The following is a 115,343-nucleotide window of genomic DNA, read 5'->3' on the forward strand; positions in this document are numbered from 1 at the left end:
TTTAGCCAGTGATGCGGTTTTGCTGGTTAAGCGAAAATCGTGGAAATGATACTCAACCGGGTGGTCGCCTTTGGCTTTATTAAAGGAGACTTCGTCGTAGTTTTTTGCACTATAGAAAAGCACATTTACCATAGTAACCTCACAGAATTTAATGTTTTTATAAAGTTTTCTGTTTATAAATTACTTGAATGCGGCGAGGTTGGGTAGGGTAAATTGCGTGGAATAAGTTTGCCCAATACTGTTTGCTTCATTAGTATGCAAATAGCATGGATGGCGATGGAAGGTGCGTGTTGAAAAGCAAAGCAGTATGGATGTTATTGCTCTTTTTGAGCTTGCCAGTGCTGGCGCAGGTGGATCTGGTTAAAGTCGATAAATCCAAACGCCGCCTCTACCTGATGCAAGGAGAGACAATCATTCGCGAATACCGCATCGCGCTAGGCAAAAATCCACAGGGACATAAACAGCAAGAGGGCGATCACCGCACCCCAGAGGGCGATTACACGCTGGATTACGTCTCTGAAGAATCCGCGTTTTATCGCTCAGTGCACATCAGCTACCCCAATGAAACCGATTTAGCGCAAGCGCGCGAACGGGGTGTTTCGCCCGGTGGTGATATCAAAATTCATGGCCTGCGTGACGGCGAGCAGCGCCCACCTCAATTTATTCAGAGTTTCGATTGGACCAACGGCTGCATAGCGCTAACCAATGCTGAGATGGATGAGTTTATCCGTTTAGTGAAAATGGGTACGCCGATTCACATCGATTGGTAGTTTAATCGTTTTCCTTTCTCACTGAGTGAGAATTTAACCGACCTTTGTCTCGATAGCATCGGTACGTTTTGGCATCATGTCGCTTGCTCAATCTATTTTTGCGTATCTGCAACAATAGCTTATAACCAAGAGAAGGAGGCTAAGACCGCCTTCCTAACAGCACGAGTAATCATATTGACTTCTGAACGCAAAGCTGCCGCCATCTTGATCATGGCCACCATACTGTCCGCTTTTGGCTGGATCTTTTCCAAAGAGACGATCCAAGGGTTACCGCCGTTCGGCTTCGTCGGTTTGCGCTTTCTTATTGCCTCACTGTGTTTACTGCCGTTTTGTTTTCGCTCGCTGTGCCGCGCGAGTTGGCAAGACATCCGCTCAGCAGCCTTGGTCGGTTGCCTGCTTGCAACGGCGCTGATCAGCTGGATTCACGCCATTTCGATTAGTGATACCCTCGGTGAAGGGGCGTTTATTCTCAGCTTGTCGATGTTGATGGTTCCGTTTGTTGCGTGGATCTTATTTCGGCAACAGCCCAAACGCATTTTTTGGCTCTCACTGCCGATTGCTATGTCGGGGCTGGCGTTTTTGTCACTTAAAGATGGCTGGCAAAGCTCCTCCAGTCAGTTATGGTTTTTGTTTAATGCCGTGGTGCTAGCGCTGCATTTCAATATCAACAGCAAGTATTCGCAGACCTTACCTATTTTGCTTCTTACCTGTATTCAACTGTTTGTGACTGGATTGATTGGTTTAACCGCCAGTGCGCTGTTTGAAAGCGTGCCGCTTCATGTCGAGCCGAGTATTTGGGGCTGGTTTACCGCCAGCACCATATTGGCGACCGCGCTGCGCTATGTGATGCAAACCATGGCACAAAAGCAGATCAACCCAGGAAACGCGGCGTTAATCATGATTTTAGAGCCGGTTTGGACGGTATTTCTCAGTATCGGCTGGTATGGTGAGGTTTTAACGTTCAGTAAGTTAGTCGGCTGTAGCCTGATTTTGTTTTCACTGATCTTGTATCGCACCGACGGTAAGTTACTCACTTTGCTTAGGCGTAGAAAGCCAGCGGTAGGTGATTAACGCTTGGTCAAGTCGCAGTGCCATGTACTAACTTTTGTGTTCATCATCGCCATTTACACCAAATTCATTACTCAACACCAAATTAAATTAGATAGACATCAATAATCGCAGTTAAAATTAAACTTTAGTTAGTGTTTTATCAGGGAAGCGAAAATGAAGATTGGTGTAATTGGCGCGGGAGCCGTTGGCGTGGGGGTGTGTAATTATCTGCTCACCTTAGGCAGTGTCAGCGAATTGGTGTTATTGGACCAAAACTTAGCCAGAGCTGAAGGGGAAGTGTATGACTTTCGCCATACTGCGGCGCTCACCTTCTCGAAAAATACCCACATCTTACCGACGCAAAATTATCTTGATTTGCTCGGTGCCGACATTGTGGTGATTACCGCGGGTGCACAGATCAAACAAGGGCAAACGCGTCTGGATATCGCTGAAATTAATGCCAAGATTGGTGTTGAAATCGCTCATCAGGTTGAGCGTGTTGCACCGAACGCCACTTTGATTGTGGTGTCGAATCCTTGCGATATCGTCACCCACTTTATCGCCAAAAACAGCTCGTTCAAACCATCGAAAATCATCAGCAGTGGTTGTGTGATTGATACGGCGCGTTTGATGACCATTGTGGCAAACCGCGTGCAGTTGGATCCGAAAAATGTCTTTGGCTATGTGCTAGGCGAACACGGTAGCCACTGTTTTACCCCCAAAAGCCTGATTTCGATCGCTGGGCAGCCTGCGGATTACTACTGTGACACCAACCATATCAAACGCATTGACGCCGATGAGTTGTTGGAATCGGTCAAGCAGGCGGGGTATGAGATTTTCAAACGCAAGCACAATACCACCCATGGCATCTCGGCCAGCGTGTTCCGCATCATTCAGGCGATCATGATCAATGAAAAATCGGTCTTGCCGGTAGGCACGCTATTGTCCGGGCAATATGGGCTAAAAGATGTGGTGCTCAGTTTACCGACGGTGATTGGCAAGCAAGGTGCAGAAAAGATTTTGCATCACCCGTTTAGCCAAGAAGAGCTTGAGACGTTAAGTGAGATTGCTAAAGCGGTGAATGTGGTCGTGGCGCAAGTCGCCAAGGCTACGGGGCTAAACGCTTAAAAAGTCAGAAATGAAACAGCGACCGAGAATACGCGGGCGCTGTTTTTGGCTTACTCGCTGGGTTGATTTAAGTCACGCACTTGATCCGGCTCTGGATTTTGCCGAAAACGTTTAACGGCAATGGTGGTTTTTTCTTGCATGATGCATTTGGCGATGCGGTGCATGCCGTCAAACACGCGGTAATCTTCGGTGAGAATCACCGGGTAACTGAGATCTGCGTTATTAATCCGTCGGCAATGCTCTGCAATCGCACGGCAAGTCGGTCCGGGTCCGGAATCGCCAAACCAAGTGACTTCGTCGGGACCGCAAATATCGGCAATTGGGATCTCTTCGGTTGGCAACGTCTCAGCCAATTGCCAGATCCGCTCGATCATCCAAATTGATTGGATGCCATCATTAATTTCTACATATCTTGCTGTTGTCACGTTTTACTCGACTCCTTGAGTTAAATGGCATTCGCCAGTGATGTTCTTGATAACAATTGGTGAAACTGTCGCGTGTTTTTTAGCACGAAAAAACCGTGGTTTTCCAGTCAGTTCGCGTTCAGCCCTTGAGCATAAACCATGTTTGGCATAACAACGAATATTATTCATAACGATTAATTAAATTTTCTTTCAAATCCTTAACAATTGCCTAATTATGCGCGTGACCCCCAGCGCGGTGCTGGTTAAGTCTGGATAGCAAACTATGAAATTATTAATCAAAGGACTGGTTTTGAGTGCGCTCTCTTTTAGCGCGGTCTCTCAGGCAGAGAGCGAAGTGCTGAACGTTTATGCTTGGGGGAGTTACCTACCTGAAGCTTCTCTAAAGGCGTTTGAGAAACAAGAAGGCGTCACGATTAACTATTCAACATTTGAAAATAATGAATCGATGTACACCAAACTCAAGCTGCTGAAAGGTGGCGGTTACGATGTGGTGTTTGCCTCCGCGTACTTCATCGAAAAAATGGGTCGGGAAGGGCTGTTGACCAAATTGGATCACAGTAAAATCCCAAACATGAAAGACACGATGGATGGTCTGCTTGGTCAAGCGCACGATCCGAAAAACGACTACTCGCTGCCTTATATTTGGGGCATTACTGGCATTAGTTACAATGAAACCATGGTCGATGCCCCTTTGACTCGCTGGGCCGATCTGTGGGATAAAAAGTACGCGCAACAAGTGATGCTGATTGACGATATCCGTGATGTTTTCGGTATGGCGTTAAAACTTAACGGCTTTAGTATCAACACGAAAAACGAAGCAGAAATCAAGAAAGCATACGAATCTTTGGTTGCGTTGAAGAATAACGTCTTACTGTATAACTCAGATGCGCCGCAAGTGCCGTATGTGTCTGGTGAAGCGTCTGTTGGCATGCAGTGGAACGGGAACGCCTACCAAGGCCAAGTGGAAATGCCAGAACTGAAGTTCGTGATGCCTGAAGAAGGCGCGGTGTTGTGGATGGATAACTTCACCATTCCATCGGGTAGTAAACACAAAGAATTGGCGCACAAGTTTGTTAACTTCATGTACCAGCCAGAAAACCAAGCTGAGATTGTCAACAGCCTAGGCTACGCTTCAGCAACCAAATCTGGTCGTGAGCTGCTGCCTGCTGAGCTGAAAAACAACCCAACTATCTTCCCATCAGATAAAGATATGAAGAAGGGAGAGTTTATTAATGATGTCGGCCCAGAAACGCTCGCGATTTATGAGAAATACTGGCAGCGCCTAAGAACGCAATAAGGCAAGAATGAGATCATCCCAAGGAGCGCAAAGGCGCTCCTTTTGTTTGTGCGCCGAGCATGGCGTTGATCTAGGAGGTGAAAGTCCTCTACGGGCTCAGTCGAGCGAGAACCGTTAGCCTATGCAAGGGTGTTCACCGTGAGGTGAAACCTGAAGGAAGCAAACGGCAAAACTTGGTTGTGACGAACAGAAACCTGATAGTAGGCCTGTACAACTTGGGTAACCTAGCAATAGATAGAATAGCCCAATGCCTCGACGGGAAGTGTGTATAGGTAAATCAGGCATGACCAAGGGAAAGAGCAACGTCTTACCTCGGGAGATCTCATTGCCTGTCTCAGATGAGACTAATACAGCAGTGATGTTGTGTGATGGGCAATGAGAAGTCAGCAGAAGGCATAGTACTTTGAGGAAGTACAACTCAAAGGAAGGCCTGAACTGAATATATCAAGAAGCAGTCACTAGACACTCAATCATGTGGAGTCATAGCAAGATGAAAATCATCTCTACGTCCCAATGGGCAATACCGCAAGTAAAGCTCATGGTCACGAAGAATGACAAGCATGATCGGCGTAGAAAGGAGGACGAGTCTTGGTGACCCCCACTGCGCTGATGGAACAAATCAGCTCCTCAGCGAATTTGAACCATGCCCTTCGACGCGTGAAGAAGAACAAGGGGTGCGCAGGTGTCGACAGACTCGACATCACAGCGACCATTTCTAAACTTCGGCAAGCTTCAAATGGGCAAGCGCTCCGCCAGAGTCTTCTGGACGGAAGCTACCAACCTCAACCTGTTCTGGGTGTAGAAATCCCCAAGCCGAATGGTGGCGTCAGGCAATTAGGTATCCCCACGGTACTGGATAGGATAGTCCAACAGGCGATCACATCAGTACTGTCAGACATCTATGAGCCGAGGTTCTCCAACAGCAGCTACGGGTTCAGGCCGAACCGCAGTGCGCATCATGCGCTTGCGGCAGCAAGCCGCTATATCAGAGAAGGGCGGGGTTATGTAGTGGATATCGATCTAGCCAAATACTTCGACACGGTGAACCATGATAGGCTGATGCGCAGATTATCTAAGGACATTAGTGATAAACGAGTATTAAAGCTCATCAGGTCCTATCTACAGGCAGGCTTAATGCGAGATGGGTTAGTAGAGCGAAGACAACGAGGAACACCACAGGGTGGGCCATTATCTCCGTTACTTTCCAATATCGTATTAGATGAACTGGACAAAGAGTTAGAGCGAAGAGGGCATAAGTTCTGTCGATATGCAGATGACTGCCAAATCTACGTTCGTAGTGAGGAAGCCGCCCATCGAGTCAAAGAGTCGATAACGGAGTTCTTGGAGCAGAAGCTAAAGCTCACGGTAAATCGAGAGAAAAGTGCAGCAACAAGAGTGACGGAGCGAGCCTACCTAAGTCATAGCTTCAAGATAGACGGAACTCTCCTGATATCAAAACCGGCACAAGCTCAAATGAAGCAGCGAGTGCGGAAAATAACGAAGCGAAATCGAGGTCGAGAGTTGTCGGTAATCATCACCGAGTTAACCCAATACCTACGAGGTTGGCAGCACTACTTCAAGCTCGCCCTAGGTCAAAGTGCGATGCAGCGCTTGGACGAATGGATACGGCGTCGGTTGAGATGCTACCGCCTGAAACAGCGCAAACGCAGATACAGCATAGCGACATGGTTACAACGCCAAGGTGTAACAGAGCGAAATGCGTGGAAGCTGGCGATGTCAGATAAAGGGTGGTGGCACTTAGCCCTCTCGCCCCAGTTGAATCACGCCATGCCAATCAAATGGTTCAAGGAGAGGGGATTGTACTCATTGAGAGATGGGTATGAGTCACTAAAGGTATATTCGGAACCGCCGTATGCGACCCACGCTTGTACGGTGGTGTGAGAGGATGGAGGCCGTGAGGCCTCCTCCTACTCGATTGCCAGAACTGAGTGTGCCAGAGACACTGATCGTAACCTTGTCTCAAGAAGTTTTTTGTTGCGCTTTTGAATCGGTGTAAAAACATCGTTAGGAAACGCTTGCTTTTTTTCACTCTTAATGGCACTAAAAGCACATATTTTGCGGAATTTTTCGAGAGAAAAGGATATGGACGTTACCTTAAGCCACATCGATAAAAACAACTACCAAGCCGTATGCCAATTAGAGCTGGCTAAGTATCAGGAAGAGTTAGTTGTTAGCAATACTTGGTCACTGATTGAATCTTTTTATCACGAGAATACCCAAGCGCGAGCGCTCTGCTTAGACGGTAAACCCGTTGGCTTTATTATGTGGGAAATAGGTTCCGATTCTGTAGTTATACTGCGTCGTATTATGGTGGACTATGCCCATCAGCGTCATGGTATTGGTCGTCGTGCCATCGATCTATTGTTAGCCGAAATGGCGAATCTCCCCGCGGTGAAAAACTTGCAGGTTGAATATCCGCGCAGCAACCGTACGGCAAAAGCCTTTTTCTCTGCGCTTGGCTTTGAACTGGAAGAGGAGAAAAGTGAAAGCGATATTCTCTCTGCCAGCATGACAATCGAAAAATAGCAGCGCTTTGCGCAAGCTTTACTCCATATCGATAATCCTGTGACTAAACGACAGCCACGGGATTTTTTATTTTCCACTCCCTATGTTTTCTATTTAAAAACATACCATTTTATTTGATTTGCTCTGAATACAGATAAATTTTCCAATGAGCTTGGTTTATTTAAGAGCCTGCTACTTTAAGTAACGCTTAATAAAAACATGATCCTCTGGGCAGAGTTTAAACAAATTTATAAAACGACGTTGAATGAATAGCGAGCAATGGTATTTTGGTCATGAATAGAGCTTGAACTCTACTCATAATAAAAATATTAAGGGGTATTACATGAAAAAAATCATCTCCCTCTCTGCTCTTTGTGCATTAGCGCTTGTGGGTTGCCAGTCTGAAGAGACGCCAGTGACCACCATTTCTAACGACAAAGCGGGGGAAATTACCAATACAAAACGTGATTTGGCCAAACAACTGAGTGAACATTTTACGGAGTTAGAAGGTACACTGCGCGCCAATATCACTGCTGAGCAGCTTAACGTTTCACTCTCCACTCTGGCTGAGCAGCAACCGAAAGCGCAATTTAGTCGCCAATTTATCCAAGCAGATAGCCAGATTCGTACATGGAAAGGTATCTCTGAATACACCGACGAACTCTTAGAAGTGCGCTTGGCCAATGAAGCAATGTTAGACGCTTGGCAAAATGGCGAGCAAAGCCCACTGTTCGCCTTTGAGCCAACAGGTGATGATGAGCAGTGGCAGTACATTGAAGCTTTTGATATCAATGGACAAATACATCAGTTAAGCGTGAGTGAAATGCCGGATGTGCCTGTTATCGTGATTGATAACAACAGCTCGGTTGAGTTGAAAGCAGGCTTACAAGCGATGAGAGCGGAAATGCAGCGCCTTGGTCAATCGACGGTTGTTTTGCCTTATCATAATGAACGTGATCGCACTGCTGCGCCTACGAAGGCTTTCGCTGCAGGAGAGGTTCAGCCAATCCACACCACCCAACTGAAGAAAATTCGTCTAGCCGATGACCAAGAGCCATGGATCTCAGGAAAAGCAGAAATCTACGCGATTGTCACCGGGGTAAACCCAAGTCGTGATGAGCCTGCACTGGATCTGGTCGAAATGCCTTATCTCGATTACGACAACAAAGATTACTACCCAAATCAAATCGTGATTCACTGGTCTCGCTACCGCTGGGGCGCCGCTGATATGGTGTTGATGGAGCAAGACGATGGTACGGATTACAAGCAGCTTGCCAAATTGTTGGTACAGGTGGCGGAAGAGGTGCTTAAAGCCATTCCCGATCCAGAAGTGCAAGCCTACGCGATTATTCCGCAACTGACTAACAAGATCATTGATGCTATTCCAGATGGTGCGCTAACCAATGATGATGATTTTGTCGATGTCTACTATACCTTGATGCAAGACACGTCGTATGTCGATCATCCGGGAGCGGGCGTGAATGCGGTGGTAACCTTGGAACCGCTGACAATCAATCCAACCCGTCCATAAGCGCTATTCGTCCAAGGCACTATTTGTCCATAAGCACTATTCGTCTATAGGCATTAGTCTCAAGCCTGATAGGGTGAAATAAAAAGGTCGAGTTCCGAAGAACTCGACCTATTCCAGACGCGCAAGCGAAAGCGTCAATTCGTTTATATGCCGCTAATGTAATGACTTTCTTGTTGGCGTGTAAACAGTTAATACGCGCATTCACAAAAAAATCATATTCCTTGAAGTAGGATCATACATTGCGTTGTTAATCCGATGGAAATGCGGCTTTGCTGACAACGTTTACTGCTCGATCACCACGGCGGTACCGCTGGCGGAAACCATTAACATGCCGTTACTCTGGCCTAAGACTTCATAATCGATATCCACGCCAACAATCGCGTTAGCGCCCAAAGCACGCGCTTTTTGCTCTAACTCTTCAAACGCTATGGTTCTTGCTCGCTCTAATTCTTTTTCGTAAGTACCAGAGCGTCCACCAACCATATCTCTTATTCCCGCAAAAAGATCTTTAAATAAGTTTGCGCCAAGAATGGCTTCACCTGCAATAACGCCTTTATAGGCGACAATTCGCTTACCTTCAATTTGCGGAGTGGTTGTTACTATCATCATTTGCCCTCATTTAGGTTAAAAGTTGCAATTAAATTTATTCAGATAAGGGCAGGGACAATTTATAATTTATCCGAGCAGATAGCAAGTAGGTATTTATTAAAAATCAACTCCTTAGAGTTAGAATTGATTTCTTAGATAATGCTTCACTCGCTCAATATGAGTCTTTCTATCGACCTCTGAGAACTGTTTTGGATTAACAAACGTTTTCGCGTATTTCTGATCCACTTCGCGCAGTAAGAAAAGCAGATAGATTTTGGGGTCAATATGTCCGGAGGTCGCCATATTGGTCATAATTTCCAGTGACTCAGCTAAGGATTTGCCTTTTTTGTACGGGCGATCGTTTGAGGTTAACGCCTCAAACACATCCGCAACCGCCATTATTCGAGCGGGAATCGATAGCTGTTCTTCGTTTAAACCAAGCGGATAGCCTTTGCCATCCATACGTTCGTGGTGACCGCCAGCAATTTCCGGAATATTTTTCAAATGCTCTGGATAAGGCAAACGGTTGAGCATCACTTGGGTCTGAATGATGTGATCGTTGATGATAAAGCGCTCTTCATCATTCAAGGTGCCATAACGTATGGTGAGGTTGTGTAACTCACCACGATTGTATTTACAGTTGCCAGGTTTAAGCACATAGGGCTGTTGCCAGTTCTGGCTCGGATGGCCACCTTGTTCCCACGCAATCATATGTACGGGTTTGTCGGCCAGCAATGGCTCCATGACGGGTAGCGATGGTTTGCTGGTGTGGCGTTTTTGCTCTATCCACGAGACGCCAAGTTGATCATCTAGCGTGCGTTTCCACTCGCGTTGAGCAATAGTACGCAGACGCTCGACATCTTGCTGCGCCATATCCTCGCTGCCTACGTTACAGCGGGCGACAAAGGCAAACTCGTCATCCAGTTGGCGATGTTTCTCGTCTAGCGTTTGTTTGGCTTGTGCTGCTTCTTCGCCATTGTAAAGCGCTTGCCAGTAGGTGACTTCTTCTTGCAGTTTCAGCACTTCAAAGCGCATGCGGATCTCGTGTATGCGATCGTAAATCGTCTCAAGTTTAGTCGCTTTGTCGACCACATATTCAGGAGTGGTCACTTTGCCGCAGTCATGTAGCCAAGCGGCCAGTTTGATCTCTTCCCACTGCTTGTTATTGACCGAAAAGTTGGGGAAGTATTTTTTGTCTCGGTGAATTTCTTCCGTTAGCCAAGTGACCAGTTGTGGTACGCGTTGACAATGTCCGCCAGTGTAAGGGGATTTGGTATCAATCGCAGAGGCAATCAGCTCGATAAAAGCATTGAGCATCTCTTTTTGCTGCTGCATCTGGTCGATATTGTCTTTGGCAATTTGCGCGAAACTGAGCAGTTCGCGTAAAAAAGCATGCTTATCCAACTGAGCGTCTGTTGGTGCGCGTTCATAGCCAATAGTGACAATACCAACCAGTGATTTTTCACGGTTGAGTAGCGGGAAGAAGAAGATATCTGTATTGAAAATAGTATCTTGGTGGCGTTTCAACGCATTCGATGTACGGTCTAGATGAATGGTTTCCCCCTCTTTCAACTGCGCCATCATCCAAGGTGTTTCGTTGATAAACTCATTGATGTCGATTTTGAACGGAATGATGGCGTGATTCGCCGCAGTAGTCAGTTTTTTCTCTTCGTCCGATTGGATGTAAAGCATGATGGTTTCGGCTTTGGTCACCAAGTAGGCTTGATGGGCGATGGTTTTCGCTAGCAGGTCAAAATCTTGATTGCTGGCGGTATCTCGCAATAAACGCAGTAGATCGTGCAGGGTATGTTCCATCAACTCGATTGAATTGGTTAGGTTTACCACCTCTTTAATCACACTTTGTGGGTAGCGTGTGCGTTTGAAATCAAAACGAGCGATGTTGTCGGTAAGTAAGATTAAATTTTGCAGCGGTCTGGAGAGGCGATTCGCCACCACCCAGACAATGGCAAAGCAGATCAGTAACATAAAGATTGCCGTCACCACCTGCTTATCACGCATGGAAATTAAATCGCTGAGCAGTTCGTTGGTTGGCGTCGCCTCTGCAAGTGTCAATTGCACTTTGTCAGTCAAATAGACAGGCGTCATGGTAAGTGACCACTCATCGCCCTGATAGTGCTGAGTTTGAAACAAGGTTTCGCCCGTACCAATCTTTTCAATCAATGGGGCGAATAGTGTTGAAAACACTTTACTCTGCTGTAAACCCTGTCCGCTCTTATCTTCTGTTTCTAACTGATGTTGCGCCAACAAGCGACCTTCTGCATCGAGTAGGGCTAATTTTGTGCGTGGCGCAAAGGCGAGCGCTTCCATCTGAGTCGAGAGTTTAGACAGGGTAAAATCGGCGCCGATAACGTGCTGTCCGTCGGTTGATTTACGTGACAATGTCACGCCGTTGGTCTGCAAAAAGTAAAAAAAATATGGCTGAGTCAGCCGAATCTGCCCATCGGGCTCTGCATTGACAAACCAAGGTCGAATTCTTGGGTCAAATTGATTGTCGTTTTGTAGCCGATAGTCGACTTGTTGAAAATCTTTATCGAGGTAGACAAACTCGTTGCGACCATCGACGTGCGTGGTGTTGATTAAGAAATAAGCCCCTTCTGGCGCGTCAAAGCGGGTTTTCATCATTTCTGAGTTGAGCATTCGATACTGGGTGAAGACGCCGCTTTGCGAGGCGTGATAAAGCGCAACCAAATTGGGGTTTTGAACAAAAATCAGGGATAGTGATTTAAGCCAAGGTGTAAGTTTCGTTGCTTCATTTTGATCATCTAAAAAAGCGCTTTCGGCCATAAAATTAAGGGTCGTAAGCACCGGACTGACAGAAGTTTGATAAGAGGATTCCAGTTTATTGGCGTGTTCAAGGCTCAGCCCTTCAGCGCTTTTACTGAGTAACGCTTGCGAATGGTTATAACTGATGGAAATCAACACAATACCGATGATAGTGGTTAAAACGAGAAACAGACTCGTAATATGGATGCTCAGCGGATAGCGTTGTTTTTTCATTCAGTGCTCCGTGTTCTCTAACGTTAGGGGGAAATACACAACTTGCTGCTCAAACAGAGGGCTGATGTTGTATTAGCGCCTTAGTGTTTAATTTGCGCGCGCTTTTTCTACGTCTGTTTAAGTATTGTCGAAATTATCCACCTTGCCAAAAAATAACTGGTTGATTTTTAGTCTGTATGCGCTAGCGTGTTACTGGCATGCTTCAGGGAGGAAAAGCCATGTTGACCTTGAATTATCATATTGAGATAGACGCCACACCGGAGAAGGTGTGGCAGGTGTTGACGGATCTGGAACTGTACAAACAGTGGGCAACCGCTTTCTCACCGCAATCACAATTTGCTGGAGATTGGCGTGAAGGTGAAGATATCAAATTTTTTGACCCTGAAATGGGCGGGACCCGGGCTGTCATCGATGCTATTGAGCCCAGCCGTAATATCGAGCTTCATCATGTGGCGATTTTCAATCCAGATCACGTACAAGATATCGATAGTGATGTCGCCTGCAAATGGATTGGCTCCAAAGAGCGTTATCAACTGCGCCCCAAAGAGGGCAAACTACTGCTAATGGTGACCATCACCACCCACAGTGACTTTGTCTCCATGTTCAATCACGGTTGGGAAAGGGCATTACCGCTGATTAAAGTGCTCAGTGAACGCTAGTTTTTACGGGCTCTCGTTTGCCTAACGGGGTAAACTAACCGTACTGATAGCGCGATGCAGAGAGTGATGATGGAACTGAAGATTGATACGCACACCCATACTTACGCCAGTGGCCATGCTTACAGCACACTGATTGAAAACGCACAATGTGCTAAAGAAAATGGCTTAGCTATGTTTTGCAGCACCGATCATGCGGAATCGATGCCGGGAGCGCCACACTATTGGTTTTTCTCCAACCAGCGTGTGTTGCCGCGTTTTATTCACGACGTTGCGATTCTTCGGGGTGTCGAAGCGAACATCTTAAACACCGAGGGTGAAATTGATATTCCGCTCAGCGTGGACCCCAACCTGGATTGGGTGATCGCCAGTTTTCACGAGCCCGTGTTTGCCCCTTCAAGCAAAGAAGCCCATACCCAAGCTTTGATTAATGTGATCAAAAGTGGCCGCGTCGATGCGCTTGGCCATCTGGGTAATCCGCACTTTGATTTCGATTTCACGGCCGTGCTGCAATGCGCCAAAGAGTATGACGTCGCGATTGAGATCAACAACTCCACCTTACGTGGCCACAGCCGAGTGGGCAGTGTCGAGCGCTGTTACGAAATTGCCCGAGTCGGCAAAGCCATTGGCGTCTATTTCACGACCGGAAGTGATGCCCATTTTTGTCAAGATGTCGGAAAACTCGATCTGGCCAGTGAGCTGCTGGATACGGTTGGCATTGAAGCCACTCAGGTGATCACGCATTCTGCCAAACAGTTTCTCGCCTTTCTTGCGCTGCGCGGTCGAGGAGAGATTGCCGAATTTGCCCATTTGAGTCTGTGACTTTTTACATTTTCTTTGCTTATTTTTCGTGGGCTATGCAGTACACTAGCGGCGAAAAAATGATAAGAACAACGGAGAAGTAATGAAGTTTGGTTCAATTTTGCTTAGCTCAGCACTGATTTTGTCTTCCTTCCACGGCGCAGCGAATGCGGCGGGAGTGGACTTAAAACAGAATATGCAACAGATGAAACTGGAGTTTCGTCATGCAGCAGAAGCGCAAGATGTCAGCAGCATGCAAGCCGCGGTGACGCAATTGCAAGCACTGGTTGAAAGCTCTAAGCGAGGCATCTACCCTGCCGAGAAAGATGGCATTTACCAAGAAGGTTTTAACAAGCTGTCGGTCGTGCTGAGTAAAATCGATCAAGAGCTAAAGCAGGGCGATCTGCAACAAGCAAAACAAGCACTGCGTGAGATTGACCAGTTGCGCGAAGAGTATCACGACAAGCGTAACCCAAGCATCTGGAGCAAGCTGTTCGGCTAACGCTCTCTCCGGTCACATTAACGATCAGCCCGCTTTTTTAGCGGGTTTTGTTTTGCCGTTTTTCATGCGGTTACTGGATTGATGTGATGAACAAATCAGTTATTTGTTGCCATTTTTGCAAGCCATGCCGCTTTACTATAAGCTTTTTGCAAACCTTCAACCCGTAATGGCAATGCGTTTCTCCCGATTCAATCGCGCTATGTTGCTGGCAACCGCCTTGAGCTGGACGCTGGTATCACTGATGCCTGTTATCAATGCACATGGTAGCAGCGCTGGCGTGTGGGCGACACTTTGTACACTGAACGGGTTTGAACTAGTGCAGATCGAAGAGGGCGATCAAAGGCCAACACACAGCGGCAAGCCCTGTCCGTTCAGCCATTTTTCTACTTTCCATCAAGATTCACTTCCAACTACACCTTTACTTTCCCGACTGAGCTTCGTTATTTCAGACAGCTACACTTTTTTGGCTCTAAGTGTACGATTTGAAAGACAAGTTCCGAGAGGGCCGCCGTCAGATCCTTTTGTCGCTTAAACCCTTGCAGTTCACCTCTCCTCATTGACATTATTTTGTCTTTTCTAAAGCGCGTTAAAACACCAAACTTTCATTCACAAAATCAATAAACACCCTCAGCCTCGCGGGCATGTACTTGCTTTGTGGGTATTGCATGGCGATCGCGCCGTGATAATTACTTTTGATCATCCAATCAGACAGTACTTCCACCACTTCGCCACGCTCTCGCGCTTCGCGGATAACAAAATCATGGAAGATGCCAATGCCTAGCCCTTGCTTGACGCCGTTAAGGCGCATCTGCGAGTGGTTGACGGCATAGCAGCCGGACACCGCGACGGAGTGCAACTCTTCCTCTTTGGAGAACGACCAGAGGTTGTCTTTGTCGTTTTCTGCCAGATACAGGCAATCGTGCTGCACCAATTCGGTCGGGTGATGCGGGGTGCCTCTGCGCTCAAGGTAATCTGGCGAGGCGCACAGTACTAAACGGGTTTTGCTGATCTCTTTGAGCACCAAGTTTTCATCGGGTTTGTCCGTGAGTTTAAACGCCAGATCGATCCCATCGCGGAACAGGTCAATTTCTCCGTCTGCGGCTCGCAGCTTAAGTTGGATGTGCGGATAGCGAGTCAAAAATGGCACCACAAACGGCTGCAATACCGAATTAAGAAACGCTTCGGGTGCGGCGACCGTTAACGCGCCAGAAGGTTCGCCGTGTTCAGCTTCCGAGACTTCAATCGCCTGCTGTGCCGCGTTCACCATCGCGATGCTTTGGTCATAAACCTTTTGCCCAGCTTGCGTGATGATCAATTTACGCGTGGTGCGTTCAAAGAGTTTCACCTTTAAGGCCTGTTCAAGACGGGTAATGAGTTTGCTCAGCGCCGAAGGCGTGACGCCGAGTTTTTTGGCCGCTGCGGTGAAGCTTCCTTCGTTGACGACCAAAATAAAGCTGGCGAGATCAGGCAGTAAAGCGATGAGTTTCGGATTAACCATAGGGTGCTATCTCTTTTAGCAAAGCGCAGATCGGGCGAGCATTGTAACAGAAAGGGCACAAATCACTGCAAGGGGAAGGGAAATGAGCGCGAATTTTGCCTCTCTGAGAGGAGTGATGAATGAATCATCGCCAATAAAATTTGTGACTATTATTTTTGTTAACAACTTTTGTTAACAACGGGTTACATATCCTGCATTGTGCCCCTATACTGGGCGAATTATTCATCTAATCACCTATTTACGCCTGCCATCAGGTCGTTCACGTCAGTCAGAGCAAGGAGCCACAATGCAAGAAGAGAGTTTGTTTCAAAGAGAGCGTGTCAGGCGGTTCAATTTTTCGGTTTGGACAGTGCTCAGCGGTACTTTGCTGGCGCGAACCAGTTACTTTATGGCGTGGCCATTTCTGATTGTGTTCTTGTATCAAGATTACGGCGCGAGCGCGGCGCAAATTGGTGGCATGCTGGCAGGTTCGGCGATTGTAGGCGCTTTGACCGGCCTTTATTCGGGCTATTTGTCAGACAAATTTGGCCGAAAATGGGTGATGGTGTGCGGCAGCTTGGTTGCCGCGGCGGCGTATTCTGGCATCGCACTGGCGAGCGAATTGTGGCACTTCTATTTCCTTATTTTACTGGCGGGCTTAATGCGGCCAATGATTGAAGCGCCTGCCAAAGCGGTGCTTGGCGATAACTTAGCCGATGTAAAAGATCGCGAACTGGCGATGAATATTCGTTATTTCTTACTCAATTTGGGTGGCGCGATTGGCCCACTGCTCGGGGTGACGATTGGGTTGAGCTCACCGCAGCATCTGTTTTACATCACGGGTGTCACGTATCTTCTCTACACCTGCTGGCTGTTTTTTGGTATTGAGCGCAAGCAGGCGTTTAGCAAGCCCGATCCCTCCCAACTGCCGAATTTTCGCGCCACTCTCAAGGTCATCAGCCGTGATGCGATTTTCGTAAAGTTGATGATCGCCAACTTCCTGATGATGTTTGTGTACGCGCAGTTGGATTCGTCTATTCCGCAAGTGATTGTTCGCTCTGACATCATCGATGCGGCGAAGATTGTCGCCGGCCTGGTTTTGGTCAACACCATGACGATCATTGTTTTTCAGTTTCCGATGTTGAAATGGCTGGAGCATGTGCCGCTGTTTGCGCGCACCCGCATCGGCATGATCCTCATGGCGTTGGCGCAGGTTGGCTTTATGCTCACGCCAGCCGATATGCCGCTCGGCTGGGGGCTGGCCTGCTTTGTTATGAGCCTTGGGGAAGTGATCGCCTTTCCTACTCTCAACGTGCAGATTGACCGTTTGGCACCTGCGCACTTGCGCGGATCCTACTTCGGTGCAGCGGCGCTTTATTCGCTCGGTTTTGCTGTGTCTCCGCTGATTGGCGGGATGATGCTTGATTCGTTGAGTTCCAACTGGTTGTTCGGTCTCTGTTTTGTGTTGTGTCTTGCGATGATCTGGCTCTACTGGTTGGCGGAGCATCATTTACCGCGTGATGTGCCGCAAGCGGTCAGTGCTGAAAGGTAAAAATAACGCCCCGTGATGGGGCGTTATGCTTATTGCGCGTAGAGCATCCTCGTTGGTTCTGGCTCGGTGTAATCAATCAACTCGCTGTGGCTAAGCTGTTCGATCTGCTGTTTCTCACCAGTCACCACCAACACTTGTTGTTTGACGAGGGCATCTACGATTTCAATCTCGTAGGAGCGAAGAAGCTCACGCACTTGCTGCTCTTTACCTGCCTGATATTTGACGAAATAACGGGCAGGGGCAGCCGCGGCTTGTTGCACACGTTTATCGACCACCGGAAAGCCTGCGTTGTTGGCGTGTGACTGTGGCATAAACGTTAGCGCAGTGATCGTGGTGAGCACCACACCGCCAACTGACCATAAAATGCGCTTCTTCATACTCTCTCCTTATTGAAATGACAGGGTCCAGCTATTGATGGTGCCTGTGTCTTGTTTGGCACTATCGACCACTTTAAGTTGCCAAGTTCCCTTCGCCTCATAGCCAGTAAAATCGGCCGATAGCGTGGTGCGAATGTCGTTGGCAGAACCGCCGCTGTTATTGTGCAGAACCACTTGGCCGCCCGTTGGGGAGATCAAAGTGACCTTGAGATCGCCGATATAAGTATGGCTGATGTTCAGATCGACGCTGACATTGCCCGCATCGCCGCTGCGCAGCACATTGATCTCACTCACCGCGCCTGCCGATGCGTTATCAGGGATCGCCACTGCGTTGGCATTGGTGTAGCTCGAAGGCGTTTGGCCGTCCGTCGGTTGATCGCTGCCGTTATGCGTAGCGGTTAACGAAGCGCCGGAATAAGCCGCGTAACCATAGACCAGCACTTCATAGGTACCCGCTTGGGTGACATTAAGATTACAGCTTTCACCGTTGCCACTTTGCCAAGAGCGACAATCGTAGCTGCTGGTGGTCGGCGTGCCGTTAAAGCGCACATACATATCCGCATCGCCCGTGCCGCCGATTAAATTAAAGGTGGCTTGAGTGGCATCGGCTGGAACGTCAAAAGTAAACACGGCACTGGTTTTCTCATCGCCAGAGAGTGGGCCTTTGGCTACGCCGTTTTCCAGCGCGTTTCCATCAGGATCGACAGGTCCTGTTGGGCCGTCACAACTCGCATCCAGATACGCTTTCGCCGCATCGGCGTTGATCAAGCCATAGCCAGTGCGGTTATCGCGGCCAGCAACGTCGATGTCGGTTGCGGTAGCGCGAAGCGCTTTACGCACTTGCTGCGCGCTGCAAGTTGGATGGTAACTCCACACCAGCGCGGCAACACCGGTGACATGTGGGGTCGCCATGGAAGTACCGTTGTAGTACTCGTAATCTTTGCCTGTTTCGGTGGACACAGTGACGCTGCTGCCCACTTGGTTAGCCAGTTCCAAACCAAGCTGACGGTCGACAGTCACCGACACCATGCGGTAGCGGTTGTTGTCATCCAGCACAAACGGGTTTTGCAGGCCAGGTAGCGCTTGGTTACTGTAGACAATCGCCGCTTTCGCGCCAGCGTTGTAACAGGCTTTGACCGCATCGATTTCCGGATCGAGCGTCGCGGTTTGGTTGTCAATACGTTCGGTGAGACAGACTTTGTTGCTCATATCGCCACAATTGTAGCTGCCTGATGAGACATCACAACTTGCCAGTGGCGCGGTGACACTGCCGGCAACCGGTGCTGGCGCGTAATTGCTGCCGCTGACGATCAAGCGGTTGTGCGGTACGACCCCACGATCAAAGTAGCTGTTACCAGAGAGTGAAATGTCCGACAAAATTCCTTCACCTACCGTCACGGTCGACAAAATGGCCATGCCCGGCGCAGCAACTTCAACTTGGTTTGTCGCCTGAGAAAATGCCGCGTGATCGTTTTGGTTATCCACCGCCGCTACTGAAACCACCGAGTCGTAAGAGGCCGGATAGCTGTGCGCGGTGTTGCCCGAGTTACCGGCGGCGGCAATCAGCAACACGCCTTGATCGTAAATCGCTTTCAGTGCGGTCTCTTCCGTGCGGCTGGACTGGCTGCCACCTAAGCTCATGTTAACGACATTAGCGCCGTTATCGGCACAGGTTTGAATCGCTTTGACCAAGCTGGAAGAGTAACCCCAACCCGACTCGTTAAATACTTTAACGATGTGCAGATTGACGTTCTGATTCGGCATGATCCCTTTCACCCCTTCGCCGTTCGCAATTGCCGCGATGGTGCCTGCCACGTGGGTGCCGTGGGCGTTATTGTTGCCCGGATCGCTCCACGCGCCAGTGCCACTGTCGTTGCTGCCATTGACGCGGTTACCACTCAAATCGTTGTGATTGAGATCGTAGCCGGAGTCGATGATACACACAGTGCGGTTGCCTGCGCTGCCGTCATCCAGCCGCTGCGCGTTGACCGCGCCGTAGCCCCATGGGGTGGTTTCACTCAGCAGATAGCGCGGAGGGTCAATTTCCACGTATTCCACTTCGGCGTTGTTTTGCAGTGCAGCAAGCTCATTGCTATCGATTTCAACGCTGTACAGCGCTTGGCGGCCGAGTTTTTCCACTTGGCGCGCGTTGACTTGGTTAAGCACCGCTTCTCGGACCAAATTCGGGCCGAAAAATGGGTTGCTTGCCATGGTCGAACGTGTTTGAAGGTCGTCTTTAAACTTTACTATGTATTTGGTTGGAAGGTCTGCCTCGTTGAAGCCAATACCGGGTGCAGCGAGCGCTGATGCTGATGCGGTGATCGCCACAGCGATAGCAGATAGGGAAAAGATCCCTTTGGTTTTTTTTGTTGTGTAGTGCATTTGCTCTATTCCTTTTTGAGCTGTTTTTTATTCACTTTATCCTCATGAAAAGTCACTTTTGTGCGCGATTCATGAGCTGTCTAGCTATAGCTTATGGTTATAAAATGCCAAGATAATCGTGTCTTGAATGATAAGAATTGTACAAAATGTCACCCAATAAACAGCAAGGGTGAACATCACTTGTTCATTGAAAGTGCTTATAAAGCAAATGGTTAATTGATGAAAATTGCATGTTAAATTATTGTTAGTGAGTAATTATTCTATTTTTTATAAAATAATCTTTAATTGATAGAATGAATCTTTTTTGACTTTGCTACCAGATTTGGAAAATTGCATATTTAGGTGGTTGACTCGATAGAGTATCTGCTCAAAATGGGAAAGCTGTCAGTGAGAAATTCTCTCATTTGCCAGTTTACAATCATAAAACAAGAAGATAATTCTATGAAAAAGATGACAATACTGCTGGGGGCTCTGTTACCCCTCGCTTCTGCAGTGGCCGCTGAGCCAGCGCTCTCTCCTGAATCCATAACGACTGCGCAAGTGGTCAGTACGCAAAACAAACAAACCTACACCTATGTTCGCTGCTGGTATCGCACCGGAAACTCTCATAACGATTCGGCAACGGATTGGCAATGGGCACAAAATCCCGATGGGAGCTACTACACTCTCAATGGCTATTGGTGGAGTTCGGTCTCTTTTAAAAACATGTTTTACACCAATACCTCGCAAAACGTGATTAAACAGCGTTGTGAAGAGACGCTTGGTGTGAGCCATGAAAACGCCGATATCACTTTCTTTGCTGCCGACAATCGTTGGTCGTACAACCACACGATTTGGACCAATGATCCGGTGATGCAAGCCGATCAAATCAACAAGATGGTCGCATTTGGCGACAGCTTGTCGGATACCGGCAACATCTTTAATGCCGCGATGTGGCGTTTCCCCAACCCTAATACTTGGTTCCTCGGTCACTTCTCCAACGGCTTTGTCTGGACGGAATACATCGCCCAAGAGAAAAAACTGCCGCTATATAACTGGGCCGTGGGCGGCGCGGCAGGCTCGAATCAATACATCGCGCTGACAGGGGTAGGGGATCAGGTCTCTTCTTATCTGACGTACGCCAAAATGGCGAAAAATTACAAGCCAGCCAACACCTTATTTACGCTTGAATTTGGCTTGAATGATTTCATGAACTACAACCGTGAAGTGGCCGATGTGCAAGCGGACTTCGCCAGCGCGTTAGCGCGCCTTACTGATGCTGGTGCGCAAAACATCATGTTGATGACGTTGCCAGATGCGACCAAAGCGCCGCAGTTCAAATACTCGACCGCCGATGAAATCGCCACAGTGCGCGCGAAGATCCTAGAGTTCAACGACTTCATCAAAGCGCAAGCAGCGCTGTACATCCTGCAAGGCTACAACATCACCCTGTACGACACTTACACCCTGTTTGAACAGTTGACCACCAACCCGCAGCAACATGGCTTTGTCAATGCCAGCGACGCGTGTTTGAACATCAACCGTTCGTCGGCGGCGGATTATCTCTACAGCCACAGCTTGACCAACGAGTGCGCGGCGCACAGCTCAGACAAATACGTCTTCTGGGGGGTGACTCACCCAACCACCGCAGTGCACAAATACATCGCCGACAAGATGCTCGAGCCGGGCGCAGGCATGCAGCGTTTTGCTTTTTAAAACATGCTCTTAGCACCTAATCGAAACGGAAGCCAAACGGCTTCCGTTTTTCATTATGATTCTTGCCTCTGATTCACTAATGCTTTTCCAATGTCAGGGATAATCGTTTTCCAAGCCATAGATTACACTTGAAAGTAATAACGGCCATTCGCCTGTGACCCTTGTCACATAAAGGCTGCCCTACAATGAGTCGGCTCTCAAGCCGCCCCCAAACCATCTGGAAGGAATACTCCATGTCTTCAGCATTTTACCAACAGATCCGCAATCAACTTGAAGAAGTGAAAGCGGAAGGCCTGTACAAATCTGAGCGCATCATTACCTCTGATCAGCAAGCGGCGGTGAAAATCGCCAGCGGCGAAGAAGTGCTGAACTTCTGCGCCAACAACTATCTCGGCCTAGCCAATCACCCTGCGCTGATTGAAGCGGCCAAAGAGGGGATGGACAGCCACGGTTTTGGTATGGCGTCGGTACGCTTTATCTGTGGTACGCAAGACATTCACAAACAGCTTGAGCAGAAGCTTTCTCAATTTTTGGGTAAAGAAGACACCATTCTTTACACCTCCTGCTTTGATGCCAACGCTGGCCTGTTTGAAACCCTGCTGGATAAAGAAGACGCCATCATCTCTGACGCGCTGAACCACGCTTCGATCATCGACGGCGTGCGTCTGTGTAAAGCTATGCGTTTTCGCTACAGCAACAACAACATGCAAGAGTTGGAAGAGCAGCTCATCGCGGCAAAAGCAGCGGGCGCGCGCAACATTCTGGTCGTGACCGATGGCGTGTTCTCAATGGACGGTGTGGTTGCCAACCTACCAGCCATTTGTGACCTAGCGGAAAAATATGGCGCATTGACCATGGTCGATGATTCACACGCAGTCGGCTTTATGGGCCCAACAGGTGCAGGCACGCACGAGTATCACAACGTGGTGGATCGCATCGACATCATCACAGGCACGCTTGGCAAAGCGATGGGCGGCGCATCGGGCGGTTACACAGCGGGTAAAAAAGAGGTGATCGACTGGTTGCGTCAGCGCTCTCGTCCGTACCTATTTTCTAACTCGGTAGCACCGGCGATCGTTGCTGCCTCGATTCGCGTGTTGGATCTACTGCAAGAGAGCGGCGATCTGCGTGCTCGCCTGTGGGAAAACGCGGCGCACTTTCGCACCCGCATGACCGAGGCTGGCTTTACAATGGCAGGCGCCGATCACGCCATCATCCCCATCATGCTGGGTGATGCCAAAGTGGCGGCGGAGTTTGCTGAGCGCGCACTCGCCAAAGGCATCTACGTGATCGGTTTTTCCTTCCCAGTGGTACCCAAAGGCCAAGCGCGTATCCGCACGCAGATGTCGGCCGCACACTCTCGCGAGCAGCTTGATAAAGCCATTGATGCGTTTATCGAAGTCGGCAAAGAGATGGGCATTATCTAGGATTCTAGGATTCTAGGATTCTAGGATTCTAGGATTCTAGGATTCTAGGACCTAGGTCCTTTAGTTAAGGTTATATTATGAAAATCAAAGCATTATCAAAGCTTAAGCCTGAAGAAGGCATCTGGATGACCGAAGTGGACAAGCCTGAACTTGGCCACAACGATCTGCTGATCCGTATTAAGAAAACCGCTATCTGTGGCACCGACGTGCACATTTACAACTGGGACGAATGGTCACAAAAAACCATTCCAGTGCCTATGGTCGTCGGCCATGAATACGTGGGCGAAGTGGTCGGTATCGGCCAAGAAGTGCGTGGTTTTGCCATCGGTGACCGCGTTTCTGGCGAAGGCCACATCACGTGTGGTCACTGCCGTAACTGCCGTGGTGGCCGCACGCATTTGTGCCGTAACACCATCGGTGTTGGCGTTAACCGCACAGGCGCGTTTGCTGAATACTTGGTAATCCCAGCGTTCAACGCATTCAAAATCCCAGATGGCATTTCTGACGATCTCGCGTCCATCTTCGACCCATTTGGTAACGCAGTGCACACCGCGCTGTCGTTTGATCTCGTGGGTGAAGATGTGCTGATCACTGGCGCAGGCCCAATCGGCATTATGGCCGCCGCTGTGGCGAAACACGTTGGCGCGCGCCATGTAGTGATCACCGATGTGAACGAATACCGCTTGGATCTTGCGCGTAAAATGGGCGTGACTCGCGCGGTTAACGTGGCAGAGCAAACGCTGGATGATGTGATGGCTGAGCTTGGCATGACAGAAGGCTTCGATGTGGGCCTAGAGATGTCGGGCAACCCATCGGCGTTTAACTCAATGTTAAAAACCATGAACCACGGCGGCCGCATTGCTCTGTTGGGTATTCCACCCTCAGATATGGGCATCGACTGGAACCAAGTGATCTTCAAAGGCTTAGTGATCAAAGGGATCTACGGCCGTGAGATGTTCGAAACTTGGTATAAGATGGCGAGCCTGATCCAATCTGGCCTAGATTTAACGCCAATTATCACCCATCACTTCAAGGTGGACGACTTCCAAAAAGGCTTCGACGCTATGCGTAGCGGGGCTTCCGGCAAAGTCATCCTCGATTGGGAATAAAAAACAAAGCGCTCCGAAAGGGGCGCTTTTTGCATTGGAGACTACTGTGAGCATAAACAGTGAAATGGAAAATAAAGCCCCATTTAGCCCTAGAAAAAGCCCTAATTTAGCCCTAGAAAAAGCCCTAATTTAGCCCTAAAGGCGTTTTCACCATGCCCCAAACCACTCACTTTTAGCCCCAAGGATTTGCTAGCACTCAGAGTTCGAGGATTGTGAAGTCTTTCCTGTGAAAATTGCGTTTCCCCCCAAGTTTACCGAATGCCAGAAATATTACTTGATATAGGTTTGTACTAGACGGAGTGTATTATGAACGTTCCAAAACCAGCTTATATTCATCAAACATCTTTTTGAAGCCATAAGCTGTTTCCGGATGGCTTAGCATATAAACCTCATTCAACCCTGATTGTGATTTTAAGTGAAGTTCCCCATATTGGACGACCGGGATTTGGTAGTTGTCAGCAAAACGCTTGTCTCTACTTCCATCTTTATTTGATTTTACCCATGTATGATCAATCACTTTGGCATCACTAGGAACAGACTCATTCTCAATGAAATTGGTAATACTAAAGTCGATATCAACATCCAGTAGATCAATTAGTGCGAAGTCATTATCGTTTTCGATAAAGAGAAACTGAGGGAATACATGTAAATCCCCACCATTAGCATTTTCAAAGCGAAGTGCTTTATAGTCGCACTGTATTTTGCTGTTGCTTGCCCTCGTTAAGCTTACTTCTTTACGTTCTATGACGTTGTTCGCGGTTGTTCTCTCTGCAATACGATCAATCGACTGTGATGTTGTGACATCCCACACTTTCTTTGTTTTCTGGACTTCTGAGAATCTGTCATCAAGAGTTCCAAAAGCGGCTTCGAGTTTACTAGAAAGTGAAACTTCAAGTCCTAGCTTGTGTTTCTTATAGTCTTGCTCTAGTTGTTCTAGATCCCCATTTATTTTTTCAATACTTTTCTTCTTAGATTCTATCTTGCTCTGAAAAAAAAGCTTCAAAGGAAACCAATTAATCCAAGAAAGATCAAAATTCAGTTCCTTTAGTTGTTGGTTAGCTAAAGCGATCTCCTTTTTAAGCTTATGCTTTCCTCTCTCAATATCTGTAAGAGTGGACTTGAGCTCACTTAAACTTTTAGATGAGAGTCTACCAACCGCTTTACTTTTGAAATAAACCTTATCGAAATTACTCATATTCACTCCTGTTTTGCAAATTTAAAATAGTGTCAATGGCAGTAAAATTATTTCACTCAGTAATTATTAGCTTTAAGGAATTCAGTTTAATCCATTAATTGTTTGACTGTTCAATCGACATGTGATAAGGCTTTCAAACTATCAAAAACAAATGATGACTGGTCGTCTAGAGCGCTGGCTGAATTGATGCTTTGACAGTGACTACAAAATGCTGTCATATATACAAAACTATTTTCTGCATTGCTCTCAGACAAAGTCTTTACTGATAAAACATATGATGAAATTGGGATAAGATGTTCAGCTTTTTCCACTAATTTCTCATATCCTTTTTGAGTATGACTCTCCCCGTTAAAGTTGGAGAACCAAAAATTTATTAACTCGATGGACTTTAGGTCTTTACCCTCAACACAAACTACAATCTCTTTATATTTTTCACCTTTGAGCTCAGTAAAATTGCAAAGATAACGTTCTGAGTTTTCATTTATACTTTGAACTAAAAGCTCCGAAGTTGATGCAGCATTTACGTTAAATACATACAAAGAAAATAAGATAAGGAACAACCTTTTCACCGCAATCTCTCCTAAATCACATAACGCCCGCCTAAGGGGCTGGCAACGCATAACAACCAAACTCAAACACAACAACCGAAACCACCGCGCCTCAATGGGACTGGAAACGCTACGCGTTGACAGTCCCCCTTGAGGCGTTTGCTATGTGTATGAACTCTAAGCTAAAGTTAACCTCACCCCAACATGCTTGATCTATTCATGCTGAAAACTAAGTTGGAAACAAGTCCGCCAATATTATGTGCTTGTTTCGATTGGGACTAGCAAAAAAGCACATAACGCCTCAAACATCAGCGCAGCTTTGCTTGTTATGTTCTGTTATTCCAAGACTTTCCAAAAGCCAACCTATTTGGCCCAAGTGCTAAGAATTCATTATCTTTTATCAATTTTTGAATTTCACTTTTAAATCGATTGATCTTATCTATCGAAATAAACACCTGCTTTTTAGTGGAAGAATATTCCTCAAAAATACCCTCAATTGCATGATCCTCTATATTTGAGAAAACGACCAAGTCGTGGATTAAAGCAGGGAGATATGTATCCTCCAGAAAACTCATATCCAAAGAAAGCATATTCGCATATGCCTTACCTGTTCCTGAATCGTCGTCATGGTCAAACTCGTATCGGGTCTCAGATAATTTAATTTTAGGTGAGACTGGGTTTCCCTTATAAAACTTCTTGATATATTTTGACATAGAGGTATTCAATTTACTTTCAATAGTAGAAAGCGATTTAGCGTAGCTATCAACTATCTTTCCGGAAATCTCTTCAACTTTATCGTCAATTGTAGATTTTATTTCACGAAACCTAATCTGATCGCGAATATCTTTTTCTTCCAATGATAGCGCTAACATTTTATCAACTAGACCAGAAGGTCTACCGACAGCTCTAGCTGATTCAAGTAATTTAGTCTCGGCTGATTTTATTTTAATCTCTAATGATTCAATCTGCTCTTCCAGTAAAGATTTTTCTTCTCTCAACTCAGCTTTAAGAATTTTTTTTATTCCAGAATGAAATTGATCAATTTTAGCAAGTTTATCTATATCGACTTCAGGAAAGTAATCTTTAAGCTTTTCAAAATTCTTTTTGTTAGCAGTGTTTCCGTAAGTCAGGTTATCATTCGTTCTCTTAAGTCTTTTTTTTAAGTGAAATAAACTAGTAACGAGTTCATCCTTCTCGGACTTAATTTTCATATTTTCTTCATTGATAATCTGATTTGCACTTATGGAGTAATTCTCTAGACTATCTTTTATTTTCGTAATTTCGATTGCAAGAACATTCAACCTTGACTCACATTTATCCTTCTGGGATTTAGTGATAGATTTTATATAACCCTCATTAAAGGCACCTTTGAGAACACTTTTCTTCTTTTCAGTAGCAGATTTTTCTTTCTCTAACTCTCTTAAAGAGCCATACAGGGAATACAGCTTGAGCAAATTGGGTTTGATACTTGAATACGGTTCGCTAGGAAAGGAATTCAACGGTTTGTTTGGGTTATAATTATCTTTCCCCCAAATTCTAAAGAATGGATTGACAGCTCCCCTAAAACTCGCACCGTACTCTGGAAAGCAATACACTTCCTTAAGGAAAGATCTGTATTCATCAAGTGATTTTTCAGGCGTGTCTTTTTCGCTCAGAAACGTAACAACCTTTGGGTCATTAGTGCTTCTAGAAAAACTATGCCTAACATCACCAAAAGTGAAATCCATTTCAACGGTAATAATGCCCACATTATCAATAACATCAGAGCATAGTTTTAAAAAATCATCACCAGCAAATGCAAAGTCCAGAAGCATCAACACAGATGATTTACCTATAGAGTTTGCTCCATCATCTGAACCTGTTAGTACATTCAATCCCGAGTTAAACTCCAGCTTCTTCTGAATTAGCTGTGAGCATCTAATCTCTTTTAGCATTTCTTTATTTTCCCTAAATCAAGATCTACATCAATTTCTCCAAGAATATACAAAACATCTAAGGAAAAAATAAATTCATCTAGTCCTATAAATTTTCTCTTAGTGTTTTTGTATAACTCTCCAATTGGTATTTCCTCAAACTGCATGTCTAGTATATACAACATTTTGAATGTTATAGAATCCTTGAAGGATATTGTTTTGCTGGGAGTGATCATGAGTAAATCTCGCAATTTTGAACAAAGAAAGATACGATTATTTCTGAAATTTCTGTGTTCTCACAGTCAGTTACATTCTTTATCCAATCAGCTAAAGCTGAGAAAATCTGCGTTTGATCTAGATTTTGTTTTTTGAGTTTTAAATAGTAGGTTTTAACTTGGCTGTAGATAGTGTCTGATGTATATGGTTCTGTTTTGTCTAGCTCTGAGAATTTTGACTTTATATCGGTGTAGAAATACTTAACATTATTCTTTATCTTTAATTTTACCAAGCCATTCAATGTATCATCAGATTTTGAATCGACTGTAATAGCTTCTAGTGACAATTCTTCTAGAGCATCACCCGAAAATGAAGCTAATGACTCGATAACTTTATTTATCTCATCATCGATAGAATTATCAAACCAACTTTTTCGTAAATCAGATAAGCGTTGAAGCTCTTTTTTTATCGACACTATCTCTCGGTACCCTTCGATGGTACGAGGGTTGTCAAAGACCTTATGACAGTCTCGGCAAAGAGCGATTAGATTTGATTCATCATCAACGTCTTCGCTTAGCCTTTCTTCGTCTTTTAAGAGTTCAAGTTCATGAGGCCTCGGGCTGTTGGGATATATATGAGCAATCTCATAAAGCTTGGTCATTTGGCCTTTGCTTTTTCTCATGAGCGGCTTGTTGCATTTGGGGCAGATACCGCCAACTTCATCGAAAAGAACAAGACCCATGTTTTCAGTCGGCTTCTTTCTTTTAGAGTCTGATTTAGCCACTTAACTTCCTTATATCTTTAAAAATAGCCGCTACGAGCAGCTTCTCGAATGCTTATCAAAGCACATAACGCCCAATCAAGGTGTGACACGCAATACCGATGCTGCCGCATACCACCTTAAACACAAAACCCAACCTTGAACTGGAAATTACAAGCGTTGGAAATCCTTTGTTAGTTTTATTGCTGCAGCAACCCCCTACGAGCATATTCTCCAATAGGAATATTCTCCGAGGCAGCCTGGCTCTTTACTTGATCATATTGCTCAACAGACAAAGATACCTCAATAACCTTTGGTGTATCATCGAAATAAGACAGAATTAGAGGTAAAACTAACAACACTATGCTAAAAAACATAGCCCAACGACTAGGCAGTTTTGCATGCACTGATTCAATAGAGTCTACAAGTTCGTTGGACAACTTAGAAATCAGAAAAATCAACAAAGCGAACACTGAAAATGCTGAAGCGTAACCAAGGTACCCAATATTGGAAGAACATAGAAAGAATAATATGAGCGCTAAAGAATTCCCTATTAGAATAAAGAATGCAGGTGAACAAAATTGTGAGATTCTATTTGATAAATGCTTCAATAATTTTTCACTAGAGCCACGAATTTTTCCAAAAGCTGCTGACACAAGCAGAATAATCACCATTGAAAGTAGCAATATTGAAATTGTGTTAAACGGTATGTGATCAAATAAAAGTGAAGTTAGAAAACCTCTATCCATCTGACTGGGAAGCTCAAATTGACTAAAAAGTAAAAGAAAGAAAGATAAAATGAAACCAAACCCACCGAAAAACATACTATCAGAGTAATTCAGCACTGGTTCTCTCGTAACTTCCGTATATTTATCTATCTTCATATTCACTCCTATAAAACTAACTACCACTAACCAACACACTACCACGCTAACCCTTTCCCCACGCGGCTTACACTGTACAACGACTTCTATCGTACAGTGAGCAACTTGTATCACAAAAACTAATGATATAAACGTCATGTTGTTTCTTTTGCTCACATTATTGAGCATTGCAATGGGAAGCAAAGGTGAAAAGGGCGTTCGGGGCAGAAAAAAGGCCGCTGAAAATGCGGCCTGAACGAGTTTAGCGGTGCTTGTTGACTTGCTTGCACAACCTTTCGCTGACAACGCGTGAGAGTTCGGCGAGTTGTTCTAGATCGCTAAAGCCGACATCGGGCTCTTTGAAATAGTTGATGTACTGGTAGCGGTTCATGATCATTTCATCGGTGCTGCGTGCCCATGATTCAACCTATTGTAAGCCCCAAATGTAAGGCATCCCGAGTCAACTTTGCACCGTTTGCTCGGCATATTACCGATTGCTGCAAGAGAAGAAGCGATCCTCAAACTGATGATTCGTTTCTCGCGTTTTAATCTCGTCTATTGTGCGCAGCGCTGGATTGTCACAAACGGCCGATTTGACGAAGCTTTCACATTTTAAGCTTGAGCTACCGCCCACAGGCAAACAGTGCTCGTCGTAATACCAGTTGGTGATGATGCCAGTTGCATCCATCACGGAAGCCGAGGCGAGCTTGGTATCCACGCCAGTGTGTCTGTCGAAACCGTAGTAGGGCGTTGAGCTGTTGAACGACGCCTCAATGCATTGATAGACGTCGGTCATATGCTGATCGAGTTCAGACACACCACAATCGTGATACGAATCCCTGTTTGCCAATGAGTCCAATACGCTTGCTTGAAACGCTTCAAAGGTGATTTTTTTCTCTTCACCGGTGTTTTGATTGGTCTCTTTCTCCCCATTTGAGTTCGCGACACTGCTGTCATTGCAACCCGCTAACACGGCAAAAAGCAGTAGCATCCAACACTTCGTCTTGCTTTTCATCAAATCTCCTTATTTGTCTAACATGCAGTAGCCGCATACCAACGCGTCAACCGTTATTCTAAGCGATGCATACTGTACAACGACTTGCGTAAAACGTTGAGCAACTTATGTCACATAAACTTATGGATTGAGTGCCAATTTGTTTATTCTGCTCACACTATGCAAAGCAAAAGAGGCAAGGGTTCTGTTTTAGTTCTGGCAGGCTTGAGACGGAAAAGCAGGCCGCTAAAAAAGCGGCCTGCGGAGATTAACGGTGCTTGTTGACTTACTCATTTACGGCAGTGGACTAAGTAAATCGCATCGCTAGTTTGTCGGTGTAATCAATAGTAGAAAATGGAAGCGAAAATACTATTTAGCGCATTCCGTTTTTTCTATTTCTTCATCGCTGGCTACGTTACATAACATTAACTTTTCACTACTCATCGCTTTATTAAAATCACTTTTTGTCGGGTTACCTTGCAGGACAATACTGGTTAATTTAGCGACTTCGGATTTTGTCAATGTTTCATAATCGATATTATATTGTGCAATAATAGGCTGCTCATTGTTCTTTTGATAACAGAGCTTGTTAATATAATGGTCCCCAATATCCACACGGGTCTCATCGTAAAAACCATCTACTGAGATATCGATAGTACAGACTAATGCACCTTGGGATTTTTCATCATTATCTGGCAAGCGGGGAAGGCTGGCAGAAAGATTAAAACGGTTATCCGTACGCTTTAATTGATACGTTTGCATGTTGTGCGACCAGTATCCGGTATACGGAAGATTTGTCTTGTAGCCCCAAATGTCCTCCGAATTAAAGTTGCCAGTGTACGTTAGGTCATTGCATGTATTACGGAAAAAGTGGTAACTGTCGCGATTAACAGAACTATTTTTAACGTGTACTACCTTGGTATCTGCCGCACAATCCCCACTATTATCACCACCACACCCAGACAATACCGCCAAGGTAGTAAGAATTAACAAGCCATTTTTCATTATTTTTCCTCATTCTGAGATTATAATTTTTTAAGACTTGCTGATTATTCAAAGTTTATAAAATCATTCTAGGTAAAAAAAGATATTATTGATCTTCGGTCACACTCGGTAGGGGTAATAAATGCAGTTTCGAATTTTAATTACAGAAAAATAACATATTTTAATATCTTGAGTGTTCAATTTTTGATCATGTTGGCTATGTTTCTAATACAACGTTTCGCAGATTCACAGACTCCAGATAACTGATAAAAGCCATGAATGACGCCTAAATAACGTTCACAGTAAGCTTCCACACCTTGCGAAATCAGGGAGCGATACAACTGTTCACCCGCACTGTCGCCGACAAAAACGCTATGTTCCGTATTCGCGCCTATGGATATTCATACTTTCACCTCCTATGCTTGCTTTATATCAGTGAAGGGGAGCACACATGGTTCATTTTATTCGTCAGTTATGCACTTTTGCTTTGATTGTCTTCGTGACCTTGCCTGTTTCAGCTACGACGACCATTCGGTTAACCTATTCAGATCTTGAGGCTTACCCGTTTCTGATGGGCAATGGCTCTGAAGTGGCGAATCCTCCCGGCTTGGCTTTGGATGTGCTTGATCATGTTGCATCAAAACTTGCTCTAAACATTGAGTATGTTCGACTGCCGGGCAAACGTGCTTTACAAAACATAGATTCTGGTCACGTCGATGGCGGATTTATTTTTTCCTACAACGCGCAGCGTGCACAATTCGCGCGTTATCCGATGAACGGCGATCAGCCTGATGGCACAAAACGCATTGCCACCATTGGGTACTATTTCTACACCTTGGCAGACCACGCCTTGGATTGGGATGGAGAAAATCTTGCCGATACTGAACAACAGATAGGCGCTCATTTAGGGTTTTCTATTGTCAATGAGTTGAAGAAAATGCAGCTCAAAGTACAGGAGGTCAAAACCACAGAACAGCTGTTCCAAATGTTGGAGCTTAAACGCATTTCTGCCATGGCGATTCAAGATACGATGGCCCAGCAGTATATTGCCATTCACAACCTATCAAACGTAAAGCAGGTGGAGCCAGCCATCACGACGAAAGATTACTACTTGGTATTTAGCCACCAGTTTATGGAAGCCAATCCTGAGCTCGCTGAAAAAATATGGCGAGAGATAGAACAAGTCAGAGATGACGTCTATGTAAAGCAGAAAAATCACTATCTTAAATGAGTCAGTTGGTCCTATGGTATCCGTTCAATGTTTGGTAGTGCCATAGGATTTAGTCTTAACCTATTGATTATATTGACTTTTAAAAATAAAGTGAGAAATAGATATCTATTGTACGTACTTCGTGTATAGTGGCGTCAGCTCAAGTAGCGAGCTATTAAAAAGAATACATAGTTCAAGATCTTCTCAGTTTTATTGATTTCATTTGTCATATTCATCCTGCGATACCTTTTTCTTCATTCCTCCCTTAGTAGCTTCATTTTTTAATTTAATTAATTTATCGAGATTCATATGTCAAATAATACAACTGGCCTAGTTAAATGGTTTAACGAAACTAAAGGTTTTGGCTTTATCACTCCAGATAACGGCGGTGCTGATCTGTTTGTTCACTTCCGTTCTATCACAAGCAACGGTTTCAAAACGCTAGCTGAAGGTCAAAAAGTATCTTTCAGTATCGAACAAGGCAACAAAGGCCCACAAGCGGCTAACGTTACTGTTCTGTAAGCGTTTTTGTGAGATCTCGCCTGTTGCCTAGTGATGGCGGGATCTCCATTTTTCTCAATTTAAGCAAGGAGTTAAATGACTCGAAGATCTAACCGTAAAACATATTGGTATTACGTTTTACGTGAGCAAAAAATACCAACCGGACGAAAAGTTATTGTTCAAAATTAAGTATTACCTACACCACAATAAGACTTCTTGGTCATCGACCATCAATCAACTCAATAGTGATGTGTTAAAGCGTCATATTTTGCCCAAAGTCACTACCGATTCTTTTGATTTAAATTTTTCATTTTGCGAGCTTACCAATCAGGGTGAGATAAGAGATCCACAGGGCTTAGTCTTGGGAAGTTTTTATATCTCTGATTAGCACAATGGCTGCTGGTTGAAAAAGAGAACGGAGATCGCAGCGCTAAAGCGAAAACTTTGGGAACTATAATTAGGGGAACTAATATGAAAAAACCAGTGAAGAAAACAGCAAAGAAAATGCGTAAAGCGGATTTTGAAGTTCGATTCGCGACGATGGTTGGAGAATATAACAGTGCGAAAGAAGTGCTCGATGCTCTCCCAGAAGGCTCGCCTGATTATGCAAAGCAGAAAAAAAAGTGTGATAGCTTGTTTGCCGCCGCAGAACGCTTTATCAATACAAATCAATAGCCTAGATTTTTCTTTCAGCAATTTCTACCCAATGATTCACCCATAAAGCAAATCGCGCTGCGTTCAAAGTTTTCCGGGCGTTATCCGCGCGATTGCGCGAAATTCGCGCGTCATATGGGCTTGATCACTAAAACCAAACTGTTGTGAAACCTCCACCAGACTGGCCTCCTTATGCTGGCGTAGATAGTCGATGGCCTTTTTCACTCTTAAAATGCGCTGATACTGCTTGGGCGTCATTTCCATCCAGTGTTTAAACAGGCGTTCGATTTGCCGTTGGCTTAAAGCCATTTGTTCGCCTAAGTCTCCTGGGGAGACATCAAGCTGAATGCACTCGAGTGCTTGCTCCAGTGAGTTTGGGATGAGATCCGTGCGTTGAACATTGTTGCTAAGCCATGTGTAAAGCGTGTCAATCCGGCTTGCGTTGTCGCTGTGTGATTGCAGTTTGTCGTACAAGTCATACAGGCGATAGCGCTGATCCTCTTGCCTTTCGAGTAAGGTTAAATGGCAAAAATGCTGGCCTAACATGCCATAGCCGATGGCTGGATGAAAGCGGATGCCGGCTAGTGTCGCGCCGGGAAAGAGCGTTATCTGCTGCGATTGTTTTTCTACAGGTGAGAGCAGTACGCCGTGGGTGAGCCGCTTTGCTCCCAGTGTTACTTCGCCGCCAAGATGGAACACAATGCCGCTGCCCGCATCGGTGTACAGAGGCTTTATGACAGACTCGCTGTGCCGTTCGCAGACAGAAGCCGACCAAATGCCTTGCACCAACGCAGACAACTGCCCCGAGGGCTGGGACAGTTGAAAGTTGAATGCGGACTGGGGGGATTTACTGTGGTTTATAGCTGCCTACCTCGGGTTTAAACACTTTCACAATACGATTCCAACTGTTAATAGCGTTGATGGCGATGGTCAAATCAACCAAGGTTTTTTCACCGAACGCACTGACCACTTTATCATAGCACTCAGCGTCGACCGTTTTTCCTGCTGTTAAATGTTCAGCCCACTCTAGTGCGGCGATTTCGCTATCTGTATATAAAGGCATGTCGCGCCAAGCGTTTAACCCTAATAGACGTTCCACACTTTCGCCAGCCGCCATCGCGTCTTTGCTGTGCATATCGATACAAAAAGCGCACTGGTTGATCTGCGATACGCGCAGTTTGACCAGCTCCCAAATTTTTACCGTCACGGTTTCGGAAGCACGAAACTGCTCTCGCAAATAGTTTTCCTGCTCGAGCAGAATCTGCATTCCTTTGGCGGCAAGCCCGAAGTAATTGGCACGTAAAGTCATTGTATTTCTCCTCTGTGGTTGTGAAATACACAATAGCTTTTCGCGTCGAGCCAGTATTGAATAATTTCGACATGCACGAGACTTGGGTTACTTAATACGTGCGGTTTGCTTTAGAACAGAGAAACCCTATTTGGTCTATCGATACTCTTTTATCACAATGAGATCTAAGTCCCCCATTCCACAAGATTGATGTCTAATTTGTAAGATTTTATATGTTAAAATTTAGTGCTTAAACTCAGTTTTGATCAATAATTTGCTGCCGATAGTCGGGATGACTGTTTTGCTTTGTTGGTACTGAATTTATCGTCAAGCACGCAATTCTTTCAAATAATGTTGTTTGCCTTGCTATCTCTGCACAGTGAAGTGAGTGAGGCAGGAGGAAATATGAAAAGACTCATCTTAGCGGTCGTGGTTGCTATGTTCGCACTGGCGGCGATTGCCAGTGCCATCTCGACGTCTTATGTCTCGTACCAAGAGATCAATAACGTCATTTTGATTAGCTCGAAAGCGAAAGGGTCACAAATGGCTCTACACGCTGAGTACATTTTAGAAAATTCCAAGCAGCCGATTGATGATCTGCAAGAGATGGTGACGACGCTCAGTCAGCGTTCAGACATCGCTTATGCGATTGTTATCGACAAAAATGTGGCGGCGGTAGCGCACAGTGACAAGCAAAAAATCAATAAAGTCTATAAAGATGAATACACGGTGCTTGGCGCGACACAAGGTGTCGTGCAGCACTCGAAATGGTATGCCGATGTGCAGAAGGTGTGGACTTACGACATCATGTCGCCGATTTATGTTAACGGTCAACTCTACGGCACGTTAGACATCGGTGTGCCAATCACCGAAGTTGACTCGGCGGCGATGGGCATCATCATCACCCAATTAGCCACAACTTGCGGTATGTTCGTGCTGTGTATTGTGGTGTTGGCGGGCTTGATGACCAAACTGTTCCAGCCTCTGACTCGTTTGCAAACCGCGCTTGAAGATATTTCTCAGGGGGACGGCGATTTAACCATGCGCTTGCCCGTTAAGGGCAACGACGAAATCGCCCATATTTCCACCGCATTCAACACCTTTGTCTCAAAAATCAATGACATTATTCAGCAAGTCGTGCGTACCGGCAGTGAACTCAATCAGTCGGCCAATGTAGTGCGTGAGCAGTCGGTGCGAGCACTGACTCGCGGCGATTTGCAGAATGAGCAGTCTACACTGGTGGTGACATCGATGAATGAGATGGTCTCGACCATCAATGAAATTTCTACCAATGCGGCCGGTGCAGCTCAGGCGGCGGGTAATGTGAATAAAGAGACGGCCAACAGCAGTGCGGTATTGCAGTTTGCCACTGAAACCATCAGCAACTTAACCGATGAAATGAACAATACTGCTAATGTGGTGATGGCGCTGGCGGACAGAACGCAATCGATCGAATCGATTCTCGACGTGATTCGCGGGATTTCCGAACAAACCAACCTTCTGGCACTTAACGCGGCGATTGAAGCGGCAAGGGCTGGCGAAGCTGGGCGAGGCTTTGCGGTGGTGGCTGATGAAGTGAGAAATCTGGCGACTAAATCAGCGCAATCGACGGGTGAAATTCAGACCATGATTGACCATTTACAGGCGGAAGCAAAAAGTGCGGTAGCGGCAATGAATGCCAGCCGTGAGCTGACTATCAAAGGTGCAGAAGCCACGCTCGAAGCGCAGCAGGCGATCAGAACTATCGCGTCTCAAGTCTCTTCGATTTTAGATCTCAATACTCAAGTCGCAACCGCCACCGAGCAGCAGTCGAGTGTCACGAAAGAGATCAACTTGAACATGGACTCGCTCAATGAGTCGGTGAGAGAAGGGCTAAGTGCTAGCCAGCAACTGGAAGAAACCAGTAAAACCTTAACCGCGCTGTCGCAAACGCTGGATAAGTATGCGGGGTCGTTTAAAGTCAGTAAGGCGTAACCTTGTTTTTTTAAAAGAGTCGAACTGTTCAAAAGCCCTGAGCGTAACGCTCAGGGCTTTTTCTTACCTCAACTCAGGCAAATGACGCTTTACCGATTTCATCAATTTTTGGAATGAAGGACAGGCCAAATGAGAAGAGTGAGGGCAGTTGGCGACGTGATGTAAACTGTCTCGCACTGCTTTGAGCCGTTTGATCTGTACATCTATCTCTTGGGCTTTGTTATTTAGCATATCGCGATCAAGAACCAGCGCATCTTGCGATGATGTCACTAAAATAGCGGCAATGTCGTTGAGTGATAATCCGGCCAACCTTCCCAGAGAAATCAAGTTCAGTTTCTCCAGTACGTTGGGTGCGTATTGGCGTCTTAGCCCACTTCGTCCAATCGAAATAATCAGTCCTAACTTTTCGTAGTAGCGCAGCGTTGAAGGTGGAAGGCCAGACTGCTTGGCAACTTCGGCAATATCCATAAAATTGTCCATTGACTTAAAGTGAGCTTTAAGTCGTACCATGCGAGCTGATAAACAACAAGCCAATTTTTAGCTTAGAAAAGGAGCATGGAATGGAAACGATGATCGGGTTGCAAGTGATTTTTATTGGCCTTGGAGCAACACTACTCATGGACAGTTGGTCGTGGATTCAACGCAACGTATTTGGCATTGTATCGCTCAATTATGCCTTAGTTGCGCGCTGGATTCTGTGGATCCCAAAGGGAAAATGGATGCATCGCACCATTTTACAAACGCCCAAAGTGGCGGGTGAACAACTGTTCGGATGGTTACTGCATTACGCGATTGGCATCGCCTTCGCCTTCCTTCTCATCGGGTGGAAGGGCGGATATTGGCTTGCTGACCCGTCTTTAAACGATGCCGTTGTCATCGGCATGGCGACCTTGTGCATGCCATTTTTGCTGATTCAGCCTTGCTTGGGATTTGGTGTGGCCGCCAGTAAAACGCCAATGCCTTGGCGAGCACGCGTTTTAAGCTTTATCACCCATCTGGTTTATGGCTCCGGGCTGTTTATCAGTACTCAATTACTGCGCTGGATAACGGCGTGAACGGTGTTCATCTCCAACCAATCGGCTGTTGTGGTTTGAATGCGGTATACATGCGAAAAACAAGCACTTGCCGCATCAACCGATTCTTGTTAGTGTCGTTGGCTATGAATATGATTAATACCTCAACGTCTATTTTTTTCTGGTGGCGCTCTCTCTAGAGCGGCGCGGAATTCTTACATTCTTTAGCTGCTGGAAGGTAGCTAAAGATCACTCTCTTTTTATCTCCAGTAGCGTCCTTTTAACTTGGAGATAACTCATGCAATCAAAACAAACTGAAACCCAAAGCGAAACCATTTTAACCGGCGATAGAGCCACAGGGCCGCTGCACCTTGGTCACTATGTCGGCTCGTTGCAACAGCGCGTCGCGCTGCAAAGCATTCATCAGCAGACCATTTTAGTAGCCGATATGCAGGGGCTGACCGATAACGCCCATCAACCGGAGAAGGTGTCGAGCAATATTTTGAATGTGGTCGCCGACTACTTGGCGGTGGGCATTGATCCTCAGCAAACCACCATCTGTTTGCAGTCGCAATTGCCCGCGTTGGCAGAGCTGACCATGTATTACAGCAATCTCGTTTCCATCGCCCGCTTGGAAAGAAACCCGACAGTGAAAAATGAGATCCACAGCAAAGGCTTTGGCCGTTCCATTCCAGCGGGCTTTTTGACCTATCCGATCTCACAGGCGGCTGACATCAGCGCGTTTCGCGCCACGCTGGTTCCTGTGGGAGACGATCAACTGCCGATGCTGGAACAAACCAATGAAATTGTACGCAAGATCAACAGCCTGGCAGGAAGCGAGGTGCTGCTTGAGTGTCGTGCGCTGCTGAGCAATGCGCCGCGTTTACCCAGCACTGATGGCAAAAACAAGATGTCTAAATCCATGGATAACGCCATCAATCTTGGTGCCAGTGAGCAAGAGATCCGCGCGGCGGTCAAATCGATGTACACCGATCCTAACCACTTACGCGTTGACGCTCCGGGGCAAATCGAAGGCAACGTGGTGTTTACTTATCTGGACGCCTTTCATCCCGATCATGCCTATGTCGCTCAGTTGAAAGAGCAGTATCAGCGCGGTGGTCTGGGCGATGGTACGACCAAGAAAATACTGGAAGAGTGTTTACAAGAGCTGCTCAAACCGATCCGCGAGCGCCGCCAGTGTTACTTGGATGACAAAGCACAGTTGATTGAGATACTGCGCTTGGGCAGCCAGATTGCGCAAGAGAAAACTGCGCAAGTGCTTATCGATGTCCGCGGTGTGTTTGGTTTGAATCTGTTCTGAACTTGCGCAAGGTAGAATGAAAAACAGCCGCTGATGAATCGTGGCTGTTTTAGCCAAAATCTGCTGAAAATCGGTTTGAACACGCGCTCTTTGGCAAGCGAGTTTTATGAATACGATAAATTTTTTTTATTAAAAAATAGTCTTGAAAGCGATTTTTCCGGCCCTATTTATTGCACTGAAGCGAGATAGCAATGGCTTGCTTCAGCACTCTAAGCAACTCTGTCTTTTATTTTTTCTGCTAAGTAGGAGGCACTAGCAAATGAATATTCGTCCTTTAAATGACAAGCTAATTGTTGAGAGACAAGAGGTGGAAAACAAATCTGAAGGGGGAATTGTTCTCACTGCTCAATCGGTGAAAAAGTCAAACCGCGGCAAGGTGATTGCGGTGGGCGCTGGTAAACGTCTGGAAAATGGTGAGCGCGCGGCGATGGATGTCAAAGTGGGTGAGCAAATTATTTTCAACGACGGTTATGGCGTGAAAAGCGAAAAAATTGACGGCACAGAGTACCTGATTCTCTCTGAATCAGATGTGTTGGCAATTGTTGAGTAATGATTTTTGAGTCGTTTTTGAGGAGATTACTATGGCTGCAAAAGATGTTTTATTTGCCAATGATGCGCGTCAAAAAATGCTGAAAGGGGTGAACTTGCTGGCGGATGCTGTCAAGGTAACGCTCGGGCCAAAAGGGCGCAATGTGGTGCTGGATAAATCTTACGGCGCACCCACCATCACTAAAGATGGTGTTTCTGTGGCAAAAGCGATTGAGCTAAAAGATAAATTTGAAAACATGGGCGCGCAGATGTTGAAACAAGTGGCGTCCAAAGCTAACGACGAAGCGGGTGATGGCACCACCACAGCAACCGTGCTGGCACAATCGTTCATCAATGAAGGGCTTAAAGCGGTCGCTTCTGGCATGAACCCGATGGATCTGAAACGCGGTATCGACAAAGCCACCGAGGCAGCGGTAGCGAAGTTGCGTGAAATGTCGAAACCTTGCAGTGATAAAGAGTCGATCACCCAAGTAGGTAGCATTTCCGCCAACAGCGATCGCGCGATTGGTGAAATCATTGCCGAAGCGATGGAGAAAGTGGGACGCAACGGTGTGATTAGCGTGGAGGAGGGCCAAGGGCTGGCCAACGAGCTGTCTGTCGTTGAAGGCATGCAGTTTGATCGCGGCTACCTGTCGCCTTACTTCATCACCAACCAAGAAAAAGGCTCTGTTGAGCTCGATAACCCTTACATTCTGCTGGTGGACAAAAAAATCAGCACCATCCGTGAGCTCTTGCCGGTACTGGAAGCCATTGCGCAATCTTCCCGCTCGCTGTTGATCATTGCCGAAGATATCGAAGGCGAAGCGTTGGCGACGCTGGTGGTGAACAACATGCGTGGCATCGTACGTGCAACAGCGGTGAAAGCGCCGGGCTTTGGCGACAATCGCAAAGCGATGATGGAAGACATTGCGGTGCTGACCGCAGGTACACTCATCTCGGAAGAGATTGGTCTAGAGCTTGAAAAAGTGACGCTAGAGCAGTTGGGTTGCGCGAAGAAGGTGACCATCACCAAAGATACTACCACCATTGTGGGCGGCAGTGCACAGGCGCAGGCGATCGAAGATCGCGTGGCGACGCTGCAAAAACAGATCGAGACCACCACATCATCATACGACAAAGAGAAGCTGCAACAACGCATTGCTAAGCTTTCTGGCGGTATTGCGCTGATCAAGATCGGCGCGGCCACCGAAGTGGAGATGAAAGAGAAGAAAGACAGGGTAGATGACGCGCTACATGCGACTCGCGCGGCAGTGGAAGAGGGCATTGTTGCTGGTGGTGGCGTGGCACTGACCAAGATCGCCAAAGAACTGGCGGATCTCAAAGGTGACAACGACGATCAAAATGTCGGCATTCGTGTCGCGCTGCGTGCGATGGAAGAGCCGCTACGTCAAATTGCGATCAACGCGGGTGACGAAGGTTCCGTGGTGGCGAACGCGGTTAAATCGGGCGACGCCGACTACGGTTACAACGCGGCGACGGGAGAATTTGGCAACATGATCGAAATGGGCATTCTGGATCCGGCCAAAGTGACCCGTTCGGCGTTGCAGTTCGCTGCCTCCATCGCAGGTTTGATGATCACGACCGAAGCGATGGTGAGCGACTACGTCGAAGCGGAGAGCGAAAAATAATCGCTTGAGCTCAACATGAAAACCAGACGGGCTCGCGTGAGCCCGTCTGACTAACGATGTGAGGTGAATGTTATGACTCGTTTACCAGCCTTTTCTTTCTCGGTGCGTGAATCTGGCCTGCGTGGCGGCGCCAGCCATTGGCCCGATACGCAGAATTTTCCTCAAGTGACGGCCCATCCGATCTTCTCTATTGCCAGCTACTTGCCAAGAGCTTGGCCACGGTTGGTGTTTGTGCTGGAACTGCCTGCAACCTCGCAAAAGCAGCCTCCAGTAGTGCACTAAGCCGCAAGCGCTTGAAGCCGTTCATGCGGCCACTACCATATCTGGCGAATATCGGAGGAGATGTCGCTGATCATCTGCCTTGCGCTCTCATCGAGAAATTGCACCAGCGAGATAAACAGCAGGTCAGTAATCACGTTTTGCGCGCTGCGCGAAGCAATCGCCGAGCTGCGATGCTCGGTTTCATCGGCGATGGTGTCGAAGGTCATATCGGCAATTTGGCGTAATCGGCTTTTTTTCGGTGAGCTGAGCGCAATCACTTTCGCCCCCTGCTCTTTGGCCGCTTCGGCCGCCACCAAGATCTCTTTGCGCTCTCCTGAAAACGAGATGGCAATTTGCACATCTTGTTCACTCAAAGTGCGCGCCACCGCGATCTGCACATGGCTGTCTTGCTCGGCCAAGGTGGTGATGCCGAGTTTAAGCAGCTTATAACTGAGGTCTTTTGCCGTGAGCGCAGAGCCGCCAATGCCGACGATCTGCACGCGCCTTGCCTCACTCAACCACTGCACTGCCTGATGACACGCTTCATACGAAAGCGCATTGGTGGTTTGAAACATTGCGTCGGTTTTGGCTTTAATCAGCTTTTGCGCAATCACCGCCAGCGGATCATCGGCCAGAATATCGCTGTGCAACGGCGTGGTCTGCATTGCTTGTTTGCGGCCAATTTCCTCAGTCAGGGCGAGCTTAAAGGCGCTGTAACCTTTAAAGCCGAGTCGCTGAGTAAATTTGACGATGCTCGATTGGCTCACTTTTGCCTGCTCTGCCAACTCTTGGCTGGTCAATTGCGCCGCTTTCTCTGCATTTTCTACAATCCAATCGCCAATCACTCGGCCACTTTGCGACAACTGAGTTCGTCTTGCGACGATTTTATTGATAACGGACACAGCAAAACCTCAAAAAAGTTTAAATAAATTATTCCAAACGAGAAATAAAAACCGAAAACAGCAAGCCACTAATTAAAATAAACTTTTATTCAAGCAATGGTCATTATTGCCCTTTAATTAGTCCCATTATTCCAGAGTTTATCGGCCCAAAGAATAACCTTAAGTGTGATTTTTATCACCAAAGCTGAATATTTTATTCCATAGAATCGCCCTCAGTTCAAAACCTATTATCGAGAAATGTCCACCATGAAAATTGATTTAAGCCGTTTGGTTACAGAAAGCCGCAACCCAGCCAGTACAGAGATTGATACCCTGTCCACCGTCGAGATGCTCAGAGTCATCAATCAAGAAGATCAGAAAGTCGCACTGGCGGTGGAAGCGGTTTTGCCGCACATCGCCCAAGCGGTGGATGCCATCACACAGGCGTTTGCCCACGGTGGCCGTTTGATTTACATGGGTGCAGGTACTTCGGGCCGCTTAGGCATTCTTGATGCCAGTGAGTGCCCACCAACTTACGGCACTCCGGCAGAGCTCGTGGTTGGCCTGATTGCCGGTGGCCACACTGCCATTCTAAAAGCGGTGGAAAATGCCGAAGACAACCGAGAGCTGGCGCAAAACGATCTCAAATCACTCAACCTGACAGCCAACGATGTGGTGGTCGGCATTGCCGCAAGCGGACGCACACCTTATGTGTTGGGCGGTTTGGAATACGCCACCTTAATGGGTGCAACAACGGTGTCGATCGCCTGTAATCCGGTTTGCCCAATGGCCGATGCGGCGCAAATCGCCATTTTGCCGGTGGTGGGCCCAGAAGTGGTCACAGGCTCTTCTCGCATGAAAGCAGGCACGGCGCAAAAACTGGTGCTCAATATGCTGACCTCCGGTGCGATGATCCGCAGTGGCAAAGTGTTTGGCAATTTGATGGTAGATGTGGAAGCAACCAACGCCAAGCTGATCCAACGCCAAACCAACATCGTTGTAGAGGCCACTGGCGTGTGCGCAGAAGAAGCAGAAGAAGCGCTCAAAGCATGCGATCGCCACTGCAAGACCGCGATTTTAATGATTCTTTCTGGCCTAGATGCCGAGCAAGCCAAAAACAAATTACAACAGCACAACGGTTTTATCCGCGCTGCGCTGAACGACAAGTAACCATTAAGGTTTCAAGGAGACCGTTATGGCAAAGATAACCCAAACAATGATCTCGCAGCTGCTGGCTGCGGTGGGCGGCAGCAGTAATGTCAGCAAATGTGGCAACTGCATGACCCGACTTCGCTTAACGCTAGCCAACAATGGCGTAGCAGATCAGGCTGTGATTAAGCAAATCCCCGGCGTCATGGGCGTGGTGGAAAGCGATGAGCAATTTCAGATCATCCTTGGCCCCGGCAAAGCGCAGCAAGCGGCCGAGCTGATGAACAAGCTGATTGAAAGCGTCATTAATGGCGATGTGCAAGAACAGGCTATTGCCAGCGACACGAACGATCTCTCCAGCGTTGCCGCTGAGCAGAAAAAGCAAATGAAGAGCAAACAGACCAGCGCGGTGCAACGCTTTTTGAGCAAGTTTGCCACCATTTTCACCCCGCTGATCCCCGGTTTCATTGCCGCAGGTTTGCTGCTTGGTTTTGCTACGCTGCTTGAGCAAATGTTCGTGCTGGAGCAAACCCCAAGCCAGTTTATGCTCGATCTGATCGCCTACATGAAAGTGTTTGGCAAGGGGTTGTTTGCCTTCCTTAGCATCTTGATCGGCTATAACGCGCAGCAAGCCTTTGGTGGCTCTGGCGTGAACGGCGCCATTCTCGCGTCACTCTTTGTGCTGGGCTACAACCCAGATGCCACCTCTGGCATCTACTCGGGCATGAGTGAGTTCTTTGGCTACACCATTGACCCGCGAGGCAACATTATCGGCGTTCTGCTGGCGGCGATCATTGGTGCGCAAGTGGAACGCAAAGTGCGTGAATACATGCCCGATGATCTCGACATGATTCTTACCTCAGTGGTCACGCTGCTGATCATGGGTGTGGTCACGTTTGTGGTGATCATGCCTATCGGCGGTGAGCTGTTCAAAGGCATGTCTTGGCTGTTCTTGAACCTCAACGACAACCCGCTGGGCGCGGCGATTCTTGCTGGTCTGTTTTTGATTTCTGTGGTGTTTGGTATCCACCAAGGCTTTGTGCCTGTTTATTTTGCGCTGATGGAAGCGCAAGGTTTTAACTCACTGTTCCCCATTTTGGCGATGGCGGGCGGCGGCCAAGTGGGGGCTTCACTGGCACTGTATTTCAAAGCGAAGAAAGACGCTGTGCTGCGCACGCAAGTGAAAGGGGCGATCATTCCGGGCATTCTCGGCATTGGTGAGCCACTGATTTACGGCGTCACCCTGCCACGCGTCAAACCGTTTGTGACGGCCTGTATTGGTGGCGCGGCGGGCGGCTTCTTCATCGGCTTGGTTTCCTACCTTGGCTTACCTGTCGGTTTGAATACCGTGTTTGGCCCTTCTGGTATCGTGGCGATCCCGTTGATGACATCGCACAGCGGCATCTTCGCTGGCATGGCGGTCTTCGTGGTTGGCCTGCTCATCTCCTACGTGGTCGGCTTCCTCGCCACCTACTTCTTTGGCAGCAAAGACGTCGATTTAAGCTGATTCATTCTTCCCCCTATAGGAATGAACTGGCTGCGCCTTTGAGCACTCAAGGGCGCACTCCTTATCCCTCAAGGGACATATGCGTGCCCACGAAATCTTCCCGCCTCAAAAAGCGTGTTTTTGAGTCAAAGTTGACTCTGTATAAACGTCGTTTATTCCATTTGTTAAATTTTTAATAACATTTTCAATAAGTAAAATTCATGCCTTCAATTCTATAAATTAGATTAAAGGATCTATTTTCTGAACTAATCTCATAAAGTTTATGCTATTGGTTTCATTTTGTGGCACGCAAGACCTATAACACACCGCTCAAATTATTTTACTAATCAATGAGTGTGGTTATGTCTCTTCTTCCTTTCCCTCGTCGCCGTTTAGCTCTGGCTTGTTTACTCGCATCGGTCTCTGGTGCTTCTTTTGCACAAACCCAATGTGATGTTGCCCAATTGCAGCAGTCGCCCGATCTTGCCGCTGCCATCTCCAGTGCCGATTCATCCTGTTACAGCAGTTGGTTTTATGCCTCGTCTGACACGCTGGACAACATCTACAGCGAAGCAAGCTTAAGCCGCGTTCAGGTCGCGCTACACCAAGCGGTACAAACGTATCAAGGCGAAGCCGAGCAAGCGCGTGCGATTGAAAACTTAGGCGAATACGTTCGCGCTGCCTACTACGTTCGTTACAACGCAGGAAATGTGGCGGCCTTTTGCGATCTCTTAGGCCAGCAATTCGCCCATACCATCAACGCGTTTTTAGCCAACCCTCATGCTCTTGATCAAGGGCGTGAGCAAGTGGGCGCGATGAAGAGCCTCACGCTGATGGTGGACAACATTAAGCAACTGCCGCTGACCATGGATGCGATGATGCTGGCGCTGCAACAATTTAACCCTGAGACAGCAAAAAATACTCAGTGGGTTGATGGCCTCAACAACCTGTTCCGCTCAATGGCGGGCCATATCGCCAACGATGCGTTTTATCGCTACCTTGCCAGCAACACTCAACACATTGATACGCTGGAAAAGTTCGCTAATGACAACGCATGGGCACTCGATACTGATGCCGATTTTTTGCTGTTTAACGCACTGCGCGAAACGGGCCGTTTGATCGCCAGCCCAGACAAAGCCACTAAACAGAAAGCCGTACAAGTAATGCAACGCGTGATGGCTCGTTATCCATTAGGTAGCGAGCACGATAAATTGTGGCTTGCAGCAGTGGAAATGCTCAGCTACTTCGCACCAGAAGCGTTAAATGGTTTGGATTTGTCGCAAGCGAAGCGCGATCTCGCCGCTCGGGTATTACCTAACCGCCACGAATGCCAAGGCCCAGCGATCATCCGTTCACAAGATCTCACTCCAGCACAAGCCGCCAAAGCGTGTGATGTGTTGGCCGCGAAAGAAGCCGATTTCCACCAAGTGGTCAATACTGGCATGCAGCCAGTAGCGGACGATCACAACCAACGTGTGGAAGTGGCGGTGTTTGCCAACAATGACAGCTATGTCGATTACTCCGCGTTTCTGTTTGGCAACACCACCGACAACGGCGGCCAGTACCTTGAAGGCAACCCAGCCGATGAGAATAACACCGCTCGTTTTGTCGCCTATCGCTACGCCAATGGCGAAGAACTCTCGATTCTGAACCTAGAGCACGAGTACACCCACTACTTGGATGCGCGCTTTAACCAATATGGCTCGTTTAGCGACAACCTCGCTCACGGTTATGTGGTTTGGTGGCTAGAGGGTTTTGCTGAGTACATGCATTACAAACAGGGCTACCAAGCGGCCATTGAACTGATTGCCCAAGGGAAAATGAGCCTCTCGCAAGTGTTTGCCACCAGCTACTCGCACGATACCAATCGCATTTATCGCTGGGGTTATTTGGCGGTGCGCTTCATGTTGGAAAACCACCCTCAAGAGGTTGAGGGGCTATTGGCTTTGTCGCGTTCTGGCCAGTTCGAACAGTGGGCGCAGCAAGTACAAACGCTTGGCCAACAATACGACGGCGAATTTGCTCGCTGGTTAGATGGCTTAGAAGTGACGCCAGAAAACCCAGATACCGACCCAGATACGCCAACAGAGCCGAGCGATGGTGTGGCGCAGTTGCAGGCCAATCAGAGCATCACCCTCAGCGGCGAAGCCTACAGCGAGAAGCTGTTCTACGTGGATGTGCCCGCCAATACCACCCACTTTAGCGTAGCCATTGAGGGCGATGGCGATGCGGATCTCTACATGAGTTACAACCAAGTGGCCCACTATTACGATTTTGAAGTGAGCGAATTTGTCGATGGCAGCAATGAGGAAATTCAGTTTGCTGCCGACGCTTCTGGCTACGTGAAACCGGGCCGCTACTATCTGAGCGTCACTGGCCGTGGTAGCTACCAAGCAGTGAACCTAACCGCAACAATAGACACCGCGGCACCCATGCCACCAACCCAAGAGCAAGATGACCTTGCACCTGTCATGCTGCAATCGGGTCAGGCACAGCATTTGACCGTCCACCAGCAGCGCTACGCCGCGGTGTATGTACCAGAGGGCGTGAGCGAAGTGCGCATTTGGCTCAGCGATCTCACCCCCTCGGACAGCCAAGGCAACGTGAACTTATACGCCAGCCGTGAACATTGGCCAACCCCAGAGCAGCACCAGTTTGCATCTCGCTACGCTGGCAGCAACCAATACCTCGCGATACCTGTTGAGCAAGCAGGTTATCTGCATTTTTCACTCAACTCGCCACAACAAGGCGATGACGTCGAGATGGTGGTTTACTTCCACTGATCATTCGTTGGAAAGACAAATGAAAAACAAACGCCACCGCAAGGTGGCGTTTGAGGTTTTGAAGAAGATTGGTCTTGTTGAACTACTTTTTCACCTTAGCCGTTACGTTATCAATGCCCGAGGAATATGGTTTGCGCCGGTGGTACTCTACCCATTGACGACGCATCCTACCGTTCAATTCGCCCCGTAAAGACTCTTAATGGTTTTTCTCAACCAAACGATTTTTGGATTCTGATTATTACGTTTATGCCAAATCATCGTGAATGGAATGATCAATTTGTGCTGATGTTCCTTTTTAATGGGAATCGGCAGAGCAATCAAATTTGGATGTAACTGCTCACAATATCTCCGGCAGTACTTAGGCGCAGTCGTCAACATATGATGATTTGGTCTTTCCGCCACAAATAACGCTTGCTCGAAAGTGGCCATCGTTAAGCTGATGTTTCTCGTGCATCCCTGCTCAGTAAAGATCTCATCAAGCGCCCAACGATCGTTCTTTTCCCACGTTACGTTGATGTGGGGATAACTCAAAAAGGTTTCCAAGCACCACTCTTGCTTCAAAGCAGGATGATCGTTACGGAGATACACCATGGGTAAATCCGAAAACAGAACCTCAAAGTTGATGAAGTACGGAAGCAATTCTAAAGACTCTTTTGAACGAGGATGACTCTCACGGCCTGTAAAGCCAATATCTACTTCACCACGAGTAATCGCATCCAGTGAATCATAATCCCAGTTATGAAACTTCACTTTAGAATCCGGGTACGTGTTATGAATTTGCTTGGTCAGTTCATCAACCATAATAAGTGACAAAGGTGACTCAACGCCAAGGTGGAACTCTACCCCTCTTGGCGCGTCATCTCCGCGGCGCGACGTAATTTGACGACCAATTTGCATCCAATCAGATAGGCTCTCTTGCATGCTTTCCGCGAGCGTTGTCGGTCTTAACCCTTGCGGTGTATTGACAAACAATGGGTCATCAAACCATTCTCGCAATTTACCTAACGACTTGCTCACTGTTGAAGGGGTCACATTGAGCTTTTTCGCCGTTTTGGTGACACTCAGCTCTTGTAGTAGCAATTGCAGGGTGAGCAATAAATTAAGGTCAAGTCGGGCAAGAGATTTCTTCATGATGTTCACTAACGTTTTGATATGGAAATAATAATATTAGACTCAGCCCAATCATGCCACTGGCAACCAAGGCGATCATTAACATTGTGACAGCAGGTACACCCAATAGCGCCATAAACCAAATATACAGAGCGGAGCACGAAACCTGAGCAATGCCGAGCATGGAACTTGCCAAACCCGCATTGCGGGAGAAGAGGCTTAGAGCTTGACTCATAGCGACGCCGAAACCCAAAGAAAAGCTCATACTGATTAAGCCAAAGCCTATCATGTAGAGTGTCGAACTATCGCCATTCAAGTGAGCCGCGAGAATGACAATAGCCGACAGCAAACCTGTCACCTGTGCCACCACCATGAGCGTGTATTGTTTAAAATAAGACAATGCCATCGGTGCTGAAAATGATGTCGCCATGCCTACCATAGCAAGCAAAGCCATAGCGGTAGAATATTCGCCTCTGGTAAAGCCTAATGTATCCATCACAATCATTGGTGACGTATTCACATAAGAGAGAATCGCAGTAACGCCCAGAGAGGTAAAAACCACGCGAGAGATGAAGAATCGACTGAACAGCGACTCGTTGTATTTCGGCTCTACAGCCAAAGTCGTTGGCTCAGGTTTAGGTAGCGTTTCTTTAAGAACAAAACACGCCGTTAAGCCGATCAAAAGGCCCATTATCGCCATGGCAGTGAACAACACAGGCCAAGGAAAATAAATCATGATCAAATTGCCAATCACAGGTGCAAGAACAGGGATAGAACAAGTAATTCCGTTCAGCATTGAGAGCACTTTCGCCCGTTTTTGATCGTCTAAAGTGTCACGCAAAATGGCAAAAGCGACCACATAACAACACGCAGCCCCCACACCTTGAAAAAAGCGCATCACCAGAAAGCTATCACTAGTCTGCGCTAAGCCTGCCAGCATTGAAGCTAGGGTAAAAATGATGGCGCCGAATATCGCTACTGGTTTACGGCCCAAACGATCTGCTGCTCGCCCAATAAACACAATCGTTGACGCCATACCTGCGAGATAAATAGAAAAGGCGATATGAAGTTGTGATTCGCTCGCAGATAGGTCGCTAGCAATTTGTGGCAAAGCAACTAAGTAGAGATCAATTGCAGTTGGATAAAGCAGCACAAAGGCAAAACTACACAGTAAATATCGGGATAAAAAGAATGGCTTCATAGCGAACTCGCAAACAAATTGGGTTTACGAGGATATTAGGGACCATCATTTGAGTTGACGAGTTACCATTGTGACAACAGGTATTTCCATGCACGACATGGCGAAAAGTAGCTTCAATAGTGAGCTAGTCCTGCTCAACTTGTCGTCAGTTAAATAACTCACAGAATAGTCACGTCACTTTTGAGCATACTCTTGAGGTGTACAACCAAACATCTCTTTAAAAGAAGAGATAAAACTGCTCACGCTGCTATAACCTAATTCATGCGCAACCAGTGTCGTCTTAGCTCCCTGAGTAATTTTCTCCAGAGAATTCATCAAACGAAAGCGGCTGCGCCATTGACGAAATGTTAGCCCTGTTTCTGCTTTAAACAATCGTTCAATAGTACGAACACTGGCTCCGACCTCTGTTGCTAACTGCTCAAGCAGCAGTGATTGCTCTGGCTGATTAACAACAATGCTGATCAGACGTTGCAGGCGAGGGTCATGCCCGGATGGAATATACAGTTCCAATGCTGGTAAAGATTCAAGCTCATCAAGGGCAACTAAGCCTAGGTGATGGGCTCTTTGTTGGGGGAGCTCCCCCGCATTTTCTGTCAGCCTGAGTATCACTTCTCGCATTAACGAGCTCATTTTTAACATGACGACTTTATCGGAGTTTTGACGTACACAAAACGAGGGATCTATGTATAAGTTGCGAGTTTGTGTCGCGGTTTCATTACTTACTTGATGGTAATGACCGCTCGGAATCCATACCGCATGAGTTGTCGGGACTACCCAAACCGCCTTTTCGCTGGTCACTCGCAATATCCCTTTCGCACTCCATAGCAGCTGTCCTCGCGGATGGGCGTGGGGCTTAATCGTCGACTCGGCGACCATGCTACGACTGTGAGTAAGTACTGGCTGATCTGGATCCAAAATAAAGGCCACATCGCTGGGTGATAACATTGCTGTGTGAGGAGTTTGTTTTGACATCCGGTCTCATTAAAACGTATCAAAATAGGTATTTTAGGAATGACTCATAAACATTACTAGAGTCCTGACGCGTACTCTTTAGCAGTGAACTCTTACGGTGGAAGATAGGTGCTGAAGGCTTTCGCGACTACTGCCTATAAAACGGGGCTAACGGCTAGTTAACCCCGTCAGGCGATAAATGGGATCTAGGCAACCAACATCGCTCTTAACATCCATGCCGTTTTTTCGTGAACACGCATGCGATCAGAAATCAGTGCTGCTGACGATTCATCATTGGCGTCTTGAGCAATGGTGAGTATCTCACGACAAGTTCTAATCACCTGTTCGTGACTTTGCGTAAGAATTTTAACCATTTCCATGGCGGGCGGGATATCTTCCACCTCTTTGATTGAAGTGAGTGCGGCTAAAGATTTATAAGTGCCTGGTGCGACAATATTCAATGAACGAATACGCTCAGCGATGTCATCCACGGCGGTTGCAAGCTCGGTGTAATGCTCTTCAAACATCAGGTGCAGATCGCGGAACTGTCGACCGGTTACGTTCCAGTGAAAGTTGTGAGTTTGCAGATAAAGTGTGTAAGAGTCGGCCAATAAGCGTTTCAAACCTTCAGCAATGGCAATGCGGTCAGCTTCATTAATTCCAATATTGATAGTATCCATATTGACTCCTTGATTTATTAATAACATTCAGTCTCGGCACACAAGTATAGAAAAATCGATCGAGCATCCTTTTTGAATCTACTTATGCAGCAAAGTCCATAGGTAATGACTCTATAATAGTTCATTTGGTAAAAAAACCACTTGTCGTAATAGGAATGTGTTTTGTCATATTTCTGGATAAAAACGTCAGTCGGATAGGCGTATATTAGATTCAACGATAGATCATCGCTGCCACATTCTTCATTGAGAGCAACAAAGCCGGGGTATTCATGTGGTGGTGAATAGATCTTCATCACAATTGGTGTTAGTGCGATATTGCGACAACCTACCGACTGAAAAGGCTTGATATGAAAGACGTCTCTACTAAACAGATATCCTCAATGGAGGAAGAAAGCCGATTGATACATTTCCCTATCTCCATGTTTTCCATCGTTATGGGGTTGAGCGGCTTATCAATTGCATGGCAAAAAGCGCTTGGGACATCCTTTCCTGTGATAACCACCTTTAGCAGTATTTTGGCAACTACTGTCATGCTGCTGGTGAGCGCACTCTATTTACTAAAAATCACGCGTTATCCAAATGCAGTGATAGCAGAAACAAAGCATCCAATAAAAATTAATTTTTTTGCTGCTTTTTCTATTAGCCTTTTACTTCTCTCAGTCGTTTGGCACAGATTCGAATCGCTCTCCTATGTTTTGTGGGGGCTCGGCGCGGTGGTTCAGTTATCGCTAACCTTGCTGGTTATGCATAGCTGGATACACCATGATCACTATCGGCTAGAGCACGCAAACCCGAGTTGGTTCATCCCTGTTGTTGGCAATATTATTGCTCCAATCACCGGGGCTAAGCTGGGTTTTATCGAAATAAGCTGGTTCTTTTTCGGCGTTGGTATCGTCTTCTGGTTGGTATTATTAACCATCATCATTAACCGTTTAATTTTTCATGAGGCTCTGCCAGCGCGTTTCAAACCTATGCTGTTTATCTTGTTAGCGCCTCCATCGATTGGTTTTGTGTCTTATAGCTCATTGGTTCCAGAGTTGACCGATTTTTCAAGAATACTCATCTCTGTTGCACTATTCACCGCTATTTTGCTGGCGCTCAACATTAATCAGTTTCGAAAAAGTGGCTTTTTTCTCTCTTCATGGGCGTACTCATTTCCGGTGGCGGCTTTTAATGTAGCTCTATTTCGATATGCAGAGTTAACGCTGTCACCCATAGGCTTTTACATTGGCGTTGCCTTATTAGGGGGCCTGACGCTACTCGTTTTGTGGCTGTCGTTTAATACACTCAAAGCAATAAAGGCTGGTGAAATATGCAAGCCGGAATAAACGAAATTTAGGTATATCAGTGAGGAAGAATCATGAACAAAAGTTATAAAGAGATTAATCAGCAACAACGCAAATTAGGGTCGGCTTTTCGGAAAGAGAGCCCTGACACGCTTAATGCTTTCCTAAGCCTTCATAAAGCGGCATTTGCATCAGGTGCAATGGAAACAAAATATAAAGAACTGATTGCGGTGGCTATTGCTATCAATGTCCGTTGTGACGGTTGTATTGGTTCTCACGTTGAAGCCGCTGTTAAAGCAGGCGCTTGCAGAGAGGAGTTGGTTGAGACGATTAATGTGGCTATTTTGATGGGAGGTGGCCCTGCTGTGATTTATGGAACACAAGCGCTGGCTGCGGTGGATGAGTTTTGTGAATAATCCCAAGCAATGGAGTAGATGAATGATAGGAGAAAGGAGAAGATGATCTATCGCCGTTCAATGTAAATATACTGCTTGCAATATCAGAAGAGTCATTAATCGGCGTGGTGAGCTCCCAACTCCATCAAAAATCAAGCATCTTCAATGATCATGCACATGGTTGTGTGCTATCTTTTTTAGCAATCTCTAATGTAGATAAGATGATTCATACGGAGCATGGCATGGCAAGATTTAAATGGACGCAAAGATCTTTATTTATACCACCGGTCCTTCTCGGTGTTGCAATGCTCATATTAGCTCCAGCAATGAAAGCGGAACCACCCAAGGCGATTGATAACACGGGAAAAAAGGTAGTTCGGGTAATTCAAGTCACCCCACGAAAGATCCAACCTGCTGCAGTCGGTTATGGCCACACCCAGCCCGTCAGAGACTGGCAAGCCCAAGCAGAGTTGGAAGGCGCAGTCGTCTGGGTTGCGGATAACTATCATGATGGCAGTATCATCAAGCAAGGTAGTGAAATTCTCAGGTTGGATCCTTCATCTTATGAACTCGCTATTGCCCGTTTGCAAGCCGAACTTGAAGTGGCAAAACTGACCGCTCAAACTATTTTGGAAACATTGAATATTGCTGAAAAAGAGTATCAGCTTCAGCAATCAGACTATGAACGTACGGTTCGCCTGAGTAAAACGGGCCATATATCCGAAACAGAGAGAGATAAAGCGGCCAAAGATCTTCTCAACAGCCAGCAACAGCTTCAGGTGCAAAAAAATAATCTGGCCATTAACAAAGCGACACAAAAGGTCCTTCTGACGGAACTGGCGATAGCTAAGCGCGATCTTGAACACACCATTATCAAGGCGCCTTTCGATATAAGAGTCACAGACAAAGTGATTGGTCTGGCGGAATACGTTAATAAAGGCGAGCTCATGCTAAAAGCCGATGGCATTGATGCGGTTGAGATCCGTGCCCAGTTCCCACTTGGCAAAATGCGTCCTCTGAGAAGAGCGCAAATGCTAAGTAAAACAGACAGTAATGGCTTTGTGGATCTTGAGGCAAGGGTAGAGCTGAACGCGGGGGACCATATTATTTCTTGGGATGCGAACGTCAGCCGTTCTGGCGGACAGATTGACGCACAGACGCAAAGCCAGAGTATTGTGGTGCAAATTGACAACCCGCTCAAGCTGGCGTCTCCGGGCAAAAGGCCACCACTGATTAGGGACACTTTTGTCAAAGTGACCCTGAAAGCACCAGTGATGAGCGAGCAGATCCTAGTGCCCCTGAACGCCATTCATAACGACAAGGTCTACTTGGTGGCAGAGGGCAAACTGAAAATTCAGCCAGTAGAAGTGGATTTTGTTCAGGGTCAGGTTGCCGTTATCAAATCGGGCATCCAGAAGGACGACATCGTTGTTTTAAGCAAGCTTTCCCCAGCCGTTGAAGGAATGCTACTCAAACCGCAACCTGATAAAAATATCGATTCATGGTTGGATAAAGAAAGCGGGTTTAAGTTAGGTAAAGCAAAGAGTGAGGTCAAATTATGATCTCATTTTTTACTCGTCACCCCACTGGTGCGAATGTGCTGATGGTTGCGATATTGTTGCTCGGGGCTTTTGCATTACCTAAATTGCAAAAAGACACCTTCCCTGTCACCCAAACCAAAAACATCGAAATTCGCATTAGTTACCCGGGCGCTTCCCCAGCCGAAGTGGTTGAAGAGATTTGCACCCCGCTGGAGGAGGCTATCGATCTGATCAACGGTGTTAAAGAGTTCACCTGTGATGCCAGAGAGAACATGGCTATTGGTAATGTGGAAATCGATGATGGTGAAAATATTGACGCGCTCACCTCAGACATTCAGCAGCAAGTTAACGCCATCAGTGACTTCCCCGATAGAGTTGAGCAGATCACGGTCAATAAACTTGATAGGGTAGCGACAGTCGCCAGTGTCGCCATCAGCGGAAATATGTCTGCAAAAGATCTTTACCTCTATGCTCAGGAGGTGAAACGCAGGATGAAATCACACCCTCTCATCGCTCAGGTGTCAGTCAGTGGTTTCTCCGATCAGGAGATAGAAATTCGTGTATCTCAGTGGAAGCTTAAGCAATACGGGCTGAGCATCTCTGACTTATCCAACCTTGTGCAGCAGCAAAGTGTCAGTACTCCAGCGGGCATATTTACCAACGATCTCGAAGAGCTGAGTGTGCGCTTTGATCAATTGAACAATGAAGTCGACGATCTGAAAAAAATCGTCGTGAAATCGAGTGAACATGGTACTCAAGTTCGGCTGGGAGATATTACTGACATTGAGCAAAAGTTTGCTAATGAAGAGGATCAAATAATCTTCCAAGGCCAGCGGGCTGCGCTGCTGCAAATATCCAAAAGCGATTCTCAGGACACTCTGAAAGTCAAAGAGGCGATCGTTCATTTGATCGAAAAAGAGCAGATGAGTGCACCACAAGGTGTCGAATTGACCATTACTCAGGATGTCAGCGTGAATATTGATGAGAGGCTGAGAATTCTGACTAGTAACGGATTACAAGGGCTGGCACTGGCATTTCTTATGCTTTGGGCCTTCTTTAATATTCGTTTTAGCTTTTGGGTCGCGTTAGGGCTGCCTGTCTCATTCTTGGGTGCAATCTTTGCCATGTATGTGTTGGGTTATACCCTGAATATGATGACCATGGTGGGGCTTATCGTGGCCATCGGTCTGTTAATGGACGACTCGCTGATCATCGCCGAGAATATTGCGGCCAAAAGGCAAGCGGGTATGCCTGCATTTGCTGCTGCAGTTCAAGGCACCGCACAAGTTTTCCCTGGTGTTGTCGCTTCCTTTGCCACCACCGTAATGGCCATTGGCCCGCTTATGTTTTTGAGCGGAACCATGGGAGAGGTTCTACGCTACATTCCGATCATCTTGCTAATTACTCTGCTGGTAAGCCTGATTGAAGCTTTTTTGATTCTTCCGGCGCACCTTGCGCACAGCCATCTTGAGTCAAGTTCAAACCCGGTGCGAGAGAGGTTTATCGCCAGTTTTGAAAGGGTAAGAGATCAGTTTTTTGTTCCTTTGTCGCTAAAAGCGATGAATGCGCCATACTTGACGCTGGGCGTTCTGACTATGGTCGTGCTGCTCTCAACCGCCACTTTCTCCGCAGGGCTTCTTAAGTTTAAAGCGATGCCATCACTGGAAAGCGATACGCTTCAGGCTCGTGTTCTGCTGCCGCAGGGCAGCTTGCTCTCTCAAACCGAGCAGGTGGTTGCGAAGTTATCCCAAGCTCTGGATAAGGTGAATCAAGAATATTCAGAAAAATTTCCCAATTCAGAACCATTGGTGAGCAGCAAAACCATCATGTACAACACCAATATTGATGCCAACGAATCTGGGCCTCATATGGCGACAGTGAGTGCGGATTTACTTCCGGCGCAGTTTCGCCAAGAGAGCATCAAATATCTGGTGCAAAGCTGGAAGGAGAAAACAGGCCCCACGGCAGACGTTGTGTCACTTAAGTTTACCGATAAGGAAAGGGGCATTGCAGGCAACGGTATTGATATCCGTGTTCAGGGTAGCTCTCTTGAAGCGCTGGACAAGGTCAGTCGTTCTCTTATCAAGTGGTTGAAAGGTTTTGATGGCGTTTTTAATCTTTCCAGTGATCTGCGTTACGGGCGATCTGAAATTCACGTAAAACTCAAAGAAGAAGCTGGCGTGATGGGCGTTAACGCTGCACAACTCGCCCAGACACTTCGCAGTGCAGTAAAAGGCAGTACCGATCTGACGGTGTTTCAGGGCAGTGAGATTCTAGATATCACGCTGCGTCTTGAAGAGTTTACTCACCAAGCCAGTTTGCAAGAACTCAAGGATCTGATGGTAACTGCGGCAAACGGGACGCTCGTGCCGCTGTCTGCTGTTGCTGACTTTGAAGAACAACAAACTTTCTCCAGAATTAACCGAATAAACGGCATCAATACGGTCACGGTGCAAGGAAATATCGACACCCGAGTTGCCAACGCCAGAGAAATTATGCAGCAGTTCTATGCGACGTTTGTCCCCAATGCGAAAAAGAACTTTCCGGATGTGAGTTTTGTCTCTCAAGGGCAAGACAAAGAAAGCGCCGATACTGGCTCCTCGTTGCAAACTTTCTTTGCTCTGGGGGTTATCGGCATTTATCTGATCCTGACTTTTCTATTCCAAAGTTACAGTCAACCGATGGCGGTATTGCTCGCTATTCCTATGGGATGGATAGGTGTTGTTTGGGGGCATTTAGCGATGGGGCTCGATCTGACGATTCCGAGCCTGGTGGGGTTTGCCACCCTTGCGGGTATTGTGGTGAACGACAATATTTTGCTGGTCAACTTTATTAAAGAGAACATCGCCAAAGGCGTTGATTTGCTGGATGCTTGTCGTGAAGCCGTTCATGACCGATTCCGCGCTATCTTTATCACTTCGCTTACCACCTTTGCAGGGCTGCTGCCACTATTAACCGAGAGCAGTACTCAGGCGCAGTTTTTGATCCCGTTGATTGCCAGTATCGCCTTTGGCTTAATATCGGCAACACTGCTGGCCTCGATTATTGTCCCTTGCGTGTTACTCATTCTCGATGACTTGGGCTTAAGCAAATTATCAGCATCCAATAGGCAGAACGATGCGTTATGAAATGATCCGGTGGAACAGGCGACGAGCTCTTTTGTGTGATTCCATCGACAACAAATAAAGTCAGTGAATCATACTTGGCCAAAAGTTTTGCACCATCGGGCGCTGTGACAAGCTTTTGCCCCAAAGTTTGTTAGCGATCGTTTTACAGCACTTCCACTAATGGCAACAGCTTCGTTTGCGGAAAGCTCCAATTTATCACATTTCCACACACACTCACAAAACAGTGCTTCCCCAAAAGACATTGTTAAACAGCATGTTATGATAGCAATAAGGTATGGAACTGTTAGTAGAAGAAAAATGTCGTGTTTAAACACCCTATTTGGCGATCTAATAATCTGTTGTTTAATAGCATGAGTATATAAATGAAGTTCAGAAGTATAAAACACTGGGGCGACAGCGCAGGTCTAGAATCTCTGGCATTTTTTGCACAGTTGATGGAAGAGCTGCTTTTTGAGTTTTCGCTTGATACATACAAACCTTCGGCGTTGAACGCAAGTCTATTGTGTGACGAAATATTATCGTTAATTAACGATATAGAAAATGGTCTAATAAAAAAACAAAATCTTAAACATGTTGTTGACGAGTTTGTTGAGAACCTGAAGAAAGATGAAGTTGCAAAAGGATTGATTTCTCTCGATTTGGGGATTATATACAAAAAACTAAATGAAAATCACTCAGATACGACAGAGGTTAAAGATATAATTAATGTCATAGTTAATCAGATATCTTTGTCTAGATATAAAAAGGCTTGTGAAAAGAAACTGGTTAATTTGATGAGGCAACCACTAGATTGTGGTGAGATTAGAACTGTGGCTAGAAATTATGTCACTACGTTACTTAACTCAGGATTTAGTTCTGAGTTTATTTACTTACAAGCTAAGAGCTTTTTCTACGACAGAGATAAACCAATATCATCAAATGATGATATTGGAAGCTTTATTGCAATTTTCAATAATGAACCGACTAAATATGAAGTTCTATTTCGAGCGGACAAGATATTTAATGAAATACAAGACTCTTGTAAGAAACTAGGTATCGAAATTCTAAAGGATGCCCCATTCAATGTTGAAAATGAGAGGGCAATGGAGATAAAAAATAGTTCTGATGTATACTTGCACGTCAAGGACATTGAAGCAAGAGATCACTTTAAAGCTAAAAAATATGCAAGATTTAGTGTGGACATTCTTCGAACTACATTGAATCTTTTTCACCATAAAGAAGATCCATCATATTTAGATTTCTGTTTGATAAGAGAGTTCGAAACAGAGAAGGTGCACAGAGTTGGTAGCAATACTAACCAAATGCACAAGTGTAACGATTTAAAGCCATCATTAGCATCAAAAAAGCTACAGGATTTCTTATCAAATTTTTCGTTAGATAAATCATCATTTTCTCAGTTTATCAGAAGCTCCGAACTACATGCACAAGCACTAAAAACCGACTCGGAAGAGAACCAGATTATTAATCTATGGATCGCAATAGAATCGCTTATACCACCGAAGCCAAGTGATGCCGATACTATCGATCATATTATCAATTCTGTAATGCCGTTTTTAAATCTGAGTTATGTTCATAGAGTATTCAGAAATTTTGCGAAAGATTTGTTGAATTGGAATTCGGCTTTAGTATCAGATTTGTTTAATGGAATAGAAGCTAATAGTTTGCCTGAAAAGGTAATATTGTTGCTGACTCAAGATAATTATCAAGACAAGCGAAATCTGCTAGAAGCTAATTTTCGAGATTTTCATTTGATAAAGGATAGGTACTTTCATCTTCAAGGGATGGTAGAAAACCCTAACACACTGTATAAAATATTACAGTCTCATAAAAAGCGACTAGATTGGCAAATCAGAAGGATATATAGAACTAGAAATATGATTGTTCATAGTGGTAAAAAACCTGACAACTTAGGAATACTTATCACTAATACACATGACTACTTAGATATTATCCTATCTGGTATTATTGAGTTGGCAAAAAATGAGGCAGGTGCTTATAGTATTAGAGAATGTTTCAAATATTCTTCAATTAAATATGATAAATACCTAAGTGATTTAGGTAAAAAAAATGCGAAGTTCGAACGTGAAAATATATCTCAAATGACATGCCCTAAATTAATATGACACATGTGAGTCTTCCTGTTGTAAATAGGCACTAATAAACTTTTGGCTGCGTCAGCAGCCAATGCTCTTGAGCAACAAAACCAACTACTTCGCTACGTCATTTACGCCATTAAATTGTTGTTTACAGCAAAAACATAAGACTGTTTCTCTCTTCAGTCTCACTGCTCACTGCCAATCGAGTCTCATTTTTCCAAAACTGAACTAGTTCGAAGTACACTGATTCAACTGGATGCCCTAACTCAGAAATGTCCAAAAATGAGTGAGATCCCGCTCTTCTCAATCGGCCAAATCACTTCATGAGCGAACCTAAAACTGCACTCGACATTGATTGAATCTCACCGGGATCTCTGTGGCTAATTTGTGATCAAACTGGCTTTTGGTAAACATAAATAAATCATTTTAATAACACTTGATTCACATCAAGGTGGCTGACAAAAAGAGTAATTACTTTAAACGTCCGTTTAAATGCGCTTCATGTTAAGGATGACTATGTACTTACTACTGCTAAAAGCTCATGTTGGCTTGATTTTACTCAGTTTTTTGAGTTTTGCTCTGCGCACCTACTGGGGATACCGTGGCTCGGTATGGCTAGAGAGTGAGCTGGCATTCAAAGCGCACAAAGTGATTACTTTAACCATGCTGCTCTCGGCATTGGTGTTGTGTGTAACCATCAATCAGTATCCGTTTACCGATGCGTGGCTGACGGAAAAACTGCTGCTGTTGGTGGCATATGTGGCGTGTGCCATGTTGGCGTTTAAGCCGAAACTCAACCGCCAACTGCGAACCGTGTTTACCTCGGTTACTTGCATACTGTTTGTGATGATTTTCTACATCGCGAAAACGCATGCGCCGATTGCGTTAAGTTGAGTGCGCCGCTACGCGAGGCTTCTCACTCGGCTCAAGCCAAGGATGAGCGCAGTGAGAAGCTGAACGCAGCAGCAAGCAATAAACAGGGCATCCATGCCAATGCTTGCTACTAAGTAACCCGATGCGGCAAGGCCAATTGGCATGAGCAACTTAAACAGCGAACCAGTAATTCCGGCGACACGGCCTAAATGCTCTTCGGCAAACGCTTCTTGACGATAGCTCCAAATGCAAATGCTGCTGTACAAGCCAATGGCGGAGACCCAAGCAAAAGCGATGGCGAGTGAAACGACGCCCGGCGCGATGAGTGGAATAAGGAAACCAAACGACTCGAGACAAATGGAAAGCAGCAGCAATTTACCCAGCCCGATACGGCGGCGCACTTTGTCGGCACTGAACGAACCTAGTAGACCACCCAAACCAGACGCGGCAATCAGGTAGCTTACTTCTACGGAGTTGAGTGCCAAGTGCGCTTTGGCAAAATAGAGCGCTTGGATCCAAAACACCGAGCCAGTGGTGTTGATTACCATCACAGCCAAGGTGATGTACCACATCGCGGTTTCTGCGCGTAGGATCTGCCAGCCCTGATAAAGTGAGCGCCAAACATTTGGATGTGTTTTTACTGGGCTAGGGGTTAATTCGAGCCTTTGCAATTGCCAAAACGCCAATCCCAGCAACAGTGCCACCGCGAGAAATACGTGATGAATGGCGGAAAGCAACATCAATGCCCCCGAAAGCACCGGCCCGACGGTTTCCATAAAACTGTTGAGTGCGCTCATTCTTGCCGTCGCGGTATTTTGCTTCTCCTGTGCCAGCGCATTTTTCATCATCGCAATGCGCGCATTGTGATAACCGTAGTTACACGCCATCATTACAAACGCGGCGGGAAACAGCACCCACAGCGGCGCTTCAAGAGTTTCGACCGCCCAGTAAGATGCCAGCACGACACCGACTTGACCAAGCAACATTGCCTGGGACCAGCGTTTTTTATCGACCCGGTCAACCCAAACGCCAATAAACAGCGCCAACAGCAGATTAGGTAAAAACTCCACCGCGCGCATCCAGCCCATTATTTGCGAGGATTGGGTTAACTCGTAGACCAGCAGCGGCAAGGCCAAGTTGTAAATCTGACCGCCGAAAGCGACAAAAAAAGCGCTGGAAAAGAGGATAACAAACGGGCGACTGCGCCAAATGGAAATGTGTGTCTCGGCTAACGTATTCATCAATCTTTCCTTTCTTCCTGAAATGATGGGGTTATTATCGCGAGGAAAAGATGAAGAAAAATAGAAATGTAAAAATAGGATTTCACCTTTATGCGTTATTGGCAGGCACTCGCGTTTTGTCGCGATCAATTGGTGCAAGATGAGTGGAGAGCGGTCTCATTAGATCGTTTTAGTGAGGCGCTGGGATGCACTCGGCGCAATGCGCAGTTGGTGATTAAACGGCTGGTGAAAGAGCAGATCCTCGATTGGCAAGCTGGTGTTGGGCGAGGCAACCTGCCGCAAGCTAAGCTGCTGAAAAGGGTCGATGCGCGCCTTAAGCGCCAAGCCGAACACTACCTAAAAGCAGGGCAGATTGAACCCGCGATTTCGCTACTGCCAGAACAAGAGCGTTCATCGTTTTTAGGTGACTATCTGGCTCAGTATCAGTCCAAACCAAGTGACAGCGATATTTTGCAGATCCCCTTTTATCGTGCAACACACGGGCTTGACCCTATTTCTATTAGCCGCCGCACAGAGCATCATATTGCCAGCTATCTCTATGCGAAATTGATCCACTGTGAGCACAAAAGTGCGGAGTTTCGCTGCGATCTCGCCCAGTTTTACCAGTTACGCGGCGATACACTGACGGTGGTGCTGCGCAAACATCTCTATTTTCATGATGGCAGTGAGCTTACCGCGCACAGCGTGAAAGCACACTTTGAACGTTTAATCGGCTCTTGTTCCGGCTGTCGGCCACTGTTTGAATTTATTGATGAGTTGATCGTCGATGGTGAGCGGCAATTGCGTTTTATTAGTCATCAGATGCCTCGGCTTTTACCCAAACTCCTTGCCCACACTGCAATGGGCATAAGCAAAGAGTCGGGGGAAAAACGTTTCGGCGCAGGGCCATTTATGTTAGTTGAACAAAATGAGTGGCGGACTTTGCTCAGTGTGTTTCCGCGCTACCATGGCTATCGCCCGTGGATTGATGGTATTGAAATATGGAATCTTGGCGCCAATGCCAAAGAGTTTACCTTGCACAGCGATGTGGCACATGGGCGTGAGGTGAGGAAATACGGCAGCGAGGGGTTTGTGGCTAAGCGTCAGTGGGAACCGGGTTGTGTTTATGCCATGTTGAATCCTCAGCGTCACTCTTGGATGGCCGTCACTGAACATCGCGCTTGGCTACAAGGGTTGCTGTCAACCATGTTGCCGCCTTCTGATTTGGAAGGGGAGGTTCTCGCCAAAGCCCAAGGAATGAAGGGCCAACCCGACCTTTCGCCAGCGAGTGTGGAACAAGCTCATCCCCTTCTCGCTGACCTTCATTTAAGCCTGCCTCGGTCACCATTAACTATACTGACCTATCAACTGAGCACTCACATTACGGTGGCGGAGCAGGTGGCGAACCAGCTAAGTTCGGTTGGTATTGATTGCAATATTGAGGTTTTGCCATTTCCCGAGTTCGACAATGAAAAGCGACTTGCAGAAGCCGATATCATCATCTCGGGTGAAGTTTTTAGTGATGACAGTGACATGTCGTGGCTTGGCTGGCTGCTCTGTACTTCCTCAGTTAACGCATGCTTAAGTGCTGATAACAAGCATTGGCTGAAGCGGCAAGCCGTGGAGATAATGAAGCAAGAAACAGCAGAATATCGCTTAGCGCGCTTTGAAAGTTTAGAGCGCGAGCTGGTGGAACGGGGTTTGTACCAACCGCTCTACCACACCCAGCAGGATCTCAACGTCTCTGAGCATATTGCAGCGCCAGATCTGCTTGCCAATGGTTGGATCGATTTTAGCCAAGTGGTGATCATGCCAAAGGCAAACCGCAGAGCGGCCAGCTAGTAATTTCGCCGGAAGTATGATCGCTAACACCCTAAGGAGGACAAATGTCCTCTCTCAATGATGCTGGCAGCCACTAACATCCGCTTATCCAATACGTTTTAGCAAAAGGAGCTCATATGGAGCTGTTCTCCCTATTCGATATCAATAATACACTGGTGACTATCCCGATTGGCGACGGTTACGCCATGAGCTGGATCGAAGCCATTGGTACGGTCTTTGGTTTGCTGTGCATTTGGTTTGCTAGTCAAGAAAAAACCATCAATTACCTGTTTGGTTTGATTAACGTGACACTATTTGCCGTGATCTTCTTTCAAATCCAACTTTACGGGTTGCTTTTGCTACAACTGTTTTTCTTCTGTGCCAATGTGTATGGCTGGTATGCGTGGACCCGACCGAATGCCGCAGGCGATTTGCTGGAAGTCCGTTGGCTCAGCCAGAAAAAAATGATGATCACAGGTGCCCTCTGCATCTGTGCGATTGCGCTTTTGACGGTTTATATTGATCCATTCTTCTACGCCTTGGCGAACATCGCAGTGGATGCTCTGAATCTCTTTGGGGCTGGGTTATCAGAGCCAGCTTTAGAGCCGGATGCGTTTCCGTTCTGGGATTCTACTATGACTGTGCTGTCGATTGTGGCGCAAATCCTTATGACCCGGAAATACGTGGAAAACTGGATTTTGTGGGTCGTGATCAACATCATCAGCGTAGGCATCTATGCCATGCAAGGGGTATATGCGATGTCACTTCAATACGCGATTCTTATGTTTATTGCCGCGAATGGTACGCGGGAATGGGCGCGCACGGCAAAGCGAAATCAAGCTCAACAGCCATCTGAAAAAACTGTTGATAAGGTGGTCGCATGAATAAACAGCCCCATCTGTGTGTCGACGAAAGCCAAGTGGCAGCACGCGTGATTGTCTGCGGTGAACCAAATCGAGCCAATCGTATTGCCAACTTGCTCGATAACGCCGAATTAATAGCGGAAAATCGCGAATACCGCATATTTAACGGTAACTACCAAGGGCATGCTATTACCGTGTGTAGCACGGGTATTGGTGCACCTTCGATGATCATCGCGGTGGAAGAGCTCAAGCAGTGCGGTGCGCAATACGTGATACGCGTTGGTTCGGCTGGAGCGATGCAGCCCAATATTGCTCTCGGTGAGGTGATAGTTGCCGAAGGGGCGGTGCGCGATGAAGGCGGGTCTAAAGCCTACATCAATGCATCCTATCCGGCGTATGCGAGTTTTTCGTTGCTAAAGGGGCTGGACGGTTATCTGCAAACGCAAGCGGTGCCATACCATATGGGTGTTGTGCGTTCTCACGATAGTTTCTATACCGATGACGAAGAAGCGCTATGCCAATACTGGAACCAGAAGGGTATCTTAGGTGCCGATATGGAAACATCGGCCTTGTTCACCGTCGGGCGTCTGCGCGGGTTACAGGTTGCTTCGGTTCTCAACAACGTGGTCCGATACCAACAAGATGTTAAAGAGGGGGTAAACCAGTACGTAAATGACGACGATGCGATGATGGCGGGTGAAAAGCGTGCATCCCTAGCGGCATTAGAAGCGCTGCTTGCGGTTTAGTAAAGGTAACCAATCACCCCTAAACTCAAAACGGTATCTTCGGATGCCGTTTTGTCGTTTAGGCTTGTGGTCAGCTCTCATTCTCATAGATAGATGAGTGACATCGCAAGGAAGGAAACGTAGTCTTCTCCACCAGTGCAACACAGAGGTACAAGATGAGAATCCGCCCTTACCCAACAGGTCGCTTTGCGGCTTATTTGACAGAGCAAAGCAAAGCGTTTCGCGAGCTGATCTACCGTTGCCAAGTGAGTAGCTACTATGTGGATGCAGGGACGGAAATTCTCCGTCAGGGGGAGAAACTGGAACAGCTTTTTGTGGTACCAGTGGGTCGTGTTTCCATGAATATTCTTGCTGCAAACGGCCGACGTTTTCAGCTAGGTGAAGCGAACTGTGATGACCATATTTTTGGTGAGATGGAGTTTTTTACCCAAACCCCTTGCCAGTGGACGGTGACCGCCGATGAACATTTGCAGGTGGATCTTATCTGTATTCACCGCTTGACTCAGGCTCTTGAGCAACACCCTGAAATGATGGTGTTTTTTGCATCAGCGTTGGCAGAAGACTATCAAGATTCAATGGAAATCTACACCAGCCGATTGTTGCATCCTATCGCTTACAATATCGCCTTTGACTTACTGCAACAAAAAGAGCGCCCAGTGATGTTGGGTGGGTTTGATAAAGTGAACCAAGAAGCGGAACGATTTGGTACCTCAAGCCGTGTTTATCGCCGCGCGGTAAAAGAGCTGATGGAGAAAGGCCTTGTTCGTAAAGGTGAGCATGGTTTAGAGATTGTTGATGAAGGGCAGATCAGGCGCTTTCTTGAGAGCAGTGAATAAGCGGTTTCTCTGCGAGTAAGTTTACAGACAGCTCTTTACTATCCCCACTATCCCCAGTGGTGTGCATTGCGGCCGATTCTTCGCTCATTTCAATATACATGAATATTTCTCATGTTCAGCATGAAGTAAAACCATTTCTTTTATTCTGATTTCACCAGTATAAAAATAGTTAGAGTGCAACCTGTAACGATATAAAAATAGAACGCTATCTCTTTGTTCGAAAAGAAAAGTGACGGTACAGGTTTAATATAAAATAAGTCCGCATCAGGAATTAGATTATTTATACTTTGGAATTGGAAAAATAACATGATTTTTAATATTAAAAGTATCGAATTTGATGAAAATTATCATCCAAAAGACAATACACGTATTACGACCAACTTTGCTAATTTAGCACGGGGACAGTACCGCAAAGAAAATCTGCGTAATGCATTAAAAATGATTGATAGCCGATTTAACGCATTAGCCCATTGGGATAACCCCAAAGGCGATCGCTATTCGGTTGAGTTAGACATTATTTCTGTTGATCTCGATATTGAAAGCACTGGTGACAGTTTTCCATCGATTGAAATTCTAAAAACCAATATTGTTGATCATAAAACCCAGCAACGCATTGAAGGTATTGTCGGAAATAATTTCTCCTCTTACGTGCGAGATTATGATTTTAGTGTGTTGTTATTGGATCATAACAAGCAACAGACGAAGTTTAGCATTCCAGAAAACTTTGGTGAGTTGCACGGCAAGCTCTTTAAGTGCTTTGTCCATTCCGATGCTTATAAAAACCGCTTTAAAAAGCGTCCGGTCATCTGCTTAAGTGTGTCGGACAATAAAACTTATCACCGTATCGAAAATCAACACCCGGTGTTGGGATATGAATATCAGCCCAATGAATCTTCGTTGACGGAGCAATATTTCAGAAAGATGGGCTTACAAGTGCGTTATTTTATGCCGCCGAATAGTGTTGCGCCGTTTGCTTTCTATTTCTTTGGTGATTTGCTCAACGATTACACCAATCTTGAGTTGATTAGCACTATCAGCACCATGGAAACATTTCAAAAAATCTACCGACCTGAAATTTATAATGCCAACGCGGTAGCCGGAAAAATCTATCAACCCAATTTGAAAAACACCGACCACTCATTAACTCAAATTGTTTATGACCGAGAAGAGCGCAGCCGATTAGCGATTGAACAAGGCAAATTTGCCCAAGAGTATTTTATCAAACCTTACCAAGCTCTCTTAGAGCAGTGGTCCGCGCAATACGCATAATCAATAACAAAATATAAGTGGCCTTTGATATGAAAACATTATTACCAACGTCAACAGCGGGCAGTTTGCCGAAACCTTCTTGGCTAGCAGAACCGGAAAAATTATGGTCTCCATGGAAACTGCAAGGAGAAGAACTCGCCAATGGCAAGCAGGATGCGCTGCGCATTGCATTGCAAGAGCAGCAACACGCTGGAATCGATATCGTTAGCGACGGCGAGCAAACTCGACAGCATTTTGTAACAACCTTCATTGAGCACCTGAGTGGCGTTGATTTTGCGAATCGCAAAACGGTGAGGATCCGCAATCGCTATGATGCCAGCGTACCGACAGTCGTCGGCCCTGTGGCACGCCTCAAACCAGTGTTTGTTGAAGATGCGAAGTTCTTACGCCAGCAAACCACCCAGCCGATTAAATGGGCTTTGCCTGGCCCGATGACCATGATCGATACGCTGTATGATGACCACTATCAAAGCCGGGAAAAACTGGCTTGGGAGTTTGCCAAAATCCTTAATCAAGAAGCGAAAGAGTTAGAAGCGGCAGGGGTGGACATTATCCAGTTTGATGAACCAGCATTTAATGTGTTTTTTGATGAGGTTAACGATTGGGGAATTGCCTGTTTAGAGCGGGCGATTGAAGGGCTGAAATGCGAAACGGCTGTGCATATTTGCTATGGCTATGGAATCAAAGCCAATACCGACTGGAAAAAGACGCTAGGTACAGAGTGGCGACAGTATGAAGCGGTTTTTCCTAAGTTGCAGAAATCGAACATCGACATCATTTCACTCGAATGCCACAACTCGCGCGTGCCGCTTGAATTGCTTGAACTGGTGCGCGGGAAAAAAGTGATGGTTGGCGCGATCGATGTGGCAACCGATACGATTGAAAGTGCTGAAGAGGTCGCGCAGACGCTACGTCAAGCATTACAGTTTGTCGATGCTGACAAACTGTACCCATGTACTAACTGCGGCATGGCACCTTTGTCTCGCGAGGTTGCCAGAGGCAAGCTCAATGCATTACGCGCCGGTGCTGACATTGTGCGACAAGAGCTACTGAAAGATCATCCTTGCTTGTAGTTGACAACAACATTTCCCACTCAAAAGCGGCTTTAAGCCGCTTTCACTACATAAATCGGTGACGGAACGCCTTTGGTGTGAGGCCCATGTTTTTGATAAACACCTTGCGGCATGCACTGGTGTCTTCGTAGCCGACTTGCCGAGCAATGACCTCAAACGCGAGTTGTGAGCTTTCCAGCAGATCGCACGCTTTTTGTATTCTCAGGCGCTGCAAATAGGGGGTTGGATTGTAACCTGTCGCCTTAAGAAACCGCCTTTGCATGGTTCGCTCGGTGAGGTGAAACTGCGCGGCGATGGCTTGAATGCTCAAAGGTTGGCCGTATTCCAGATTCATCATCTGCTGAATCGCCACGATAACCTGATCACCATGCAGGAGAGATGGAGTGAACTGCTGATAATAGCGCTGTTCTCTTAGCGCAGTGTCAACCACCAACTGTTTTCCAAGCTGGCGCATCACTGTCACGGAAGTGTATTTGGTCACGATCTCAAAACCGAGATCCAGCCAAGACATCATGCCACCAGCGGTTATTACATCACCATGGTCGATCAATATTTGTTTGATATCTAAAGGAATATCAGGGTATTTCAATTGGAAGAGATCCGACAGCCCCCAGTGCGTGGTCACCGTTCTGCCGGCCAAAATTTGGGTTGCTGCCAGCACGAAGGAGCCTGCACAAGCTGATGCTAGTATTGCTCCTTGGCGATGCTGTGCTTTGAGCCAATCAATCAGTGTTGTTTCCGGGTTGAGATAGAAATCACTTTGTGCGCTTGGTGGTAGCAGGACGACATTAAAACGACTTGGTTGCTGAGTGGCTCCATCCACAATGACAGGGAGAAACTCGACTTCAATCCCCGATTGGTCGCAAATTCGGTTAGCCATAACAAACAGCTCTTGCAAGCCATAAATGGCGGATTTTAAAGCGTGCGGATAGTGGCAGATGGCGATGGTAATTTGTTTCATTTTGCTATCAGAGAATTGTCGTTTCTAACCCTTTTTATGTCATTAAAGACACTGATGCAAGGGCGAAGAATCGACGACAATGTGTATCTCATTGCAATAACGCATCATTTGGAGACGCTAATGACCAAGAAAGCATTGCTTGTCATCGACCTACAGAATGACTATTTTCCTCACGGAAAGTACCCACTTTGGAACACTGAGCAGACGTTAAGTCAGGTGAAAACAGCGATAGCAAGGGCCAAAGCACTAAACATAGAGGTGATCCATGTTCAGCATATTGCTGACCCGGAGAAAGGGATCGCGCCGTTTTTTAATCAAGGTACGCAAGGAGTTGATATTCATGCTGAAATCCTCGCCGCCGCGCCAGAAGCAGCAGTGGTAATTAAACGCTTTGCAGACAGTTTCGAACAAACGAATTTAGATGAACTACTACAAAAGCAAGGTATTAGCGAGCTTTTGCTTTGCGGAATGATGACGCAAAACTGCGTCACCCACACTGCTATATCGAAAGCGGCGGAGAAATACAACGTTGCCATTATGGTGGATTGTTGCACCACAGTGGACGAGATGATCCACAACATCGCGCTCAACGCGATTGCGCTGCGCGTACCACTGGTGACGATGGAGCAAGTGTTGTCTGCATAATTGCTGCTCAAAGTCGTCTGTTGCTGCATTTTGTTATCAGATGAGCATTAACCTGTGACCATTTAAAAAGCGAGTAGCCACTCGCTTTTTACTTTACAGCTGCTTCTTTAAACAAAAGCCAACTATTAGTTTCTCCGCATCGACGTTGTTAGCACACTCAGGAAAATCAATCCGCCACCGATAAATTGCAGCGCGGTGAGAGATTCTTGCAACCACACTATGGCGAAGAGAGCGCCAAACAGCGGTTCACTCCCCATTAAAAGGGCGACGCGAGTGGGAGAAGTTCTGCGCACCGCGTAGTTTTGTACAAAAAAGGCAAACAGCGTACAAAACAGCACTAGATAGCCGAGGGTGAGCCAGAATTCTAATTCGCTCGGCAGCGTTATTGCCGAAGCTGGCAGATAAATAATGGTTGTAATCATGGCACAACTTGCAACGACAAAGGATTGTAATGCGGTAAGTGTGGTGGTGGTGATCTGCTTGCCTTCGGTGAAGCGTTTGGTGCTGGTTACCATCAAGGCGCGCAGAAAAGCCGCGGCGAGGATCAAGTAGTCACCGGTGTTTAACGCGAGGTTAAGCTCTCTATTACTGGTTAGCAACAGCACCCCCACAACACTACACAAGGTCAACCCGAGCAGAACCGAACTAATGCGCTTTCTGTTGATGGCGAGTTCGGCAAAGGCGGTCATAATGACGCTCAAACTGATCAAAAAGGCCGCGTTAGAGGCTGAGGTTTGTGATACGCCAAGGACTTCACAAAGAAAAATGGCCGCAAGAATGAGTCCTGTTGGCAAGGCGGTCAGCCAATCTTGATTTAGTCCGCGGCGGGAATCTCGTACTGCGAAGGGGAGTAAACAGAGAAAAGTCACTGAGAAGCGAATCGCGATAAACTGCAGTACGCTAGTAAAAACAAGTGCACTTTTGGTCAACCCATAACTGGTGCCCCAAAACAGCGCGACCAGCAGTAGCAGGCCTTCGGTAAGAGGAAGTTTGGTCGATGGTCTAGACAGTGAACTCGTGGTACTGGTCATGGTTTTCTCCTGATAGATTGACCTGTTCAGTATCTATAAGTAACTTATGTGAAACAATACATCGCTGATGCAAAGGATAATTGCGTAATGGACACAAATAGATTGATCCCGTTGTTGTCTGAATTGGCTGTCTTTACCTGTGTGGTTGAAGCGGGCGGTTTTTCTGCGGCGGCGCAAAAACTGGGTGTGGCCCCTTCGTCGATTAGTCGTTCGGTGACACGTTTGGAAAACGCATTGCAAGAGAAGTTACTTGAGCGTACCACGCGGCAAATGCGTTTGACGACCAGTGGTCAGCAGGTCTACCTACTCAGTAGCGATATGATGATTGCCGCTAAACTGGCAGTGTCAGCGGCGCACAGCGAGAAAGAGCAAGTTTCAGGCATGTTGCGTGTTGCCGCGCCGAAGGCTCTGTCGCGCCAAGTTCTAGCCCCTGTGCTGTTGGACTTTATCGAAGATTATCCCCAAGTGTCATTGCAGTTGAAAGTCGCCGATCACTATATCGACCCGATAGGCGATGAGGTGGACGTGATCATCCAAATCACTGACAAACCCACCGAAGGGTTAGTGGCTCGTAGCTTAGGTCGCTGCCGCTTGGTGCTGTGTGCAAGCCCAGAGTATTTGCAGCAGCAAGGCACGCCGAATCATCCAGATGATTTAGTGGGCCACAACTGTTTGTGTTTGGGAGAAAACCCGCGGGATAGGGTGTGGGATTTTTATCAAGCAGAACAAAAAGTGTCGGTGAATGTACGAGGATCACTGACGGTGAATCACAGTGAAATTCGCCGTGAAGCGGTGCTGAGAGGATTTGGCATTTCGCTGTTTCCTGAGTTTGCGATTCGTCCTTATATTGAGTCGGGAGCATTGACCGAGTTACTCAGTGACTGGCACCTTGGCGGCAATTACCAAGGGCAGATTTTGGCGCAATACGCGCAGTCTAAATATGTTCCTCAGCAGATAAAAATTTTTGTTGAATACTTACAGAGCCGAATATCATAAAAATTATATATGTAAGGTGAATTCAGTTCCTATCAATTTAATATTTATACTATTGGAATTAATTTATCTTTAATGTCATTTTTTTCTTGGTTTATATAACCATTACCTTTTAAAATGCGGTGTTTTTATATTTTTTATATTTTTTATATTTTTTATATTTTTTTATGATTTATTAATGTTAAATTAACTTTGTAAAACAATACGTGTTCATTTTTTTATTTTAATTTTTAATTAAAAAACCTAATTAATGATAAATTTCTCATGTTTATTATTTTAATTATGGTGGAATTGATGTTTAAGGCACTATTAGCTACATGTTTTTTATTGCTAGGATCCATTAATAGCTCTCACGCAAAAGTTATCATTGGTGTTTCGGGTGGTATGGGAGTTTCCGGAGGAGAGGAATCTGCCCCGGATAGCGGAGATAAAAGTCGTGGTGGCTTACTGTATGGTATGGGCTTGCTCATAGGGCAGAGTTTTTACCAAGAACAGTTAAGATTATACTATGGGTACGATACTTTTTCAGGAGTAACATCAGCGTGGTCAGGCTCTAAATCGAGTGGTATTGACGCATTTGAAATGCAAACACACAACATTCATGCCGATTATTATTTTAGAGCTCCAGTCAGTTCTTTTACAAGTCTGATGACTATCTCCCTTGGTGAGCCATTTGTTGGTGTCAATGTAGGTTATGGAAAGAGTGAAACTGAATTTAAATTTGGTGATGCAAGTGACGTAGTTAAATTAGATGGTGGAATGTTTGGTTTTAAAGTAGGTAGTGCTTTCATTCTTGGTTCGGCTCATTTACAAGCTGGTTTTAGATACAATTGGCTTATTAATCATAAGATAGAAAGTGAATTTGGTAGTTTGAAGTGGAATGGAATAGGACAAGCATTTGCCAATATTACTCTTAATTTTTAGTACATTATATTTGGTTATTACTTTTGGTTTTTGAAAATATATAATAAGTACGGAAATGTAATATGATATCGCGAAAAATATTTATAGTGTTTTCCTTTTTTCAGTTTGTTAGCTTCGGAGTCTCTTCGACCACTCTGGAGCAATGCACCGAACTTTTACCTGAAGGCCAAGAGTATAGAGTAGAGATAATTCTTGATGTTGATAGAATTTCTAGTCAAACGATTGTTTCAGGAGATTTTTCTGTGACTGGTGGGACAGACGATTCCCAAAAATTTGATATCAGTGAATTTGTTGAGTGTGCAGCCCCTTTAATTAAAAGTCTCAAGAGTGCACTTGAGTATTAGATTTGACAAAAACCTCTGCTAGCGCAGAGGTTTTGATACAAAGAGAGAAATTATGCGTCGGCGCGTTTTAAATGCACTTCTTCTTCTTTCTCACCCGCTTTGGGATCGGCAAAACGTTCGATATCCAGCGCACCTTCCGATTTCGCGACAATCACTGACACACACGCATCACCGGTGATGTTGACAGCGGTGCGGATCATATCCAGTAGACGGTCGACACCCATGATCAGCGCGATACCTTCCAGTGGTAGACCCACTTGGTTGAGTACCATCGCCAGCATGACCAGACCAACACCCGGAACACCAGCGGTACCGATAGATGCCAATGTTGCAGTGAGAATCACCATCACATAGTCACCCATACTAAGGTCGATGTTGAATGCTTGAGCGATAAACGCGGTCGCCACACCTTGCATGATGGCTGTTCCATCCATGTTGACGGTTGCGCCCAACGGAACCGTAAACGAGGCGATTTTGTTGTCTACGCCTAGGCGGTTTTTAACCGTTTCCATCGTCGCTGGAATGGTCGCGTTAGACGAGGCGGTTGAAAAGGCAAACATGATGGCATCTTCCATTTTCTTCAAGAAAGTCAATGGACTCAGGCCAGTGAAGCCTTTGAGCATCAAGCTGTAAGTGACCAAACCGTGGATGAGCAGTGTCGCCGTCAACACTAGGAAGTATTCACCTAGGTTAATGATTGCGCCCAAACCTAGGCCAGTAAACAGTTTCGCCATCAAGAAGAACACGCCGTAAGGGGCTAGGTTCATCAGTAGCGCAACCAACTTCATGATCACTTCGTTAAGATCAGAGAAGATCGCCGCAATGCGCTCACCCGGTTTACCGGCTGCACTGATGGCAATACCAAACAACAGGGCGAAGACGATCACTTGAAGCGTTTTGCCTTCGGCCATCGCACTGATTGGGTTGGTCGGGAACATATCGATGATCACTTGACCCAATGACGGTGCCTCTGCCGATTTGAACGAGCTTGCTGCGGTGAGATCTGCACCTGCTCCAGGTTGGAATACCGTGCCCATGGTCAGAGCGAGCGTGATAGCAACGGCGGTGGTGGTGATGTAAAACGCCAGGGTTTTACCACCCATACGACCTAGGGTCGAGATATCTTTGAGTGAGCTGGTACCACAAACAAGCGAAACAAAAATCAGTGGTACAACAAGCATTTTTAAGCTGGCAATAAAGATTTTACCGCCGACTTCAAAAAGTCCATTTACGATGTATGCGTCAACAAATCCATTGTCAGCAAATAGCGCGCGAATCGCGAATCCTGTCAAGATACCCGCAACCATGCCAAGAATTACACGGCCGGTTAGCGACATCGGTTTCTTGGTATTCATATGAACACTCCTTATAGTTATGCACCTTGAGTTCAGTTCAAGGGGAGCAGCAGGGTAGCAGTATCCACTAAAAATAAAAAAGTAAATTGATGAATTGGATTAATGGATGTGATCTATATCACCTGAATTTTTGGAATATTCACAAGGTTATAACAAAGTAAGCTAGAATATTTATCTGTTGAATTAGGTTGTTTATCTTTTTTATCGATAGATAAACAAACCTGTTCATTCTTACCAGATGATAATCGCTATGCATATGCCTCTTGATTTTGCATAAACAAGCGCAAGTTATGCAGTGGTTACTCTTCTCCAACCTGTGGCGATACTTGCTGAGGGTGCGCACGCTCGTCGTGCTGATACGCAAACTTCGTGAGTTGAGCTAATTGTTCATGCTGCCAAACGGGCAGGGAAGCGAGCGAGTCTGGTAAACCTGCAAAGGCGGTTTCGTTGTCACTGGCCACAAGTTGCAATGAGACCCAGTCGTTGATTCGACTGCCATCATCGAAATATTCATCAAGGGATAAACGATGCGTTGCGCCAGGGTAGTTGGGCTGCAAGGTATAGCTAAACTGATAGTCGCGTTTTAGCAGTAACCACTTGTCAGGCAGGCGGCGTGAGCTGTCCCACCAAATGCCATCGAGGGCTTCGATTTTTTGCTTAGTGACCGATTTGTTCTCGGCTTTGAGCTCTGTTAATGCGGCTTGCAGCGCACTATCAAGTTGGGTTGAGAAATCTTTTCTATTGATTGTTGGATCCGCCAGCAAGATCGCTTTTGCCAGTTTGGCGCCCAGCATGTTGGAATAGAGATCTTCAGGTGAGTAAGCCGAGGCCAACTCGTCAAACCCGCCCACCGATACTAATCCAAACCACTGTGCGATCTCATGCCATTGCGCCAATTGAAAAGCGACCAACGCTGCGGCTTGCGCACTGCGTCTGGCTTGTTCGCTGGCAGACAACTCGCTGTTTTGAGCCTGCCAAATAATTTGCCGCGTACGCAGCTCTTGAGTCAGGTCGATCTGACTGGTTTGACCCAAGCGCGCTCGATTTTGTTGGTAAAGAAAGAAGGTGAAATCCGCGGTGTCACGCACGTGCGCGGTGTCGATAAATCCGCCTTCTTGGGTGAAAATGAGGCCATTTTGTTCATCACCGAAACCGAGAAGATTGCCGGAGACGGATTGTGAACCATCGTTATAGTGATGCTGGCCGATTTGGTCTGCATCCACCACATTGTCAACGGAGAAAAAAGGCACTGGGATGCCACCCAGTTGTGCTTTTAAATCGTAACCAAAAGCGCAACAAGGGCGCACACCGACGGGTGGTTCGGTTTCTGCAAATGCGCTGTGAACTAAGCCCGCCAGAAGTAAAAGGATAGCTTTGTTAAATTTCATCATGATTCTCTAAAACGCTTCATTGACCTGAAAATAAAAGCCGCTACTTTCCTTACCCAAGCCCATATCAATACGGACGTTAATGCGGGCTTTGAAAGCGAAACGGTAGCCGACACCGACTGTCGGCAGCCAAGATTGTTCTTCCAAACTTCGGTACGTTGGTGCGATAGCGCCTGTTCCCAACCACGCGACCATGCCATGTCTCGCATTGAAACTGTGGCGCAGCTCAACTTGGGTAGACAGTTGGTTTTTGTCGCGATACTGCCCTTGGTAATAGCCACGCATACGTTGATCATCTCCCAACAGGGCTTGGTCGTACCAAGGCACATCACCGCTAAACGATTGGCTATACAGCTCCATCGCGACAATGGTTTGCGCTGAAACGCGGATGTAATGTCGCACGTTCACCAGCCATTGTTGATAATCGTTGTTGCTACCATACTGCTGCCGGTAATCACTCCACTCTACATTCCAGTAACTGCCTTGTTGTGGGTTGGGTTCGAAGTCACGGCTATCGTACTCGATACCCAGTAACAGGCCGCTGCTGTTACCATTTTCTAGTTCATTTGACACGCGTGTGTCATCTTTGCTTTTGACGCTTTGATAAGATTGCCAATGCCAGCCTCCCTTGAGATAGAGATCGGGCAACACTTCCAGCGCTATTTTGGGATTGAGCTGCAGCCGCTTGGCGTCATACTGAGTTTTATTCTGTTCCTCCTCAGCCGCTTGCTTTCCGCTACCCCAGTAGTAACCGGGAGTGTGGCTGATCCACCCGTCCAGCAGCAGGCGCACAGAATCGCCAGCCAAATAGGTACGATTATCCACCCCTAATCCGTAGGAACCGGATGTTGAGGCATAAGAGGTAACGGTGACGGTCGAATAAGGGTCCGAGGTTTGCCAACCCGTGGGTGTGTAGAGCCCAACGGCGGCGATACCAATGCCCAGCCCTTGTTCCGGATTGACGAAAGGCCCGGGCAACACCCCCCAATCGATCAGCTTAGTGTGATCAACCGTCTCACTGGCGCCGAGTTTATCCAATAGGTTATCAAGCCAGCGGTTTTCACTCTCTGCTAACGCCCCAAAACTGGTGAGGCAGAGCAACGAGAGCCAAGCGAATTGATTCACGGCTTAAAACCTCCGATCGATAGAGAAAAACAGACTTTGGCGTTCCCCAAAACCGAACTCACCCAGTAAGTACCAGCTTTCGTTAATTTGGTACTGCATGCCAACAATGGGGTTCCACGGTGTTTGTAGATGCTGTTGCACTTCAAAACGAGCATCGGATGGCAGCTTAGAAGTCAAAGATGAGGGTAAACCTAGATCCGACAAAGAGCCTTTTAAGGTCTGTTCCACATCTTGATACATAGCGCCTGCCCACAAACGCAGTGGCACATCGTGACGATTAAAGTCGTAGCCGATACGAGGTGACACCACAATGGCGTCAATGGTGCCGTCGACAACGGTCAAACGGCTTTGTGTGAAGCTCGCGTCCACCAACGCAAACCAGTTTTCATAGCCGCCGACCAGTACAAAACCAAGTCCCGTCGTATAACCATCAAGATCTAAGCGAAAGTCTTGAATTTTATGACTGATGAATGGGCGATTGGGATTGAAGCCAGCCGTTAACGTAACATCGGTTGTTGAATAGCCATCGAGTTTGCCGACTAAGCCATAGAGGTTTAAAAAGGGAAACAGCCAAACATCAGCACGTAGAGTCAGCACTTCGGTGTATTGGCGTCCGGGTTCTGCCTCCAAACCGATATCGAGATAGTTGAAGTTCAATCCTTGCAGAACGATGGAATCGACATTGATGCCTTGTTCCATCGTCATGTAACTCAAGTTAAAGCCGATCGGTTTTGGCAAGGTGTAACCAAGCGCTTCTGCGTCTTCTTTCCAGATAGGCAGAGAAATGGAGTCTGCGACAGCCGGTAAGGCATAGCTCGCTGATAATAAAGAGATCAGAAAGGCTTTTTTCATTTATTGGACATCGTCGATTGAGCAGAACGGGCTAAGCCAGTTACGCCATTGTTGTACATCACCTGCTGTCAGGTGCCAGTCAATGGTGTGTCATCCGTTGATCGCCATTTTTCTGTGATCATACACGGATTTTTAAGTAAGTAAACTTGAAAGTATACTTTTGCTATTTTTGTTCTATACTAGGTAGCAACTAAAGAGGGTGTGTATGAAAGTCACTGAACAAAAGCGGTTAGCGCTTATTGAGGCTGCTAAAGACGAGTTTACGGCGTACGGTTTTAACGCGGCAAATATGGATCGCGTGTGCGAAAAAGCCGCTACATCGAAGAGAACGCTTTATCGACATTTTGAGAGTAAAGAGCTGCTGTTTACAGCAGCCATCAACTCGATGGTTGAGCAACAAACTTCGCGCCTGTCGTTTGTTTATCAATCTGACGTTGATTTAGAGAGCCAGTTAAAAACCTATCTCACTAGCAAAATGGCAGGGCTGTATCGTGATATTGGCTTGCCAGTGGTGCGTATGATCGTGGGTGAATTCATTCGAGAGCCCGAGCTGGCACAGCGATACCTAGCCTTGATGGGAGGTAAAGATCTTGAACTGAAACGTTGGTTAGACGTCGCCATCGAAGAAGGAAGGCTTTGTCATGGTGATAGCCAAACCATGTTGACTACCTTGTTAAATCTGTTCCACGGTCAATTTCTATGGCCGCAATTGGTGGCAAACCTTGCGCAACCCAACGAGCAAGATCAACAGGCGCACATCAATGAAATGGTGCGTATCTTTCTTTGTGCGTATGGCTGTTAACTCGAAGGGCTATTCATCCTCGAAGAACAGACGCTGTTAGGATAAACGGTAAAAGCAGAGCGAAACTAGACTCTGCTTTTGTCACGTTGTCGATGTTTGATAATCGCTATTTAGTCGCCAAGCCTTTGCTGTGTAGGTAGGGCAAGATGTGTGGGCGAGATTCCCCGGCCAGCTTACCTGTGACTTGTTCAGACCAACTGGCCTGTTTTTGGTTTGATGAACGCTTGCCATAGTAGTCGAGCATGGTTTGATCGTATTGCGCCACTTTATTGAGATCGAGCGGCTGATAGTGGTTCTCGTGGAGAATCACCTCCGCGGGCAACCTTGGTTTGAGCTCAGGGGCTTGGTCCGGATGCCCTAAGCACATACCAAACAAGACGGCACTAAATGGAGGCAGTTCGAGAAGCGCATCCACCTCTGCGGCTTTGTTTCTCAGCCCACCGATGTAAACGCCACCTAATCCCATCGACTCTGCGGCCAATAAGCAGTTTTGCGCCATGATGCCGGCATCCACCGCGCCAATCAATGTCAGCTCGGTAAAGCCCGCTTGTACTTCTGAGTTGAGGGTGGCGTGGCGTTGATAATCAATGCAAAACACGAGGAATTCGGCAGCCGTTTCGACATAGTGTTGTGGCCCCGCGAACTCGGCAAGCTGCTGACGTTTGGCTGGATCGGTAATGCGAATGATTGAGACCACTTGTAGCAAACTGGAAGAAGAGGCGGCTAGTCCCGATTGAATGATGGTGTCGAGTTGTTCTGGCGTTATCGCTTGGTCGGTAAATTTTCGAATAGAACGGTGGGAAAGCAGAGTGTCAATAACAGCGTTCATAGCTCAATCCTTAGCAGAAAATGTGAACAGACTTTATCCGCTCTGCATCAAAATGTCGAACTCTCAATGATTAGTCATATTAATCGTAATGACAAATTATCCGATTCGCCAATTGTTAACAGAGGACTAGACTTGCGTTTTCTTTTTCCCAGTTCTCAATTGCCATGCCGTGTGAATTTTTCCATCAGAAGCGCTGCACTTCCTGCACTTACATCGAGATGCCTTATCTGGCTCAAATCGAAATGAAAGATGCCCATTTGCGCCAGCTTTTTCCTCAGGTGTCGACTTCGGCGTGGCTTGCGCCCGAGCAAAGCCAACCCACCCAATGCCGCAACAAAGCGAAAATGGTTGCTTTGGGCGCTGCACATCAGCCGATTTTGGGTATCGAGAGCGTGCAAGATGGCTCGCCGGTGTCTCTCACCACTTGTCCACTTTATCAGGACGTAATGCGTGAGCTGTTGAGCTATTTGCAGAACTGGATCCGTATCGCCGGTATTCCGCCTTACAACAAAGTAAAGAAAAAAGGCGAACTGAAGTTTATTTTGCTCACGCAAAGCCAAAAACGTGGCGAGTTCATGTTGCGTTTCGTGCTGCGTAGCGAAAATGCGCTGCCACGCATTCGAGACAACTTGCCTCGCTTACAGCAAGACTTTCCGGCGATTCGCGTGGTTACCGCCAACATCCAACCGATCCACATGGCTCGCTTGGAAGGGGAGCAAGAGATCTTTCTCACTGATGCGCAATATTTGTTGGAAGAATTTAACGGTGTGCCAATGGTGGTGAGACCAAAAAGCTTTTTCCAAACCAATCCGCATGTGGCGGCCCGGCTTTACGCCACTGCGCGCGATTGGGTAGCCGAGCTCAAACCACGCCAAATGTGGGATCTCTTCTGCGGCGTTGGTGGCTTTGCGCTTCACTGCGCACCGCACGCAGAGCAAGTGATTGGCATTGAAATTGAAGAGGAAGCGATCAATAGCGCGAAGCTTTCGGCTCAACAACTCGGCATTGATAATTTGAGTTTCTCTGCGTTGGATTCGGCGGCGTATTCTCAAGCACAAACGCAAGCCGCGGATCTTATTTTGGTTAACCCTCCACGCCGCGGCTTGGGCCAAGCGCTGACTGCACAGTTGGAGCAACTTGCGCCGCACTATTTGATTTACTCCAGCTGCAACCCAGTGACGATGCAGCAAGACCTAGCGCATCTGCCTAGCTACCGAGTCGAGCGTGCTCAGTGGTTTGATATGTTCCCGCATACTGATCACGCTGAAGTGATGATGCTGTTGGTGCGCCAATAAGCGCTTAGTCTTAGCTGATTTCAGCTGACTTAAGTTGCGTTGCTCGTGGTGCATCACCGGTAATGGTAACGCGGTGCAAGCGACGTGGCTGGTCGCCATCATCGGTCACTGCAAAGTGATGAGGTGCAAGTTGATGGCACCGAGCTGAACGTCTTCAACTAAGGCGCCAAACGATGCCGCTACAGGGGGTATTTTCATGGCTTCTCGCTCAATTTTGTTCACTGGCTTTAGGAAGTCAACATCAGACCGTCTTTGGCTCCATTTTCACTCATAGTCCTCATTTTTGGCAGTCAATATCGCGACAAACGTGCGTCAGATCATTGCTTCGCTTTCAAGCACTTTGTTTGAGTATTTGTTCAACTAATATCTGAGGTGAAACTATCAAGGTGTTCACTTGCAGTATGGCCAGACAGACAGCAACCGTGCGGGGCAAATGATGAAATCAGATTTTTCGACCTTACTCGATTTTAATCACGTTAATATTTCACCCATTGAGCTTGAAGAGATCGTCTTACGCGAACTGGCCCAGGCTGGTATTGAGAATGTGGTGTTCATGATTTTGGACCCTTATCAGGTGCCACGGTTGCAGTTTGATTTCGGATTTTCGAGCCAACAGTTGGACATTTATCAGCAAAATCAGCATCACGATTCATTCTTACAGTATTACCTGCGTAAGGAATTGATTGGCCAGTATCTTTATATGCAAGAGATGCTGCCAGTGAAACAGATCTGCAACCCCGTCTTTCGTGAAGTGCTGATCCCAACCATGAAACTTCATCATTCCTATTGCGGTTTGTTTCGACTGGTTGAGCACCACTACTTGATGTTGAGTTGTCATAGTTTCAGCGCATTACAGTCGAAGCAGCGTGATCATCTCAAGAGGTTGTGGCAGTTTTTGATCTCATGGGGCAACTGCTGGATCGCTCAGCAAACCATGGTAAAACGACTTGTTCAGCTCAGCCCTATTCGTTCGATCGTGCATAATGGTGATGTACTCACGGATGCCGAATTGGAAGTGCTGGAATTTCTGGTTCAAGGGATGGACGGCAGCGAAATTGCCCGCCATCGCTCTGTATCGAAAGAGACGGTTCGTACTCAGATTAAACGGATTTTGCACAAGACAGGGTGCCGTCATCAAAATCAACTGATCTCGCGCTATTACCGCATCGGTTCTTATTCTTTCGTTGTATAGATAAATCCTTATTATTAATTATATTGATGCAAATCAAACCCCGCTCAATTGTTCGTTCTGTGTCACCCACATGGGTGATGAAGTGACTGAGTTCCCTTTTTAAGCTGCGTATAACCGTTGCGTAACTGCGCAACATTGCGATGTGAGAAGAAAATAAAAAGGAATTCGGAGGGAATCATGAGAGCCAATAAAATCGTCATTGCACTAAGCGTGGCGGGGATGATCAGTTTGGTTGGATGTGGTAGTGACTCATCAGACAGCAGCACACCTACGGTACCTGAAACCTATAGTGTCACTGCTATTGATGGCTATCTTCACAATGCTAAAGTGTGGCTGGACACCACCCCTAACTGGGTTCACGATGAAGGTGAGCCCATCGCCTACTCAAATCAACAGGGCGTCGCGCAATTGGACGTCAGCAACGTTGCTAATTACCAACGTTTTCCCGTTATCGTGCAAGCGATAGCCGGTGAAACCATCGATACAGAAGGCGGAAATGTAGAGCCCATCACCGCGGGATACACCATGTCTGCCCCCGCTGGTGAAGCGGCCATCACGCCACTTTCTACCCTTGTTCATGTTGATATGGTGAATCGCCTGCAAGGCGAAACGGACCCCATACTCATCGCCGCTCAGCAGCAACAATCGGTTGAGCGCATTGCCAAGCAGTTAGGTTTAACGGGTGAACAAGTGTTGGGTGACTTCCTGGATGAAGAGCATCAACAAGCGGCATTTGCGGCGCGCAGCTTGGTGACAGCAGGCGTCGTGCTAGCTGAAACCCCAGAGCAATATCAAACCACGATGGATGACCCAGATGCTAGCCAAAAAATGGCGCATACTGCGGAACAGGTCAACAAGGACATTAAGCAGAGCATCGAAGATACGTCTGCAGAAGATCTGGCCGATAAGAAGCCTGAGTTTAATTATGATGCCGACAACGACGGCAACATGGACGATGATGGTGATGGTGTTCCTGATTTGTTTGATGAATACCCAGACGATGCTACCGAATATCGCAATTTTGACGGTGATGAGCTGGGAGATAACGCCGACCCTGACGATGACAACGATGGGGTGAAGGATGTCGATGACCTCTTCCCGAACGACAACACGCAAGCGGGTGACCCAGACAAGGATGGCTTTGATAGCTTGGTGGATCAATATCCAACCGATCCGAAATTGGCGGGGGATCATGACCAAGATGGTTATGACAGTGTGGTGGATGAGTTCCCGAACGACAACACGCAAGCGGGCGACCACGATAACGATGGTGTGGATAGCCTCGTGGATGCCTATCCCGACAATGCGGACAAATCAACCCAAGACCAAAGCACAGAGCTAAGCTATCGTTGGCCAACGGTGACCCACCTCGGTAAAGAAGCCAGAGTGCTTGACGTGACCTATCACACAAGCGTCGAAACCTTTAACAGTGGCTTGGTCACCACCGAAGTTGAAAGGACTTTCCGTACCGTAGAGGGGGATTTACTGGGCGAAGAACATAGTATTGAACAGACGCAAAAAGATGGCAGCTTTAGCCGCATTAGCGAATGGCGATATGATTTCAACTTAGACGGCGAGATTTTGTTTGTTGGCCAGTCTTTGGATATCGGGAAGAAAACCGCGCAGGGTGAGCAGTATTGGAAATACATTGATGAAGCGGATGCCGCTTTGGAAGGGGCTGACAATGGCGGAGGACGCACGTTCGATGGCGTGAATTTTACCAGCCGACAACATCCACAAACGTTACTGGGTATCGACACCATTCAATATGTGACCGTCACTCAGGGAACGGATGGTGAACTGGCTAGCGTGACGACGCAGTTGGATCAATTTGCCGTCAATGGCTTCAAGATCGATGATGACGCGACCCACGTGAAAGATTATGCCTACCGTGGCGTAGAAAAACGTCGCGAACAGATCCCTGTTTGGCTGGAAGAACACCGGGATTGGCAAGCTAATGGCTCGACAAACCAATACCGCCTTTTCGTTGCTGACAGCGAAAACACCTATCGCTTAACGGAGCATCAGCCTATTTGGTCGAGCCCGACAGACAACAGCTACGAAGAGTATGCTGACTATAACTACAACAACCAAAAATGGGAAAATCGCACCGCGTATTGGGTGGAAAGAACCACTGAGTTGTTGGCAGACAGCAGTACGAAAGTGTCTGGCTCGCGCTACTTGCTTGCCGATTCGGATGCCATAAAACGCACGTCGTCAGAGAAGCCCGATGGTGAGAAATTCAGTGAGTTCTCACTTCATGAGCGCACAATATCTGCCACGGAGAAACGCGCTTACGAAACTTGGCATCATATTGCACTGGAAGGGTACGATTTTACCGCGTCCGCGAATGTCTTTGGTCATCAATACACGGTGTTCAATTTGTATGACGACATCTGGATGGGTTACAGCTATACCCAGTGGTTTGATCGCAATATCGACTTGATCGCTGAAGTGGATAGCTTGCTAGAGCAAGGCGTGCCGGTTGACCAAATTACGTCAGAGATGATTCCGAATTTGAATCTCTATGCCAAACCTGCGTTTACACCATCATTCCGTTACCACGACAATGGTGATCCGCGCGTGTGGTATTTGGTCACCGATGATCCTTTCTATGACGCATCGGGTTATGTCATGCAAGCGATCACCTTTACTCCAGGTGGATTGGCCAATGCGTTTGATGTGTTCGATGTGGTGAACGGTATTTATTTACTGAAAGGCAAAGTTGAACAGCCACAACAGTGGCAGGAGATCATTCCTCGAGCGATCTTTATGCAGAATGCACAAGCGGACAGTAGCGGCATTTCGTTTATGACTGAACGAGGCGATGAGTACTTTGCTAGCCGTGAAAAAGCGCAGCAGCGTTTGAAAGTGCTGCAAGCACAGCAATCACTCTGCACATATGGTGACACGGGTTGGGATGAACAAAATAATCGCCCAGCGGGTTCACCGACTGAAGCGGATTTCTATCAAGCCTTAGAGACGTGTTTGTACCTACCGCTGACCCCAGAGCAGTTAGTGACAATGCAATGGCACTACTATGATGCCGAAGACCGCGTGCATGAAAGTTACCTCTTCTATGAAGAGGGGGCAGGGGTGATGCTTGAAAACGGCAATTATCTCAAGGATCTCACCTGGACAATCAATGAAAAAGGGATCGTGACTATTCGGTTCCCACTGGATGACGATGTGGATATGTTTGCTCTCACTGGCGAGCATAAAACGGGCTACTACCTCAAAGGGTACTTCCAATGGAACAAAGTGGTTACGGAAGAAGAAAGTGAGAGACTTTCCGAAATCGTCGCTGTCGACTACATGAAATATGCGCCACAGCTCGATCCCGCGGTGAGCTGTGATACGGGCAATACCCCTTGGGATGAGCCCAATGATAAACCCGTTTACTACGAAAGCTTTGAAGCTTATCAAGCCGCAGTGGCGCAATGTAAATCACAAATGGGGGACGGAAGCGTACTGACTGCCGAACTCATGGCTGGCACCGATAGCGGCAAAAGCGCTTATTGGGCGGTGGGCTATTACGAGTACATCGATCAGCAACGTGTGTTTACCGCCGACGAATGGCTTTACTTTAATCCGCAGGGCACTGGGGCGTTTGTCGATGCTGAAGATGGAGAGTTTCCGTTTAACTGGGCGATAGAAAATGGTCAGTTGAGGATTGACGTCACACACGCTGATTATGTCGGTTCCTACGAAATCAGCGAACTGATCAATTCAGACGCCACCGATCTGTCCTTAAAAAGCTTTTGGCACAGTACGGAGTGGAGCGATGTGAACGCGGGAGAAGGCGAAATCCTCGATCAAGTTTATCGTTTTGATGGTTTCCGCTAACTCTTTGTGTTTAGACGATAATCACTAAGAGCGTCGAATGGGCTGTTTCTTCAGCCCATTTTTTATTGTCTCTCTGGCTCAATACATCGCGCCATGAAAACTGGATTTTGGTTGTAATACCTCCTTTGCTTATAACACCTTCGCATTATCACTTCTTATATTGACATATCTATAATTAACCCAGTGCGGTAGAAAGGAGAAAGCGATGAAGGTTGTTGTTGAGTTCCTCGAGTCAGGACGCTTTAGAGATAACTTTTGGGATGGAGAATTCAGAGTTGAGAGAGGCGAACACCGTGCAGTGAGTCCTTCTCTTGCGGCTCAGTTGATCCACAACAGACAAGCATCCTTGTATCGATTTGACGATTCGGACCATGCTGCCGACATCAACCCGGCAGATGGAGCGCCGATGAAATAGGGAAAATAAGCCAAACTGTGAGCGACCGATTTAGGTCGCTTTTCTTTTGCAAGACAATAAAAAATGGGCACTTTCGTGCCCAGCAAAAAGTATCCTGTAGAGATTATTGGCTCGCTTGCTCGTTGGCCACTTTCATCTCGTTGAGATCATTGTGGTAACCATAACCGAAGACCAGACCGTGTTGATTCACATCCAGCGTCACCGTGGTGGCGGATTCGCTATAAAAAGCGTCTACCACCTCTTGAGGCAGTTCTTCGCCGCTCATTTGCATACCGAGATCAATCAGCTCTAAAAAGCGAGGTGAATCCATGAAAAATTTCACTAAGCCATTGGCATTAAGTGCTTGCGGCATAATCTCACCACTGGCCGAGGTCGCTTTTTCACCGGAATACAGCGTGAAGTGTTTATCGTTAAGACGTGCAAACAGCGGATTCTCTAACCCTGTTTGATCTTGCAGCAGTTCACTGAGGTCCACAGGTTGATCGTTGGCAGGAATGTCAACGCCTGCAAGCTCAGGGATAAACATTTGCGCGCTTTGAAGTAGCATCTTCGGATCGCTGGCCGACATACTGAGAATGAAATCCAGTTTATCGAGCGTCGGGCCATATTCACCTTCAAAGTTTGGCTTGAAGTCGTATAGACTAAAGCTCACCCCTTTTAGGCCATTGACCATGCCTGACGCCATGCTCATCATCGCTGCTGGATTTTGTGTACCGAGCCCGTTTTGGAATTTACTCAGTAGTTCACAAGAGTATGTTGGTGTGCGTAGATCTTGCCAGATCTCTCCCACAGCAGGAGCCAGTTTCGCCATTTCCAGACCAAAACCTAAACTGAAGATGCTGGCATCTTCGGTTTTGAGGCTCGGTAAGAAACCACGAATGGTGTTCAATGCATTCAAAATGGTCTTGTTGTTGCTCTCGACGATCACGTCGCCATTTAGAACTGCTTTTCCTTCTTGGTACTTAAACTGACCCGTCGCGACGGTACGTGGCCAGTTGCTGCCGATCGTGGCGAGCTCTTGCTGACATGCAGGCGTTTGTAGCAAGGAAAATATTTCTTCATCTTGAGGCTGTTTGATGACATTCAGTTGCTTAGCGATGCGATTGCCCTCTTTTGTGGTCAACCCTTTGATCAACGCTTGATGGTCAAAGTACGCGTAGCTGTTGTTCTCTTTGCCATATTTGGCCTGAAGTGCACTGAGTATCTCCGTGTCAGCTAAGGAGCGCATTGGTTTCTCTTGACCCAGTGCCATTTTCAGCGGGCTTTCGTTGCCCAGTTCAGGACTATCGAGCGTAATGGTCAGCACCTTGCCTTCAGTGGCGATAATCAAATCGAGACCGATGCCAAACTCTTGTTTGTCAGCAACGGTATATCGACGAAAATCGACGTTCCCCAATTTTTCTGCTTTGTGTGTCGCGCCTGTTTCCTGCTCTTTTTGGTCGATGGTGTGCCAAAATGCCGTTGGATCTTGCAGCGTGAGCTTGTACACAGGGATTAAACCTATGGTGTAAAATAAGGGGTTAATTTTCTCTGCTGTGCCAAGGTACTTTTTAAGCGCTTCAGGGGAAGAGGCGCTTTGCGCATAACCATCAAATAAAGCAATGAGAAAATGTTGCTCTGGGGTGAGGTCGCCATCAAACTCATCGGCCAGTTGCTGTTGACCGAAGCTGGCCGATTTTAGATAAGCATAGTGGTCAAACGCTTCGGTTTGCATCGAAACAATGGCCGATTCTGCTGGAACTAAAGAGAGTAAATCATTGGTTTCTTGGGTCAGAACGCCGCTTTGGTAAACATAAGCGCCAATCGCTGCAGCCGATACCGCTGAAGCAAGTAATAGTTTTTTCACAGCCAACTCCGTTGTTTATAGAAGCTTCTTCCACTGATGTTGTGTGATTCGAAAAGAAGAAGACAAAGTAGTAAAAAGTGCACATCATGCCGCATGTTATGCGACAAAGCTAAGCCGCACTATGCTAAAGAATGACGCCTGTATCATATATAAATAGCTTTCTTTATCAATCAGTTATTTATAAAGATTTGTTATGTGTTTCAATTTTGCAGCGAATTTTATTGGGTACGAAATCAGGTAAAATTGAAGCGCAGAGAGCGAAGTGAACACAACAAAAAAGGGCTGGAGTGAGCCAGCCCTTGAACAATATAGTTTGAAAGCAAGATTAGCGGCCGTAAGTGGTTTCGATGTAGCGCTCAAATTGATCGCACATATCGGCATCACTTAGCTCGTTGCTCGCCAGAATCTTCGTGCCATCGACTACGGTGATGCGGGCATTGAGAGACGCTGGCTGCGGACGCGTGCGCTCGCCCAGCGTCGCAATTTTCTTCAGCTCCCGTTGCCACGCTTGTTCACTGGAAAGGTTGCATGCATCGGCGAGGTACTTGGCGTTAAACCCTTCGCCAGTGAGGCTTTTGATCGATTGCGAGTGAGAAACACTGTTGCCTGCATGCCAGTAATGTTTTGCCAGTAAAGGGCCGATCTCTGGGTTGTCAGTCAAGTAACCAAACTTCTCGGTGAAGTAAGCGCGAGTTTGATACACCGCCATGTGTGCTAACAGATAACCTTGGTAAGCGCAGGATGCTTCATCCGACAGTAGATGTGGGATAGCCATCAGCGGCCTTGGGCTGCACGCCAGCCCTAAAATCTTCTGTTCGGTATCGCGCGCCAACTGAGTGACCACTTCTGGCGTCAGTTGGGTTTCCTCCAGTTCGTACAAGGCACGTTCAAAGTACGGCACAACTAAGATGCTGCGCTCTTCGTAGGCTTTAAATGGCTGACGGCTGTTGATCATCGCTTGAATCACTTCATCCGGTACCGGATTGCCATTGGCATCGAGCGCGTACAATTTCAGCCAATCGGCATCGTTGAGTAAGCTGTCGCAGAACATGGATTGCGTTTCTGCATACGCCATTGAGGTTGGCGCGAACTCTTGCGAGAAGCATGGCGCGTTCATTTTCACGTTGGCAAAGTGCGCGGCGTGGCCGCCCTCATGGAACAAGGTGTTAATGCCATCGTAACCACTGCCAACTTGATCTGGTTTGGCGTTCGAAGTGAAGTTGACCTTAGCCGCGATCCATTCGCCCTGATCGTAGAACGACGGGATGGGGCCGTGGCAGAAACCATTCGGGTATTTGCCTTTGCGATCCAACAAATCGAGGGTTAACTCGGCCGCGGAGTAGTCGATGTTCAATCGGCCAAACGATTCGACCCAGCGGCGCAGCGATTTAGAAAAAGGCACGTACGGATCGAGATCGCGCATCGCATCGCCTGCAAATGAGAAGATGAAGTTGTGCCCGTGTAGAGCTGCTGCTCCTTTTTCTTGCGCCAGTTGCTGCAAGCTATTTTGATGCGATTGGCGAGTACGTTGCTCGAAATCATCCAAAATGGCGAACAGCGCTTGTGTGGTCATGTGCTCGGTTTTAACCACCGAATAGTCAAAGAAATTTCGGTAGCCCATCGAACGAGCAAAAGCATTGCGTTTTTTGACCAGCTCTAAGAAACCGTTTTTTAGCAGCCACTGTTCGAGATTGAGCAGGGCTTGGTGAGCCGATTGACGCACCGCTTCCTGATCGCTATTGCGAATCGCCGCGCCAAGTACTGGCAGACTGCCTTCGACTTCTTGACCCTGCTCGTTGGTGTAGGTCATGACGTGGTTCTGTTTTTTCTCAAACAGTTCTGCTTCGAAACGGATCAGCTCGGCTTTTTGCTCGCGGGCGGTGTCGGCTTCAATCGCATGCGATTCAAACATGTTCAGCCAGCCTTGTAGCCCCTGTTTGGTCGCACTTTTTTCTTGTTGGTCAGTGATCTGCTCCGCCGCTTGAAGTTGTTGTTTGATCTCAGCGATCTTGTCGGCTTGGGCTAAAAAGTTGGTCCATTGTGTCTGTGCTTGGGTTGAGCCTTGGTGATCATCGCTGATGCCCATGTAGGTTTCCCAGAAGAAATCTTCTTTGCGGCGATGAATGGTCAAATATTGGTGATTGAGTTGATTAAGGTAGGAAGTCGCAGTCATTTTTGTCCTTGAAAATGGTTGCTTTGAAGAAGCGCCATTATGACATGGCGCGCGAATCGGCCCTAAAGTGCCACAAGTTTCATTTTGCCGCAATTTGTAAACTGCAATGTACCCTTAGTTTACAGCAGGTCTTTGGGGCTCTGTTTGGCAATCAGCTTAGCGAGTAAATCGATCGCCGTTTGCCAATTTTTATCTTGATTAAAGGTCGCGACACAAAAACGCACACAGTGCCGATATTGCTGCTGGGTGCCGAACAGCGTGCCGGGCAGCAAGCTGATACCCTGTTGTTTGCATTGTTGATAAAGCTGATAGCTGTCAAACCCTTGCGGAAGGATTAACCACAGCAAAAAGGAACCCTGCGCTGGGTGAAGAGTAAACCTGCCCAGCATGCTGGGATACTGGTTTAACGCCTTGATAAGCATCTGGCAGAACAGTTTGCTGTTGTGCTGATAGATCCGCCGCATGCGTGCGGTGTGCGAGCGATAACGGCCTGAGGTAAGAAAGCTCGCCACGGCGGTTTGCATCAGATTCAGGCTGCCCATGTTATCGCACAGCAGATGTTTTTCAATCGCTTGGCGATAGCGCCCAGACAATACCCAGCCAATACGCAAACGTGAGTCCAAGGTTTTCGACAGCGAGTTGACGTAAATCACCTTATCTTGGCTATCCAGTGACTTTAGCGTTGGCAGCGGCGCTTCGAAGCTCAGCGCGCCGAACACGTCGTCTTCAATAATGGGTATGTCGGCTGAAATTGTCAGCAGTCGCTGCCTTTTCTCCAGTGTCATAGTCGCGCCAGTCGGATTGGTGAAATTGGGCGTGACTAAAATCACCTTGATCGGCCATTGGCTCAGTGCCAGAGCGAGTGCATCGATCTCCATCCCGCTCCTCGGGCAACTGGGGATTTCAAGCACTTTGAGACCTAACGACTCCAGCAGCAGCAAGGTGCCGAAATAACAAGGCGATTCCACGGCGACGATATCGCCGGGCTTGGTAATGGCACGCAGTGCGAGACTGATGGCTTGCTGTGCGCCATGGGTGACAATTAAATCATCGACGGAGGCGGGCACGCCGAGATCCGCCGTCAATTTTGCCAGTTGTTTAATCAGCAGTTTATCGCCTGGCGGTAATTGGTAGTGGCTGGGGAAGTGGTTTTGCATCCTGCTATGGCGGCCGATTTCGGCGTAGAGACTTTTGATCGCGGGCGCTTCGATATTGGGGTGCGCGGAGCCTGTCGGTAGCCGCTCCCGCTGCTCGGGATAGCTGAGGATCTCGCGGCACACCGAAAGCAGATCCACGTCGGCAGGAGCGCAGCATGTTTGTGTGCGCTCATTTTGTCGCTCTTTAACGCGAAATCCGGAGCGATGTTGCGCATAGACCAGCCCTTGTGCTTCCAGCTCCTGATAGGCGCGGATCACGGTATTTTTACTCACACCAAGCGTTTGTTGCAGCTCGCGTATCGACGGAAGCCGGTCTTCTGCTTGATACTGCCCGGTGGCGATTCGCTGCTTAAGATGCTGCTCGACTTGCAAGTATTTATTTTCGTTCATACTGCTTTGAGAAACTGTACCCATAAAAACGGCCTTGTCTGTCTCTTATCTCTTTATCTGTACCCGACTAAAGTAACCCAAAATAGTAAAACAAGACGAGAGAAAGTAACCATGTTGCTGAGATTGATCCCATTTATGTTTGTGGTGTTGTGGGCCTCTGGCTTTGTTGGCGCGAGATTGGGCTTGCAGTACGCAGAGCCGGCAACGCTACTGTCGATTCGTATGGCGGCCAACGTCGTGCTGTTTTTGCTGCTGGTGGCACTGCTTCGGCGCAGAATGCCCACCGGAGCAGGGCTTTGGCACTCTTGTGTGGTTGGCATCTTGATCCACGGTTTTTATCTTGGTGGCACCTATCTGGCGATTTCACTGGGGATGCCAGCCGGATTGAGTTCGCTTTTGGTGGGCATTCAGCCGATTTTGACAGCAGTAATACTGCTGCTAACCCTGCAAGAGCGCTTTCGCAGCTCTCAATGGGTGGGGTTGGTACTTGGCTTTATTGCTATCAGTTTGGTGTTGTCGGGCAAAATGGACTGGCAATCGGAGGAGTATAAATGGCAAGCGGTGACGCTGTGTTTGATGTCGTTGGTGGGCATTACCCTCGGTACCTTATACCAAAAGCGCTTTTGCCATGGGGTGGATATGATTGGCGGTGCGACGGTGCAGTATATGGCGGCGATGCTGCTATTTTTACCTTACGCAGTGCAGTTTGAAACGATGCAGGTGCAGTGGACTGGCGAGTTTATTTTCGCTCTCATTTGGCTGGTGTTGGTGCTCTCCTGTGTGGCGATTTTGCTTTTACTTTATATGGTGAGAAATGGTGCGGCGTCGAGTGTGGCGTCGGTGTTTTACCTTGTGCCACCGATGACGGCGTTGCAAGCGTGGCTGATGTTCGGTGAATCGTTTGATATCAATGGTGTCGCTGGTTTTGTTTTGGCCGCTGTGGCGGTGTTCTTGGTGGTACGCAAGCCTAAAATAGCACCGTTAGACGAAACCGACCCCGTGGCTGCCTCTACCGTGAAATCGTGACGGCAAACTGAGGTGTTATTGATTTAGCGAATGCCGCTGATAGACGTTGCTGGGATCTTAACCTATTTTTTAGTTAGCTTTCGGCAAAAAACAGGTGGAATATGGGCGTCTTATATCGCAGCTTTTGTCTCTTAGGAATTGTCCTCACGGCGCTGCTTTCCGCGTCTGCTGTTGCTCAGGTATCCTCGCTTGAGGATCTTGCTTTCTATTCAGAAGTCTACCCGCCGGCGAACTTCATTAAAGATGATGCTCCTGCTGGCTACTCGGTCGACATTCTTATTGAAGCGGCAAAATTACAAGGTGTGCAGATCACCCCTCAGCAGATAGTCATTCAGCCTTGGGCTCGCTCTTATCGAGCGACCTTGACCAACAATGATGCGGTGCTGTTTTCTACCACGCGCACCGAGCATCGTGAAGATCTGTTTAAATGGGTCGGACCGATTAGCGATATTAAAGCGGTGGTGCTGTCACGAGTCGATTCCGGTATTGTCATCAAGGAACCGATTGATATGGCGAACTATCGTATTGGTGTGATTCGTGACGATGTCGGGGAACAAATGTTGCTGGAGTTGGGCGTGCCGCGTGAAGCGATGCAAGAAGCCAACTACGTGACCCAACTGGCCGAGCAATTGATGAAAAAACGCATTGATCTGCTCGCCTACGATGAAAACGCAGCACTTTGGTGGACTGGCCAAGCCGGGCTCGATCCTAAGATGTTTAAGGTGGTTTACATCCTTAAAAAAGGTGAACTCTACTTTGCTTTTAATAAGCATGTGCCTCAGAAGGTCGTAGAACAATTACAGATGGGTATTGATCGTTTGAAAAGCGAGAAAAATGCAGAGGGCATTTCGTTACATCAAGCGATTATGAATCGCTATCGTTAAGCATCTTCCCCATGCAAGCGGGTTGCATGGGGAAGACTGTCCGTTTAGTTGCCCCAAATCGCGCTGACAAACTCCGGATGATCGATAAATGGATTGCGGTTACCTTGGAACTCAAACACCGCTTGGTTGCGATCTCGTTCCTTTTGACTCACCGGATCCGCGCTATGCCAACGTTTGAGCATATTCAGCATCCAAGGTTCAAACACAGTGCTGTTCGTACCGTCAAGAATCGCGTCGGAGTTGCTGGTATTGCCTTCCCAATTGGCAATGGCATTTTCGTAGCGGGTTGCCATGTAGAAGTAAGCGCGAGCAAAATCCCCTTTGAACTCGTCAATGGGCTCAAATACGGTGCCGTTGTAGCCTAACGTCGCTGAAGCCGTGCCCAGTTTCGACCCATTGCCAGATACATAACTGGCGCTACCTACTTCACCAAATGGCCAGTTGCTGCGCTTGGCATTTACATAACCGTCGGTGGCGAAAATGTGGTGACCATCTGAGTTCATTGGTTCAATGGTGCCGCCAAACCAGCTTTTCGGGAAAGAGTGCTCACGGTTGTAGCAATCGCCTTCTTTGCTGTACTGGCCGCATTGGTCCGTTACTTTAGTAAACTGAGCACCGTCAGCACCCGCAGGTTTCTCCGAGTACATATCAAGGATGGAACCGTCCTGCTCATAGTAGAGATCCAAATCGGCGACTTTCGCTAGGTTCCAAATTGCGCTGTAGCCTTGGCTGTTATGATTGGCGATGATGTTGTAGAGCGCGGTTTTCAGTGCAAAACCCGTTTTGCCCTCAGCGGCTTTGTAATATTCGCCGAGCACCGGTGGTTCAGTAGGATCGGTTGGATCCGTTGGCGTACCGTTGCCCAAAGTAAAGGTGGTTGCCTGAGTTTTGCCAAACTCAGCGCCAGAGGCAAGCGTGCTGCCGTTGGCGACCAGGCTGTAAGAGCCATTCCCCACGCTACAGCAGATGCCGTCTCCGTAGGTATCGTTGATTTCAAACGTATATTCGCCATCGGCGAGGCACATTTCTACCGTATTGCTGGAAGAATTGTCATAGCCAGAGCCAGAGAACAAGCTGCTGCCTGATTTGTCTTTAAGCAACCAACTGGTTTCGCTGGCGTATTGGTCGGTGATTAAGGTCAAAGTCGCGGTAGTATTGGCGCAACTGGTTGGTTCTGTCGGAGTGGTGGCGGTCTCTGTCGGCTGAAAATTGTCGATATAAACGGTTTCAGAGCCGTCAAAACCAGTCATGTCATAAAAACGCAGACCGACAGTAATCTCTTTGGTGGCGGTCGCGGTGTAAGCAAAAGTGAGATCTTGCCATTGGTTCACGAGGCCACTATTGGAATAGCCCTGATAGCCGTCCACGATCAAACGTGCTTTTACTTTGCCTTCAGTGTGATAAAGCGACACGGAAAACTGGTAAGTTTTGCCCTGTTCCACCTGAACAAGCTGAGTGAAATCGGTCTCGGATTGAGTTCCGGTATTGACCGCGATGGCCGCAGCGAGTTTGCCGCTTTTAAATACCGAATTACTTTGGCTCAGCGCAATACCGGAATCAATGGTTGTCCATCCGTTTGGTGTGTTGTTGGTCCAACTTTCAAAGTCACCATTGGTGACTTGTGCGTACGCTGCGCTGGTGGAGAGCAGAGTCAGTGCACTTAGAGTCATTATTCTATTTAGCATATAACCTTCTGTTTAATGATATAAAAATCAATTAAGGATAAAGTTTCATCGCAACAGGAAAGTTAACAAAGGTCGCAATTTTGCATTACAAAACCATTACTTTCATGAATATGTTTGAATTTTGTCACGAAATAAACAGGAAACCGATTTCGTTAATCAAGGAGTGATGAAAGGTTAGCCAAATATAAAAAAAGGGATGCTGATAACAGCATCCCAAACTAGCAGGGTGAGACACCCAGCTTATGTCGCTGAGCTGGCGTTACTCAGCACATTTGGACGCCATTACTTTGAGTGGCGTACCTTGTTGGTCAAATTGCAAACTCCAGACGTAACGGCCTTCCGCCATAATGGTCACCGCGGTATCTTTACCATAGCCGCCTTTAATCAATGGGTTATCTTGGCCTAATTTCAGACTAAGCCCTTTGGCGGTGAACTGAGGAGTCCAGGTTTTAGCGGCATACTGCATACGGTAGCTGCCCGGTTTTTCGTTGGTCACCACTTGGTAAACGCCGTCGCCTTTGTACTCAAACTGGCGATGATCTTGGTGCTGCCAAGCCGAATCGCTGAAATCGCCAACCACGTAGAGTTTTTTGCGAATAGGGCCACTTTCATCGAGCGTTGGGTTATTGCACTGCGCCATGAAGCCTTCACCGATGCCACTGGCCATCGCCGCTTTGGCAACTTTAGGGCCAGCTGCCGAAGGTTGATTGATCTTGAGGAAGCGTGCTTCAAGTGGGTTGAGCGAGATCAGATATTGCCCGTCGATCAGTTTGATCTCTTCACCTGTCAACAGATCGGTCAAGCTGCCCGTTGATCCCACTTTTTCATCGCTCAGTTGCAAATATTGCAGCCCTTTGCCGAGATTCGCCACGTAGAGAATCGATTCGTCAGCCGTGCTTTTATGATCCGCGTAGACTTTATTGTCAGCCAGAACATTGACTCGCTTGCCTTTAGCAAGAGCTGGATGATTACTACGCAGCGCCATTAATTTTTGCACGTACTGCTTGAGGTCTTGCTCGTTGGCATTCAACGTCGCCGTTACACCTTCCACTTTGCCGCTGGAGCGAGCAACATGATCGTCACACAAGCCTTTAACCGCGCAATCTTGTTCTACTTTCGCGGCGAAATTATCGACCTGATCGCCAATCTCATCGCCGTAGTAGAGGGTGATTGGCCCAGTGTAAGCCGCTTGGAAAGCGAAGACCGCTTTGTGGCGCAGCCAGTATTCAGCATCTTGTGGCTCGGCGATGTTGCCGCGCTGCAAGAGATCGCCAAAGCGGACTAAGTCATGGTTACCGATCATCAGGCTCGGCTGAGCATGGCTTGGATACAGCGCATGTAAGTCCATACCTTCTGCCAGCCATTCGCCCGACTTACCGCCTACGCCCGCCTCATTGACCGCAAAGGTTTCGACTAGGCGGTAGCGTACAGGGAAGTCAAAAGCGGAGCATAGTGCGGGGTTTTCTGCGCTGCCATAACCGGTTTCGGTGATGCGGTTTTCACCCGCCCAAATCTCGGCCACCATGTAGCCAAGTGGGTTGACGTTTTCCCCTTTGCTATTGGTATAAGTGACACTTTTTGAGGCGTCATCTACGGCTTTGCGGATCTCTACCCAAGCCTCTGTCGGCACTTGGTACGCTTGGTCTAGGCGCCAACCGTCGATCTTGAGTTCCTTAACCCAAAATTGCGCCACCTCCTGATAGAAAGCGAGGCTTTCCGGGTAATCTACTGGATTGTTGCCTCCAGCCGGAAGCTTGCCTGTCGGTGAGGCGACCACGTTGCCTTTGTGGTGACCAAACACGCCATCAAAGAAGACGTATAAGCCGCGTGCGTGGGCTTCTTCGACCAATCGACGTGCGTCGTCCATGCTGCCAAAACGTGGGTCTATTTCAAAATAGTTGGTGGCAAAATAACCGGTGGCGTCAAGGCGATCTGCCCAGTGATCTTGCCCCGCCTTCGGTACAGAGTTAAAGATTGGTGTGAGCCAAATGCCGTTCATCCCCAACGATTGGATGTAATCAAGCGAGTCAATGATGCCCTGAATATCGCCCATATGGTGGCTGGTGCCGTAGCCAGTGCCGTGGCCAATTTGCTCGTTGCCGTTGACAAAGCTCTCCACCATGACTTGGTAGATACGCAGGTCGTCCGCTTTATCCGTCGCGGCGACATCACATTGATAGGCGTTGGTGCTGGGCAGTTTCTCGACATTGGAAGATGAGTTACAACCGGCCAGCAGGGCGGTGGCAACCGCCAATGAAAGTGTGGTGAGTACCTGTTTCACGTTAATTTCCTTATTAGAGTTTTGCGCAAATTATTGATGAATAATTCATCAATAAAATCAGCCTTTTTACTCAGTCAGCAGGGAGGAGGAGGGAGGATGAGAGATCGTCATCACAGCCGTTCGGACCTTAATGCCTACCGAGCTTGTGGTGGATCACAGATCGTTGAGTAAAAAGTAAAAACGCCATCGAAAGTAGATGGCGTTTTTGTGAGGGTGAGCAAATTTGTTTTGTCAGGCTGTCAGATGACGGGTTGGGCGTTAGTGAGCGGCGTCAGCGCTGTACCAATTATGTTTGTACGCCATCGAACCTAACAAAGCATGAGCTTTGGCTCGTTCAATATCCTCTGGGGTTGCGTCTTTGGGCGTGAGTGTTTTATCGGCAAAGTTGTATTGGTAGGTCGACACTTTTTCGCCAGGAGAGAACACCACCAGATTGTCGCGGGTAAGGTAACCGAAGTTTTTATCAAATTGCATCATGGCTCGTTCATCTTCACGGGCGAGAGGTTTGGTTAAATCTCGGCCAATCATCGGCGTCGTCGCATCCACCCCAATCAAAGAGAGTAAGGTTGGTGGCATATCTAAGTTATTCGCCAAGCGATCGTCTTCTCTCGGAGTGATATCTTTACCCAGAATCAACGCCGGGATATGGAAATGCTCCACAGGAACGAGCTGTGAACCGTATACGCGGGCATCGTGATCGGCGATGATGATAAACACGGTATTATCCCAGTAGTCTGATTTTTTCGCTTTATCGAAGAAAGTGCCAAGTGCGTAATCTGAGTATTTCACTGCATTGTTGCGCGTATTGAACTGGGCATCATACGGCTCAATCTTACCAGCGGGATACTCAAACGGGCTGTGGTTGCTCGAGGTAAAGACTAGACTAAAGAAAGGCTTACCTTGTTGATTGAGACGAGTGAATTCTTGATCCGCTTTGGTATAGAGATCTTCATCACTCACCCCCCAAGAGCCTTTGAACTCAGGGTTATCATATTGAGGCTCATCGACAATCTGTTCAAAGCCATTACCAAGGAAAAAGCTTTTCATGTTATCGAAGTGCGCTTCGCCGCCGTAAATGAATTGGGTGTGATATCCCTGCTTTTGCAGTAAATCCGCGATGGTGAAAAAGCCAGTTTGGCTTTTACTCAATTTGACCACAGCGCGTGATGGTGTCGGTGGGAAACCCGTCGTTACCGCTTCAATTCCTCGAACAGAGCGCGTTCCTGTTGCGTACATTTGGGTAAAGCTCCAGCCTTCTTTGAGGAGCTGATCCAAATTTGGTGTCAATGGCAAGCCGCCCAATCCACCAACAAAACGGGAACCTAAGCTCTCTTGCAATAAGATCACGAGGTTTTTCTTTTTGCCTTGATGTGTGGCAGGGTTAAAGTTTAGCGTTGGTAAGCTGCCAGGCAGATAGTTCTCTTTGGCGGAAGATTGCTTTACTAACTCGATAACGCGATTGGTGTCCATCTTGCCATAAAATTGCACCGCACTTCGCTCGGATTTCATGTTGTTGATAGCAAAAAAGACCGAGTAAGCCGAGTTCAGCACAAGATCATTGACCAATGGATCGCTAGAAAATGCCACCATCGCCGGGTTGAGCGGTCGATGGCCTAGTGATGAACGTGCGCCGAGTACGCCAAGAATGATAACGGCGACCGCCAATACGGGACGCCAGCGCCACTTGACTTGCTGAGTTTGCGCCGTGACTTTTTCGCTCCATTTCCAGCCAAACCACAAGGTCGCGACAGAGCCGATCAAACCGATAAACAGCTCCAGTTTATAGCCCGACCAGAGCATGCTGAACACTTCTTTGGGATAAATCAGGTATTCAACAAACAAACGGTTTGGCCGCAGGTCGTATTCCATGATGAAAGGCGGTGTGGCGAGCTCCATGTAAACGAGAATCCACAAACCTGCAACTAGCCAGAGTCGTAGCAACGTTCGCCAAATTTTACCGAAGATGCCTTGCACGGGAAAAAGCGCAGCCAGCAGCGCCGGCAGGATAAATAGCCAACTGAGCGTGGCTATATCGACTCGAATACCTTGCACGATGAGATTCAGCCATCCTTCAGCGGCACTGACTCGGTCTGCTTGCCAAACGGCAAGCAGCACTCTTGAGGTGGTAAGAAGACCTAAAGCAAAGGCGCTAAATGCCAAAATAGGATGTAATGGGCCCAAATTCAGTTTGCGCATGAATGATTTCCTTATGAACGGCACGCAGAGAAGAGATCAAGCCGAGAGTTATACAGCTCGGTTTGGACGTCCATTATCCCAAGCAATGAATGGAAAATATAGTCATGTGAATAGGTATCTGTTTGTTGAACCTCTGATTTTAGGCAGCTTTCGTTCACATTTTTGGCTTTCTTAAAACCTGAAGACATCCAGAGTATCAATGGCACTTTGGTTTGGTACTCTGGTGCTAAGCCATAGGGCATTCCGTGCAGGAATAGCCCGTTTTCTCCAAGCGATTCGCCGTGATCCGAAACATAAATCAGCGCGGTATTAAATTGCTCTTCAAGGCGTTGCAATTTCTCAATCGTCTGAGCAATCACATAATCGGAATAGCGTATGGTGTTGTCATAGCTGTTGGTGATCTGCTCTACGCTGCAGTTTTCGATATCAGCGCGAGGGCAGTCGGGCATAAACACGGCGTGTTCTTTAGGGTAACGTTGGAAGTAGGTCGGGCCATGGCTACCGATAAGGTGCAGCGCAATCATACGGTTGCCTTGCATGCTGGCGACTTCTTGGTCAAAGTTTTCCAGCAATGCCATATCAAAGCAGGTGCTACCATTACACATGGCATCTTTGCGCGAACGATCGACCGTCACGGAAGGAATGTTTCGTGCAACGCCTTTGTCGCCGCCATCATTTTCTTTCCACAATAGAGAAACATCAGCACGATTTAAAATATCCAGCACATTGTCTTGGTTATCTGCCACGGAACGTTCGAAATTTGCACGAGTTAGGTTGGAGAATAGACAAGGAACAGAGACGGCTGTTGCGGTGCCGCAAGAACTGACATCCTGGAATGAGATGACGTCAAACTGGCTGGTATAAGGATTGGTCGCACGCTCATAACCATTTAATTGGTAGTTTTGCGAGCGAGCCGTCTCGCCCATCACAAACACCAGCAAAGTGGGCTTGGTTTGTGCTTGAGCAAGCGCTTGATCCGACTGTTTCGCATCTAGTCCCAGTTGTTGATACGGCTGTGGCGTGGTGAAATAAGTATCACGTATGTACTGAGTCGCGCTGTAGACGTACTGTGTCGGGATGATCATTTTCTTCAGGTAGCTGTTATTGCGACCGACCGAGGCGTAATCCTGATAGTAAAGCGCTGCGATAACCCCAATGGCGAGAACAGAGGCCAGAATCATCGCGAGTTTGTGCAGCGTCATGCGAATAAAAGAACCGCGCATGGTGAGCTTGACACGCAACACCCAAATAGCTGGGATGATGCCCATCAGTAGCGTCCAGACAAGCGAGTAGGTGCTAAAATAAGAGCTGGCTTCGCTGCTGTCGGTCTCGAAGATATTGGCAATCATGCTGTAATCAAACAAGGTGCCGTAGTTGTACCCTGCGTAGCTCACCATGCTCGATACAATCAGCAACAGGGCAAAAAGCGGCTTACTCAGCCAAGGCCAACTCAATAGGTTGAAGATCAGATTGAGCGCCGCCAGAAAGAACAATGGAATGGAAATGGCAAAGCCAATTTTAACCGTGTCCAGCTTAGTGAAAATAGATAACAACTCTTTATAAACCGGTAGGTTAACCACCAGTGTAAAGTAGAGCGCCATCAAAAAAGTGAAGGAGAGATAGGAGAATTCGCCTTTTGTGGCGGTTTTAATTCTGTTCAACATCATGCCAGTAATACCGAAGACCAAACAAACAGTGCTAGTGCCAGCGCAACAAAAACCGCCGCCGAGCCGATATCTTTGGCTCGTCCACTTAGTTCATGATGCTCGCTGCCAATACGGTCAACCACTGCCTCTACAGCAGAGTTCAGCAGTTCAACAATCACCACCAGCAGGAGGCTGGAAACCAGCAAAATGCGTTCGATATGAGTCACTGGTAAGAGAAACGCCACGATAGAAAGGAGTGTGGTGAGAATCATCTCTTGCCGAAATGCGGCTTCATGCCCCCAAGCGGCTTTAAGCCCTTGAATGGAGTAACCGGTTGCATCAACGATACGGCGAATGCCTGTTTTTCCTGGTTTCAAAACAATGTTCCTGCTTTGCTGTGTTTGTTTAGAATGGCGCTGCTTTCTTAAGATTGGCTTAGCAATCGGCGCGCTCGTCGGTGAGCGGGACGCAATAACACGCGGGCATCACAAGATGCCGCGCTTAGAGATGCTGCCAAGTTGGAAACACAGAGCCGGAAAGTCCGACATTAATGACGTGATAGGGAGGTGGCTGTTAACACTGTCATCAATAGTGGGGCTCAAATGTACAGTGTTTTATATTTTGAGTCCGTCAGACTCTGTAATGAAATGTAAGACGTAAGCGATGTGGTGATAATTAGTGCAACTTATTTTGCGTGACCGCGTTATGGCGTACGTGCAAGAAAAAGCAAGCACCGCCTAAAGGGCTGTGAGCGATGTCGACACCGCCGCGATGGACGGTTGCAATCTGTTTGACAATCGCTAACCCAAGGCCATAACCGCTAGTCGACTTGTTACGTGATTTGTCCACGCTGTAAAAGGCATCAAATAAGTAGGGCCAGTCTTTTTCGCTGATGCCGGGGCCATCATCGTGAACTTCGACCGTCAGTTGATCTTCGTCTGTGAAGATGGTCAAGACGATGCGTGATTTGGCGTAGCGCATGGCGTTACGAACCAAGTTATCCAGTGCTCGTTTGACAAGGTGGGGATCGATGTGTACCGACGAAAGGGGTGTTTGTAGCTCGATGTCTACCGAATGAGGCGTTTCACTCTGCCATCGTTGCTGCAAAGTGGTAAACCAAGGTGATAGTGTAATGGGTTGAGTTTGAATATTGGCCTGAGGGCGCTCCATTTTGGCGTAGTAGAGCATTTCCTCCACCATGTGTTCCATTTCATCAATGTCTTCCACCATGCTAGAGACAGATTTACGTTGTTCCTTGCTCAGTTCTGAGTCCGCTAAGAGATCGGCTTGCCACTGCAAGCGGAAGATCGGGGTGCGCAGCTCATGAGCCACCGCGTTGGTCAGCATGCGATTACTGGTGATCAATTTGGCAATTTTATCGGCCATGATGTTAAAGCTTTTGTTGAGGCTTCCAACCGAATAACGGCTGGTGGTTTTTGCACGCACCGAAAGGTCGCCGGAGGCAAAAGCTAAGGTAACTCGTTCCAACTCGCGCACGCGGCGGCTCAAAAACCAGATCAGTAACACGCAGTAGAGCGCAAACCCCAGCATAAAGAAAACCCAAATGAGGTTATCTGCAAAATCAATAGCTTGCCTAAGTGGGGAGTGTATGTCGTCCGCCAGATGATAGACCATGGAGGTGTCGTCGAAACGTAGCCACAGGCTGCGATCTTGATCAAAGTAGACTTGCAACGCGCTATCGGCAAAGGCGTTCTCCACTTCCGCGGGCAGTGCCATCGGGTCAAATAGCGTCAGCACAGTACGCGTCGATGCCGCGTATTGGCGGATCTGTTGTGTTACGTACAAATCGCCTTTTTCCTCAAAGGCGGGTTCGAGCAACTGATGAAACGCCTCTGCCTGATATTGCTCGAGGATCTGGTCGTAGTCCGTATTCCACTGATAAACCACGGTTTCATAGCCCCACAGCGTGGCAAAAAACAGGATAACTAAGCCACAGAATGCTTCGAGGTAGATGCGTTTCATATTGAGTCGTTACTCCCACACATCCGGCATAAACATATAGCCTTTACCGCGTACGGTGAGGATCTTTCTCGCTGGTGTGGTGGTGTCGTCGAGTTTTTTGCGCAGGGTAACAATGCGATTGTCTATGGTGCGATCAATGCCATCGTACTCGATACCGCGTAAGGTTTTGGTCAGCCATTCTCGGGAGAGCACTTGCTCTGCGGAGCTGGCCAATAGCCAAAGTAAATCAAATTCACCGTCGGTCAGGCTGACAACACGCTCGGCAATCTGGCACTCCTTACGAATTCGGTTAAGTTTGAGTACGCCAAATTGGCAGTGGTTGCTCTCTTCATTGAGCGTAACATCTGGACGGCGGAGCAGCATTCTGATCCGAGCTAATAATACGCGTGGCTTAATCGGTTTGCTGACATAATCATCGGCGCCCATTTCCAGTGCTGCGACGTGGTCAAAATCGTCATCACTGGCGGTAAGCATGAGAATTTTGCCAAAGTAACTGTCACGAATTTGTCGGCAGACGCTTAAGCCATTTTGGCCCGGTAGCATCAGATCAAGCAAAACGATGCACGGCTTTTCCTGCAAAATCAGCGATGGGGCATCCAAGCCATTGTCGGTCGTGATCACGGTAAATCCTTGTGACTGAAAATAGTCACCCAACATTTGTTGTAACTTGATGTCGTCTTCGACAATGATCAACTTGTGGTTTTCTGCCATGGTCTATTTCTATGCTTTGTATTTGTTATGATTTTTGGTTTCGCCTTTCAAGGCGATGTGAAATTACACCTTTCACCGCGTTGTTTCAAATAGTTCGGCTTAATTCGTGCTCAGTTCTGAACAGTGTATCAATAATGAAAAAGAGTCATCGTTGCTGATAAAGAGCATAGCAAAAAGCCATGCAACGGCATGGCTTTGGTCAGTTTTCGCAATGTGCTAAGCCGTGTTTTTGCTTAGGTTCATACTAGTAAGCGACAGAAATACGTTGCTTGGCGTGTTTCGCCGTTTCCAGTTCATCCAGCATGGCGCTGGCGAAGTCCGCGACTGAAATCTTGCTGTGGCCTTGTGCATCGGTCAGTAGTTGGTCGCCACCAACTCGGAAATGGCCGACTTTCTCACCCGGGAAAATTTCGGCCGCTGGGCTAACAAAAGTCCAATTGAGCGGTGAGTCACTGTGGCGAAACACTTGCAATGCTTGCGACTGGGCTAATGCTTCATCTTTATACTCCGCTGGAAAATCGGGTACAGTAACCAGTTGAACGCCAGGGGCAACTTCCAGTGACCCTGCGCCGCCGACCCACAGCAGGCGTTTTACGCCCACGTTTGGCAGTTGCTCCAGCAGTTTTGCTGCCGAGCGTTCAACCATATCGTGGTTACCTGCCGCGCGACCGCCGATGGAGGCGATAACAGTGTCTACCCCTTGGAGGGCTTGAGCAAAATCTTGCTCTGCGAGCACATCCAACTGGCGCACTTCAACGTCTTGGCGTTCGATGGCGCTTGGATTGCGCACCAATACGATGACTTGATGACCACGAGTTACTGCTTCTTCTACGATTTGGCTACCAATCCAGCCAGATGCACCTAATACCGCTACTTTCATTTCAATCTCCTGTGATTTATCCCGTCTTTCTCGACAACCATTGCAGTCTACTGGCTAATGATTTGGTGATAAATGCTGGCTATTGATATAGATTGTATCTGCATTTCGATCTAATTGGTGACGTATGGATAAGTTGGAAGCGATAAAGAGCTTTATTGAAGTGGCGAATTGCCGCAGTTTTACCCAAGCGGCGGAAGTGCTCAATCTTAGTCGATTACAGGTGTCGCGGCATATTCAAGAGATGGAAGCGTGGTTGCAGCAGCGGTTGTTACACCGCACAACCAGAAAAGTCAGCCTGACCGACGCGGGCGAACAGGCTTATGTGCGTTGCCAACGCATTCTCGACGAAGCGGCGGCGTTGCAAGTGGAAGCGTTGAGTCGATCTCAGGCTTTAAGTGGTTTGATCCGCGTGTCAGCGCCGATTGGCTTTTCTCAGCATCTATTGATTGATGCGGTGTGTGCGTTCACCCAGCTTCATCCGCAAGTGACGGTGGACATTCTCGCCTCGGATAAGTTTTCCCAGTTGGTGGACGAACGCGTCGATGTGGCGCTGCGCTATACCAACCAGCCTGACGAGAGTTTAATTGCGAGAAAACTGATGGCGATCGATACGGTGATTTGCGCCTCGGAGGAATATTTACAACGCCACTCGCCAATAGAACAGCCTCAAGATCTGCGCCAGCACAACTGTTTGGTGCATCTGAGCTCGGTGCTGTGGCGTTTTGTTGCGGATAACCAAGTAACGGAAGTGGAGGTGAAGGGCTGCATTCGTGCCAACGATATGGGCACTTTGCTTGGCGCGGCGAAGGCGGGGCATGGGATTATTCGCTTGCCCTGTGATTTGGCCAATCCGTTGCTGCAACAGGGGAAGTTGCAGGTGGTGTTGCGAGATTATCATGTGCCCGGTTCAGCGCTGTGGGCGGTTTACCTGTCTCGCAGTTATCAGACACCCGTGGTGAGGCAGTTTATTGATTTTATCGCTCAGCGCTGGGGAGAAGACGTACAGCGCTGGCAAGTGCCAAGTGAGTGCCAAAGGCACGGAGAAGAGAGCAGAAATGGCGGGCATTAAAAAAGGCGCGATGAGCGCCTTTACGTGTGTGCGGTTTACTCGCTGGTCAAAACCAAGCTGTTATCGCTACCAAAACCGTTGGCGACATAACCATCGGCTTGAGGATCGTTTTCCCATTTCTCTTCATTAAACAGATAGCGGAACTCGATTTTCTGTTCCTTGGGCAGACGAGTTTTGAACTTAAATTGGCCGCTTTTCTTCACCAACGTCATTGGTTCAGGTTGCCAATTATTGAAATCCCCGGCCACCTGCGCGCTTTCCCAGTGTTCCTGTTCGACTTCAAAAGTCACCTCGACTTCATCTTTTGTCTTGAAAAAGCGTTTCTTTAACATAGCAATATCCTTTTATCTCACAACAACCGCACACCCAAAAAGGTGCTTCAAAAGTAATCTGGGTATAAGTATTACTACTGTTTCATAGGCATTGCAAGTTACTGGCAGCGTCATGGTGCTGATGTCGGGCTTTTCCTCTGTGACGTTACATGATTCTGCACAAGTGGCATCTTTAAGATAAGCAACTATGCTCATACAGTTTGGCTAGATCATGCTGACGACGTTTCTGAAGATAATAGGGAGAACTCTCATGAGTGATCGTTGCAAAAATTCAATCAAATATGGACCAGAACAACAGCCTTGGGAAACCTTGGTGCCGCCGGAAGCGCAAGGATTGATCTCCGCGCCCAGTGCCGATCCGATTGACGTCTATCGTCGGCTCAATTACGCCTTTGCGCAGCAGGAAGCTGCCGTTGATGAACGCATGATGGAGATCCCGCCCACCGGGCAAACTGAGCTGCAACAACAAACGGCTTTTGAGCAAGTTTATCGCTACGCCGCAACTCAACGAGCCAATTTCATCGGCTATCAGGCAGAGGAAAAGATTCAATATCGTCAGAATATCGCGCCGTTTCTCGATGTCAGTTTGAACAATGTCGGAGACCCATTTGTCGATGGGAATTACACGGTCAACAGCAAATTTGTTGAACGTATGGTGCTCGACTATTTTGCTTCGCTGTGGAACGCCAATTGGCCTTCGCAAGGGCCTTATTTGCGCAGTGATGGCTCAGTTGAGCCCGGCAATCCAGAAAGTTACTGGGGATATGTGCTCACCATGGGCAGCACAGAAGGAAACTTGTACGCCATGCTCAACGCGCGCGATTATCTCTCCGGGCAAAAATTGTTAGATGATGAGATCACCGGAGAGGATGCCCAAGGCAATACCGTCAAATATTCGCAGCTTTATGCCCATTATCCCGAGGCAGAGGATGACAAGCCCAATGCCTACACGCCCGTGGCGTTTTTCTCCGAAGATACCCACTATTCGATAGTCAAAGCGATGTCAGTGGAGAAAATCGAGACGTTCGGTGAGCTTGGTAATCGCCTTTATCCCGATGAAAATCCGCTTGCGCCTGGCGAACCTTGGCCTTCGGAAGTGCCTTCGCAAGGCCCATCTGCGGGATTGCCAGTCGGCTCGGGGGCCATTGATGTTGATAAGCTGGTGGCGTATGTCGATTTCTTCGCCAGTAGAGGCTACCCGCCTATTGTGGTGCTCAACTATGGCACGACGTTTAAAGGCGCTTACGACAACATTGACGAGGCGACTGCAAGGCTTAAAGAAGTATTGAAAAAGTATGGCTTGTATGAGCGTCAAGTACCGATCGATCCTGACGATCCGAGCAAAACCGAGTGGCGCAGCGGCTATTGGATTCATGTTGATGGCGCTCTAGGAGCCAGCTATATGCCGTTTGTAAAAATGGCGGCCCGCATGCCGGAATATGAGGCATTTTTTGAAAACAACCATTGCTCAACTGGGCCCGATTTTGATTTTCGTAACGAGATGGTGCACTCAATCGTTACCAGCGGGCATAAGTGGCCGGGCGCACCTTGGCCGACCGGCGTTTACATGACCAAGCATAAATTCATGGTAACGCCTCCGGATAATCCAACGTACATTGGCTCGCCCGATACCACGTTTGCTGGTTCGCGTAGTGGTATCTCCCCTCTGATCCTCTGGGAGTACTTTGCGCGCAACGACTATCGTAAGCAGATCGAACTGGCGATGAGAGGACAGCGCATGGCGGAATATGCTTATCAAAAATTGTCCGACGTGGCGACATACTGGGCAAGTAAGAACGCTGATTTACCGCCAGACCTCTGGCTGCAACGCACGCCGCTCTCTTTGTCGCTGATTTTCTGTCAGCCCAATGATGACATTATCTTTAAGTACTCGTTGGCAAAAGAGGAGATCCGCGATCCGAACGATCCAACACAAACCCGTAAGTACGTGCATATGTTTACCATGTGGGATGTTAATGAAGAGCTGATCGATAAACTTTGCGGTGATCTGATGTCAGACAATGCTTTCTCGCCATGCGATTTTGTGCCGCTGAAAAACGTTTGTCACACGCGCAAACTGCCGCGTAATAAAGGGCGACTGGTGAAAATGCCCATCAAAGGGCGTTCATTCCGCTAAGCTCATTTCCATAACAAACAAGGCCAGAAGTTCTGGCCTTGTTGCATTTCAAGTGGCTTACGCCAGTTTCAGATCGTACTGCTTGCGGTAGCTGACCATATCTTCAATCGTCAGTACTGGCATATGGTGCAGTTTGCCAAAGGCGATGATCTCTGGCGTTTTCGCCATGCTGCCATCGGGGTTGGTTAACTCGCACAACACACCAGCCGGAGATAACCCCGCCATTTGCATCAGATCCACCGTCCCTTCCGTGTGTCCGCGACGCGCAAGTACGCCGCCAGGGCGGGCACGTAAAGGAAAAACGTGCCCAGGACGAGCTAAATCGTCTGCCTTTGCCTGCGGATTGGCCGCGGTTTTAATCGTCGTGACACGATCTTGTGCCGATACGCCGGTTGTTACGCCGTGTTTGGCTTCAATCGAGACGGTAAACGCAGTTTGATTGGCGCTGTTGTTGTTGACCACCATCGGCGGCAGTTCCAGCTTATTGGCTTGCTCCTCGGTCAGGCATAGGCAGACGATGCCACTGCATTCACGAATCATCAGCGCCATCTGTTCGGTGGTCAGATGATCGACGGAATAGATAATATCACCTTCATTTTCGCGATCTTCATCGTCTAAAAGCAGCACGCCACGGCCTTGTTGTAACGCAAGCAGCGCCGTTTCAACACGCGTGATAGCATCGCCAAATTCGGCAAGTAGTGATGACTGATTCATGGTTAACTCCTAATAATCACCAGAATCAGGGCTGTATGAGGGGAATGAGCTAAGCTCAATCCAAAACGAAATGCACCAGAACGTGGGTGTTCTGGTGTGGTTTCATTCTCTCTCATCCGGACTCTAACCGTCGGCTCTGGCCTCTCACCAGATCTGCTGACCTCGACGAATCGAGCGCTCGCGGGCTCACCTAAAAGGTATACCGCCGGTGGGGAATTTCGCCCCGCCCTGAGAATAAAAAGTTTAACGTTTGCTTAATTGCTCGGGCATGTTACTCGCTTCGCCAAGCGATTGGAAGGTGAATAAAACCGTTTGGCGGAACTTTGTCCGCCGCCCGGGATACTTAGTCAAAGCGGCACTTACCCAGTTATTGGTGGGGGGGACCAGCAACGCAGGTTCGTTAGGAGCATAAATGGAAAGTGCCGCTTTGGCTCAGGATCACAGCCAATCGAGTAAAATGAGCAGAGCCTGACGCTCTAGTGGGTTGCGAGTAGCCCTAAGCCGATTGGCATAGTAGCTAAGCATGACCCGTTTGGTGTTGTGATTTGAGTTACTGCTCATAATAGGCTCCTTGTGGTGCGGGAAAAGGTGGTGGACTTGCTGCCTAGCTATACTCCGACAAAATCGGGAATAGAAAAACTGAGTAAGTTTTTCCGTTTTGTTCCGGATAAACAGAGTGAAGGGCAAAAAAGGCTGAGATTAGGAATGAAAGTGGTAAAACGAGGAACAATTAAAGTGATTTTTTTCTGATTTTTTCTCTCCCGGTTTACGCGATACTAGTGGCTTCTCATTTCGCGAGGCTCACTTTTGTCAGAACTCAATCTTCTTCGTTACTATGTGCGTTTGCAGCCTATGGGAGTGGGCGTCGCGGTCAAAACCACGCTACAGGAAGTGGCCGATCTACTCTTTACCACGCCGAGACACGCACGCAGCTTGTTAACACAAATGCAGCAGGCGGGTTGGCTACAGTGGCAACCCAAGTCTGGGCGCAACCAGCGATCGCAATTGATGTTGAATATTGAGCTGGCCTCATTGAAAGAGCAACTGGCCACAACGCGCATCCGGGCGGGAAAATATGAAAAAGCGCTGGCCATTTTGGACCAAGATCAAAATGCTTTCGGTCGCCTGCTGAAAAACACCTCGGGCGCGTCGCTGCGCGCTGGGCGTTTGCACATCCAACTCACCTACAAGCGGCCATTTGAACAAATTCTGCCGCACCACTTGCAGCGCAGTAGTGAACGTTTTTTGATCCGTCAGCTCTACTGTTGCTTGCTCTCTTGCGATAAAGATGGCCAGTTGCACCCGGAGTTAGCCCATCATTGGCGCAGTGACGACGATGATCGCAAGTGGACATTTTATCTCAGACCGGGGCTGACGTTTCACAACGGCGCTGCGATTGACGCCAGCACGATTGTCAGTCTGTTTGCCAAACTCTCGAGCTTGGATTTGTATCGCAAAGAGTTGGCTCATCTCGATAACATCGTCGACGAGTCGCCACTCAAAGTGGTGTTCACCTTAAAACAGTCGGATCGCGGATTTGCAGGCCTGATTGCTGGCGTTCGTTACGCTATTCAGCCTGTTAGCCAAGTTAATGCAACGCAAAGTCCGTTGGTGATTGGTAGCGGCCCGTTTGAATTGGTGGAACATTCCGAGGCGCAGTTTAAGTTGCGTGCGTTTGAAAACTACTTTGCTTGTCGTGCGATTACCGATCAAGTCACTATCTGGCTGATTGACGAGCAGACGGCTGCGCGCAAACAGATCGAGACCAACCAGCCTGAGGCGAGCCATGAGCCTTGTGACCATTATGTCAACTCTCGAAAATCTGTACAGGAATCTCACCCGCAGCAGCAGAGCCGAGTAGAGGATGGTTGTTTACTGTTGATGTATAACCAAACTGGACGCAACGCTTTTAGTCCAGCGCAGCGTCGTTATCTCAGTGGTCTATTGACACCGCAGCGGGTGCAAAGCGAGATTGCGAAAATGAATGGCTCGTTTGGTTCAGTGACGGCGCACAATCTGCTGCCGCAGTGGCAAGCTGTCGTGCGGCCAAAAGCGGAAAAAGTGAAGCTACCAAAGCACATCGACCTTGCGATTTACAACTACAAAGTGTTGTCGCATTGCGCGCGCGCTATACAGAGTCTACTTGCCGAACAAGGATGCCGAGTGACGATCCAAACATACTCCTATCGCGGACTGGATCAAAAAGCCAGAGAAGGTGAGCTCAGCGAAGCACTGATTTTGACCAACATCAGCTTAGACGATAACCGCCATGCTTCCGCCTTTTGCAATCTCTTCAGCAATCCCATCTTGCATGCCTGTATTGGTGAGATGGCAAGTGAATGGCTGGATCAACAACTGATCGCCCTGCGCGCTGAAGTGCCCCTAGTTGATTATCTCGACAAGCTTGAACCGATTGCTTCGGCATTGATCAATGAGTATTGGATTTCGCCGCTGTTCCACCACTTACAGACGTTGCGTTTCCATGGCGTATTACAAGATGTTGCGCTCACCAATTGGGGATGGCCAGATATTCGTAATGTCTGGGCAGCAGAATAAGACTATATTAAAGAGGTTGATTATCCAGCCAAAAAGGAAAAGCAGATGTTAGAGATTAACAACACCGGACTCATCGTTGTTGATGTCCAAGGAAAGCTGGCGCAAATGGTGGATGGCAGTGAGCAGATGATCGCTAATATCGTCAAGCTGATTGAAGGAGCGAAAGCGTTGGATCTGCCCATCATCTGGCTTGAACAGATCCCCGAGAATTTAGGTCAGACAGCCGAGCCGATCGCGCATGCACTGACGGGATTTGTTCCGTTTCACAAACACACCTTTTCTGGGTGCCGTACCGAGTCTGTTGCAGAAGCTATCCGCGCATGTCAGGTTGAACAATGGCTTCTCTGTGGCATTGAAACGCACATTTGTGTTTACCAAACGGCCATGGATCTGAAACGAATGGGTTATGAGCCTCAGGTGGTCAGTGATTGTGTCTCCTCGCGTGATGCGGCCAACAAAGAGCTGGCACTGAAAAAGCTCTGCGCCAGCGGTGTTGGCTTGACGGGGCTGGAAATGTGCCTGTTTGAATTGATGGAGGACGCCAAACATCCCGCGTTCAAGGCGCTACTGCCACTTTTTAAGTAATGCTGTCGGCACGTTAAGCAAAGTGCCGATCGTCAACCCTTATCGCTGTACAAGCGAGACTTTTTCTGCTCAGATTGGGCCCACTTTGCTTTGCTATTTTTAGGTAATTTCTGTATGTCGTTATCCGAACTTAAATTTATTGCTGCCGATATGGACGGTACTTTGTTGGACGAAAACAGCCAACTTAACCCAGCGTTTTTCCCGATGTTTGAACAACTGCAAGCCAGAGGCATTCTGTTTGCTGCAGCGTCTGGGCGTCAATACTACAGCTTGATCAAAACCTTTGAGCCCGTCAAAGAACGTATGCTTTTTATTGCAGAGAACGGCACTTTAGTGATGCACAAAGGGGAAGAACTCTATAGTTGCACCATCGCCAAGGAGCAGATAGACGCTATTGTCACCGCCGCTCGCTCGATAGAAGGTGCGCATATTGTGTTGTGTGGTAAGCAATCGGCGTACATCGAAACGCAAGACGCACAAGCGTTGGAGGAGTTTGCCAAATATTACCACCGCTGCGCCTACGTGACCGATCTCTTGGCGGTGGAAGATGACTTCATTAAGGTGGCGATCTGCCATTTTGGTGGCGCAGAAGCTTTGGTCAACCCAAGGATGAAAGCCTTGTTCGGTGAGACTCATCAAGTGGTCGTTAGCGCTAAAATTTGGCTTGATGTGATGAATGCTCAGGCATCAAAAGGCGCTGCCATTAAACATTTGCAGCAAACGCTCGGTTTTAGCTTCGAGCAAACGATGAGTTTTGGCGACTATCTCAACGATGCGGAGATGCTCAACGAAAGCTTCTATTCTTACGCGATGGAAAACGCCCATGAACACATCAAACAGATTGCACGTTTTCGTGCGCCGAGTAATCGCGAAGCTGGCGTATTTCAAGTGATCACACAGCAAGTATTAGCTTAAGTTCTCTTGCCGCAATGGCCAATCTCTTGGGCAATATAGCAGGCATTGCGGTACATAAAGCGCTAAGCCTGCTTGCACAAAACATGCAGGCTTAACACTGCGCGCGCGACCATTGCGTCTTCCTTTAACAGAGATCAATCTTCACATCGGTTTAACCTCGCGTCTTACTTTCCTGTCCTACACTGAACTTGGTCTGTTAATGGGCAGGTTCAGGAGGACATCATGCTTACCGTTCAACGTCATTACACCGTTTCAGGAAAGCCCAATATACATGCCTGTGTTGAAGTAAACCCCACAGGAATCGTCGAAATCGAAGTTTTGGAGTTGTACCAACACCACAGCAGCAGTTTCGACAATCTCTCTTTCAAGGTAAATCCACAGGGTGTCAGTGTTGTCTGCTGTCATCAAGCGTCACCTTGGCAACTCTTGCTCAATAACCAAGATGCTCAGGAGTTACGTAGCCTAATCAAAGAGGCGGAAGAGGAATATGAAATCCTGATGCGCGATTTGTAGTTTGCCTAAGGATAAATGGATTTTGCACAGGGGAGGTTGTTTATTCTCTTGTGCAATTTTGGTTGTTCGTTTGTCAAAATAAAGGACGGAATCTTT

General features: G+C 47.4%; 103 protein-coding genes, 1 pseudogene and 1 riboswitch (1 of these 105 cut by a window edge). Of the genes and pseudogenes, 57 read left to right on the plus strand and 47 right to left on the minus strand.

Going from position 1 to position 115,343, the window contains the following annotated elements:
• Nucleotides 1-132: the start of a 2-hydroxyacid dehydrogenase gene (locus tag EWA64_RS17070; protein ID WP_061896044.1), read on the minus strand. It extends 867 nt beyond the left edge of the window; 132 of the gene's 999 nt are visible here — the first part of the coding sequence; the start codon lies at nt 130-132; its stop codon lies beyond the left edge, outside the window.
• A gap of 179 nt (nt 133-311) precedes the next feature.
• Between EWA64_RS17070 and EWA64_RS17075 the strand changes: the two genes are divergently transcribed.
• The 3 genes from EWA64_RS17075 (at nt 312) to EWA64_RS17085 (ending at nt 2,948) form a co-directional block, all read left to right on the plus strand.
• Nucleotides 312-770, plus strand: a complete 459-nt coding sequence (locus EWA64_RS17075) for a L,D-transpeptidase family protein (protein ID WP_061896154.1) — start codon at nt 312-314, stop codon at nt 768-770.
• Nucleotides 771-944: 174 nt separating this feature from the next.
• On the plus strand, nt 945-1,841 hold the full coding sequence (locus EWA64_RS17080) for a DMT family transporter (protein ID WP_061896043.1): 897 nt from the start codon (nt 945-947) through the stop codon (nt 1,839-1,841).
• Nucleotides 1,842-1,994: 153 nt separating this feature from the next.
• Nucleotides 1,995-2,948 (plus strand): lactate/malate family dehydrogenase, encoded by a 954-nt coding sequence (locus EWA64_RS17085; RefSeq protein ID WP_039426956.1) that lies wholly within the window; start codon nt 1,995-1,997, stop codon nt 2,946-2,948.
• A 50-nt stretch (nt 2,949-2,998) separates the two neighbouring features.
• Here the strand turns inward: EWA64_RS17085 and EWA64_RS17090 are convergent, their stop codons facing one another.
• The gene (locus tag EWA64_RS17090) at nt 2,999-3,373 is read right to left on the minus strand and encodes a hypothetical protein (protein WP_061896042.1); all 375 of its coding nucleotides are present in this window, start codon (nt 3,371-3,373) and stop codon (nt 2,999-3,001) included.
• Between the two features lie 262 nt (nt 3,374-3,635).
• Between EWA64_RS17090 and EWA64_RS17095 the strand changes: the two genes are divergently transcribed.
• The 4 genes from EWA64_RS17095 (at nt 3,636) to EWA64_RS17110 (ending at nt 8,727) form a co-directional block, all read left to right on the plus strand.
• A complete protein-coding gene (locus EWA64_RS17095) occupies nt 3,636-4,670 on the plus strand; it encodes an ABC transporter substrate-binding protein (protein WP_045570065.1) in 1,035 nt (344 codons plus the stop codon).
• Nucleotides 4,671-5,279: 609 nt separating this feature from the next.
• Nucleotides 5,280-6,572, plus strand: a complete 1,293-nt coding sequence (ltrA, locus tag EWA64_RS17100) for a group II intron reverse transcriptase/maturase (RefSeq protein ID WP_061893079.1) — start codon at nt 5,280-5,282, stop codon at nt 6,570-6,572.
• Between the two features lie 201 nt (nt 6,573-6,773).
• A complete protein-coding gene (locus tag EWA64_RS17105; protein WP_061893229.1) occupies nt 6,774-7,217 on the plus strand; it encodes a GNAT family N-acetyltransferase in 444 nt (147 codons plus the stop codon).
• 322 nt (nt 7,218-7,539) lie between these two features.
• The gene (locus EWA64_RS17110) at nt 7,540-8,727 is read left to right on the plus strand and encodes a DUF3103 domain-containing protein (protein WP_061893230.1); all 1,188 of its coding nucleotides are present in this window, start codon (nt 7,540-7,542) and stop codon (nt 8,725-8,727) included.
• Between the two features lie 282 nt (nt 8,728-9,009).
• Here the strand turns inward: EWA64_RS17110 and EWA64_RS17115 are convergent, their stop codons facing one another.
• Together EWA64_RS17115 and EWA64_RS17120 are read right to left on the minus strand one after the other, a co-directional pair.
• Nucleotides 9,010-9,333: a heavy metal-binding domain-containing protein gene (locus EWA64_RS17115; RefSeq protein WP_061893303.1), complete on the minus strand. Its 324-nt coding sequence runs from the start codon at nt 9,331-9,333 to the stop codon at nt 9,010-9,012.
• 120 nt (nt 9,334-9,453) lie between these two features.
• The gene (locus tag EWA64_RS17120; RefSeq protein ID WP_061893231.1) at nt 9,454-12,333 is read right to left on the minus strand and encodes an HD domain-containing phosphohydrolase; all 2,880 of its coding nucleotides are present in this window, start codon (nt 12,331-12,333) and stop codon (nt 9,454-9,456) included.
• A gap of 218 nt (nt 12,334-12,551) precedes the next feature.
• Here EWA64_RS17120 and EWA64_RS17125 point away from each other — a divergent pair, with 218 nt between their 5' ends.
• From EWA64_RS17125 to EWA64_RS17140, 4 genes are all read left to right on the plus strand, one after another.
• Complete coding sequence (locus EWA64_RS17125) at nt 12,552-12,992, plus strand: SRPBCC family protein (protein ID WP_061893232.1); 441 nt, start codon at nt 12,552-12,554, stop codon at nt 12,990-12,992.
• 69 nt (nt 12,993-13,061) lie between these two features.
• Nucleotides 13,062-13,811, plus strand: a complete 750-nt coding sequence (locus EWA64_RS17130) for a phosphatase (RefSeq protein ID WP_061893233.1) — start codon at nt 13,062-13,064, stop codon at nt 13,809-13,811.
• An 82-nt stretch (nt 13,812-13,893) separates the two neighbouring features.
• Complete coding sequence (locus tag EWA64_RS17135) at nt 13,894-14,292, plus strand: cytochrome b562 (protein ID WP_061893234.1); 399 nt, start codon at nt 13,894-13,896, stop codon at nt 14,290-14,292.
• Between the two features lie 172 nt (nt 14,293-14,464).
• Nucleotides 14,465-14,824, plus strand: a complete 360-nt coding sequence (locus tag EWA64_RS17140) for a hypothetical protein (RefSeq protein ID WP_081946628.1) — start codon at nt 14,465-14,467, stop codon at nt 14,822-14,824.
• A gap of 54 nt (nt 14,825-14,878) precedes the next feature.
• Here EWA64_RS17140 and EWA64_RS17145 read toward each other — a convergent pair whose 3' ends face one another.
• A complete protein-coding gene (locus EWA64_RS17145; RefSeq protein ID WP_039432924.1) occupies nt 14,879-15,790 on the minus strand; it encodes a LysR family transcriptional regulator in 912 nt (303 codons plus the stop codon).
• A 286-nt stretch (nt 15,791-16,076) separates the two neighbouring features.
• On the opposite strand from EWA64_RS17145, the gene EWA64_RS17150 reads away from it, so the two are divergent.
• Nucleotides 16,077-17,321, plus strand: coding sequence for an MDR family MFS transporter (locus EWA64_RS17150; RefSeq protein ID WP_061893235.1), 1,245 nt, complete (start codon nt 16,077-16,079; stop codon nt 17,319-17,321).
• 29 nt (nt 17,322-17,350) lie between these two features.
• Here EWA64_RS17150 and EWA64_RS17155 read toward each other — a convergent pair whose 3' ends face one another.
• Together EWA64_RS17155 and EWA64_RS17160 are read right to left on the minus strand one after the other, a co-directional pair.
• The gene (locus EWA64_RS17155) at nt 17,351-17,698 is read right to left on the minus strand and encodes a hypothetical protein (protein WP_061893236.1); all 348 of its coding nucleotides are present in this window, start codon (nt 17,696-17,698) and stop codon (nt 17,351-17,353) included.
• A 9-nt stretch (nt 17,699-17,707) separates the two neighbouring features.
• Nucleotides 17,708-20,080, minus strand: coding sequence for a S8 family serine peptidase (locus EWA64_RS17160; protein ID WP_061893237.1), 2,373 nt, complete (start codon nt 20,078-20,080; stop codon nt 17,708-17,710).
• A gap of 441 nt (nt 20,081-20,521) precedes the next feature.
• Between EWA64_RS17160 and EWA64_RS17165 the strand changes: the two genes are divergently transcribed.
• From EWA64_RS17165 to tdh, 3 genes are all read left to right on the plus strand, one after another.
• Entirely contained in the window at nt 20,522-21,775 is a 1,254-nt protein-coding gene (locus tag EWA64_RS17165) for an SGNH/GDSL hydrolase family protein (RefSeq protein WP_061893238.1), read from the plus strand.
• Nucleotides 21,776-22,008: 233 nt separating this feature from the next.
• Nucleotides 22,009-23,202: a glycine C-acetyltransferase gene (locus tag EWA64_RS17170; RefSeq protein WP_039426993.1), complete on the plus strand. Its 1,194-nt coding sequence runs from the start codon at nt 22,009-22,011 to the stop codon at nt 23,200-23,202.
• 77 nt (nt 23,203-23,279) lie between these two features.
• The gene (gene tdh, locus EWA64_RS17175; RefSeq protein ID WP_061893239.1) at nt 23,280-24,311 is read left to right on the plus strand and encodes an L-threonine 3-dehydrogenase; all 1,032 of its coding nucleotides are present in this window, start codon (nt 23,280-23,282) and stop codon (nt 24,309-24,311) included.
• Nucleotides 24,312-24,615: 304 nt separating this feature from the next.
• On the opposite strand, the gene EWA64_RS17180 is transcribed toward tdh, so the two are convergent.
• The 10 genes and pseudogenes from EWA64_RS17180 to EWA64_RS17225 all read right to left on the minus strand — a co-directional run.
• Nucleotides 24,616-25,506, minus strand: coding sequence for an Atg14 domain-containing protein (locus EWA64_RS17180; protein WP_061893240.1), 891 nt, complete (start codon nt 25,504-25,506; stop codon nt 24,616-24,618).
• Nucleotides 25,507-25,616: 110 nt separating this feature from the next.
• On the minus strand, nt 25,617-26,075 hold the full coding sequence (locus EWA64_RS17185; RefSeq protein ID WP_244881403.1) for a hypothetical protein: 459 nt from the start codon (nt 26,073-26,075) through the stop codon (nt 25,617-25,619).
• A 305-nt stretch (nt 26,076-26,380) separates the two neighbouring features.
• Nucleotides 26,381-27,988, minus strand: a complete 1,608-nt coding sequence (locus tag EWA64_RS17190; RefSeq protein ID WP_061893241.1) for a DUF2326 domain-containing protein — start codon at nt 27,986-27,988, stop codon at nt 26,381-26,383.
• On the minus strand, nt 27,982-28,203 hold the full coding sequence (locus tag EWA64_RS17195; protein WP_061893242.1) for an ABC-three component system middle component 7: 222 nt from the start codon (nt 28,201-28,203) through the stop codon (nt 27,982-27,984). Before EWA64_RS17195 ends, EWA64_RS17190 begins: the two co-directional genes overlap by 7 nt.
• The gene (locus EWA64_RS17200) at nt 28,200-28,967 is read right to left on the minus strand and encodes an ABC-three component system protein (RefSeq protein ID WP_212590084.1); all 768 of its coding nucleotides are present in this window, start codon (nt 28,965-28,967) and stop codon (nt 28,200-28,202) included. Before EWA64_RS17200 ends, EWA64_RS17195 begins: the two co-directional genes overlap by 4 nt.
• 176 nt (nt 28,968-29,143) lie before the next feature.
• The gene (locus EWA64_RS17205; protein WP_139045605.1) at nt 29,144-29,827 is read right to left on the minus strand and encodes a hypothetical protein; all 684 of its coding nucleotides are present in this window, start codon (nt 29,825-29,827) and stop codon (nt 29,144-29,146) included.
• A 241-nt stretch (nt 29,828-30,068) separates the two neighbouring features.
• Nucleotides 30,069-30,197 carry a hypothetical protein gene (locus tag EWA64_RS17210; RefSeq protein WP_264299421.1) on the minus strand — a complete coding sequence of 43 codons (129 nt, stop codon included), beginning with the start codon at nt 30,195-30,197 and terminating at the stop codon, nt 30,069-30,071.
• 96 nt (nt 30,198-30,293) lie between these two features.
• Nucleotides 30,294-30,821, minus strand: coding sequence for a hypothetical protein (locus EWA64_RS17215; RefSeq protein WP_061893244.1), 528 nt, complete (start codon nt 30,819-30,821; stop codon nt 30,294-30,296).
• A gap of 348 nt (nt 30,822-31,169) precedes the next feature.
• Nucleotides 31,170-31,805, minus strand: coding sequence for a hypothetical protein (locus EWA64_RS17220; protein ID WP_061893245.1), 636 nt, complete (start codon nt 31,803-31,805; stop codon nt 31,170-31,172).
• Nucleotides 31,806-31,981: 176 nt separating this feature from the next.
• Nucleotides 31,982-32,134, minus strand: a pseudogene (locus tag EWA64_RS17225) (alpha/beta hydrolase); the annotation flags it as partial.
• 101 nt (nt 32,135-32,235) lie between these two features.
• On the opposite strand from EWA64_RS17225, the gene EWA64_RS17230 reads away from it, so the two are divergent.
• The 3 genes from EWA64_RS17230 to EWA64_RS17240 all read left to right on the plus strand — a co-directional run bounded on the left by EWA64_RS17230 (nt 32,236) and on the right by EWA64_RS17240 (nt 34,170).
• The gene (locus tag EWA64_RS17230) at nt 32,236-33,015 is read left to right on the plus strand and encodes a substrate-binding periplasmic protein (RefSeq protein WP_082796592.1); all 780 of its coding nucleotides are present in this window, start codon (nt 32,236-32,238) and stop codon (nt 33,013-33,015) included.
• A 288-nt stretch (nt 33,016-33,303) separates the two neighbouring features.
• On the plus strand, nt 33,304-33,516 hold the full coding sequence (gene cspE, locus EWA64_RS17235) for a transcription antiterminator/RNA stability regulator CspE (RefSeq protein ID WP_039427009.1): 213 nt from the start codon (nt 33,304-33,306) through the stop codon (nt 33,514-33,516).
• A gap of 450 nt (nt 33,517-33,966) precedes the next feature.
• Nucleotides 33,967-34,170, plus strand: coding sequence for a hypothetical protein (locus tag EWA64_RS17240; RefSeq protein ID WP_039427011.1), 204 nt, complete (start codon nt 33,967-33,969; stop codon nt 34,168-34,170).
• Nucleotides 34,171-34,233: 63 nt separating this feature from the next.
• On the opposite strand, the gene EWA64_RS17245 is transcribed toward EWA64_RS17240, so the two are convergent.
• Together EWA64_RS17245 and EWA64_RS17250 are read right to left on the minus strand one after the other, a co-directional pair.
• Nucleotides 34,234-34,947, minus strand: coding sequence for an AraC family transcriptional regulator (locus tag EWA64_RS17245; RefSeq protein ID WP_061893246.1), 714 nt, complete (start codon nt 34,945-34,947; stop codon nt 34,234-34,236).
• Between the two features lie 49 nt (nt 34,948-34,996).
• Nucleotides 34,997-35,458: a carboxymuconolactone decarboxylase family protein gene (locus EWA64_RS17250; protein ID WP_061893247.1), complete on the minus strand. Its 462-nt coding sequence runs from the start codon at nt 35,456-35,458 to the stop codon at nt 34,997-34,999.
• Between the two features lie 384 nt (nt 35,459-35,842).
• Between EWA64_RS17250 and EWA64_RS17255 the strand changes: the two genes are divergently transcribed.
• The gene (locus EWA64_RS17255) at nt 35,843-37,411 is read left to right on the plus strand and encodes a methyl-accepting chemotaxis protein (protein WP_061893248.1); all 1,569 of its coding nucleotides are present in this window, start codon (nt 35,843-35,845) and stop codon (nt 37,409-37,411) included.
• Nucleotides 37,412-37,474: 63 nt separating this feature from the next.
• Here EWA64_RS17255 and EWA64_RS17260 read toward each other — a convergent pair whose 3' ends face one another.
• Nucleotides 37,475-37,879 carry a helix-turn-helix domain-containing protein gene (locus EWA64_RS17260; protein ID WP_061893249.1) on the minus strand — a complete coding sequence of 135 codons (405 nt, stop codon included), beginning with the start codon at nt 37,877-37,879 and terminating at the stop codon, nt 37,475-37,477.
• Between the two features lie 92 nt (nt 37,880-37,971).
• Here EWA64_RS17260 and EWA64_RS17265 point away from each other — a divergent pair, with 92 nt between their 5' ends.
• The 5 genes from EWA64_RS17265 (at nt 37,972) to EWA64_RS17285 (ending at nt 42,204) form a co-directional block, all read left to right on the plus strand.
• The gene (locus EWA64_RS17265) at nt 37,972-38,466 is read left to right on the plus strand and encodes a DUF2938 domain-containing protein (protein ID WP_061893250.1); all 495 of its coding nucleotides are present in this window, start codon (nt 37,972-37,974) and stop codon (nt 38,464-38,466) included.
• Nucleotides 38,467-38,722: 256 nt separating this feature from the next.
• Nucleotides 38,723-39,745 carry a tryptophan--tRNA ligase gene (gene trpS / locus EWA64_RS17270; RefSeq protein WP_061893251.1) on the plus strand — a complete coding sequence of 341 codons (1,023 nt, stop codon included), beginning with the start codon at nt 38,723-38,725 and terminating at the stop codon, nt 39,743-39,745.
• A gap of 259 nt (nt 39,746-40,004) precedes the next feature.
• Nucleotides 40,005-40,295 (plus strand): co-chaperone GroES, encoded by a 291-nt coding sequence (locus EWA64_RS17275; protein WP_061893252.1) that lies wholly within the window; start codon nt 40,005-40,007, stop codon nt 40,293-40,295.
• Nucleotides 40,296-40,326: 31 nt separating this feature from the next.
• Entirely contained in the window at nt 40,327-41,922 is a 1,596-nt protein-coding gene (gene groL / locus EWA64_RS17280) for a chaperonin GroEL (protein ID WP_061893253.1), read from the plus strand.
• A gap of 72 nt (nt 41,923-41,994) precedes the next feature.
• The gene (locus EWA64_RS17285) at nt 41,995-42,204 is read left to right on the plus strand and encodes a hypothetical protein (RefSeq protein ID WP_061893254.1); all 210 of its coding nucleotides are present in this window, start codon (nt 41,995-41,997) and stop codon (nt 42,202-42,204) included.
• A 32-nt stretch (nt 42,205-42,236) separates the two neighbouring features.
• Here EWA64_RS17285 and EWA64_RS17290 read toward each other — a convergent pair whose 3' ends face one another.
• Nucleotides 42,237-43,085, minus strand: coding sequence for an SIS domain-containing protein (locus EWA64_RS17290; RefSeq protein WP_061893255.1), 849 nt, complete (start codon nt 43,083-43,085; stop codon nt 42,237-42,239).
• Between the two features lie 246 nt (nt 43,086-43,331).
• On the opposite strand from EWA64_RS17290, the gene murQ reads away from it, so the two are divergent.
• From murQ to EWA64_RS17310, 4 genes are all read left to right on the plus strand, one after another.
• Nucleotides 43,332-44,234, plus strand: coding sequence for an N-acetylmuramic acid 6-phosphate etherase (murQ, locus tag EWA64_RS17295; RefSeq protein ID WP_061893307.1), 903 nt, complete (start codon nt 43,332-43,334; stop codon nt 44,232-44,234).
• Nucleotides 44,235-44,259: 25 nt separating this feature from the next.
• The gene (gene murP, locus EWA64_RS17300) at nt 44,260-45,720 is read left to right on the plus strand and encodes a PTS N-acetylmuramic acid transporter subunit IIBC (RefSeq protein WP_038968576.1); all 1,461 of its coding nucleotides are present in this window, start codon (nt 44,260-44,262) and stop codon (nt 45,718-45,720) included.
• A gap of 329 nt (nt 45,721-46,049) precedes the next feature.
• Complete coding sequence (locus EWA64_RS17305; RefSeq protein WP_061893256.1) at nt 46,050-48,482, plus strand: M9 family metallopeptidase; 2,433 nt, start codon at nt 46,050-46,052, stop codon at nt 48,480-48,482.
• Nucleotides 48,483-48,501: 19 nt separating this feature from the next.
• Nucleotides 48,502-48,672, plus strand: a complete 171-nt coding sequence (locus EWA64_RS17310) for a hypothetical protein (protein ID WP_170320315.1) — start codon at nt 48,502-48,504, stop codon at nt 48,670-48,672.
• Here the strand turns inward: EWA64_RS17310 and yidZ are convergent.
• The 4 genes from yidZ to EWA64_RS17330 form a co-directional block, all read right to left on the minus strand.
• Nucleotides 48,657-49,613, minus strand: coding sequence for an HTH-type transcriptional regulator YidZ (gene yidZ, locus EWA64_RS17315; RefSeq protein ID WP_061893257.1), 957 nt, complete (start codon nt 49,611-49,613; stop codon nt 48,657-48,659). The genes EWA64_RS17310 and yidZ overlap by 16 nt on opposite strands.
• Entirely contained in the window at nt 49,588-50,793 is a 1,206-nt protein-coding gene (locus EWA64_RS17320; protein WP_061893258.1) for an MFS transporter, read from the minus strand. The genes yidZ and EWA64_RS17320 overlap by 26 nt, the downstream gene beginning before the upstream one ends.
• A 174-nt stretch (nt 50,794-50,967) precedes the next feature.
• Nucleotides 50,968-51,765 (minus strand): AraC family transcriptional regulator, encoded by a 798-nt coding sequence (locus EWA64_RS17325; protein ID WP_061893259.1) that lies wholly within the window; start codon nt 51,763-51,765, stop codon nt 50,968-50,970.
• Between the two features lie 185 nt (nt 51,766-51,950).
• A complete protein-coding gene (locus tag EWA64_RS17330) occupies nt 51,951-52,424 on the minus strand; it encodes a Dps family protein (protein ID WP_039442185.1) in 474 nt (157 codons plus the stop codon).
• 347 nt (nt 52,425-52,771) lie between these two features.
• Between EWA64_RS17330 and EWA64_RS17335 the strand changes: the two genes are divergently transcribed.
• The 6 genes from EWA64_RS17335 to EWA64_RS17360 all read left to right on the plus strand — a co-directional run bounded on the left by EWA64_RS17335 (nt 52,772) and on the right by EWA64_RS17360 (nt 61,764).
• Nucleotides 52,772-53,752 carry an SLAC1 anion channel family protein gene (locus EWA64_RS17335; RefSeq protein WP_061893260.1) on the plus strand — a complete coding sequence of 327 codons (981 nt, stop codon included), beginning with the start codon at nt 52,772-52,774 and terminating at the stop codon, nt 53,750-53,752.
• Between the two features lie 32 nt (nt 53,753-53,784).
• Entirely contained in the window at nt 53,785-54,126 is a 342-nt protein-coding gene (locus EWA64_RS17340) for a carboxymuconolactone decarboxylase family protein (RefSeq protein ID WP_039442181.1), read from the plus strand.
• Between the two features lie 104 nt (nt 54,127-54,230).
• Nucleotides 54,231-55,667, plus strand: coding sequence for an efflux RND transporter periplasmic adaptor subunit (locus EWA64_RS17345; protein WP_369435844.1), 1,437 nt, complete (start codon nt 54,231-54,233; stop codon nt 55,665-55,667).
• Complete coding sequence (locus EWA64_RS17350; protein ID WP_061893262.1) at nt 55,664-58,774, plus strand: efflux RND transporter permease subunit; 3,111 nt, start codon at nt 55,664-55,666, stop codon at nt 58,772-58,774. The genes EWA64_RS17345 and EWA64_RS17350 overlap by 4 nt, the downstream gene beginning before the upstream one ends.
• Nucleotides 58,775-59,136: 362 nt before the next feature.
• Entirely contained in the window at nt 59,137-60,897 is a 1,761-nt protein-coding gene (locus tag EWA64_RS17355; RefSeq protein WP_061893263.1) for a HEPN domain-containing protein, read from the plus strand.
• Between the two features lie 489 nt (nt 60,898-61,386).
• Complete coding sequence (locus tag EWA64_RS17360; protein WP_244881405.1) at nt 61,387-61,764, plus strand: SirB2 family protein; 378 nt, start codon at nt 61,387-61,389, stop codon at nt 61,762-61,764.
• A gap of 8 nt (nt 61,765-61,772) precedes the next feature.
• Here the strand turns inward: EWA64_RS17360 and EWA64_RS17365 are convergent, their stop codons facing one another.
• Nucleotides 61,773-62,984: an MFS transporter gene (locus EWA64_RS17365; RefSeq protein WP_061893264.1), complete on the minus strand. Its 1,212-nt coding sequence runs from the start codon at nt 62,982-62,984 to the stop codon at nt 61,773-61,775.
• A 90-nt stretch (nt 62,985-63,074) separates the two neighbouring features.
• On the opposite strand from EWA64_RS17365, the gene EWA64_RS17370 reads away from it, so the two are divergent.
• From EWA64_RS17370 to EWA64_RS17395, 6 genes are all read left to right on the plus strand, one after another.
• Nucleotides 63,075-64,805, plus strand: coding sequence for an ABC transporter substrate-binding protein (locus tag EWA64_RS17370; protein ID WP_061893265.1), 1,731 nt, complete (start codon nt 63,075-63,077; stop codon nt 64,803-64,805).
• Nucleotides 64,806-64,921: 116 nt separating this feature from the next.
• Nucleotides 64,922-65,668 (plus strand): nicotinamide riboside transporter PnuC, encoded by a 747-nt coding sequence (pnuC, locus tag EWA64_RS17375; protein WP_061893266.1) that lies wholly within the window; start codon nt 64,922-64,924, stop codon nt 65,666-65,668.
• Nucleotides 65,665-66,393, plus strand: coding sequence for a nucleoside phosphorylase (locus EWA64_RS17380; protein WP_061893267.1), 729 nt, complete (start codon nt 65,665-65,667; stop codon nt 66,391-66,393). The genes pnuC and EWA64_RS17380 overlap by 4 nt, the downstream gene beginning before the upstream one ends.
• Before the next feature lie 155 nt (nt 66,394-66,548).
• Nucleotides 66,549-67,229 carry a Crp/Fnr family transcriptional regulator gene (locus EWA64_RS17385; protein ID WP_061893268.1) on the plus strand — a complete coding sequence of 227 codons (681 nt, stop codon included), beginning with the start codon at nt 66,549-66,551 and terminating at the stop codon, nt 67,227-67,229.
• 306 nt (nt 67,230-67,535) lie between these two features.
• The gene (locus EWA64_RS17390) at nt 67,536-68,498 is read left to right on the plus strand and encodes a DUF1852 domain-containing protein (RefSeq protein WP_061893269.1); all 963 of its coding nucleotides are present in this window, start codon (nt 67,536-67,538) and stop codon (nt 68,496-68,498) included.
• Between the two features lie 29 nt (nt 68,499-68,527).
• Nucleotides 68,528-69,571 (plus strand): methionine synthase, encoded by a 1,044-nt coding sequence (locus tag EWA64_RS17395; protein WP_061893270.1) that lies wholly within the window; start codon nt 68,528-68,530, stop codon nt 69,569-69,571.
• A gap of 46 nt (nt 69,572-69,617) precedes the next feature.
• Here EWA64_RS17395 and EWA64_RS17400 read toward each other — a convergent pair whose 3' ends face one another.
• Nucleotides 69,618-70,532 (minus strand): GlxA family transcriptional regulator, encoded by a 915-nt coding sequence (locus tag EWA64_RS17400; RefSeq protein ID WP_061893271.1) that lies wholly within the window; start codon nt 70,530-70,532, stop codon nt 69,618-69,620.
• Between the two features lie 120 nt (nt 70,533-70,652).
• Here EWA64_RS17400 and EWA64_RS17405 point away from each other — a divergent pair, with 120 nt between their 5' ends.
• Nucleotides 70,653-71,177 carry a cysteine hydrolase family protein gene (locus EWA64_RS17405; RefSeq protein WP_061893272.1) on the plus strand — a complete coding sequence of 175 codons (525 nt, stop codon included), beginning with the start codon at nt 70,653-70,655 and terminating at the stop codon, nt 71,175-71,177.
• Nucleotides 71,178-71,302: 125 nt separating this feature from the next.
• On the opposite strand, the gene EWA64_RS17410 is transcribed toward EWA64_RS17405, so the two are convergent.
• Nucleotides 71,303-72,208, minus strand: a complete 906-nt coding sequence (locus EWA64_RS17410; RefSeq protein ID WP_061893273.1) for a DMT family transporter — start codon at nt 72,206-72,208, stop codon at nt 71,303-71,305.
• An 87-nt stretch (nt 72,209-72,295) separates the two neighbouring features.
• On the opposite strand from EWA64_RS17410, the gene EWA64_RS17415 reads away from it, so the two are divergent.
• The 3 genes from EWA64_RS17415 (at nt 72,296) to EWA64_RS17425 (ending at nt 74,469) form a co-directional block, all read left to right on the plus strand.
• Entirely contained in the window at nt 72,296-73,204 is a 909-nt protein-coding gene (locus EWA64_RS17415) for a LysR family transcriptional regulator (protein WP_061893274.1), read from the plus strand.
• Nucleotides 73,205-73,465: 261 nt separating this feature from the next.
• Nucleotides 73,466-74,125 (plus strand): hypothetical protein, encoded by a 660-nt coding sequence (locus tag EWA64_RS17420; protein WP_061893275.1) that lies wholly within the window; start codon nt 73,466-73,468, stop codon nt 74,123-74,125.
• Nucleotides 74,126-74,187: 62 nt separating this feature from the next.
• Nucleotides 74,188-74,469, plus strand: coding sequence for a hypothetical protein (locus EWA64_RS17425; protein ID WP_061893276.1), 282 nt, complete (start codon nt 74,188-74,190; stop codon nt 74,467-74,469).
• Nucleotides 74,470-74,519: 50 nt separating this feature from the next.
• On the opposite strand, the gene EWA64_RS17430 is transcribed toward EWA64_RS17425, so the two are convergent.
• The 4 genes from EWA64_RS17430 to EWA64_RS17445 form a co-directional block, all read right to left on the minus strand.
• Nucleotides 74,520-75,824 carry a dicarboxylate/amino acid:cation symporter gene (locus tag EWA64_RS17430; RefSeq protein WP_061893277.1) on the minus strand — a complete coding sequence of 435 codons (1,305 nt, stop codon included), beginning with the start codon at nt 75,822-75,824 and terminating at the stop codon, nt 74,520-74,522.
• 299 nt (nt 75,825-76,123) lie between these two features.
• On the minus strand, nt 76,124-77,212 hold the full coding sequence (locus tag EWA64_RS17435) for a DUF4056 domain-containing protein (protein ID WP_425315128.1): 1,089 nt from the start codon (nt 77,210-77,212) through the stop codon (nt 76,124-76,126).
• A 9-nt stretch (nt 77,213-77,221) separates the two neighbouring features.
• Nucleotides 77,222-78,337 (minus strand): BamA/TamA family outer membrane protein, encoded by a 1,116-nt coding sequence (locus tag EWA64_RS17440; protein ID WP_061893279.1) that lies wholly within the window; start codon nt 78,335-78,337, stop codon nt 77,222-77,224.
• A 3-nt stretch (nt 78,338-78,340) separates the two neighbouring features.
• A complete protein-coding gene (locus EWA64_RS17445; protein ID WP_061893280.1) occupies nt 78,341-79,189 on the minus strand; it encodes a hypothetical protein in 849 nt (282 codons plus the stop codon).
• Nucleotides 79,190-79,394: 205 nt separating this feature from the next.
• Here EWA64_RS17445 and EWA64_RS17450 point away from each other — a divergent pair, with 205 nt between their 5' ends.
• Nucleotides 79,395-79,991, plus strand: a complete 597-nt coding sequence (locus EWA64_RS17450) for a TetR/AcrR family transcriptional regulator (RefSeq protein ID WP_061893281.1) — start codon at nt 79,395-79,397, stop codon at nt 79,989-79,991.
• A gap of 106 nt (nt 79,992-80,097) precedes the next feature.
• Here EWA64_RS17450 and nfsA read toward each other — a convergent pair whose 3' ends face one another.
• Entirely contained in the window at nt 80,098-80,820 is a 723-nt protein-coding gene (gene nfsA / locus EWA64_RS17455; protein WP_061893282.1) for an oxygen-insensitive NADPH nitroreductase, read from the minus strand.
• A 164-nt stretch (nt 80,821-80,984) separates the two neighbouring features.
• On the opposite strand from nfsA, the gene rlmC reads away from it, so the two are divergent.
• From rlmC to EWA64_RS17475, 4 genes are all read left to right on the plus strand, one after another.
• Nucleotides 80,985-82,115, plus strand: a complete 1,131-nt coding sequence (gene rlmC, locus EWA64_RS17460) for a 23S rRNA (uracil(747)-C(5))-methyltransferase RlmC (protein ID WP_061893283.1) — start codon at nt 80,985-80,987, stop codon at nt 82,113-82,115.
• 394 nt (nt 82,116-82,509) lie between these two features.
• Complete coding sequence (locus tag EWA64_RS17465) at nt 82,510-83,307, plus strand: helix-turn-helix transcriptional regulator (protein ID WP_244881406.1); 798 nt, start codon at nt 82,510-82,512, stop codon at nt 83,305-83,307.
• Between the two features lie 177 nt (nt 83,308-83,484).
• Nucleotides 83,485-87,153, plus strand: coding sequence for a hypothetical protein (locus EWA64_RS17470; protein ID WP_061893284.1), 3,669 nt, complete (start codon nt 83,485-83,487; stop codon nt 87,151-87,153).
• A gap of 205 nt (nt 87,154-87,358) precedes the next feature.
• Nucleotides 87,359-87,568: a hypothetical protein gene (locus EWA64_RS17475; protein WP_039427058.1), complete on the plus strand. Its 210-nt coding sequence runs from the start codon at nt 87,359-87,361 to the stop codon at nt 87,566-87,568.
• A gap of 103 nt (nt 87,569-87,671) precedes the next feature.
• Here the strand turns inward: EWA64_RS17475 and EWA64_RS17480 are convergent, their stop codons facing one another.
• The 3 genes from EWA64_RS17480 to EWA64_RS17490 form a co-directional block, all read right to left on the minus strand.
• Nucleotides 87,672-89,414 carry a hypothetical protein gene (locus tag EWA64_RS17480; RefSeq protein WP_061893285.1) on the minus strand — a complete coding sequence of 581 codons (1,743 nt, stop codon included), beginning with the start codon at nt 89,412-89,414 and terminating at the stop codon, nt 87,672-87,674.
• A 325-nt stretch (nt 89,415-89,739) separates the two neighbouring features.
• Entirely contained in the window at nt 89,740-91,587 is a 1,848-nt protein-coding gene (locus EWA64_RS17485) for a M3 family metallopeptidase (RefSeq protein ID WP_061893286.1), read from the minus strand.
• Between the two features lie 119 nt (nt 91,588-91,706).
• Nucleotides 91,707-93,158 (minus strand): aminotransferase-like domain-containing protein, encoded by a 1,452-nt coding sequence (locus EWA64_RS17490; RefSeq protein WP_061893287.1) that lies wholly within the window; start codon nt 93,156-93,158, stop codon nt 91,707-91,709.
• Between the two features lie 87 nt (nt 93,159-93,245).
• Here EWA64_RS17490 and EWA64_RS17495 point away from each other — a divergent pair, with 87 nt between their 5' ends.
• Nucleotides 93,246-94,160, plus strand: a complete 915-nt coding sequence (locus tag EWA64_RS17495) for a DMT family transporter (protein ID WP_061893288.1) — start codon at nt 93,246-93,248, stop codon at nt 94,158-94,160.
• A 101-nt stretch (nt 94,161-94,261) separates the two neighbouring features.
• Nucleotides 94,262-95,044 (plus strand): substrate-binding periplasmic protein, encoded by a 783-nt coding sequence (locus EWA64_RS17500; RefSeq protein ID WP_061893289.1) that lies wholly within the window; start codon nt 94,262-94,264, stop codon nt 95,042-95,044.
• A 44-nt stretch (nt 95,045-95,088) separates the two neighbouring features.
• Here the strand turns inward: EWA64_RS17500 and EWA64_RS17505 are convergent, their stop codons facing one another.
• From EWA64_RS17505 to EWA64_RS17540, 8 genes are all read right to left on the minus strand, one after another.
• The gene (locus EWA64_RS17505; RefSeq protein ID WP_061893290.1) at nt 95,089-96,729 is read right to left on the minus strand and encodes an endonuclease; all 1,641 of its coding nucleotides are present in this window, start codon (nt 96,727-96,729) and stop codon (nt 95,089-95,091) included.
• A gap of 259 nt (nt 96,730-96,988) precedes the next feature.
• On the minus strand, nt 96,989-99,010 hold the full coding sequence (locus tag EWA64_RS17510; RefSeq protein WP_061893291.1) for an alpha-amylase family glycosyl hydrolase: 2,022 nt from the start codon (nt 99,008-99,010) through the stop codon (nt 96,989-96,991).
• 258 nt (nt 99,011-99,268) lie between these two features.
• The gene (locus tag EWA64_RS17515) at nt 99,269-101,206 is read right to left on the minus strand and encodes an LTA synthase family protein (RefSeq protein WP_061893292.1); all 1,938 of its coding nucleotides are present in this window, start codon (nt 101,204-101,206) and stop codon (nt 99,269-99,271) included.
• An 11-nt stretch (nt 101,207-101,217) separates the two neighbouring features.
• Complete coding sequence (locus EWA64_RS17520; RefSeq protein ID WP_244881407.1) at nt 101,218-102,873, minus strand: phosphoethanolamine transferase; 1,656 nt, start codon at nt 102,871-102,873, stop codon at nt 101,218-101,220.
• Nucleotides 102,870-103,229: a diacylglycerol kinase gene (locus EWA64_RS17525; RefSeq protein WP_061893293.1), complete on the minus strand. Its 360-nt coding sequence runs from the start codon at nt 103,227-103,229 to the stop codon at nt 102,870-102,872. Before EWA64_RS17525 ends, EWA64_RS17520 begins: the two co-directional genes overlap by 4 nt.
• 298 nt (nt 103,230-103,527) lie before the next feature.
• Nucleotides 103,528-104,835, minus strand: coding sequence for an ATP-binding protein (locus tag EWA64_RS17530; RefSeq protein WP_061893294.1), 1,308 nt, complete (start codon nt 104,833-104,835; stop codon nt 103,528-103,530).
• A 9-nt stretch (nt 104,836-104,844) separates the two neighbouring features.
• Entirely contained in the window at nt 104,845-105,546 is a 702-nt protein-coding gene (locus EWA64_RS17535) for a response regulator (protein WP_061893295.1), read from the minus strand.
• Between the two features lie 244 nt (nt 105,547-105,790).
• On the minus strand, nt 105,791-106,426 hold the full coding sequence (locus tag EWA64_RS17540) for an NAD(P)-dependent oxidoreductase (protein ID WP_061893296.1): 636 nt from the start codon (nt 106,424-106,426) through the stop codon (nt 105,791-105,793).
• A gap of 124 nt (nt 106,427-106,550) precedes the next feature.
• Here EWA64_RS17540 and EWA64_RS17545 point away from each other — a divergent pair, with 124 nt between their 5' ends.
• Entirely contained in the window at nt 106,551-107,495 is a 945-nt protein-coding gene (locus EWA64_RS17545; protein ID WP_061893297.1) for a LysR family transcriptional regulator, read from the plus strand.
• 35 nt (nt 107,496-107,530) lie between these two features.
• Here the strand turns inward: EWA64_RS17545 and EWA64_RS17550 are convergent, their stop codons facing one another.
• Entirely contained in the window at nt 107,531-107,827 is a 297-nt protein-coding gene (locus tag EWA64_RS17550; protein WP_039427071.1) for an isoamylase early set domain-containing protein, read from the minus strand.
• A 250-nt stretch (nt 107,828-108,077) separates the two neighbouring features.
• Between EWA64_RS17550 and EWA64_RS17555 the strand changes: the two genes are divergently transcribed.
• Nucleotides 108,078-109,964, plus strand: a complete 1,887-nt coding sequence (locus tag EWA64_RS17555) for a PLP-dependent aminotransferase family protein (protein WP_039464260.1) — start codon at nt 108,078-108,080, stop codon at nt 109,962-109,964.
• Between the two features lie 57 nt (nt 109,965-110,021).
• Here EWA64_RS17555 and ribB read toward each other — a convergent pair whose 3' ends face one another.
• Both ribB and EWA64_RS17565 read right to left on the minus strand, forming a co-directional pair.
• On the minus strand, nt 110,022-110,678 hold the full coding sequence (ribB, locus tag EWA64_RS17560) for a 3,4-dihydroxy-2-butanone-4-phosphate synthase (RefSeq protein ID WP_039442095.1): 657 nt from the start codon (nt 110,676-110,678) through the stop codon (nt 110,022-110,024).
• Between the two features lie 100 nt (nt 110,679-110,778).
• A riboswitch (FMN riboswitch) is annotated at nt 110,779-110,918 on the minus strand.
• Nucleotides 110,919-111,116: 198 nt separating this feature from the next.
• Entirely contained in the window at nt 111,117-111,239 is a 123-nt protein-coding gene (locus EWA64_RS17565; RefSeq protein ID WP_280512697.1) for a hypothetical protein, read from the minus strand.
• A 246-nt stretch (nt 111,240-111,485) separates the two neighbouring features.
• Between EWA64_RS17565 and EWA64_RS17570 the strand changes: the two genes are divergently transcribed.
• The 4 genes from EWA64_RS17570 to EWA64_RS17585 all read left to right on the plus strand — a co-directional run bounded on the left by EWA64_RS17570 (nt 111,486) and on the right by EWA64_RS17585 (nt 115,247).
• Nucleotides 111,486-113,234, plus strand: coding sequence for an SgrR family transcriptional regulator (locus EWA64_RS17570; RefSeq protein ID WP_039464262.1), 1,749 nt, complete (start codon nt 111,486-111,488; stop codon nt 113,232-113,234).
• Nucleotides 113,235-113,279: 45 nt separating this feature from the next.
• Nucleotides 113,280-113,819: an isochorismatase family protein gene (locus EWA64_RS17575; protein ID WP_039442089.1), complete on the plus strand. Its 540-nt coding sequence runs from the start codon at nt 113,280-113,282 to the stop codon at nt 113,817-113,819.
• 114 nt (nt 113,820-113,933) lie between these two features.
• Nucleotides 113,934-114,734, plus strand: coding sequence for a Cof-type HAD-IIB family hydrolase (locus tag EWA64_RS17580; protein ID WP_039442087.1), 801 nt, complete (start codon nt 113,934-113,936; stop codon nt 114,732-114,734).
• Nucleotides 114,735-114,956: 222 nt separating this feature from the next.
• Nucleotides 114,957-115,247 carry a hypothetical protein gene (locus EWA64_RS17585; protein ID WP_061893298.1) on the plus strand — a complete coding sequence of 97 codons (291 nt, stop codon included), beginning with the start codon at nt 114,957-114,959 and terminating at the stop codon, nt 115,245-115,247.
• The last annotated feature ends 96 nt before the right edge of the window (nt 115,248-115,343 follow it).

Origin of the sequence: Vibrio cidicii (genome assembly GCF_009665415.1) — a bacterium.
GTDB lineage: Bacteria > Pseudomonadota > Gammaproteobacteria > Enterobacterales > Vibrionaceae > Vibrio > Vibrio cidicii.

Bases quoted from the DNA above. Each gene is read 5' to 3' on its own strand.
- EWA64_RS17140 (WP_081946628.1), top strand. From the start codon at position 14,465: ATGCGTTTCTCCCGATTCAATCGCGCTATGTTGCTGGCAACCGCCTTG.
- EWA64_RS17420 (WP_061893275.1), top strand. From the start codon at position 73,466: ATGTTTATTATTTTAATTATGGTGGAATTGATGTTTAAGGCACTATTA.
- yidZ (WP_061893257.1), bottom strand. From the start codon at position 49,613: ATGAAGAAATCTCTTGCCCGACTTGACCTTAATTTATTGCTCACCCTG.
- EWA64_RS17240 (WP_039427011.1), top strand. From the start codon at position 33,967: ATGAAAAAACCAGTGAAGAAAACAGCAAAGAAAATGCGTAAAGCGGAT.
- EWA64_RS17450 (WP_061893281.1), top strand. From the start codon at position 79,395: ATGAAAGTCACTGAACAAAAGCGGTTAGCGCTTATTGAGGCTGCTAAA.
- EWA64_RS17500 (WP_061893289.1), top strand. From the start codon at position 94,262: ATGGGCGTCTTATATCGCAGCTTTTGTCTCTTAGGAATTGTCCTCACG.
- nfsA (WP_061893282.1), bottom strand. From the start codon at position 80,820: ATGAACGCTGTTATTGACACTCTGCTTTCCCACCGTTCTATTCGAAAA.
- EWA64_RS17485 (WP_061893286.1), bottom strand. From the start codon at position 91,587: ATGACTGCGACTTCCTACCTTAATCAACTCAATCACCAATATTTGACC.
- EWA64_RS17215 (WP_061893244.1), bottom strand. From the start codon at position 30,821: ATGAAAAGCAAGACGAAGTGTTGGATGCTACTGCTTTTTGCCGTGTTA.
- EWA64_RS17105 (WP_061893229.1), top strand. From the start codon at position 6,774: ATGGACGTTACCTTAAGCCACATCGATAAAAACAACTACCAAGCCGTA.
- EWA64_RS17355 (WP_061893263.1), top strand. From the start codon at position 59,137: ATGAAGTTCAGAAGTATAAAACACTGGGGCGACAGCGCAGGTCTAGAA.
- pnuC (WP_061893266.1), top strand. From the start codon at position 64,922: ATGGAGCTGTTCTCCCTATTCGATATCAATAATACACTGGTGACTATC.
- EWA64_RS17520 (WP_244881407.1), bottom strand. From the start codon at position 102,873: ATGATGTTGAACAGAATTAAAACCGCCACAAAAGGCGAATTCTCCTAT.
- EWA64_RS17360 (WP_244881405.1), top strand. From the start codon at position 61,387: ATGTACTTACTACTGCTAAAAGCTCATGTTGGCTTGATTTTACTCAGT.
- EWA64_RS17490 (WP_061893287.1), bottom strand. From the start codon at position 93,158: ATGGGTACAGTTTCTCAAAGCAGTATGAACGAAAATAAATACTTGCAA.
- EWA64_RS17275 (WP_061893252.1), top strand. From the start codon at position 40,005: ATGAATATTCGTCCTTTAAATGACAAGCTAATTGTTGAGAGACAAGAG.
- EWA64_RS17325 (WP_061893259.1), bottom strand. From the start codon at position 51,765: ATGTCAAAACAAACTCCTCACACAGCAATGTTATCACCCAGCGATGTG.
- EWA64_RS17265 (WP_061893250.1), top strand. From the start codon at position 37,972: ATGGAAACGATGATCGGGTTGCAAGTGATTTTTATTGGCCTTGGAGCA.
- EWA64_RS17190 (WP_061893241.1), bottom strand. From the start codon at position 27,988: ATGCTAAAAGAGATTAGATGCTCACAGCTAATTCAGAAGAAGCTGGAG.
- EWA64_RS17130 (WP_061893233.1), top strand. From the start codon at position 13,062: ATGGAACTGAAGATTGATACGCACACCCATACTTACGCCAGTGGCCAT.
- EWA64_RS17435 (WP_425315128.1), bottom strand. From the start codon at position 77,212: ATGAAATTTAACAAAGCTATCCTTTTACTTCTGGCGGGCTTAGTTCAC.
- EWA64_RS17555 (WP_039464260.1), top strand. From the start codon at position 108,078: ATGAGTGATCGTTGCAAAAATTCAATCAAATATGGACCAGAACAACAG.
- EWA64_RS17260 (WP_061893249.1), bottom strand. From the start codon at position 37,879: ATGGATATTGCCGAAGTTGCCAAGCAGTCTGGCCTTCCACCTTCAACG.
- cspE (WP_039427009.1), top strand. From the start codon at position 33,304: ATGTCAAATAATACAACTGGCCTAGTTAAATGGTTTAACGAAACTAAA.
- EWA64_RS17155 (WP_061893236.1), bottom strand. From the start codon at position 17,698: ATGAAGAAGCGCATTTTATGGTCAGTTGGCGGTGTGGTGCTCACCACG.
- EWA64_RS17475 (WP_039427058.1), top strand. From the start codon at position 87,359: ATGAAGGTTGTTGTTGAGTTCCTCGAGTCAGGACGCTTTAGAGATAAC.
- EWA64_RS17110 (WP_061893230.1), top strand. From the start codon at position 7,540: ATGAAAAAAATCATCTCCCTCTCTGCTCTTTGTGCATTAGCGCTTGTG.
- EWA64_RS17320 (WP_061893258.1), bottom strand. From the start codon at position 50,793: ATGAAGCCATTCTTTTTATCCCGATATTTACTGTGTAGTTTTGCCTTT.
- EWA64_RS17135 (WP_061893234.1), top strand. From the start codon at position 13,894: ATGAAGTTTGGTTCAATTTTGCTTAGCTCAGCACTGATTTTGTCTTCC.
- EWA64_RS17585 (WP_061893298.1), top strand. From the start codon at position 114,957: ATGCTTACCGTTCAACGTCATTACACCGTTTCAGGAAAGCCCAATATA.
- EWA64_RS17545 (WP_061893297.1), top strand. From the start codon at position 106,551: ATGGATAAGTTGGAAGCGATAAAGAGCTTTATTGAAGTGGCGAATTGC.
- murP (WP_038968576.1), top strand. From the start codon at position 44,260: ATGGCAAAGATAACCCAAACAATGATCTCGCAGCTGCTGGCTGCGGTG.
- EWA64_RS17415 (WP_061893274.1), top strand. From the start codon at position 72,296: ATGGACACAAATAGATTGATCCCGTTGTTGTCTGAATTGGCTGTCTTT.
- EWA64_RS17380 (WP_061893267.1), top strand. From the start codon at position 65,665: ATGAATAAACAGCCCCATCTGTGTGTCGACGAAAGCCAAGTGGCAGCA.
- EWA64_RS17410 (WP_061893273.1), bottom strand. From the start codon at position 72,208: ATGACCAGTACCACGAGTTCACTGTCTAGACCATCGACCAAACTTCCT.
- EWA64_RS17160 (WP_061893237.1), bottom strand. From the start codon at position 20,080: ATGCACTACACAACAAAAAAAACCAAAGGGATCTTTTCCCTATCTGCT.
- EWA64_RS17565 (WP_280512697.1), bottom strand. From the start codon at position 111,239: ATGAGCAGTAACTCAAATCACAACACCAAACGGGTCATGCTTAGCTAC.
- EWA64_RS17445 (WP_061893280.1), bottom strand. From the start codon at position 79,189: ATGAAAAAAGCCTTTCTGATCTCTTTATTATCAGCGAGCTATGCCTTA.
- EWA64_RS17210 (WP_264299421.1), bottom strand. From the start codon at position 30,197: ATGAACCGCTACCAGTACATCAACTATTTCAAAGAGCCCGATGTCGGC.
- EWA64_RS17230 (WP_082796592.1), top strand. From the start codon at position 32,236: ATGGTTCATTTTATTCGTCAGTTATGCACTTTTGCTTTGATTGTCTTC.
- tdh (WP_061893239.1), top strand. From the start codon at position 23,280: ATGAAAATCAAAGCATTATCAAAGCTTAAGCCTGAAGAAGGCATCTGG.
- EWA64_RS17550 (WP_039427071.1), bottom strand. From the start codon at position 107,827: ATGTTAAAGAAACGCTTTTTCAAGACAAAAGATGAAGTCGAGGTGACT.
- EWA64_RS17085 (WP_039426956.1), top strand. From the start codon at position 1,995: ATGAAGATTGGTGTAATTGGCGCGGGAGCCGTTGGCGTGGGGGTGTGT.
- EWA64_RS17370 (WP_061893265.1), top strand. From the start codon at position 63,075: ATGCGTTATTGGCAGGCACTCGCGTTTTGTCGCGATCAATTGGTGCAA.
- EWA64_RS17335 (WP_061893260.1), top strand. From the start codon at position 52,772: ATGAAAGACGTCTCTACTAAACAGATATCCTCAATGGAGGAAGAAAGC.
- EWA64_RS17150 (WP_061893235.1), top strand. From the start codon at position 16,077: ATGCAAGAAGAGAGTTTGTTTCAAAGAGAGCGTGTCAGGCGGTTCAAT.
- EWA64_RS17495 (WP_061893288.1), top strand. From the start codon at position 93,246: ATGTTGCTGAGATTGATCCCATTTATGTTTGTGGTGTTGTGGGCCTCT.
- EWA64_RS17405 (WP_061893272.1), top strand. From the start codon at position 70,653: ATGACCAAGAAAGCATTGCTTGTCATCGACCTACAGAATGACTATTTT.
- EWA64_RS17400 (WP_061893271.1), bottom strand. From the start codon at position 70,532: ATGAAACAAATTACCATCGCCATCTGCCACTATCCGCACGCTTTAAAA.
- EWA64_RS17165 (WP_061893238.1), top strand. From the start codon at position 20,522: ATGAAAAAGATGACAATACTGCTGGGGGCTCTGTTACCCCTCGCTTCT.
- EWA64_RS17285 (WP_061893254.1), top strand. From the start codon at position 41,995: ATGACTCGTTTACCAGCCTTTTCTTTCTCGGTGCGTGAATCTGGCCTG.
- EWA64_RS17470 (WP_061893284.1), top strand. From the start codon at position 83,485: ATGAGAGCCAATAAAATCGTCATTGCACTAAGCGTGGCGGGGATGATC.
- murQ (WP_061893307.1), top strand. From the start codon at position 43,332: ATGAAAATTGATTTAAGCCGTTTGGTTACAGAAAGCCGCAACCCAGCC.
- EWA64_RS17350 (WP_061893262.1), top strand. From the start codon at position 55,664: ATGATCTCATTTTTTACTCGTCACCCCACTGGTGCGAATGTGCTGATG.
- EWA64_RS17425 (WP_061893276.1), top strand. From the start codon at position 74,188: ATGATATCGCGAAAAATATTTATAGTGTTTTCCTTTTTTCAGTTTGTT.
- EWA64_RS17205 (WP_139045605.1), bottom strand. From the start codon at position 29,827: ATGAAGATAGATAAATATACGGAAGTTACGAGAGAACCAGTGCTGAAT.
- EWA64_RS17250 (WP_061893247.1), bottom strand. From the start codon at position 35,458: ATGACTTTACGTGCCAATTACTTCGGGCTTGCCGCCAAAGGAATGCAG.
- EWA64_RS17305 (WP_061893256.1), top strand. From the start codon at position 46,050: ATGAGTGTGGTTATGTCTCTTCTTCCTTTCCCTCGTCGCCGTTTAGCT.
- EWA64_RS17195 (WP_061893242.1), bottom strand. From the start codon at position 28,203: ATGATCACTCCCAGCAAAACAATATCCTTCAAGGATTCTATAACATTC.
- EWA64_RS17145 (WP_039432924.1), bottom strand. From the start codon at position 15,790: ATGGTTAATCCGAAACTCATCGCTTTACTGCCTGATCTCGCCAGCTTT.
- EWA64_RS17390 (WP_061893269.1), top strand. From the start codon at position 67,536: ATGATTTTTAATATTAAAAGTATCGAATTTGATGAAAATTATCATCCA.
- EWA64_RS17340 (WP_039442181.1), top strand. From the start codon at position 53,785: ATGAACAAAAGTTATAAAGAGATTAATCAGCAACAACGCAAATTAGGG.
- EWA64_RS17575 (WP_039442089.1), top strand. From the start codon at position 113,280: ATGTTAGAGATTAACAACACCGGACTCATCGTTGTTGATGTCCAAGGA.
- EWA64_RS17530 (WP_061893294.1), bottom strand. From the start codon at position 104,835: ATGAAACGCATCTACCTCGAAGCATTCTGTGGCTTAGTTATCCTGTTT.
- ltrA (WP_061893079.1), top strand. From the start codon at position 5,280: ATGGAACAAATCAGCTCCTCAGCGAATTTGAACCATGCCCTTCGACGC.
- EWA64_RS17535 (WP_061893295.1), bottom strand. From the start codon at position 105,546: ATGGCAGAAAACCACAAGTTGATCATTGTCGAAGACGACATCAAGTTA.
- EWA64_RS17075 (WP_061896154.1), top strand. From the start codon at position 312: ATGTTATTGCTCTTTTTGAGCTTGCCAGTGCTGGCGCAGGTGGATCTG.
- EWA64_RS17515 (WP_061893292.1), bottom strand. From the start codon at position 101,206: ATGCGCAAACTGAATTTGGGCCCATTACATCCTATTTTGGCATTTAGC.
- EWA64_RS17120 (WP_061893231.1), bottom strand. From the start codon at position 12,333: ATGAAAAAACAACGCTATCCGCTGAGCATCCATATTACGAGTCTGTTT.
- EWA64_RS17505 (WP_061893290.1), bottom strand. From the start codon at position 96,729: ATGCTAAATAGAATAATGACTCTAAGTGCACTGACTCTGCTCTCCACC.
- EWA64_RS17365 (WP_061893264.1), bottom strand. From the start codon at position 62,984: ATGAATACGTTAGCCGAGACACACATTTCCATTTGGCGCAGTCGCCCG.
- EWA64_RS17255 (WP_061893248.1), top strand. From the start codon at position 35,843: ATGAAAAGACTCATCTTAGCGGTCGTGGTTGCTATGTTCGCACTGGCG.
- EWA64_RS17180 (WP_061893240.1), bottom strand. From the start codon at position 25,506: ATGAGTAATTTCGATAAGGTTTATTTCAAAAGTAAAGCGGTTGGTAGA.
- EWA64_RS17170 (WP_039426993.1), top strand. From the start codon at position 22,009: ATGTCTTCAGCATTTTACCAACAGATCCGCAATCAACTTGAAGAAGTG.
- EWA64_RS17330 (WP_039442185.1), bottom strand. From the start codon at position 52,424: ATGGATACTATCAATATTGGAATTAATGAAGCTGACCGCATTGCCATT.
- trpS (WP_061893251.1), top strand. From the start codon at position 38,723: ATGCAATCAAAACAAACTGAAACCCAAAGCGAAACCATTTTAACCGGC.
- EWA64_RS17540 (WP_061893296.1), bottom strand. From the start codon at position 106,426: ATGAAAGTAGCGGTATTAGGTGCATCTGGCTGGATTGGTAGCCAAATC.
- rlmC (WP_061893283.1), top strand. From the start codon at position 80,985: ATGCCGTGTGAATTTTTCCATCAGAAGCGCTGCACTTCCTGCACTTAC.
- EWA64_RS17580 (WP_039442087.1), top strand. From the start codon at position 113,934: ATGTCGTTATCCGAACTTAAATTTATTGCTGCCGATATGGACGGTACT.
- ribB (WP_039442095.1), bottom strand. From the start codon at position 110,678: ATGAATCAGTCATCACTACTTGCCGAATTTGGCGATGCTATCACGCGT.
- EWA64_RS17115 (WP_061893303.1), bottom strand. From the start codon at position 9,333: ATGATAGTAACAACCACTCCGCAAATTGAAGGTAAGCGAATTGTCGCC.
- EWA64_RS17430 (WP_061893277.1), bottom strand. From the start codon at position 75,824: ATGAATACCAAGAAACCGATGTCGCTAACCGGCCGTGTAATTCTTGGC.
- EWA64_RS17095 (WP_045570065.1), top strand. From the start codon at position 3,636: ATGAAATTATTAATCAAAGGACTGGTTTTGAGTGCGCTCTCTTTTAGC.
- EWA64_RS17310 (WP_170320315.1), top strand. From the start codon at position 48,502: ATGAAAAACAAACGCCACCGCAAGGTGGCGTTTGAGGTTTTGAAGAAG.
- EWA64_RS17385 (WP_061893268.1), top strand. From the start codon at position 66,549: ATGAGAATCCGCCCTTACCCAACAGGTCGCTTTGCGGCTTATTTGACA.
- EWA64_RS17220 (WP_061893245.1), bottom strand. From the start codon at position 31,805: ATGAAAAATGGCTTGTTAATTCTTACTACCTTGGCGGTATTGTCTGGG.
- EWA64_RS17395 (WP_061893270.1), top strand. From the start codon at position 68,528: ATGAAAACATTATTACCAACGTCAACAGCGGGCAGTTTGCCGAAACCT.
- EWA64_RS17125 (WP_061893232.1), top strand. From the start codon at position 12,552: ATGTTGACCTTGAATTATCATATTGAGATAGACGCCACACCGGAGAAG.
- groL (WP_061893253.1), top strand. From the start codon at position 40,327: ATGGCTGCAAAAGATGTTTTATTTGCCAATGATGCGCGTCAAAAAATG.